Annotated in this window: 98 protein-coding genes, 1 tRNA gene and 4 pseudogenes (1 of these 103 cut by a window edge); 59 read left to right on the top strand and 44 right to left on the bottom strand. The window is 72.4% G+C overall.

The features are described from left to right. Positions 1-2,972: the 5' portion of an isoleucine--tRNA ligase gene (gene ileS, locus S1361_RS11445; RefSeq protein WP_208031746.1), read on the bottom strand. 172 nt of this gene lie to the left of the window's left edge; the window shows 2,972 of its 3,144 coding nt (coding positions 1-2,972); it begins with the start codon at positions 2,970-2,972; the stop codon falls past the left edge of the window. A gap of 604 nt (positions 2,973-3,576) precedes the next feature. Between ileS and S1361_RS11440 the strand changes: the two genes are divergently transcribed. The 5 genes from S1361_RS11440 (at position 3,577) to S1361_RS11420 (ending at position 8,611) form a co-directional block, all read left to right on the top strand. Beyond that, entirely contained in the window at positions 3,577-4,722 is a 1,146-nt protein-coding gene (locus S1361_RS11440; protein ID WP_208031745.1) for a TraR/DksA family transcriptional regulator, read from the top strand. Positions 4,723-4,789: 67 nt separating this feature from the next. Next, the gene (gene lspA / locus S1361_RS11435; RefSeq protein ID WP_208031744.1) at positions 4,790-5,440 is read left to right on the top strand and encodes a signal peptidase II; all 651 of its coding nucleotides are present in this window, start codon (positions 4,790-4,792) and stop codon (positions 5,438-5,440) included. A gap of 64 nt (positions 5,441-5,504) precedes the next feature. Beyond that, the gene (locus S1361_RS11430; RefSeq protein ID WP_208031743.1) at positions 5,505-6,449 is read left to right on the top strand and encodes an RluA family pseudouridine synthase; all 945 of its coding nucleotides are present in this window, start codon (positions 5,505-5,507) and stop codon (positions 6,447-6,449) included. Beyond that, positions 6,446-6,913 (top strand): GNAT family N-acetyltransferase, encoded by a 468-nt coding sequence (locus S1361_RS11425; protein WP_208031742.1) that lies wholly within the window; start codon positions 6,446-6,448, stop codon positions 6,911-6,913. Before S1361_RS11430 ends, S1361_RS11425 begins: the two co-directional genes overlap by 4 nt. Before the next feature lie 111 nt (positions 6,914-7,024). After that, positions 7,025-8,611, top strand: a complete 1,587-nt coding sequence (locus tag S1361_RS11420) for a Na+/H+ antiporter (RefSeq protein WP_208031741.1) — start codon at positions 7,025-7,027, stop codon at positions 8,609-8,611. A gap of 34 nt (positions 8,612-8,645) precedes the next feature. On the opposite strand, the gene S1361_RS11415 is transcribed toward S1361_RS11420, so the two are convergent. Then, complete coding sequence (locus tag S1361_RS11415; RefSeq protein WP_208031740.1) at positions 8,646-9,752, bottom strand: mechanosensitive ion channel family protein; 1,107 nt, start codon at positions 9,750-9,752, stop codon at positions 8,646-8,648. Between the two features lie 105 nt (positions 9,753-9,857). Here S1361_RS11415 and S1361_RS11410 point away from each other — a divergent pair, with 105 nt between their 5' ends. Beyond that, on the top strand, positions 9,858-10,430 hold the full coding sequence (locus S1361_RS11410; RefSeq protein ID WP_208031739.1) for a dienelactone hydrolase family protein: 573 nt from the start codon (positions 9,858-9,860) through the stop codon (positions 10,428-10,430). 18 nt (positions 10,431-10,448) lie between these two features. Here the strand turns inward: S1361_RS11410 and S1361_RS11405 are convergent, their stop codons facing one another. The 4 genes from S1361_RS11405 to S1361_RS11390 all read right to left on the bottom strand — a co-directional run bounded on the left by S1361_RS11405 (position 10,449) and on the right by S1361_RS11390 (position 15,203). Further along, positions 10,449-12,119, bottom strand: coding sequence for an alkaline phosphatase D family protein (locus S1361_RS11405; protein ID WP_208031738.1), 1,671 nt, complete (start codon positions 12,117-12,119; stop codon positions 10,449-10,451). 80 nt (positions 12,120-12,199) lie between these two features. Beyond that, positions 12,200-13,012 (bottom strand): thioredoxin domain-containing protein, encoded by an 813-nt coding sequence (locus tag S1361_RS11400; RefSeq protein ID WP_208031737.1) that lies wholly within the window; start codon positions 13,010-13,012, stop codon positions 12,200-12,202. Positions 13,013-13,110: 98 nt separating this feature from the next. Beyond that, positions 13,111-13,809 carry a hypothetical protein gene (locus S1361_RS11395; protein ID WP_208031736.1) on the bottom strand — a complete coding sequence of 233 codons (699 nt, stop codon included), beginning with the start codon at positions 13,807-13,809 and terminating at the stop codon, positions 13,111-13,113. Positions 13,810-13,877: 68 nt separating this feature from the next. Continuing rightward, a complete protein-coding gene (locus S1361_RS11390) occupies positions 13,878-15,203 on the bottom strand; it encodes a DUF2252 domain-containing protein (RefSeq protein ID WP_208031735.1) in 1,326 nt (441 codons plus the stop codon). 221 nt (positions 15,204-15,424) lie between these two features. On the opposite strand from S1361_RS11390, the gene dnaE reads away from it, so the two are divergent. Continuing rightward, a complete protein-coding gene (gene dnaE, locus S1361_RS11385) occupies positions 15,425-18,964 on the top strand; it encodes a DNA polymerase III subunit alpha (RefSeq protein WP_208031734.1) in 3,540 nt (1,179 codons plus the stop codon). Positions 18,965-19,044: 80 nt separating this feature from the next. Here dnaE and S1361_RS11380 read toward each other — a convergent pair whose 3' ends face one another. Next, the gene (locus S1361_RS11380) at positions 19,045-19,212 is read right to left on the bottom strand and encodes a hypothetical protein (RefSeq protein WP_208031733.1); all 168 of its coding nucleotides are present in this window, start codon (positions 19,210-19,212) and stop codon (positions 19,045-19,047) included. A gap of 226 nt (positions 19,213-19,438) precedes the next feature. On the opposite strand from S1361_RS11380, the gene S1361_RS11375 reads away from it, so the two are divergent. The 4 genes from S1361_RS11375 (at position 19,439) to S1361_RS11360 (ending at position 23,303) form a co-directional block, all read left to right on the top strand. Continuing rightward, positions 19,439-20,659: an NYN domain-containing protein gene (locus tag S1361_RS11375; RefSeq protein ID WP_208031732.1), complete on the top strand. Its 1,221-nt coding sequence runs from the start codon at positions 19,439-19,441 to the stop codon at positions 20,657-20,659. A gap of 59 nt (positions 20,660-20,718) precedes the next feature. Then, positions 20,719-21,732: an ABC transporter ATP-binding protein gene (locus S1361_RS11370; protein WP_208031731.1), complete on the top strand. Its 1,014-nt coding sequence runs from the start codon at positions 20,719-20,721 to the stop codon at positions 21,730-21,732. A gap of 82 nt (positions 21,733-21,814) precedes the next feature. Then, entirely contained in the window at positions 21,815-22,636 is an 822-nt protein-coding gene (locus S1361_RS11365; protein ID WP_208031730.1) for an ABC transporter permease, read from the top strand. A gap of 34 nt (positions 22,637-22,670) precedes the next feature. Beyond that, positions 22,671-23,303, top strand: coding sequence for an AAA family ATPase (locus tag S1361_RS11360; RefSeq protein ID WP_208031729.1), 633 nt, complete (start codon positions 22,671-22,673; stop codon positions 23,301-23,303). A 61-nt stretch (positions 23,304-23,364) separates the two neighbouring features. On the opposite strand, the gene ybaK is transcribed toward S1361_RS11360, so the two are convergent. From ybaK to S1361_RS11340, 4 genes are all read right to left on the bottom strand, one after another. After that, positions 23,365-23,913 (bottom strand): Cys-tRNA(Pro) deacylase, encoded by a 549-nt coding sequence (ybaK, locus tag S1361_RS11355; RefSeq protein ID WP_243769142.1) that lies wholly within the window; start codon positions 23,911-23,913, stop codon positions 23,365-23,367. Positions 23,914-23,931: 18 nt separating this feature from the next. Next, positions 23,932-24,672 (bottom strand): LON peptidase substrate-binding domain-containing protein, encoded by a 741-nt coding sequence (locus tag S1361_RS11350; protein ID WP_208031728.1) that lies wholly within the window; start codon positions 24,670-24,672, stop codon positions 23,932-23,934. Between the two features lie 11 nt (positions 24,673-24,683). Beyond that, positions 24,684-25,736 (bottom strand): hypothetical protein, encoded by a 1,053-nt coding sequence (locus tag S1361_RS11345; RefSeq protein WP_243769141.1) that lies wholly within the window; start codon positions 25,734-25,736, stop codon positions 24,684-24,686. A 210-nt stretch (positions 25,737-25,946) separates the two neighbouring features. Next, positions 25,947-27,524, bottom strand: coding sequence for an oxidoreductase (locus S1361_RS11340; RefSeq protein ID WP_208031726.1), 1,578 nt, complete (start codon positions 27,522-27,524; stop codon positions 25,947-25,949). Between the two features lie 199 nt (positions 27,525-27,723). Here S1361_RS11340 and hisD point away from each other — a divergent pair, with 199 nt between their 5' ends. The 9 genes and pseudogenes from hisD to S1361_RS11295 all read left to right on the top strand — a co-directional run. Further along, entirely contained in the window at positions 27,724-29,049 is a 1,326-nt protein-coding gene (gene hisD, locus S1361_RS11335; RefSeq protein ID WP_208031725.1) for a histidinol dehydrogenase, read from the top strand. After that, entirely contained in the window at positions 29,046-30,152 is a 1,107-nt protein-coding gene (locus tag S1361_RS11330; RefSeq protein ID WP_208031724.1) for a histidinol-phosphate transaminase, read from the top strand. The genes hisD and S1361_RS11330 overlap by 4 nt, the downstream gene beginning before the upstream one ends. A 3-nt stretch (positions 30,153-30,155) precedes the next feature. Further along, complete coding sequence (hisB, locus tag S1361_RS11325; protein WP_030347836.1) at positions 30,156-30,749, top strand: imidazoleglycerol-phosphate dehydratase HisB; 594 nt, start codon at positions 30,156-30,158, stop codon at positions 30,747-30,749. A 3-nt stretch (positions 30,750-30,752) separates the two neighbouring features. Continuing rightward, the gene (locus S1361_RS11320; protein WP_208031723.1) at positions 30,753-30,917 is read left to right on the top strand and encodes a hypothetical protein; all 165 of its coding nucleotides are present in this window, start codon (positions 30,753-30,755) and stop codon (positions 30,915-30,917) included. Next, positions 30,908-31,564 carry an imidazole glycerol phosphate synthase subunit HisH gene (gene hisH / locus S1361_RS11315; protein ID WP_208031722.1) on the top strand — a complete coding sequence of 219 codons (657 nt, stop codon included), beginning with the start codon at positions 30,908-30,910 and terminating at the stop codon, positions 31,562-31,564. The genes S1361_RS11320 and hisH overlap by 10 nt, the downstream gene beginning before the upstream one ends. Before the next feature lie 3 nt (positions 31,565-31,567). Continuing rightward, positions 31,568-32,293 (top strand): bifunctional 1-(5-phosphoribosyl)-5-((5-phosphoribosylamino)methylideneamino)imidazole-4-carboxamide isomerase/phosphoribosylanthranilate isomerase PriA, encoded by a 726-nt coding sequence (gene priA, locus S1361_RS11310; RefSeq protein WP_208031721.1) that lies wholly within the window; start codon positions 31,568-31,570, stop codon positions 32,291-32,293. Then, complete coding sequence (locus S1361_RS11305; RefSeq protein ID WP_208031720.1) at positions 32,290-32,682, top strand: RidA family protein; 393 nt, start codon at positions 32,290-32,292, stop codon at positions 32,680-32,682. The genes priA and S1361_RS11305 overlap by 4 nt, the downstream gene beginning before the upstream one ends. A 6-nt stretch (positions 32,683-32,688) precedes the next feature. Then, complete coding sequence (gene hisF, locus S1361_RS11300) at positions 32,689-33,444, top strand: imidazole glycerol phosphate synthase subunit HisF (RefSeq protein WP_208031719.1); 756 nt, start codon at positions 32,689-32,691, stop codon at positions 33,442-33,444. A gap of 82 nt (positions 33,445-33,526) precedes the next feature. Beyond that, positions 33,527-33,949, top strand: a pseudogene (locus S1361_RS11295) (MFS transporter); the annotation flags it as partial. Between the two features lie 7 nt (positions 33,950-33,956). Here S1361_RS11295 and S1361_RS11290 read toward each other — a convergent pair. Further along, a complete protein-coding gene (locus S1361_RS11290) occupies positions 33,957-34,355 on the bottom strand; it encodes a VOC family protein (protein ID WP_208031718.1) in 399 nt (132 codons plus the stop codon). A 12-nt stretch (positions 34,356-34,367) separates the two neighbouring features. Then, positions 34,368-35,003 carry a TIGR03085 family metal-binding protein gene (locus S1361_RS11285; RefSeq protein ID WP_208031717.1) on the bottom strand — a complete coding sequence of 212 codons (636 nt, stop codon included), beginning with the start codon at positions 35,001-35,003 and terminating at the stop codon, positions 34,368-34,370. 150 nt (positions 35,004-35,153) lie between these two features. Between S1361_RS11285 and hisI the strand changes: the two genes are divergently transcribed. From hisI to lgt, 11 genes are all read left to right on the top strand, one after another. Further along, entirely contained in the window at positions 35,154-35,555 is a 402-nt protein-coding gene (gene hisI / locus S1361_RS11280; RefSeq protein ID WP_208031716.1) for a phosphoribosyl-AMP cyclohydrolase, read from the top strand. 11 nt (positions 35,556-35,566) lie between these two features. Beyond that, on the top strand, positions 35,567-37,045 hold the full coding sequence (locus tag S1361_RS11275; RefSeq protein WP_208031715.1) for an anthranilate synthase component I: 1,479 nt from the start codon (positions 35,567-35,569) through the stop codon (positions 37,043-37,045). Between the two features lie 52 nt (positions 37,046-37,097). Further along, positions 37,098-37,736, top strand: a complete 639-nt coding sequence (locus tag S1361_RS11270) for a TIGR02234 family membrane protein (RefSeq protein ID WP_208031714.1) — start codon at positions 37,098-37,100, stop codon at positions 37,734-37,736. Positions 37,737-37,848: 112 nt separating this feature from the next. Next, the gene (locus S1361_RS11265; protein WP_208031713.1) at positions 37,849-38,106 is read left to right on the top strand and encodes an HGxxPAAW family protein; all 258 of its coding nucleotides are present in this window, start codon (positions 37,849-37,851) and stop codon (positions 38,104-38,106) included. Positions 38,107-38,261: 155 nt separating this feature from the next. Beyond that, positions 38,262-38,693, top strand: coding sequence for a DUF2752 domain-containing protein (locus tag S1361_RS11260; RefSeq protein ID WP_208031712.1), 432 nt, complete (start codon positions 38,262-38,264; stop codon positions 38,691-38,693). Between the two features lie 135 nt (positions 38,694-38,828). After that, positions 38,829-39,638, top strand: coding sequence for an indole-3-glycerol phosphate synthase TrpC (gene trpC, locus S1361_RS11255; RefSeq protein ID WP_208031711.1), 810 nt, complete (start codon positions 38,829-38,831; stop codon positions 39,636-39,638). Between the two features lie 20 nt (positions 39,639-39,658). Further along, positions 39,659-39,856: a tryptophan biosynthesis modulator TrpM gene (gene trpM, locus S1361_RS40290; RefSeq protein WP_425086600.1), complete on the top strand. Its 198-nt coding sequence runs from the start codon at positions 39,659-39,661 to the stop codon at positions 39,854-39,856. Positions 39,857-39,935: 79 nt separating this feature from the next. Next, positions 39,936-41,219: a tryptophan synthase subunit beta gene (gene trpB, locus S1361_RS11250; protein WP_208031710.1), complete on the top strand. Its 1,284-nt coding sequence runs from the start codon at positions 39,936-39,938 to the stop codon at positions 41,217-41,219. Continuing rightward, a complete protein-coding gene (trpA, locus tag S1361_RS11245) occupies positions 41,216-42,034 on the top strand; it encodes a tryptophan synthase subunit alpha (RefSeq protein ID WP_208031709.1) in 819 nt (272 codons plus the stop codon). Before trpB ends, trpA begins: the two co-directional genes overlap by 4 nt. Positions 42,035-42,131: 97 nt before the next feature. Then, positions 42,132-42,905, top strand: a complete 774-nt coding sequence (locus tag S1361_RS11240) for a DsbA family protein (protein ID WP_208031708.1) — start codon at positions 42,132-42,134, stop codon at positions 42,903-42,905. Between the two features lie 82 nt (positions 42,906-42,987). Then, the gene (gene lgt, locus S1361_RS11235; protein WP_208031707.1) at positions 42,988-43,947 is read left to right on the top strand and encodes a prolipoprotein diacylglyceryl transferase; all 960 of its coding nucleotides are present in this window, start codon (positions 42,988-42,990) and stop codon (positions 43,945-43,947) included. 94 nt (positions 43,948-44,041) lie between these two features. Here the strand turns inward: lgt and S1361_RS11230 are convergent, their stop codons facing one another. From S1361_RS11230 to S1361_RS11200, 7 genes and pseudogenes are all read right to left on the bottom strand, one after another. Then, on the bottom strand, positions 44,042-44,854 hold the full coding sequence (locus S1361_RS11230) for an HpcH/HpaI aldolase/citrate lyase family protein (RefSeq protein WP_208031706.1): 813 nt from the start codon (positions 44,852-44,854) through the stop codon (positions 44,042-44,044). Further along, a complete protein-coding gene (locus S1361_RS11225; protein WP_208031705.1) occupies positions 44,851-46,074 on the bottom strand; it encodes a CaiB/BaiF CoA transferase family protein in 1,224 nt (407 codons plus the stop codon). The genes S1361_RS11230 and S1361_RS11225 overlap by 4 nt, the downstream gene beginning before the upstream one ends. Continuing rightward, positions 46,071-46,964, bottom strand: coding sequence for a ribokinase (gene rbsK, locus S1361_RS11220; RefSeq protein WP_208031704.1), 894 nt, complete (start codon positions 46,962-46,964; stop codon positions 46,071-46,073). The genes S1361_RS11225 and rbsK overlap by 4 nt, the downstream gene beginning before the upstream one ends. Continuing rightward, entirely contained in the window at positions 46,961-48,385 is a 1,425-nt protein-coding gene (locus S1361_RS11215; RefSeq protein ID WP_208031703.1) for an ADP-ribosylglycohydrolase family protein, read from the bottom strand. Before S1361_RS11215 ends, rbsK begins: the two co-directional genes overlap by 4 nt. Then, positions 48,373-49,581, bottom strand: a complete 1,209-nt coding sequence (locus S1361_RS11210; protein WP_208031702.1) for an ADP-ribosylglycohydrolase family protein — start codon at positions 49,579-49,581, stop codon at positions 48,373-48,375. Before S1361_RS11210 ends, S1361_RS11215 begins: the two co-directional genes overlap by 13 nt. Before the next feature lie 8 nt (positions 49,582-49,589). Next, entirely contained in the window at positions 49,590-50,684 is a 1,095-nt protein-coding gene (locus S1361_RS11205) for an ADP-ribosylglycohydrolase family protein (RefSeq protein ID WP_243769510.1), read from the bottom strand. Between the two features lie 419 nt (positions 50,685-51,103). Further along, positions 51,104-52,108 (bottom strand): annotated as a pseudogene (locus tag S1361_RS11200) (ADP-ribosylglycohydrolase family protein); the annotation flags it as partial. Positions 52,109-52,371: 263 nt separating this feature from the next. Here S1361_RS11200 and S1361_RS11195 point away from each other — a divergent pair. The 4 genes from S1361_RS11195 (at position 52,372) to S1361_RS11180 (ending at position 60,452) form a co-directional block, all read left to right on the top strand. Continuing rightward, a complete protein-coding gene (locus S1361_RS11195; protein WP_208031700.1) occupies positions 52,372-53,103 on the top strand; it encodes a VIT1/CCC1 transporter family protein in 732 nt (243 codons plus the stop codon). Between the two features lie 520 nt (positions 53,104-53,623). Continuing rightward, positions 53,624-58,135 carry a glutamate synthase large subunit gene (gltB, locus tag S1361_RS11190; protein WP_208036553.1) on the top strand — a complete coding sequence of 1,504 codons (4,512 nt, stop codon included), beginning with the start codon at positions 53,624-53,626 and terminating at the stop codon, positions 58,133-58,135. Further along, complete coding sequence (locus S1361_RS11185; protein WP_208031699.1) at positions 58,128-59,591, top strand: glutamate synthase subunit beta; 1,464 nt, start codon at positions 58,128-58,130, stop codon at positions 59,589-59,591. The genes gltB and S1361_RS11185 overlap by 8 nt, the downstream gene beginning before the upstream one ends. Before the next feature lie 114 nt (positions 59,592-59,705). Continuing rightward, complete coding sequence (locus S1361_RS11180) at positions 59,706-60,452, top strand: vWA domain-containing protein (RefSeq protein WP_208031698.1); 747 nt, start codon at positions 59,706-59,708, stop codon at positions 60,450-60,452. Here the strand turns inward: S1361_RS11180 and S1361_RS11175 are convergent. Beyond that, the gene (locus S1361_RS11175; protein WP_208031697.1) at positions 60,449-61,402 is read right to left on the bottom strand and encodes an acyl-CoA dehydrogenase family protein; all 954 of its coding nucleotides are present in this window, start codon (positions 61,400-61,402) and stop codon (positions 60,449-60,451) included. The two genes, S1361_RS11180 and S1361_RS11175, sit on opposite strands and share 4 nt — an antisense overlap. Then, positions 61,402-62,541, bottom strand: coding sequence for an acyl-CoA dehydrogenase family protein (locus S1361_RS11170; RefSeq protein WP_208031696.1), 1,140 nt, complete (start codon positions 62,539-62,541; stop codon positions 61,402-61,404). The genes S1361_RS11175 and S1361_RS11170 overlap by 1 nt, the downstream gene beginning before the upstream one ends. 66 nt (positions 62,542-62,607) lie before the next feature. Between S1361_RS11170 and S1361_RS11165 the strand changes: the two genes are divergently transcribed. The 3 genes from S1361_RS11165 to S1361_RS11155 are packed head-to-tail and all read left to right on the top strand — an operon-like array spanning position 62,608 to position 65,214. Further along, a complete protein-coding gene (locus tag S1361_RS11165; RefSeq protein WP_208031695.1) occupies positions 62,608-63,393 on the top strand; it encodes an SDR family oxidoreductase in 786 nt (261 codons plus the stop codon). Positions 63,394-63,419: 26 nt separating this feature from the next. After that, positions 63,420-64,031: a TetR/AcrR family transcriptional regulator gene (locus tag S1361_RS11160; RefSeq protein WP_208031694.1), complete on the top strand. Its 612-nt coding sequence runs from the start codon at positions 63,420-63,422 to the stop codon at positions 64,029-64,031. A gap of 25 nt (positions 64,032-64,056) precedes the next feature. Beyond that, the gene (locus S1361_RS11155) at positions 64,057-65,214 is read left to right on the top strand and encodes an acetyl-CoA C-acetyltransferase (RefSeq protein ID WP_208031693.1); all 1,158 of its coding nucleotides are present in this window, start codon (positions 64,057-64,059) and stop codon (positions 65,212-65,214) included. Here S1361_RS11155 and S1361_RS11150 read toward each other — a convergent pair. The 4 genes from S1361_RS11150 to S1361_RS11135 are packed head-to-tail and all read right to left on the bottom strand — an operon-like array spanning position 65,198 to position 68,588. Continuing rightward, positions 65,198-66,256 carry an NAD(P)H-dependent flavin oxidoreductase gene (locus S1361_RS11150; RefSeq protein WP_208031692.1) on the bottom strand — a complete coding sequence of 353 codons (1,059 nt, stop codon included), beginning with the start codon at positions 66,254-66,256 and terminating at the stop codon, positions 65,198-65,200. The two genes, S1361_RS11155 and S1361_RS11150, sit on opposite strands and share 17 nt — an antisense overlap. Further along, positions 66,256-66,996 carry a CoA-transferase subunit beta gene (locus S1361_RS11145; RefSeq protein WP_208031691.1) on the bottom strand — a complete coding sequence of 247 codons (741 nt, stop codon included), beginning with the start codon at positions 66,994-66,996 and terminating at the stop codon, positions 66,256-66,258. Before S1361_RS11145 ends, S1361_RS11150 begins: the two co-directional genes overlap by 1 nt. Further along, positions 66,993-67,844, bottom strand: coding sequence for a CoA transferase subunit A (locus S1361_RS11140; RefSeq protein WP_208031690.1), 852 nt, complete (start codon positions 67,842-67,844; stop codon positions 66,993-66,995). Before S1361_RS11140 ends, S1361_RS11145 begins: the two co-directional genes overlap by 4 nt. Next, a complete protein-coding gene (locus S1361_RS11135; RefSeq protein ID WP_208031689.1) occupies positions 67,845-68,588 on the bottom strand; it encodes an enoyl-CoA hydratase family protein in 744 nt (247 codons plus the stop codon). Between the two features lie 98 nt (positions 68,589-68,686). Here S1361_RS11135 and S1361_RS11130 point away from each other — a divergent pair. Together S1361_RS11130 and S1361_RS11125 are read left to right on the top strand one after the other, a co-directional pair. Continuing rightward, positions 68,687-69,406, top strand: a pseudogene (locus tag S1361_RS11130) (SDR family oxidoreductase); the annotation flags it as partial. A gap of 493 nt (positions 69,407-69,899) precedes the next feature. Further along, the gene (locus S1361_RS11125; RefSeq protein ID WP_208031688.1) at positions 69,900-70,823 is read left to right on the top strand and encodes an SDR family oxidoreductase; all 924 of its coding nucleotides are present in this window, start codon (positions 69,900-69,902) and stop codon (positions 70,821-70,823) included. A 448-nt stretch (positions 70,824-71,271) separates the two neighbouring features. Here S1361_RS11125 and S1361_RS11120 read toward each other — a convergent pair whose 3' ends face one another. Then, entirely contained in the window at positions 71,272-72,159 is an 888-nt protein-coding gene (locus tag S1361_RS11120; RefSeq protein ID WP_208031687.1) for a hypothetical protein, read from the bottom strand. Between the two features lie 89 nt (positions 72,160-72,248). Next, positions 72,249-74,006 carry a glycoside hydrolase family 35 protein gene (locus S1361_RS11115; RefSeq protein WP_208031686.1) on the bottom strand — a complete coding sequence of 586 codons (1,758 nt, stop codon included), beginning with the start codon at positions 74,004-74,006 and terminating at the stop codon, positions 72,249-72,251. A 126-nt stretch (positions 74,007-74,132) separates the two neighbouring features. Here S1361_RS11115 and S1361_RS11110 point away from each other — a divergent pair, with 126 nt between their 5' ends. From S1361_RS11110 to S1361_RS11085, 6 genes are all read left to right on the top strand, one after another. Then, complete coding sequence (locus S1361_RS11110) at positions 74,133-75,023, top strand: helix-turn-helix domain-containing protein (RefSeq protein ID WP_208031685.1); 891 nt, start codon at positions 74,133-74,135, stop codon at positions 75,021-75,023. Positions 75,024-75,057: 34 nt separating this feature from the next. After that, a complete protein-coding gene (locus tag S1361_RS11105) occupies positions 75,058-75,420 on the top strand; it encodes a chorismate mutase (RefSeq protein WP_208031684.1) in 363 nt (120 codons plus the stop codon). A 115-nt stretch (positions 75,421-75,535) separates the two neighbouring features. Next, positions 75,536-78,046: an aminopeptidase N gene (gene pepN, locus S1361_RS11100; protein WP_208031683.1), complete on the top strand. Its 2,511-nt coding sequence runs from the start codon at positions 75,536-75,538 to the stop codon at positions 78,044-78,046. Between the two features lie 106 nt (positions 78,047-78,152). Continuing rightward, entirely contained in the window at positions 78,153-78,974 is an 822-nt protein-coding gene (locus S1361_RS11095; protein WP_208031682.1) for an NAD(P)H-binding protein, read from the top strand. Between the two features lie 164 nt (positions 78,975-79,138). Then, positions 79,139-80,506: a pyridoxal phosphate-dependent decarboxylase family protein gene (locus S1361_RS11090; RefSeq protein ID WP_208031681.1), complete on the top strand. Its 1,368-nt coding sequence runs from the start codon at positions 79,139-79,141 to the stop codon at positions 80,504-80,506. Continuing rightward, positions 80,503-81,915, top strand: a complete 1,413-nt coding sequence (locus S1361_RS11085; RefSeq protein WP_208031680.1) for a lysine N(6)-hydroxylase/L-ornithine N(5)-oxygenase family protein — start codon at positions 80,503-80,505, stop codon at positions 81,913-81,915. The genes S1361_RS11090 and S1361_RS11085 overlap by 4 nt, the downstream gene beginning before the upstream one ends. A 126-nt stretch (positions 81,916-82,041) precedes the next feature. On the opposite strand, the gene S1361_RS11080 is transcribed toward S1361_RS11085, so the two are convergent. Further along, positions 82,042-83,847, bottom strand: coding sequence for a bifunctional metallophosphatase/5'-nucleotidase (locus S1361_RS11080; protein WP_208031679.1), 1,806 nt, complete (start codon positions 83,845-83,847; stop codon positions 82,042-82,044). A gap of 218 nt (positions 83,848-84,065) precedes the next feature. Here S1361_RS11080 and pyk point away from each other — a divergent pair, with 218 nt between their 5' ends. Beyond that, positions 84,066-85,502 carry a pyruvate kinase gene (gene pyk / locus S1361_RS11075; RefSeq protein ID WP_208031678.1) on the top strand — a complete coding sequence of 479 codons (1,437 nt, stop codon included), beginning with the start codon at positions 84,066-84,068 and terminating at the stop codon, positions 85,500-85,502. Between the two features lie 322 nt (positions 85,503-85,824). Here pyk and S1361_RS11070 read toward each other — a convergent pair. After that, positions 85,825-85,898, bottom strand: a tRNA-Leu gene (locus S1361_RS11070). A gap of 101 nt (positions 85,899-85,999) precedes the next feature. On the opposite strand from S1361_RS11070, the gene S1361_RS11065 reads away from it, so the two are divergent. Continuing rightward, positions 86,000-86,656 (top strand): ANTAR domain-containing response regulator, encoded by a 657-nt coding sequence (locus S1361_RS11065; RefSeq protein ID WP_208031677.1) that lies wholly within the window; start codon positions 86,000-86,002, stop codon positions 86,654-86,656. Positions 86,657-86,725: 69 nt separating this feature from the next. Here the strand turns inward: S1361_RS11065 and S1361_RS11060 are convergent, their stop codons facing one another. From S1361_RS11060 to S1361_RS11020, 9 genes and pseudogenes are all read right to left on the bottom strand, one after another. After that, positions 86,726-87,442 (bottom strand): ABC transporter ATP-binding protein, encoded by a 717-nt coding sequence (locus S1361_RS11060; RefSeq protein ID WP_208031676.1) that lies wholly within the window; start codon positions 87,440-87,442, stop codon positions 86,726-86,728. Further along, a complete protein-coding gene (locus S1361_RS11055; RefSeq protein ID WP_208031675.1) occupies positions 87,439-88,350 on the bottom strand; it encodes an ABC transporter ATP-binding protein in 912 nt (303 codons plus the stop codon). The genes S1361_RS11060 and S1361_RS11055 overlap by 4 nt, the downstream gene beginning before the upstream one ends. A gap of 5 nt (positions 88,351-88,355) precedes the next feature. Then, the gene (locus S1361_RS11050; protein WP_208031674.1) at positions 88,356-90,182 is read right to left on the bottom strand and encodes a branched-chain amino acid ABC transporter permease; all 1,827 of its coding nucleotides are present in this window, start codon (positions 90,180-90,182) and stop codon (positions 88,356-88,358) included. A 5-nt stretch (positions 90,183-90,187) separates the two neighbouring features. Next, a complete protein-coding gene (locus S1361_RS11045) occupies positions 90,188-91,117 on the bottom strand; it encodes a branched-chain amino acid ABC transporter permease (RefSeq protein ID WP_208031673.1) in 930 nt (309 codons plus the stop codon). Between the two features lie 111 nt (positions 91,118-91,228). Then, entirely contained in the window at positions 91,229-92,461 is a 1,233-nt protein-coding gene (locus S1361_RS11040; RefSeq protein ID WP_208031672.1) for a branched-chain amino acid ABC transporter substrate-binding protein, read from the bottom strand. Positions 92,462-92,751: 290 nt separating this feature from the next. Beyond that, a complete protein-coding gene (locus tag S1361_RS11035; RefSeq protein ID WP_208031671.1) occupies positions 92,752-93,381 on the bottom strand; it encodes a Tat pathway signal sequence domain protein in 630 nt (209 codons plus the stop codon). Beyond that, positions 93,378-93,908 carry a hypothetical protein gene (locus S1361_RS11030; RefSeq protein WP_208031670.1) on the bottom strand — a complete coding sequence of 177 codons (531 nt, stop codon included), beginning with the start codon at positions 93,906-93,908 and terminating at the stop codon, positions 93,378-93,380. Before S1361_RS11030 ends, S1361_RS11035 begins: the two co-directional genes overlap by 4 nt. Before the next feature lie 54 nt (positions 93,909-93,962). Then, positions 93,963-94,451, bottom strand: coding sequence for a hotdog fold thioesterase (locus S1361_RS11025; protein WP_208031669.1), 489 nt, complete (start codon positions 94,449-94,451; stop codon positions 93,963-93,965). 97 nt (positions 94,452-94,548) lie between these two features. Continuing rightward, positions 94,549-96,810: pseudogene (locus tag S1361_RS11020) on the bottom strand (FdhF/YdeP family oxidoreductase); the annotation flags it as partial. A 200-nt stretch (positions 96,811-97,010) separates the two neighbouring features. On the opposite strand from S1361_RS11020, the gene polA reads away from it, so the two are divergent. Then, on the top strand, positions 97,011-99,737 hold the full coding sequence (gene polA / locus S1361_RS11015; RefSeq protein WP_208031668.1) for a DNA polymerase I: 2,727 nt from the start codon (positions 97,011-97,013) through the stop codon (positions 99,735-99,737). A 551-nt stretch (positions 99,738-100,288) separates the two neighbouring features. After that, the gene (locus S1361_RS11010) at positions 100,289-100,690 is read left to right on the top strand and encodes a hypothetical protein (RefSeq protein ID WP_208031667.1); all 402 of its coding nucleotides are present in this window, start codon (positions 100,289-100,291) and stop codon (positions 100,688-100,690) included. Here the strand turns inward: S1361_RS11010 and S1361_RS11005 are convergent. After that, positions 100,608-101,468, bottom strand: a complete 861-nt coding sequence (locus tag S1361_RS11005) for a DUF4184 family protein (RefSeq protein WP_208031666.1) — start codon at positions 101,466-101,468, stop codon at positions 100,608-100,610. The genes S1361_RS11010 and S1361_RS11005 overlap by 83 nt on opposite strands. Before the next feature lie 314 nt (positions 101,469-101,782). On the opposite strand from S1361_RS11005, the gene S1361_RS11000 reads away from it, so the two are divergent. The 3 genes from S1361_RS11000 to pgfA all read left to right on the top strand — a co-directional run bounded on the left by S1361_RS11000 (position 101,783) and on the right by pgfA (position 104,856). After that, entirely contained in the window at positions 101,783-103,543 is a 1,761-nt protein-coding gene (locus tag S1361_RS11000) for a lytic transglycosylase domain-containing protein (protein ID WP_208031665.1), read from the top strand. A 158-nt stretch (positions 103,544-103,701) separates the two neighbouring features. Further along, positions 103,702-103,836 (top strand): SPW_0924 family protein, encoded by a 135-nt coding sequence (locus tag S1361_RS10995; RefSeq protein WP_208031664.1) that lies wholly within the window; start codon positions 103,702-103,704, stop codon positions 103,834-103,836. A 27-nt stretch (positions 103,837-103,863) separates the two neighbouring features. Continuing rightward, positions 103,864-104,856 carry a cell envelope lipid trafficking protein PgfA gene (pgfA, locus tag S1361_RS10990; protein ID WP_208031663.1) on the top strand — a complete coding sequence of 331 codons (993 nt, stop codon included), beginning with the start codon at positions 103,864-103,866 and terminating at the stop codon, positions 104,854-104,856. Here the strand turns inward: pgfA and hrpB are convergent. Further along, positions 104,846-107,371 (bottom strand): ATP-dependent helicase HrpB, encoded by a 2,526-nt coding sequence (gene hrpB, locus S1361_RS10985; RefSeq protein ID WP_208031662.1) that lies wholly within the window; start codon positions 107,369-107,371, stop codon positions 104,846-104,848. The two genes, pgfA and hrpB, sit on opposite strands and share 11 nt — an antisense overlap. A 70-nt stretch (positions 107,372-107,441) precedes the next feature. Next, a complete protein-coding gene (locus S1361_RS10980; protein ID WP_243769140.1) occupies positions 107,442-108,440 on the bottom strand; it encodes a class I SAM-dependent methyltransferase in 999 nt (332 codons plus the stop codon). Positions 108,441-108,668: 228 nt separating this feature from the next. On the opposite strand from S1361_RS10980, the gene rpsA reads away from it, so the two are divergent. The 4 genes from rpsA (at position 108,669) to S1361_RS10960 (ending at position 112,470) form a co-directional block, all read left to right on the top strand. Then, entirely contained in the window at positions 108,669-110,159 is a 1,491-nt protein-coding gene (gene rpsA / locus S1361_RS10975) for a 30S ribosomal protein S1 (protein ID WP_208031661.1), read from the top strand. A 216-nt stretch (positions 110,160-110,375) separates the two neighbouring features. After that, positions 110,376-111,314, top strand: coding sequence for a PAC2 family protein (locus S1361_RS10970; RefSeq protein ID WP_208031660.1), 939 nt, complete (start codon positions 110,376-110,378; stop codon positions 111,312-111,314). 90 nt (positions 111,315-111,404) lie between these two features. Beyond that, on the top strand, positions 111,405-112,040 hold the full coding sequence (gene coaE, locus S1361_RS10965; RefSeq protein ID WP_208031659.1) for a dephospho-CoA kinase: 636 nt from the start codon (positions 111,405-111,407) through the stop codon (positions 112,038-112,040). 49 nt (positions 112,041-112,089) lie between these two features. Next, positions 112,090-112,470: a tetratricopeptide repeat protein gene (locus S1361_RS10960; RefSeq protein WP_208031658.1), complete on the top strand. Its 381-nt coding sequence runs from the start codon at positions 112,090-112,092 to the stop codon at positions 112,468-112,470. A 69-nt stretch (positions 112,471-112,539) separates the two neighbouring features. On the opposite strand, the gene S1361_RS10955 is transcribed toward S1361_RS10960, so the two are convergent. Then, a complete protein-coding gene (locus tag S1361_RS10955) occupies positions 112,540-112,836 on the bottom strand; it encodes a DUF6343 family protein (RefSeq protein WP_208031657.1) in 297 nt (98 codons plus the stop codon). Positions 112,837-113,244: 408 nt separating this feature from the next. Here S1361_RS10955 and S1361_RS10950 point away from each other — a divergent pair, with 408 nt between their 5' ends. Both S1361_RS10950 and S1361_RS10945 read left to right on the top strand, forming a co-directional pair. Beyond that, entirely contained in the window at positions 113,245-113,937 is a 693-nt protein-coding gene (locus S1361_RS10950; protein WP_243769139.1) for a class I SAM-dependent methyltransferase, read from the top strand. A gap of 103 nt (positions 113,938-114,040) precedes the next feature. Then, the gene (locus S1361_RS10945) at positions 114,041-114,493 is read left to right on the top strand and encodes a DoxX family protein (RefSeq protein ID WP_208031656.1); all 453 of its coding nucleotides are present in this window, start codon (positions 114,041-114,043) and stop codon (positions 114,491-114,493) included. Between the two features lie 145 nt (positions 114,494-114,638). Here the strand turns inward: S1361_RS10945 and S1361_RS10940 are convergent, their stop codons facing one another. Then, positions 114,639-115,337 carry an RNA-binding S4 domain-containing protein gene (locus S1361_RS10940; protein WP_208031655.1) on the bottom strand — a complete coding sequence of 233 codons (699 nt, stop codon included), beginning with the start codon at positions 115,335-115,337 and terminating at the stop codon, positions 114,639-114,641. Positions 115,338-115,343: the final 6 nt, after the last annotated feature.

Genomic DNA, 115,343 nt, shown 5'->3' with positions numbered 1-115,343 from the left:
AGCGCGATCCGGTCGGCGACGTCCAGGCCGCTGTTCTTGCGGGCCTCCTGGATCAGCCGGATCGCGTCACGGGCCAGGCCCGCCTGCCGCAGCTCCTCGGTGATCTCCAGGTCCAGGGCGACCGTCGCACCGGAGTCGGAGGCCACCGACCAGCCCTCGCGCGGGGTTTCCGTGATGATCACCTCGTCCGGGGCGAGCGTGACCGTCTCCCCGTCGACGTCCACCGAGGCCGTGCCCTCGCGCAGGGCGAGGGACAGCGCGGCGGCGTCGGCGGCGGCGATCGCCTTCGCCACGTCCTGCACCCGCTTGCCGAACCGCTTGCCGAGCGCCCGGAAGTTCGCCTTGGCGGTCGTGTCGACCAGGCTGCCGCCGACCTCGCTCAGGGACGCCAACGCCTCGACGTTCAGCTCCTCGGTGATCTGCGTGTGCAGCTCCGGGTCCAGGGAGTCGAACCCGGTCGCCGCGATCAGCGCCCGGGACAGCGGCTGACGGGTCTTGACGCCCGACTCCGCGCGCGTGGCACGGCCCAGCTCCACCAGCCGGCGGACCAGGACCATCTGCCTCGACAGCTCCGGGTCGATCGCCGACAGGTCCGCCTCCGGCCAGGTGGCCAGGTGCACGGACTCCGGCGCGCCCGGGGTGACCGGGACGACCAGGTCCTGCCAGACCCGCTCGGCGATGAACGGGGTGATCGGCGCCATCAGCTTGGTGACCGTCTCCAGCACCTCGTGCAGCGTGCGCAGCGCGGCCTTGTCGCCCTGCCAGAAGCGGCGGCGCGAACGGCGGACGTACCAGTTCGACAGGTCGTCCACGAACGCGGACAGCAGCTTGCCGGCGCGCTGGGTGTCGTACGCCTCCAGCGCCTGGGTCACCTGGTCGGTGAGCGCGTGCAGCTCCGACAGCAGCCAGCGGTCCAGCACCGGGCGGTCGGCCGGCGCCGGGTCCGCCGCGGACGGCGCCCACTGCGACGTGCGGGCGTACAGGGCCTGGAAGGCGACCGTGTTCCAGTACGTCAGCAGGGTCTTGCGGACGACCTCCTGGATGGTGCCGTGGCCCACCCGGCGCGCGGCCCACGGGGAACCGCCGGCCGCCATGAACCAGCGCACCGCGTCCGCGCCGTGCTGGTCCATGAGCGGGATGGGGTCCAGGGTGTTGCCGAGGTGCTTGGACATCTTGCGGCCGTCCTCGGCGAGGATGTGGCCGAGGCAGACGACGTTCTCGTACGACGACTTGTCGAAGACGAGGGTGCCGACGGCCATCAGCGTGTAGAACCAGCCGCGGGTCTGGTCGATCGCCTCGGAGATGAACTGCGCCGGGTACCGGCTCTCGAACAGCTCCTTGTTCTTGTGCGGGTAGCCCCACTGCGCGAACGGCATCGAGCCCGAGTCGTACCAGGCGTCGATGACCTCGGGCACGCGCGTGGCCGTCTTCCCGCAGCCCTCGTGCGGGCAGGCGAAGGTGACCTCGTCGATGTACGGGCGGTGCGGGTCCAGGGCCGACTGGTCGGTGCCGGTCAGCCCGGTCAGCTCCGCGCGGGAGCCGACGCAGGTGAGGTGGTCCTCCTCGCAGCGCCAGATGGGCAGCGGAGTGCCCCAGTAGCGGTTGCGGGACAGCGCCCAGTCGATGTTGTTGCTCAGCCAGTCGCCGAAGCGGCCGTGCTTGACCGTCTCCGGGAACCAGTTGGTCTTCTCGTTCTCCTGGATCAGGCGGTCCTTGATCGCCGTCGTGCGGATGTACCAGGAGGGCTGCGCGTAGTAGAGCAGCGCGGTGTGGCAGCGCCAGCAGTGCGGGTAGCTGTGCTCGTACGGCAGGTGCTTGAAGAGGAGGCCGCGCTGCTGGAGGTCCGCGGTGAGCTTTTCGTCCGCCTTCTTGAAGAAGACGCCGCCGACCAGCGGGACGCCCTCCTCGAAGGTGCCGTCCGGGCGGACCGGGTTCACCACGGGCAGGCCGTAGGAGCGGCAGACCTTGAGGTCGTCCTCACCGAAGGCGGGGGACTGGTGGACCAGGCCCGTGCCGTCCTCGGTGGTGACGTACTCGGCGTTCACCACGAAGTGCGCCGGCTCGGGGAACTCCACGAGCTCGAACGGACGCTGGTACGTCCAGCGCTCCATCTCGGCACCGGTGAAGGTCTGGCCCGTGGTCTCCCAGCCCTCGCCGAGCGCCCTGGCGACGAGCGGCTCGGCGACGACGAGCTTCTCCTCGCCGTCGGTCGCGACGACGTAGGTGACCTCGGGGTGCGCGGCGACCGCGGTGTTGGACACCAGCGTCCAGGGGGTGGTCGTCCACACCAGGAGCGCGGCCTGGCCGGCCAGCGGACCGGAGGTGAGCGGGAAACGGACGTACACGGACGGGTCGACGACCGTCTCGTAGCCCTGTGCCAGCTCGTGGTCGGACAGGCCGGTGCCGCAGCGCGGGCACCAGGGGGCGACGCGGTGGTCCTGGACCAGCAGGCCCTTGTTGAAGATCTCCTTCAGCGACCACCAGACCGACTCCACGTACTCGGGGTCCATGGTCCGGTAGGCGTCGTCCAGGTCGACCCAGTAGCCCATGCGGGTCGTCAGCTCGGCGAAGGCGTCGGTGTGCCGGGTCACGGACTCGCGGCACTTGGCGTTGAACTCGGCGATGCCGTACGCCTCGATGTCCTGCTTGCCGGAGAAGCCGAGTTCCTTCTCGACGGCCAGCTCCACGGGCAGGCCGTGGCAGTCCCAGCCGGCCTTGCGGGCCACGTGGTAGCCGCGCATGGTGCGGAAGCGGGGGAAGACGTCCTTGAAGACGCGCGCCTCGATGTGGTGGGCACCGGGCATGCCGTTGGCGGTGGGCGGGCCCTCGTAGAACACCCACTCGGGGCGGCCCCCGGACTGCTCCAGGCTCTTGGCGAAGATCTTCTGCTCGCGCCAGAAGTCGAGCACGGCGTGCTCAAGAGCGGGCAGGTCGACCTGTGCGGGCACCTGGCGGTACGTCGGCGCTGTCATCTGCGAGCATCCTCCAACGGACTTGCTGCCTTCCGTCGGAGGGACGAGAGCCTTCGTTCCTGTCTACGCCGTGTGCGGCGCGCTCCCGCGGTACCACCCTCCTTGGCCCTCCGCCGCGCCGTACGCGCCGGTGGGCCCCCTCATTGGGGTCGCGAGCCGGTTCTACTCGCCGCCGCCCTTCGGCAGCGGCTTTCTTCCGGCGGCTCCGGGGTGATCTTCACGTCGCGCTCGCCCCCGGGCTCACACCGTCCCCGGGTCGCTCTGGGCTGCGTACGCCGCTACTCGTCCCCATCCACGCTTTTCGCTCCGCCCAGTGTACGGCGCCGCGCGGACGGCGGCCGACCGCTTTTTCCGTGCGGCGGGGCGGGTGCGGTGCGACCGGGCCGGATGACCCGAATGGCGAGGGGGCGGGCACGCGGGTCCGCGCGGGGCGGGAGCGGCGGATTACCCGGCGGGGAGCTGGGCACAACGGATGCAGGCCCGTGGCTCGGGGGGTGCGGGCGGGCGAATCGGGCGGTGTGCCCCGTTGCCGCGGGACTCAAGTCGATTTATCGTCCCAGCACGATTCGCGAGCAAGATCACAATATGTGAAGGGGCCGCGGCCATGGTGGCGAAGAAGACCGCCGTACAGCAGCCGGCGACCGGGAAGACCGGCGCGAGGCCTGCCACCAAGAAGACGGCTCTGAGCACGACGGCCGCCACGAAGACGGCTGCCAGGAAGACGGCCGCCAAGAACGCGACGGCCGCCGGGAAGGCGACGGCCGCCAAGAACGCGACGGCCGCGAAGGCGGTCGCCGGTAAGCCTGTGGCCGGGAAGCCGGCGGCTCCGCGGGCGAATGCCAAGGAGACGGTCGCCGCCAAGACGGCGGCCGGGAGGACGGCGGCCGGGAAGGCAGCGGCCACGAAGGCGGTCGCGAAGAAACCGGCCGCCAGGAGGACGGCGGCGGTCAAGGAGGCGGCCGCCAAGAGGGTGGCGGCTGTCGACGAGGCGGCCGTGGAGGAACCGGCGGCGAAGAAGACCCCGGCAGCGAAGGCCGCGGTGAAGAAGGCGGCCACGAAGAAGGCGGTCGTCAGGACGACGGCCGCGAAGAAGGCGGCCGCCCGGGAGACGGCCGTGGAGGAAACGGCCGCCAGGAAGACCGGCGCCAAGAGGACCGCCGCACAGAAGGCCGCCGCCCACGAGGCCGCGGTGACGGCGGCGGCCGAGAAGAGCACGAGCACGGCCAAGAAAGCGGGCGCGGCGCGGGCCGCCAAGCAGACGGGAGCCACGACAGTGGTTGCGAAGAAGACTCCTGGCACGGCCACGGCGGCACAGACCGCCGTTCCCAAGGCACGCGTCGCCGCGGCGGAGCCCGGCGAACTGGCGGTGCGCCCCGGGGAGGACCCCTGGACCCCGGAGGAGGTCGCCGAGGCCCGCGCGGAACTGGAGTCCGAGATGACGCGGCTGCGGGAGGAGATCAGCTCCTCCGAGGCCTCGCTGGTCGGGCTGATGCGGGACTCCGGGGACGGCGCCGGCGACGACCAGGCCGACACCGGCACCAAGAACATCACGCGCGAGCACGAGCTGGCGCTGGCCGCCAACGCGCGCGAGATGCTGATCCAGACCGAGCGGGCCCTGGAACGGCTCGACGCGGGCACCTACGGCCTGTGCGAGAACTGCGGCAATCCCATCGGCAAGGCCCGTATGCAGGCCTTCCCGCGGGCCACCCTGTGCGTGGAGTGCAAGCAGAAGCAGGAACGCCGCTCCTGAACGTGAGGGGCCCTCGGGGCGTGCCGTAGTCTCGTCCCCAGTCAGGCACCTAGGTTGAGGGACTCACGTGGCAGAGGCGGAGCGCATCATCGGTACGCCGGACACCCCGGACGACGGCGGCGAGCGGACGGCGGCGGACGGAGCAGCCGCAGGCTCCGGTGCCCCCGCCGCGTCAGGGCAGGCCGGCGCGTCCCGCGCGGGCGAGCAGGGGGCCCCGGCGCGGCGGACCGGCCGCGGGCGCCGGATCGCCGTGCTGTTCGCGGTGGCCGCGTTCGCCTACGCCCTCGACCTGGTCAGCAAGATGCTCGTCGTCTCCCGGCTGGAGGGCCACGCGCCGATCCAGATCCTCGGGGACCTGCTGGAGCTGCACGCCATCCGCAACCCCGGTGCCGCCTTCGGGTTCGGCGCGGCCTTCACGGTGATCTTCACGCTGATCGCCGCGGCCGTGATCGTGGTGATCATCCGGCTGGCCCGCAAGCTGTACAGCTTCCCCTGGGCGGTCGCGCTCGGGCTGCTGCTCGGCGGCGCGCTCGGCAACCTCACCGACCGGATCTTCCGGGCGCCGGGCGTCTTCGAGGGCGAGGTCGTGGACTTCATCGCGCCCAAGGGCTTCGCGGTGTTCAACCTCGCCGACTCGGCGATCGTGTGCGGCGGCATCCTGATCGTGCTGCTGTCCTTCCGCGGCCTGGACCCCGACGGCACCATCCACAAGGACTGAGGGCCGGCCCCGGTTTTCCACAGGCTCGTTCGGTGCCGTCCCACCCGTCCGGCATACTCGACGGGTGAGCACGATTCCCGAGATCCGTACCCTGCCCGTGCCCGACGGCCTGGAGGGCGAGCGCGTCGACGCCGCCATCTCCCGCATGTTCGGCTTCTCCCGCACGAAGGCCGCGGAGCTGGCCGCGGCCGGCAAGGTCCAGGTCGACGGCGCGGTGGTCGGCAAGTCCGAGCGGGTGCGCGGCGGCGCCTGGCTGGAGGTCGAGATGCCGCAGGCGCCCGCGCCGGTGCAGGTGGTCGCCGAACCGGTCGAGGGCATGGAGATCGTGCACGACGACGATGACGTGGTCGTGATCGTCAAGCCGGTCGGCGTGGCCGCGCACCCGTCGCCGGGCTGGTCCGGCCCGACCGTCATCGGCGGTCTCGCCGCAGCCGGATACCGGATCTCGACCTCGGGCGCCGCCGAGCGCCAGGGCATCGTGCACCGACTGGACGTCGGCACCTCGGGCCTGATGGTGGTCGCCAAGTCGGAGCGGGCGTACACGTCGCTCAAGCGCCAGTTCAAGGAGCGCACGGTCGACAAGCGCTACCACACTCTGGTGCAGGGCCACCCGGACCCGACGAGCGGCACCATCGACGCCCCGATCGGCCGCCACCCCCAGCACGACTACAAGTGGGCGGTGACGGCCGAGGGCAAGCCCTCGGTGACCCACTACGACCTCATCGAGGCCTTCCGCGCCGCCTCCCTGCTGGACGTGAAGCTGGAGACGGGCCGCACCCACCAGATCCGCGTCCACATGGCCGCCCACCGCCACCCGTGCGTCGGCGACCTCACCTACGGCGCCGACCCGACCCTCGCCAAGCGGCTGCGTCTGACCCGCCAGTGGCTGCACGCCGTCCGCCTCGGTTTCGAGCATCCCGGCGACGGCGGCTGGGCGGAGTTCGAGAGCGACTACCCGGAGGACCTCCAAAAGGCCCTCGACCAGGTCCGCGAGGAGACGTGGGCGTGAGCCCGGCCTACACCGTCCGGGTCGCCGAGGACCCCGCCGACCGCGAGGCCTGCTTCGCGGTCCGCAAGGAGGTCTTCGTGGCCGAGCAGGGCGTCGCCGAGGACATCGAGTACGACGCCTACGACACCGTGGCCGTGCATGTGCTGGCCGTCCGCGAGGACGGGGTGCCGCTGGGCACCGGACGCCTGCTGTACGGCGAGGCGGCGGCCGCGAAGACCGGCGGGGACCCGGCGGTGGGTTCCCTGGGGCGGCTCGCCGTCTCCCGCGCGGCGCGCGGGCTCGGCGTCGGCGCCGCCCTGGTCCGCGCCATCGAGGACGCGGCACGCGCCCGTGGTCTCACGGCGGTGGACCTGCACGCCCAGACCCACGCCCTGGGGTTCTACGAGCGGCTCGGCTACGAGGCGTACGGCCCGGAGTTCCCGGACGCGGGCATACCGCACCGGGCGATGCGCCGGGCCCTGTAGCGCGGGGCCCGCCGGGGGCGCGGGCCCGAGAGGAGTCGGAACGGCCGGGGCGCGGGCGGCATGGCAGGCTTGAGGCCTGCCGTGTGATCGTCGACCCCCGGAGCGCCGTCCGTGGATCAGCTGGCTCTGTTGTTCGTACTGCTGCTCGGGGCCCTGGTGAGCGTCCCGCTGGGGGACCGCTTCCAGGTGCCGGCGCCGGTGCTGATGACGCTGTTCGGCGGGGCCCTGGCGGTGGCCGACTTCGTGCCCAACGTGGACATCCCGCCCGACCTGATCCTGCCCGGGCTGCTGCCGCCGCTGCTCTACGCCGCGGTACGCCGCACGTCCTGGCGGCAGTTCGCGGCCAACCTCCGGCCGATCTTCCTGCTGGCCGTGGCCCTGGTGTTCGTGACCACGGTGTGCGTGGCGTTCATGGCAAGCGCGATCGTGCCCGGGCTGCCGATCGCGGCCGCCGTCGCCCTGGGTGCCCTGGTCGCGCCGCCCGACCCGGTCGCCGCGACCAGCGTCGCCGGACAGCTGGGGCTGCCGCGCCGCCTGGTGTCGATCCTGGAGGGCGAGGGGCTCTTCAACGACGTGACCGCGATCGTGCTGTACCACGTGGCGATCGCCGCGGCCGTGAGCGGCACGTTCTCGCCCTGGGGGGCCGGCCTCGACCTGGTGCTGTCCGCGGTCGTCGCGGTGGCCGTCGGCCTGGTGCTGGGCTGGGGCGCGAACAAGCTGATGGACCTGCTGGGCGATCCGACCCTGCAGATCGGCATGACCCTGCTGGTGCCGTACGCCTCCTACGTGCTCGCGGAGAAGCTCCAGGGCTCCGGGGTGCTCGCCGTGCTCACCACGGCGCTCTTCCTGGCCGAGTACGCCTCCGACGCCGACGACGTGATGACCCGGCTCGCCGGGCACACCTTCTGGGACATCATCGACACCCTCGTCACGGGTGTCGCCTTCGGACTCATCGGCCTGGAGCTGCACAACGCCATCCGCACGGCCCAGGGGCGGTGGGGCGAGATGCTCGGCTGGGCGGCCGCCGTCGTCGGCGTGGTGGTCGTCGTACGGCTGCTGTGGCTGCTTCCGGCGACCTGGCTGACCAAGCGGCTGCACGCCCGCCGGGACTACGACGAGGAGATCCCGGTGAGCTGGCGGGAGACCGTCGTGATGTGGTGGTCCGGGATGCGCGGGGTGGCCTCGGTGGCGCTGGCGCTGGCGGTGCCGCTGCGGACCGATGACGGCTCCCCGTTTCCCGACCGGGACGAGATCGTCTTCATCGCCTTCGGGGTGATCATCGTCACGCTGGTGGTGCAGGGGCTGACACTGCCGTGGCTGGTGCGGCGGCTCGGGGTGCGGGCCGACTCCGAGCGCGAGAAGGAGTTCGAGAAGGAGCTGGCGGTACGGGCCGCGAAGGCCGCCAAGCGCCGGCTGCGGGAGATCGAGCAGGTCGAGGAGCTGCCCGAGGACCTGTCCGAACAGATGCTGCGGCGCGCCTTCGACATCGGGATCCGGATCAGCCCGGACATGGGCGAGGAGGAGCGGCGGGAGGCCCAGCACCAGCGGGCCCGGCGGCTCAAGCGGGTGCGGCGCATCCAGAACGAGATGCTGAGCGCCGCCCGGCACGAGGTCCTGGCGGCGCGCAGCGAGCCCGGGGCGGACCCGGAGATCGTGGACCGGGTGCTGCGCCATCTCGACGTGCGGAGCCTGCGCTGAGCACCCGGTCCCGGGCGGGGGGCGGTGCGGCCGGTCAGCCGCGGCCGGTGCGCGGGAAGTCGTAGGCCCTGCGCAGCGAGGCGCCGTCGGGGGACGGGACGCGGTACGGCGGGAGCACCGCGTCGGCGGTGTTCACCCGGGGCAGCGCGTAGGGGTGCTCCGCGGACAGCCAGGCGATCATCTGCTCACGGACCGTGATCCGCACCGTCCAGATGTCGTCCGCGTCCTTCGCCGTCACCAGGGCGCGCACCTGGATGGTGTTCGGCGTGGTGTCCGTCACCTGGAGGTTGCACGCGCGGCCGTCCCAGGCCGGGCACCCGCGCAGGATGTCCCGCAGCTTCTCGCGCATCGCCTCCAGCGGCGCGCTGTGGTCGAGGTGCCAGTAGATGATCCCGGTCATCTGCGGGGTGCCGCGGGACCAGTTCTCGAAGGGCTTGGAGGTGAAGTACGACACCGGCATGGTGATCCGGCGTTCGTCCCAGGTCCGGACTGTCAGAAAGGTCAGGGTGATCTCCTCGACGGTGCCCCACTCGCCGTCCACCACGACGGTGTCGCCTATGCGCACCATGTCGCCGAAGGCGATCTGCAGCCCGGCGAACATGTTCGAGAGCGTCGACTGGGCGGCGACACCGGCGATGGCGGCGATGATGCCCGCCGAAGCCAGCAGGGAGGCGCCCGCCGCGCGCATCGCCGGGAACGTCAGCAGCATCGACGAGACGGCCACGACGATGACGATCGCGGACACCACCCGCATGATCAGTTCCACCTGCGTGCGCACCCGGCGCACCCGGGCCGCGTCGCGGTGGATGCGGGCATAGCGGGTGTAGGTGGTCTCGACTATCGCCGCGGCGATCCGGATCACCAGCCAGGCGGCCGAACCGATCAGCACCAGCGTCAGGGCCCGGCCGATGCCGACCTGGTGCCGCTCGACCAGCTTCGCCTGGTCGTACGACCCGCGTAGCAGGGCGGCGCACAGGACGAGCTGGTAGGGGATGCGGGCACGGCGCAGCAGCCCCCACAGTGGGGTGTCGTGGTCGCGTTCGTCGGCCTTGCACAGCAGCCGGTCGGTGCCCCAGCCGATGGCCAGGGTCAGCAGCACCGTGCCGCCGAGCACGATCAGGGGGCGGAGTACGTTCTCCATGCCTCCGCTCCTAACCGGCGCGCGGAGGACATGAACATGTGAGTTCGGCGCGTTCCTGGGTAAGGCGGCACCGGCACTCTCGTAGCCGGCTGGCACCATGGCCTCATGAACATCATGCTTTTCCACTCGACCTACGGGCTGCGGCCCGCGGTGCGCGAGGCCGCGGACCGGCTGCGCGCGGCGGGCCACGAGGTGTGGACGCCGGACCTCTTCGAGGGGCGCACGTTCGACACCGTCGAGGAGGGCATGGAGTTCAAGGAGCGGATCGGCAAGGAGGAACTGCTGAAGCGGGCCGTGCTGGCCGCGGCGCCGTACTCCGACCGCGGGCTGGTGTACGCCGGGTTCTCGCTCGGCGCCTCCGTCGCACAGACCCTCGCCCTCGGCGACGACAAGGCGCGCGGGCTGCTGCTCCTGCACGGCACGTCGGACATCGCGCCGAACGCGCAGGTGGACGAGCTGCCGGTGCAGCTGCACGTGGCCGAGCCGGACCCGTTCGAGACGGACGACTGGCTGAGCGCCTGGTACCTGCAGATGGGCCGCGCGGGCGCCGACGTCGAGGTCTACCGGTACGCCGGGGCCGGGCACCTCTACACCGACCCCGGACTGCCGGACTACGACGAGGAGGCCGCCGAGGCCACCTGGCGGGTGGCGCTCGGCTTCCTCGACTCGCTCGGCTGAGCGGTTGCGCCCGGGCGGTCACACCGGGTCGTAGGTCCGCTCGACCTTCTGCGTGCCGCTGCGGGTGCGGTAGGAGCGCGCCCAGCTGGAGGTGGCGTTCGCGTCGGCGCGGTCGGACAGGACGTAGTAGTCCATCTGCGCGCGCTCGGCCGTGATGTCCAGCACACCGTAGCCGTGCCGGTCGGTGTCCACCCAGTGGACGTGCCGGTTGGCGGCCTTGATGACCGGCGCGGCCACCGCGGAGACCGTGCCCTCGGGGACCTTCACGATGTCGTCCAGGTTGTCGGACGTCACCGAGGTCACCACGAACTCGGTGGCGGCCGACGCCGACAGCGGGTAGGTGCCGGCGTCCACCGGCACGTCGTTGGCCCACGCCATGTGGATGTCACCGGTCAGGAAGACGGTGTTGCCGATGGCGTTGGAGCGCAGGTGCGCCAGGAGTTCGCGGCGGTCGTCGGTGTAGCCGTCCCACTGGTCGGTGTTGGCGGCGATGCCCTCCTGCGGCAGCCCGAGCAGCTTGGCGAGCGGCTTGAACAGGTCGGCGGAGAGGGAGCCGAAGGAGAACGGCGAGATCATCACCGAGTTGCCGACCAGCCGCCACCTGGTGTCGGAGGCCTTGAGACCGGCCTTCAGCCAGTCGAGCTGGGCGCGTCCGGTGAGCGTGCGGTCCGGGTCGTCCACCGAGCCGCTGGCGGTGGACGCCTGCTGGGAGCGGAAGGAGCGCAGGTCCAGCAGGGACAGGTCGGCGAGCTTGCCGAAGCGCAGCCGCCGGTAGGTGGTGCCGGTGATGGCCGGGCGGACCGGCATCCACTCGAAGTAGGCCTGCTTGGCGGCGGCCTGACGAGCCGTCCAGGTGCCCTCGGCACCCTCGGTGTGGTTGACCGCGCCGCCCGACCAGGCGTTGTCGGCGAACTCGTGGTCGTCCCAGATCGCGATGACCGGCGCCTTCAGGTGCAGGGCCTGGAGGTCGGGGTCGGTCTTGTACTTCGCGTGCCGGATCCGGTAGTCGGCGAGGGTGAGGATCTCGTTGGCCGGTGCGTGCGGGCGGACGACCTTGCCGCGGTTGGCGTACTCGCCGGACTTGTACTCGTAGACGTAGTCGCCGAGATGCAGCCAGGCGTCCAGGTCGCCCCGCGCGGCGAGGTGGCGGTAGGCGGAGAACCAGCCCGCCTCCCAGTTGGCGCAGGAGACCACGCCGAAGCGCAGGGAGGAGACGTCCGCGTCCGCCGCCGGCGCGGTGCGGGTGCGCGCCACCGGGGAGTCGGTGCCGCCGGCCGAGAAGCGGAACCAGTAGTCGGTGGCCGGCTCCAGGCCGCGGATGTCGGCCTTCACGGTGTGGTCGGAGGCGGCCGTCGCGGTGGTGGAGCCCTTGGCGACGACGGTCGTGAAGGCCTTGTCCCGGGCGACGATCCAGCTGACCTCGGTGTCCGGGCCGAGCCCGGAGCCGGGTATCGCCTCCGGCGTCGGGGTCACCCGGGTCCACAGCAGGATGCCGTCGGGCAGCGGATCGCCGGAGGCGACGCCGTGCAGGAAGGCGGGGGCGTCCGTGGCGGCGCGGGCCGGCAGTGCGGCGGCCAGCGGGCCGGCCAGGACAGCGGTCGCCGCCGCGGCCTTGACGACCGTACGGCGGCGGGGCGAAAGCGGGCCGAAGCCATGGGAGGCCTCGGACGATCTGTATCGACTGGTCACGGACGATCAGGTTACTGATCGGTATGCGCGAGGGCGGGCGAACCGGCAAAAGTTCGCCCGCCCTTTGAGGAATCGTCGGCTCAGCCCTTGAGGGCCGCCTCCAGCGCGGTGTTGAACTCGGCGACCGTCATGGGCGCGTTCTTGCCGTCGGAGCCCGTCAGCGTCTTGTCGCCCATCTTCAGCGTCGGAGTGCCCGAGATGCCGTCCCTGTCGAAGATCTTGGACTCCTCCAGCGCCCACCGGTCGTAGGTGCCGTCCTTCACGGCCTTCTGGAACTTCGCGTTCCCCTTGAGGGCGGGGACGGTGTCGGCGATCTGGATCAGGTAGGCGTCGTCCTTGAACTTGTCGGTGGTCTCCTGGGGGTGCCACTTCTCGGAGTACATCGCGGACTTGTACTCGAGGAAGGCCTCGGGGCTGACGTCGAGCGCGGCGCCCAGCGCGCTGAGCGCGTTCTTGGAGCCCTCACCGGTCAGGTTCCGGTCGAGGAAGGTGGCGCCGACGTACTGGACCTTGAACTTGCCGGCGTCCATGTCCTTCTTGACGGTCGGGCCGACCGCCTGCTCGAAGTCGGCGCAGACCGGGCAGCGCGGGTCCTCGTACATCACGAGGGTCTTCTCGGCGCTGCTCTTGCCGAGGACGATCGTCGTGCCGTCCTTGCCCGTGGTGTGGGCCGGCTTGACGAGCGTGTCCTTCTTGGCGGCCTCCCAGTGGGCGGGCTTGTTGGCCTGGACGACGGCCCAGCCTATGCCGCCCGCCGCGGCCAGCACGCCGACCACCGAGGCGGCCACGATCAGCTGGCGCCTGACCTTGGCGCGCTTGGCCTGCCGCTCGCGCTCCTGGCGCAGCCGCTCCCGGGCCGCCGTCTTCGCCGTCTGGCTGTTCCGCTTGCTCATGTTGGTGATCTCCATAGGGGACGCGCACACGTCGTACGCGGGATACGTGTGGGGGACTGTTCGTGCTCAGCTGCCGTCCATCGCGGGACGGCCGTCGCTCAGGCGAAGGCCGGCGCGGACGCGGCGGGGGCGGAGCACGGCGGTCCACGCCGTCCCAGGGAGTGCACGAGGAGCCGGTTGCGGGCGGTGGCGCGGCGCGGGGCCGGGCGGGGCAGCCGGCGGGCCGGCAGCGGCCGTGCGGCGACCGCGGCCACCGCCAGCAGCAGCGGCCGGAAGGTGGTGGCGGCGACCGCGCGCAGCAGTTGGGTCAGCGCCCGCTCGCCCCGGCGCAGCCACGCGGCGGCGAGCAGGCCCACGCCGATGTGCGCGGCGAGCAGCAGCCAGGCCGCGGCCGGGCTGGCGTGGGCGAGCAGCGCGTCCACGCGGTCGGTGCCGCCGGTCATCCGGGCCAGCGGGGTGCCCACGCGGCCCTCGCACAGCACGTCCAGGCCGACCGCCCGCAGCGGGCCCGTGACCGGGCCGCCGGCCCGGCCGTAGCAGGTGTGCTGGCCGGTGGTGAACACCGTGTCGGCGGCCAGTTCCAGCGGGATCAGCAGGGCCGCGATCCGGCCGAAGCCGCGCTCGCGGCCCGCCAGCGCGTACGCGGTGACGAACACCCCGGCGGCGACCGCGCCCACGGTCGCCAGCGGCAGCGGAGCACGGGACAGCAGCACGTGCGACGCGGTGCTGAGCGTCACGACGAAGGCCGTGAACAGCGCCGCGCGCACGGCTCTGAGCTGGGTCCCGGATATGTCCATAGCGAAAGGAGAGTGTGTCACGTACGCGGGTAAGGGACCCCTAAAGGGTGCCTGTGGATCCGCGAGGATTACAGCCCCGGAATCCGGCCGTTGCGGAACAGGTCCACGAAGATCTGGTGGTCCGCACGCGCGCGTGCGCCGTAGCGGTGCGCGAAGTCCACCAGCAGGGGAGCGAAACCCTCCTCGTCGGCGGCGATCGCCGCGTCGATGGCCCGCTCGGTGGAGAACGGCACCAGGGACTCGCCGGAGGTGTCGTCCGCCGCCGCGTGCATCGTGGCGGTGGCCCGGCCCAGGTCGGCGACGACGGCCGCGATCTCCTCCGGGTCGTCGATGTCGTCCCAGTCCAGGTCCACGGCGTACGGCGAGACCTCGGCGACCAGCTGGCCCGTGCCGTCCAGCTCGGTCCAGCCGAGCCACGGGTCGGCGTGCGCCTGCAGGGCGCGCTGGGAGATCACCGTGCGGTGGCCCTCGTGCTGGAAGTACTCCGCGATGGCCGGGTCCGTGATGTGCCGGGAGACGGCCGGGGTCTGGGCCTGCTTGATGTAGATCACGACATCGTTCTCCAGGGCGTCGCTGTGGCCCTCCAGGAGGATGTTGTACGACGGCAGGCCCGCCGAACCGATGCCGATGCCCCGGCGGCCCACGACGTCCTTCACCCGGTACGAGTCCGGGCGGGCCAGGGAGGAGTCCGGCAGGGTCTCCAGATAGCCGTCGAAGGCCGCCAGGACCTTGTAGCGGGTGGCCGCGTCCAGCTCGATGGAGCCGCCGCCCGGCGCGAAGCGGCGCTCGAAGTCGCGGATCTCGGTCATCGAGTCCAGCAGCCCGAACCGGGTCAGCGAGCGGGCGTCGCGCAGCGCGTCCAGCAGCGGACCCTGCGCGGTGTCCAGCGTGAACGGCGGCACCTCCTCCCGCTTGGCGCCCGTGGCCAGGGCGTGGATGCGCTCGCGGTAGGCGGCGGCGTAGACCGTCACCAGCTCGGTGATCTGCGCGTCGCTCAGCGCCTTCGCGTACCCGACGAGCGCGACGGACGCCGCGAAGCGCTTGAGGTCCCAGGTGAAGGGGCCGACGTAGGCCTCGTCGAAGTCGTTGACGTTGAAGACCAGGCGGCCGTTGGAGTCCATGTACGTGCCGAAGTTCTCGGCGTGCAGGTCGCCGTGGATCCACACGCGCGAGGTGCGGTCGTCCAGGTACGGCCCGCCGCGCTTCTCCGCGTCCAGGTCGTGGTAGAAGAGGCACGCCGTGCCCCGGTAGAACGCGAAGGCCGAGGCCGCCATCTTGCGGAACTTCACCCGGAACGCTGCCGGGTCGGCGGCCAGGAGCCGGCCGAAGGCGGTGTCGAAGACGGCGAGGATCTCCTCGCCGCGCTGCTCCTCGTCGAGCTGGGGGACCGACATCGCGGGGTGCCTCCTGGTGCATTGCCTGTACGACAGCGTTTCTGCCGTACCCAACGCACGAAGGTACGCGGGAGTGCCCGCCGGCCGCCCGATCACCACCCGGATCGAGGCGCTTCGGGCCCAGCTTTCCTCTCGCTGTCGGCGGCGAGGCATAGACTTCGACGCTGACCCCCAGAACCGTCCGCCAGCCGTCGCCGAGTGTTTCCCCCGGAGGCCTCACCGTGTCAAAGCCGCCCTTCACGCACCTGCACGTCCACACCCAGTACTCGCTGCTGGACGGTGCCGCGCGGCTCAAGGACATGTTCAACGCGTGCAACGAGATGGGCATGACGCACATCGCCATGTCCGACCACGGCAACCTCCACGGCGCGTACGACTTCTTCCACTCCGCGAAGAAGGCCGGAATCACCCCGATCATCGGGATCGAGGCCTATGTCGCCCCCGAGTCCCGGCGCAACAAGCGCAAGATCCTCTGGGGCCAGCCGCACCAGAAGCGGGACGACATCTCCGGTTCCGGTGGTTACACCCACAAGACGATGTGGGCGGTGAACAAGACCGGCCTGCACAACCTGTTCCGGCTCTCCTCCGACGCCTACGCCGAGGGCTGGCTGCAGAAGTGGCCCCGGATGGACAAGGAGACCATCGCCCAGTGGTCCGAGGGCATCGTGGCCTCCACCGGCTGCCCCTCCGGCGAGGTGCAGACCCGGCTGCGCCTCGGCCACTTCGACGAGGCCCTGAAGGCGGCCGCCGAGTACCAGGACATCTTCGGCAAGGACAAGTACTTCCTGGAGCTGATGGACCACGGCATCGAGATCGAGCGCCGGGTCCGCGACGGCCTGCTGGAGATCGGCAGGAAGCTCGGCATCCCGCCGCTGGTCACCAACGACTCGCACTACACCTACGCGCACGAGGCCGGCGCCCACGACGCGCTGCTGTGCATCCAGACCGGCAAGAACCTCTCCGACCCCGACCGCTTCAAGTTCGACGGCACCGGCTACTACCTGAAGTCCACGGACGAGATGTACGCCATCGACTCCTCGGACGCCTGGCAGGAGGGCTGCGCCAACACGCTCCTCGTCGCCGAGATGGTGGACACCACCGGCATGTTCGAGAAGCGCGACCTCATGCCGAAGTTCGACATCCCCGAGGGCTACACCGAGGTCACCTGGTTCAAGGAGGAGGTCCGCCGCGGCATGGAGCGCCGCTACCCGGACGGCATCCCCGAGGACCGCCAGAAGCAGGCCGAGTACGAGATGGACACGATCATCTCGATGGGCTTCCCGGGCTACTTCCTCGTGGTCGCCGACTTCATCATGTGGGCCAAGAAGCAGGGCATCGCGGTCGGCCCCGGCCGGGGCTCCGCGGCCGGCTCGATCGTCGCCTACGCCCTCGGCATCACCGACCTCGACCCGATCCCGCACGGCCTGATCTTCGAGCGGTTCCTGAACCCCGAGCGCATCTCGATGCCCGATGTCGACATCGACTTCGACGAGCGCCGGCGCGTCGAGGTGATCCGGTACGTGACCGAGAAGTACGGCGCCGACAAGGTCGCCATGATCGGCACGTACGGCACCATCAAGGCCAAGAACGCGATCAAGGACTCCGCGCGCGTGCTGGGCTACCCGTACGCGATGGGCGACCGGATCACCAAGGCCATGCCCGCCGACGTCCTCGGCAAGGGCATCCCGCTGTCCGGCATCACCGACCCCAGCCACCCCCGCTACTCGGAGGCCGGCGAGGTCCGCTCGATGTACGAGAACGAGCCGGACGTCAAGAAGGTCATCGACACCGCGCGCGGCGTGGAGGGCCTGGTCCGGCAGATGGGTGTGCACGCCGCCGGCGTGATCATGTCCAGCGAGACCATCACCGAGCACGTCCCCGTCTGGGTGAGGCACACCGACGGCGTGACCATCACCCAGTGGGACTACCCGAGCTGTGAGTCGCTCGGCCTGCTGAAGATGGACTTCCTGGGCCTGCGCAACCTCACGATCATGGACGACGCGGTCAAGATGGTGAAGGCCAACAAGGGCCTCGACATCGACCTGCTGTCGCTCCCGCTCGACGATCCCACGACCTTCGAACTGCTCCAGCGCGGCGACACCCTCGGCGTCTTCCAGTTCGACGGCGGGCCCATGCGGTCCCTGCTGCGGCTGATGAAGCCGGACAACTTCGAGGACATCTCCGCCGTGTCGGCCCTGTACCGGCCGGGCCCGATGGGCATGAACTCCCACACGAACTACGCGCTGCGCAAGAACGGGCAGCAGGAGATCACGCCGATCCACCCCGAGCTGGAGGAGCCGCTCAAGGAGGTCCTGGACGTCACCTACGGCCTGATCGTCTACCAGGAGCAGGTGCAGAAGGCCGCCCAGATCATCGCCGGCTACTCGCTCGGCGAGGCCGACATCCTCCGCCGCGTCATGGGCAAGAAGAAGCCGGAGGAGCTGGAGAAGAACTTCGTCATCTTCCAGGCCGGCGCCCGCAAGAACGGCTACAGCGACGAAGCCATCCAGGCGCTCTGGGACGTGCTGGTCCCGTTCGCCGGCTACGCGTTCAACAAGGCGCACTCGGCCGCGTACGGGCTGGTGTCCTACTGGACCGCCTACCTGAAGGCGAACCACCCCGCCGAGTACATGGCCGCCCTGCTCACCTCGGTGAAGGACGACAAGGACAAGTCGGCGGTCTACCTCAACGAGTGCCGCCGCATGGGCATCCGGGTGCTCCCGCCGAACGTGAACGAGTCGGAGTCGAACTTCGCCGCCCAGGGCGACGACGTGATCCTCTTCGGCCTGTCCGCCGTCCGCAACGTCGGCACCAACGTCGTGGAATCGATCATCAAGTGCCGCAAGGCGAAGGGGAAGTACACCTCCTTCCCCGACTACCTCGACAAGGTCGAGGCGGTGGTCTGCAACAAGCGCACCACCGAATCGCTGATCAAGGCCGGCGCCTTCGACTCGATGGGCCACACCCGCAAGGGCCTCATGGCGCAGTACGAGCCGATGATCGACAACGTGGTCGCGGTCAAGCGCAAGGAGGCCGAGGGCCAGTTCGACCTCTTCGGCGGGATGGGCGAGGAGACCAGCAGCGAGCCCGGCTTCGGCCTCGACGTGCAGTTCGCCGACGACGAGTGGGACAAGACCTACCTGCTCGCCCAGGAGCGGGAGATGCTCGGCCTCTACGTCTCCGACCACCCGCTCTTCGGTCTGGAGCACGTGCTGTCCGACAAGGCGGACGCGGGCATCGCCCAGCTCACCGGCGGCGAGCACGCCGACGGCGCGGTCGTCACCATCGGCGGCATCATCTCGGGCCTCCAGCGCAAGATGACCAAGCAGGGCAACGCCTGGGCGATCGCCACCGTGGAGGACCTCGCGGGCTCCATCGAGTGCATGTTCTTCCCGGCCACCTACCAGCTGGTGTCGACCCAACTGGTCGAGGACGCCGTGGTGTTCGTCAAGGGCCGGCTGGACAAGCGCGAGGACGTGCCCCGGCTCGTCGCCATGGAGCTGATGGTCCCGGACCTGTCCAACGCGGGCACCAACGCGCCCGTGGTGCTCACCATCCCGGCCGTGAAGGTGACCCCGCCGATGGTCAGCCGGCTCGGTGAGATCCTCAGCCACCACAAGGGCGACAGCGAGGTCCGGATCAGACTCCAGGGTCCGCGCAAGACCACCGTGCTGCGCCTGGACCGGCACCGGGTCAAGCCGGATCCGGCGCTCTTCGGCGACCTGAAGGTCCTGCTCGGGCCGTCCTGCCTGGCCGGCTGAGACCCGCCGCACGAGGCAGCGGGAAGGGGCGCACCCGAGACGGGTGCGCCCCTTCCGTGTGCCTGGGCTTCAACTGCCCTTTAGTTGTGGCCGAAGCTCTTCTGCTTCTTCCGGGCGGCATCCGCGGGGCTGCCCTGGATGTGCGACACCGGCGACTCGTGCTCCTCCGCCGGGGGACGCTGCGCGTGCTCGTTCTGCTGCGCGCGGTTCTGCGGGCCGGCCTGCTTGCGGTTCTTGTTCTTGGCCATGGTGATCTGCCTCCTGTGGGGGATCTAGGGGCCAGGGCCGGGACCAGATTCACATACGCTGACATCAGGCGCATGTCGGATAATTACCGTGTGTGACAGGGCAGCTGGGCGGACGGGAACCCGAAACGCCACGCCGAAGATCGAGTTCGAGCCGTTAACCCCCGCGCGGTCGGGCAGACTCGAAGGAAGTCCGAAGCAAGAACCTCCCGGGAAGAGGGTGAGTCGCGTGGACCGATGCATCGTCCTGGTGGACGCCGGGTATCTGCTGGGAGCCGCCGCCAGCCTCCTCGCCGGTGAGCCCGCGCGGTCCCGGATCACCGTCGACCACGCCGCGCTGATCCAGGCCCTGCGGGAGCGCGCGGAGTCCGAGACCGAGCGCCCCCTGTTGCGCATCTACTGGTTCGACGGCGCCCCCGACCGGGTCCCCCAGCCGGAGCACCGCCGGCTGCGCGTGATGCCCCGGGTGACCGTCCGGCTGGGCGCCCTCACCCGCAGTGACGGCCGCTGGGCGCAGAAGGGCGTCGACGCCGCCATGCACGCCGAGCTGACCGAGCTGGCCCGCAACCGGGCCTGCTCCGACGTCGTCCTGGTCACCGGCGACGGCGATCTGCTGCCCGGCATGATGGCCGCGAAGGAGCACGGCGTCGCCGTCCACCTGTGGGCCGTGCAGGCCGCCGACGGCGACTACAACCAGTCCGAGGACCTGGTCGCCGAGGCCGACGAGCGGCGCGTGCTGGACCGGGCCTGGATCACCCAGGCCGTCCGCGCCAAGGAACTGACCGGCGTCTGCGCCCCGCCGCCCGCGCCCCGCCCCGAGATCGCCGCGATCCTCTCCGCGCCGCTGCCCGAGTCCGCCCCGGCCGCGGCCGAGCGCCCCGCCGAACAGCCCGCGCACCCCCCGGCCGCCACGGCCGCGCAGAACGGCAGCGCGGAGCGGATCCCCACCGCCAAGGGCGTCCCCACCCCCAAGGACCTGGCGGCGCTGCGCGCGCCCGGCGCCCAGCCCGTGCAGCACCCGGCGACCGCGACCCTGCGCTGGTCCTCCGACAAGGGCTGGGTCGACCGGCCGGGCGTGGTCGCCGAGCCCCCCGAGATCGCCTCCATGCCGACGCTGGCCCAGCTCACCACCGCCGAGCAGCGGTGGGCCGACCGGGAGGAGGACATCACCACCGTCGGCGGCGACCCCTACGAGGTGGGGCAGGTCTTCGCCCGCCGCTGGATCTCCCGGCTCGGCGACCAGAGCCATCTGCAGCGGCTGTCGCAGATGTATCCGCGCATCCCGCACCGGATCGACGGCGAGCTGCTGCGCTACGCCGCGCGGTTCGGGCTGCTCGCGCACAAGGACGACCAGATCGACGAGCACGACCGTTACGCCATCCGGGCGGGCTTCTGGCGGGAGATCGACGTACCGGCGGCGGCCGAACAGCAGGCGCCCGCCGCCGACTGAAGCCCCCTGACCGCCCCCAAAGGCGAGTAAAGGCCCCGGACCCCGTACTCTCGTCCCTTGTGAGTACGCGCGCGGGACAGGCACTTCGGTACGACGAGGTCGTACGCGTGCGCGGGCTCGGCAAGACCTATCCGGCCGTCAAGGGCCGGCGCGGCACGCCGGGCACCCCCGAGGTGCGGGCCACCGACGGTGTCGAGCTGGACGTGCGGCGCGGGGAGATCTTCGGGCTGCTCGGCCCGAACGGCGCCGGCAAGTCCACCCTCGTACGGCAGGTCACCGGCCTGCTGCGGCCGGACACCGGCAGCGTCGAGATCCTCGGCCACGACATCGTGCGGCACCCCGAGCGGGCCGCCCGGATCCTCGCCTACCTGGGCCAGGAGTCCACCGCCCTGGACGAGCTGACCGTCTCCCTCGCCGTCGAGACCACCGGGCGCCTGCGCGGCCTGGACGTACGCCGGGCGCGCGCCGAACGGGACGCCGTACTGGAGGAGCTGGGGCTGACCCCGATCGCCGGGCGGGCGCTGAAGAAGCTGTCCGGCGGGCAGCGGCGGCTCGCCTGCTTCGCCGCCGCCCTCGTCGGCGAACGGCCGCTGCTCGTGCTGGACGAGCCCACCACCGGCATGGACCCGGTGGCCCGGCGGGCCGTCTGGGCGGCCGTGGACCGGCGGCGGGCCGATCACGGGACGACCGTGCTGCTGGTCACCCACAACGTCATCGAGGCCGAGACGGTCCTGGACCGGGTCGCCGTGCTCGATCAGGGCCGGGTCATCGCCTGTGACACCCCGGCCGGGCTCAAGGCGCAGGTCGCCGGCGAGGTGCGGGTCGAGCTGGTGTGGCGGGAGCGGGCGCCGCTGGAGGTGCCCGAGGTCGCCGTGCTGCGGGAGCGGGCCGTGGAGGCCGGCCGGCGCTGGACGCTCCGGCTCGCGCCCGAGGAGGCCCGCGCCGTCGTCGCCACGGTGACCGGCGGGGCCGCGTTCGCCGCCCTGGACGACTTCACGCTCGCCACGCCCAGCCTGGAGGACGTCTACCTGGCGCTGGGCGGCGCGGCCCGGCAGGGGCTGGTGAGGGTATGAGCGCACCGGCCGCGGAATCCGTATGGGTCCGCGCGAGTGGCGCAGGGAACGCGACTGCCGTAGGGAAGAGGAGCAGCTCGTCGTGAGTGTCGTACCCGCCGAGGTCCGGCCGGGCGGTGCCCGGGCCGTGCCGGAGACGGCGCCCGGCGCGGCCGAGCTGGGGCCGCCCGCGCGGCTGTGGCCGTCGCTGGTGGCCGTCTACCGGGCGCAGCTGTCCCGGGCCCGGGTGGCGCGGATCCCGCTGCTGTTCGTGGCGACCTTCCAGTCCGTCGGCATCGCCGTGATGATGCGCGGCGTCGTCGACAGCGGCCACGAGGCGCAGTCGGTGGTGGCCGGCTCGTCCGTGCTGGTCGTCGCGTACGTCGCGCTGAACCTGCTGTCGCAGTACTTCGGGCAGCTGCGGGCCAGCGGCGGACTCGACCACTACGCCACGCTGCCGGTGCCGCCGGCGGCCGTGGTGCTGGGCGCGGCGGCGGCGTACGCCTCCTTCACCGTGCCGGGGACCCTGGTGACCGCCGTCTTCGGATGCGCGCTCTTCGGGCTGCCGCTGACCAACCTGTGGATCCTGGTGGCCGTCGTCCCGCTCGCCGGGGCCGCGCTCGCCGGGCTCGGCGCCGCGTGCGGGCTGCTCGCGCCCCGGCCGGAGCTGGCCACGCTGCTCGGGCAGCTGGGCATGTCGGCGGCGCTGCTGCTGGGGGTGCTGCCGGCCGACCGGATGCCGGAGGCGGTACGGCTGGCCCGGGACCTGCTGCCGTCGACCTACGGCGTCGAGGCGTACGCGCGGACTTTCGGGGCACACCCCGACTGGGCCGTCGTCCTTGCTGACCTGGGAGTGTGCGCGGGTGTCGGAGTGGTCTCGCTGGCGGCGGCGACCTGGGCGTACCGCAGGGCCGCCGTCCGGTGACGCGGCGCACAGCGCGACCTGGCACGATGTTCAGGTGACCGCACCGCTGACTCCGCCTCCGCCGCCGCACGACAACTCCACGCACCAGGTCTGGGAGGCGCCGCCGCCCGCCGGGGGGCCGGGTGCGGGCGCGTACGAACAGGACGGCCCCGGGATGAAGACGGAACTGCGGGAGGCCGCCGTGATCACGGTCGCGGTGGCGCTGAGCGGAGTGCTGCTCGGGCTGCTGTGGTGGTGGCTCGCGCCGCATGTGCCGCTGGTCGCGGACGAGATCGACAAGAACTGGGTGGTCTACCTCAAGGACACCGAGGGGGAGCAGGCGGTCGGGGTGGACGGAACGTTCACTCTGCTGGGGCTCGCGTTCGGCGTGGTCGCCGCGGTCGTGGTGTTCGTGCTGCGGCGGAGTGGGGGTGTGCCGCTGGTCGTGGCCCTCGGGCTCGGCGGGCTGCTGGGCTCCTTGCTGGCCTGGCGGCTCGGGGTGTGGCTGGGACCCGAGTCGGACGTGCTCGCGCACGCGCGGGCCGTGGGCAAGGGGGTCACGTTCTCGGCGCCGCTGAAGCTGTCGGCCAAGGGAGCGTTGCTGGCCTGGCCGCTGGCCGGGGTGCTGGCCCATCTCGGCCTGACCGCACTGTTCGGACCCCGTGACCCCGAGGTGCCGGTCGACTGACAGGCGAGGCGGAAGACGCCTGCGTCAGCCTTGCTGAGCGGTGAGGCGGAAGGCGCCTGCGTCAGCCCCGGCCGATCGGTGCCACCACCGCGTCCGTCAGTTTCGCCAGGTCGCCCGGGCTCAGTTCCACCTCCAGGCCCCGACGGCCCGCCGAGACGCAGATCGTCGGGTGGGCCCCGGCGGAGTCGTCCAGGACCGTGCGGAGCTTCCTGCGCTGGCCGAGGGGGGAGATGCCGCCGCGGACGTAGCCCGTGGTGCGCTCGGCGAGGGTCGGGTCGGCCATGGTCGCCCGCTTGCCGCCCACCGCCGCGGCCAGGGCCTTCAGGTCCAGGGAACCGGCCACCGGGACCACGCCGACCACGAGGGTGCCGTCCACGTCGGCCACCAGGGTCTTGAAGACGCGGTCGGGCGAGACGCCCATCGCCTCCGCGGCCTCCTCGCCGTAGGAGGGGTGGGACGGGTCGTGGTCGTAGGCGTGGACCGTGAAGTCCACGCCCGCCGCCGTCAGGGCGACCGTCGCGGGCGTCCCCACCCGTCGTCCGCCACCACCCTTGTTCGCATGCGCTTCGCGCGCCGCTTCGTGCTGCTTCTTCTTCGGCTTCTTCGCCATCAGGGTGTCGTGCTTCCCTCAGTTCAGACTGGTCGGCGCCCGCGTCAGCTCGAACGCGGGCAACGACGGCAGGCTACGGATGATGGCCGTCTCCGCGCGAAGGAGTTTCAGCTCGTCCCGCAGCCGGGACGCGGTGTCCGGGGCCTGGAGCAGCCGCTGCTTGGTCGGCGTGTCGTGCACCATCGCCGCGGCCACCAGGTACGACACCACGCTCGGGTCGTCCGGCAGGTCGGCGCCGGTGGACAGCGAGCGCTCGCGGGCGCCCGCCAGGCGCTTCTGGTACTGGCGGAAGGAGCGCAGGACGCCCTCGGCCAGCGCGTCGGCCTCGTCCCCGGGCTCCTCCGGCAGCTCCTCCAGCTCCGCGGTCAGGAACGGCCCGGACGCGTCCACGGACAGCAGGCGGACGCGGGTCGTGCCCGTCGCCAGCACCTCGAACGTGCCGTCGGACCGCTCCCGGACGGTCGCCGCGTCCGCGACACAGCCCACGCCGTGGAAGGCCTTCAGCGGGTCGGGGCCGAAGCCGGCGGCCGCGCCCCGTTCGGGCTCGGCCGTGGGATCCGGCATGCCCGGGTCGCTCGGCGCGACCTCGTGGCCGTCGCGGATGGCGACGACGGCGAACCGGCGCGGTTCGTCCTCGGGGGTCTTCAGCAGCTCGCGCATCATGGCGCGATAACGCTCCTCGAAGACGGTCAGCGGCAGCACGAGCCCCGGGAACAGCACCGAGTTCAGCGGAAAGAGCGGGAGACGGACGGTGGTCACGGCGCCCCAGCCTAGTGGTCCGCGGCGCAGGCGTGTCCGCCCTGGCCGTCCGGGGGCCCCGGGGGCCCCGTCAGCAGCCCGGCCGTGCCGGCTCGCGGGCCCCCGGTCTCCAGGTGCTCGCGCAGGTGCAGGAAGTGGCCGAGCGGGTCGTCGGAGAAGCGGTCCCAGGGGAAGGAGGTGGCGTACGGGCCGATCAGGCGCAGCTGGGCGCGGGCGTCCTCCCAGCGGTCCAGCCGCAGCAGGACGTACAGCAGTTTGTTGCGGACCTCGGCGGGCCAGGGGTCGGCCGCCGGGAAGCGGGCGGAGAGCGCGATCGCGCGGTCGGCCGCCGCGTCCAGCCGGGCCCTGGGCACCTCGGGACCGCAGCCGTCGGTGAGGTAGCCGAAGGCGGCCCGGGCGGGCAGGGCCTGGACGAGCGAGCCGGCCGGGGCGTCCTGCGCGGCCCGGTCGGCGAAGTCGAAGCACTCGCGGTGGGAGCCGTGCCAGAACGTGCCGAGGTAGCGCAGGGCCGCCACATGGCAGCCGTAGTGGTGCGGGGCACGCCGGACGGCGGCCTCCCACAGCTCCTCGAAGTAGCGGTGCCCGGCGTGCGAGCCGCGCGCGTGGTCGAGCGCGATGCGCCAGGGCACCGGGTCGCGGTCGTCGGCGCGGGCGGCGGCGGTGATCAGCGGGCTCGTCTCGCGCAGCAGCTCGGCCCGGGCCGGCGAGGGCCAGACGCGGTCCACCGCCAGCTGGGACCCGACCAGCAGCACGCCGGGGTCGTCCGGGGCGGCGGCGCGCCACTGCTCGTACCACTCGGGGCGCGAACGGGCGAAGCCGGCCAGGCGCCGCACGTACCGGTCCCGGTTCTCCCACTCGGTCGCGGCGCGGGTGGCGGCGAGCAGGCCGGCCGCGGCGGCGTACTCGCCCCGGCCGGCTTCGACCAGCGCGGGCGAGAGGCGCTCGTCGGGCGCGTCGAGCACGGCCTCGTCCCGGGCCGGCGGTCGGGCGGCCGGGCGCGCGGAGCGTTTGGTCATCCGGGTGGGGCGGATGAACGAGGGCAACAGAGCCATGGTGTCGACCATTGAAAGTCCGCAGGTCCGGGCGGCGCCAGAGGCTCCGGTCAAGTCGCGGAAAGTTGTACGCCGTAAGGTCAAGGGCCGGTCAAGGGTGCATGTTCAAAGTGTGGAGGCCCGGCCACCTCGTGACGACGGCCTGCACCTCGTGGGGACAGGGTGTCCAGTGTGCCCAGAGTGCCCCGTGTGCCTTCTGTGCCTTCTGTTGCTTGTGTGCCCTCAGCTCCGGCGCAGCAGCCGGGTCGCGCCCGCCGCCACCGTCGTCGCCAGGATCCACCCGAGCAGGATCATCACCGTCGCCAGCCACTGCCAGCCGCCGCGCAGCTGCCACTGGCCGGCCTGGCCCAGGTCGATCACCGGCAGCAGCAGGTCCAGCGTGAACAGCGCCGGGCTCCACGCCGGATGGCCGCCCGAGTTCATCGGCGGATGGTCGGCGTGCGCGAACGCGAGCGTGCCCGCCGCCCACAGCACCGCCATCCACACCGCGGCCCGGCCCGGCCGGTAGCCGTAGGCCACCACCCAGTCCTGCACGAACCCCCAGACCTTGGCGGCCGGCGGCAGCGTCTCGCGCCGCCTGCGCTGCTTGGCGAGCAGCACCTCCCGCGCGTCCTCGTCCTCGCCGGCGGCGCGCAGCACCGCGGCCAGCCGCTCGTACGGCTCCGGCGCGTACTCGGCGGTGGCCGCCGCCACCCAGTCCAGGCGCTGGGTCAGCGGGAAAGGGCCCTGGGGCACCAGGTTCTCGTAGGTGAACCCGCCCATGTGCAGGTTGCCCGCCTCCGGCCAGCTGCTCGCGCGGTCCACCAGGTTCACGATCCGCGCGCCGGACAGCACCACCTTGCCGCGCTGCGGCTTGTCCCCGAGGAAGCGCAGCTCCGGCGTCTGCACCCGGCGCATGGACAGCTCCTGGTCGTCGGTGAAGGCGAACAGGGCCCGCTCCAGGTCGACCGCGTCCCCGAACCGCCCGTCGTCCAGGCGCACCCCGCCCCGGCACTCGAACCGCTGGATGCGCGTCCCGCGCGCGGGCGTGGTGCCGCTCAGCAGCGGGCTGCCCACCCCCGCCGGGGTCAGGTACAGGGTGCGCTCCACCGTCAGCTGGGGGGCGTTCAGGGCGAAGCGGGCGTAGGGGTTGGCGAGCTTCGCGCCGCGCAGGCTGAGCGAGACGCCGATCTGCGCGCCGCGCAGGCTGAACTCGCCGTGTGCCTCCAGCATCTCCGCCTGCAGGTCCTGGCCCACGGTCATCCCGTCCGCCGCGATCGCCCGGCCGCTGCGGTCGCGGTGCACGATCGCCTGGTTGAGCAGCAGATCGGTACCGATGTGCGCGTCCGTCAGCCGGACCCCGCTGCGGAACCGGCAGCGCGGCAGGTGCAGATCGCCCTCGGTGTGCACGCGGGCCGCCTCCAGGCGCGGCACCGAGCAGTCCGCCAGGCGCACGGTCGAGAACCGGGCCTCCGGCAGCCGGACCTCCTCGTCGAAGCGGCAGCCGGTCAGCTCCACGTACGGCGTGATCTGGCCGCCCGCCAGGTCCAGCGTGCCGGTGACCCGCACGCCGACGAGCTTCAGCGAGGACACCCGGCCCGCGAGCGCCGGCGGCCCGTCCAGCAGCAGCCAGCACACGACGCGGGCGCGCACGGTCCGCTCGGGACCCCAGGGGTGCCCGCCGTGCGGATCGTCCACCGTGGCGTCGCCGCTGCTCAGGTCGTACACGCTGCCGTTGCGGAAGGCCTGCCACATGCCCGCCTCGGTCGCGGTCAGGTCGTCCGGCGGGTCCCCCGTGCGGATGCCGGCCCCCTCGGTCACCGCTCTCCTCTCCCTCTTCAGTGGTTTTCAGTGGTTTTCGTACAGCCGTTCATGCCCGCTGGGTCACCTCCCGAACACCACACGTGAAGGTGATCTTCCGGGTTCCGGCCAGCCTATGTACCAGCCATTGGCCCACCTTCTGTATCAGCCATTGATACGCGCGGACGGCTCCCGACGGCGGTCTGAGAGAATTGGGACTGTGATTTCCCGAATCGATCTGCGCGGCGACGCCCTTCCCGAGGGCCCCGCCCTGCGCGACCTGCTGCCCCGAGCCGACTTCGACGTTCAGGCCGCCCTGGAGAAGGTGCGTCCGATCTGCGAGGCCGTGCATCATCGTGGCGACGCGGCGCTGATCGACTTCGCCGAGAAATTCGACGGAGTACGGCTGGAAACCGTCCGTGTGCCGGTCCAGGCGCTCACCGACGCGCTCTCGAACCTGGACCCGGCGGTGCGCGCGGCCCTGGAGGAGTCCATCCGCCGTGCCCGGCTGGTCCACCGCGAGCAGCGCCGTACGACGCACACCACCCAGGTGGTCCCCGGCGGCTCGGTGACCGAGAAGTGGGTGCCGGTCGAGCGCGTCGGTCTGTACGCGCCGGGCGGCCGCTCGGTCTACCCGTCCTCCGTCGTCATGAACGTCGTCCCGGCCCAGGAGGCCGGTGTCGGGTCCATCGCGCTCGCCTCCCCGGCCCAGGCCGCCTTCGGCGGCCTGCCGCACCCGACGATCCTGGCCGCCTGCGCCCTGCTCGGCGTGGACGAGGTGTACGCCGCGGGCGGCGCCACCGCCGTGGCGATGTTCGCCTACGGCACCGAGTCCTGCCCGCCCGCCAACATGGTCACCGGCCCCGGCAACATCTGGGTCGCCGCAGCCAAGCGCTACTTCACCGGCAAGATCGGCATCGACGCCGAGGCCGGCCCCACCGAGATCGCCGTCCTCGCCGACGCCGGCGCCGACCCGGTGCACGTCGCCTCGGACCTGATCAGCCAGGCCGAGCACGACCCGCTCGCGGCGGCCGTCCTGGTCACCGACTCCGTCGAGCTGGCGGACGCGGTGGAGAAGGAGCTGGAGCCGCAGGTCGCGGCCACCCGGCACGTCGACGACCGGATCGTGCCGGCGCTCCAGGGCAAGCAGTCCGCGATCGTCCTCGTGGACGGCATCGAGGAGGGCCTGCGGGTGGTCGACGCGTACGGCGCCGAGCACCTGGAGATCCAGACCGCCGACGCGGCCGCCGTGGCCGACCGGGTGAAGAACGCCGGCGCGATCTTCATCGGCCCCTGGGCGCCCGTCTCGCTCGGCGACTACGCGGCGGGCTCCAACCACGTCCTGCCCACCGGCGGCTGCGCCTGCCACTCCTCGGGCCTTTCCGTGCAGTCCTTCCTGCGCGGCATCCACATCGTGGACTACACCCGGGACGCGCTCGCCGAGGTCGCCCACCACGTGGTGACGCTCGCGGAGGCGGAGGACCTGCCCGCGCACGGCGCGGCGATCAAGGCGAGGTTCGGCTGGAAGGTACCCGAGAGCAAGTGAGCGACGTGCGGATCGACGATCTCCCCGTACGGGACGAGCTGCGTGGCAAGTCCCCCTACGGCGCGCCCCAGCTGGACGTCCCCGTACGGCTGAACACCAACGAGAACCCCTACCCGCTGCCCGAGCCGCTGGTCGAGCGGATCACGGAGCGGGTCCGGGAGGCCGCCCGGAGCCTGAACCGCTACCCGGACCGGGACGCGGTCCAGCTGCGGACCGAGCTGGCCAAGTACCTGACCGAGACCGGCGGCCACCCGCTCGGCTTCGAGAACGTGTGGGCCGCCAACGGCTCCAACGAGGTCATCCAGCAGCTGCTGCAGACCTTCGGCGGACCGGGCCGCACGGCGATCGGCTTCGAGCCGTCGTACTCGATGCACGCGCTCATCGCGCGCGGGACCGGCACCGGCTGGATCCCGGGTCCCCGCAACGAGAACTTCGCGATCGACCCCGACGCGGCCCGGCGGGCCATCGCCGAGCACAAGCCGGACGTCGTCTTCATCACCACCCCCAACAACCCCACGGGCAACGCGGTGCCGCCGGAGACGGTCCTCGCGCTGTACGAGGCGGCGCAGGCGGCCAAGCCGTCCATGGTCGTCGTGGACGAGGCGTACATCGAGTTCAGCCACGGCGACTCGCTGCTGCCCCTGCTCCAGGGCCGCCCGCACCTGGTGATCTCCCGGACGATGTCCAAGGCGTTCGGCGCCGCCGGCCTGCGCCTCGGCTACCTGGCCGCGGACCCGGCCGTCGTGGACGCCGTCCAGCTGGTCCGGCTGCCGTACCACCTGTCGGCGATCACCCAGGCGACCGCCCTGGCCGCCCTGGAGCACACCGACACGCTGCTGGGGTACGTGCAGCAGCTGAAGGCCGAGCGGGACCGGCTGGTCGCCGAACTGCGCGCGACGGGCTACGAGGTCACGGAGTCCGATGCGAACTTCGTGCAGTTCGGCCGGTTCGAGAACGCCCACGAGGCCTGGCAGAAGATCCTCGACCGGGGCGTGCTGGTCCGGGACAACGGCGTACCGGGATGGCTGCGGGTGACCGCCGGCACCCCGGAGGAGAACGACGCGTTCCTCGACGCGGTCCGTGAGTTGAAGAAGGAGCTGTAACGCATGAGCCGCACAGGACGCGTGGAGCGCACCACCAAGGAGACGTCGGTGCTGGTCGAGATAGACCTCGACGGCACCGGGAAGACCGACATCGCCACCGGCGTCGGCTTCTACGACCACATGCTCGACCAGCTCGGCCGGCACGGTCTGTTCGACCTGACCGTGAAGACCGACGGCGACCTGCACATCGACTCCCACCACACCATCGAGGACACCGCCCTCGCGCTCGGCGCCGCCTTCAGGCAGGCGCTCGGCGACAAGGTGGGCATCTACCGCTTCGGCAACTGCACGGTCCCGCTGGACGAGTCCCTCGCCCAGGTCACCGTCGACCTGTCCGGCCGCCCCTACCTCGTGCACACCGAGCCCGAGAAGATGGCGCCGATGATCGGCGAGTACGACACGACGATGACCCGGCACATCCTGGAGTCCTTCGTCGCCCAGGCGCAGATCGCGCTGCACGTGCACGTGCCCTACGGCCGCAACGCGCACCACATCGTGGAGTGCCAGTTCAAGGCGCTGGCCCGGGCCCTCAGGTACGCCTCCGAGCGCGACCCGCGCGCGGCCGGCATCCTCCCGTCGACGAAGGGCGCGCTGTAACCCATGACCGGTTCGTCGACCCTCCTGATCGTCGTCGGCCTCTTCCTGGTCGGCGGCATCGTCTCCTTCGTCAAGCAGAAGATGCCCACCAGCCTGATCGTGCTGCTCTCGATCGGCGCGGGCCTGTGCCTGGTGGCGGGCGTCATGCGGCTGGAGGTGTGGAATTGAGCACCGCGTCCACCCAGAAGAAGGTCGTCGTCTTCGACTACGGCTTCGGCAACGTCCGGTCCGCCGAGCGGGCCCTCGCGCGCGTGGGCGCCGACGTGGAGATAACGCGCGACTTCGACAAGGCGATGAACGCCGACGGCCTGCTGGTGCCGGGCGTCGGCGCGTTCGCCGCCTGCATGCAGGGCCTGCGCGCCGCCCGCGGCGACTGGGTCGTGGACCGCCGGCTGTCCGGCGGGCGCCCGGTGATGGGCATCTGCGTCGGCATGCAGATCCTCTTCGCCCGCGGCATCGAGCACGGCGTGGAGGCCGAGGGCCTGGACGAGTGGCCCGGCACCGTCGAGCCGCTCCAGGCCGACGTCGTGCCCCACATGGGCTGGAACACCGTCGACGCCCCCGCCGGCTCGCAGCTGTTCGCCGGCCTGGACGCCGGCGCCCGCTTCTACTTCGTGCACTCCTACGCCGTCCACGAGTGGCGCCTGGAGACGACCAACCCGGTGATCGAGGCCCCCAAGGTCACCTGGACGACGCACGGCAAGCCGTTCGTGGCCGCCGTGGAGAACGGCGCCCTGTGGGCCACCCAGTTCCACCCCGAGAAGTCCGGCGACGCCGGTGCCCAGCTCCTCACCAACTGGATCGGAACCCTGTAGACCATGGCCAAGCTCGAACTCCTCCCCGCCGTCGACGTCCGCGACGGCCAGGCCGTCCGCCTCGTGCACGGCGAGTCCGGGACCGAGACCTCCTACGGCTCCCCGCTGGAGGCCGCCCTCGCCTGGCAGCGCGCCGGCGCCGAGTGGCTGCACCTGGTCGACCTGGACGCCGCGTTCGGCACCGGCGACAACCGCGCGCTGATCGCCGAGGTCGCCCGGGCGATGGACATCAAGGTGGAGCTGTCCGGCGGCATCCGCGACGACGACACCCTCGCCGCCGCCCTCGCCACGGGCTGCACCCGGGTGAACCTCGGCACGGCCGCCCTGGAGACCCCCGAGTGGGTCGCCAAGGTCATCGCCGAGCACGGCGACAAGATCGCCGTCGGTCTGGACGTGCGCGGCACCACCCTGCGCGGCCGCGGCTGGACCCGCGACGGCGGCGACCTGTACGAGACGCTGGAGCGCCTCGACAAGGAGGGCTGCGCCCGTTACGTCGTCACCGACATCGCCAAGGACGGCACGCTCCAGGGCCCGAACCTGGAGCTGCTGAAGAACGTGTGCGCGGCGACGGACCGCCCGGTCGTGGCGTCGGGCGGCGTGTCGTCGCTCGACGACCTGCGCGCCATCGCCGAGTTGGTGCCGCTCGGTGTCGAGGGCGCCATCGTCGGGAAGGCCCTGTACGCGAAGGCGTTCACCCTGGAAGAGGCCTTGGAGGCTGTGTCGTCATGAGCGATGCCGTGCGGCGCGTGCAGAGCGGAAGTCCCTGGGAAGAGAGTTTCGGATTCGCACGCGCCGTCGCGGCGGGTGACCGGGTGCTGGTGGCGGGCACGACGTCCTTCAAGGGCACCGTGCTGTACGGCGAGGGCGACCCGTACGAGCAGGCCAAGGTGGCCTTCACCAGCGCCGTCGAGGCGATCGCGGAGTTCGGCCTCGGCATCGAGTCCGTGATCCGTACGCGGATGTACCTGACCCATGTGCGGGACGTGGACGCGGTGGGCCGGGCGCACAAGGAGATGTTCGACACCGTGCGCCCGGTCTCGACCCTGCTGGTCGTGGAGGGATTCGTCGATCCGCGGATCCTGGTCGAAGTAGAACTAGAAGCATTCAGAGGAGCCTGAGCAGTCATGACCCTGGCGGTCCGAGTCATCCCCTGCCTGGACGTGGACAACGGCCGGGTCGTCAAGGGCGTCAACTTCCAGAACCTGCGCGACGCGGGCGACCCCGTCGAGATGGCCAAGGTGTACGACGCCGAGGGCGCCGACGAGCTGACGTTCCTGGACATCACCGCGTCCTCCGGCAACCGGGAGACGACGTACGACGTGGTGCGCCGCACCGCCGAGCAGGTGTTCATCCCGCTGACCGTGGGCGGCGGCGTCCGCACGGCCGAGGACGTGGACAAGCTGCTGCGGGCCGGCGCCGACAAGGTGGGTGTGAACACCGCCGCGATCGCCCGCCCCGACCTGATCCGCGAGATCGCCGAGCGCTTCGGCCGCCAGGTCCTGGTCCTGTCGGTCGACGCCCGGCGCACCCCCGAGGGCACCTTCGAGGTCACCACCCACGGCGGCCGGCGCGGCACCGGCATCGACGCGGTGGAGTGGGCGCACCGGGCGGCCGAGCTGGGCGCGGGGGAGATCCTGCTGAACTCCATGGACGCGGACGGCACGAAGGACGGCTACGACCTGGAGATGATCGCCGCGGTCCGCAAGCACGTCACCGTCCCGGTGATCGCCTCCGGCGGCGCCGGCAGGCTCGCCGACTTCCCGCCGGCCATCGAGGCGGGCGCGGACGCGGTGCTGGCCGCCTCGGTGTTCCACTTCGGCGACCTGAGGATCGGCGAGGTGAAGGAGACGCTGCGGGCAGCGGGGCACCCGGTGAGGTAGCGCGCCGCTCTTGAAAGACCCCGGCCGGGCGGCCGGGGTCTTTTCGCGGGCGGATACGCAAGAAAAGCTGCGCAGCATTTCGGGGTCGGGGGCGGGGGCCGCCTCGTTGTTGCTGGCCGTTCGGGGGCGGTTGCCGCGGGCCGGGCTGGTCGCGGGGTGTGCCATCGTCGCCGGCTCCGCGGCCGTCGGTGCCCTCGCCTACGTGCCGGCCCTCGCCGCCGCCGTCGGCACCGCCGTACTCGTCGGCCTGCTCACCGGCCTGAGCGGCGCGATCTGCGGCGCCCTGCTCCAGACCCAGGCCGACCCGGCCTGCCTCGGCCGGGTCACCTCCGTCTCCAGCCTGGTCAGCCTCGGCCTCACCCCGCTCAGCATGCCGCTCGCCGCCGCCGCGATCGGCACGTGGGGACTCGGCCCGGTCTACGTCGTCAGCGCCGCCGTCTGCGGACTCGGCGGGGTCGTCGCCCTCGCCGTACCGGGCCTGCGCCGCGCCGAGCTGCCCGGCTGACCACGCCTCACCCGTTCGGCTGAACCAGCTGCACCAGATTGCCCACGGTGTCGTCGAACACCGCCGCCAGCATGGGGCCCTGCTCCTGCGGCGGATGCGTGAACCGGACACCGAGGCCGCTCAGCCGCTCGTACTCGGCCCGGAGGTCGTCCACGGAGAAGACGATGCAGGGCAGCCCGGCCTCGTACAGCGCCCGGCGGTACGGCTCCGCGATGGGGCCCTGGCCGGGCTCCAGCAGCAGCTGGAGATCAGGCTGCGCCCCGTCCGGCGCGCCGACCGTCACGAACAGGGTGCCGTCGCCGAGGTCCATGCGGGTGCGGGTCTCGAAGCCCAGGACGTCGGTGTAGAAGGCGTGCGCCGTCGCCACGTCGTCCACGAACACGCCGGTCATCGCCACCTTGATCACGGCAGGGCCCTCTCAGATGCCCAGCTGCCTGGACTCGTGCAGCCGGTCGATCGCGTCCGCGTCGCCGTCCAGGTCCACCCGGGCCGCGTTCTGCCGGCCGTACGCGAACATCAGCAGCTCCGACGGCTCACCGGTCACCGTGACCACCGGGGTGCCCCGGTGCGCCACCGCCGTCTGACCGTCCGGCCGGCGCAGCACCAGACCCGTCGGCACTCCCCGGCCCACCAGCCGCGCCGTCTTCTCCAGCCGGGACCACAGCGCGTCCTGGAAGACGGGGTCCAGCTCGCGCGACGTCCAGTCCGGCTGGGCGCGGCGGACGTCCTCCGTGTGGACGTAGAACTCCACGATGTTGGCCGCCTCGTCGACCTGCTTGAGCTGGAAGGGCGAGAACCGCGGCGGGCCGGTGCGGATCAGCTGGATCAGCTCCTCGTACGGCCTCGCGGCGTACTCCGCCATCACCTTCTCCAGGCGCGGCGCGAGCTGCTTGATCAGCGTGCCCCCGGCCGCGTCCGGACGGCGCTCGCGGACGATCACATGCGCGGCCAGGTCCCGGGTCCGCCAGCCCTCGCAGAGGGTCTCGGCGTCCGGACCGACGGTTTCCAAGAGGTCGGCGAGAAGGAGCCGTTCACGCTTGGCGAAGGTCGACATGCTGTCAGCCTACGACCCCGTGATCGGTCCGCCCACCCGTCACCCGCCCACCCCCCTCCCCGCCGCCCTCCCGGCGGCGCGTCGCGTCGCTGCGACCATTCCATGGACGGCACGGCCGCGCTGTCGGTGCCGCGCGGCACAATGGCACCCATGACCAGTACGACCGGCAGCCCCCGGCCCAGCAGCCTCGACCCGGAGATCGCCGCGCGGCTCAAGCGCAGCGCCGACGGGCTCGTCCCCGCCATCGCCCAGCAGTACGACACCGGCGAGGTGCTCATGCTCGGCTGGATGGACGACGAGGCGCTGCACCGGACGCTGACCACCGGCCGCTGCACCTACTGGTCCCGCAGCCGCCAGGAGTACTGGGTCAAGGGCGACACCTCCGGCCACGTCCAGTGGGTGAAGTCGGTCGCGCTGGACTGCGACGCCGACACGCTGCTGGTCAAGGTCGACCAGGTGGGCGCCGCCTGCCACACCGGCGCGCGCACCTGCTTCGACGCGGACGTGCTGACCGAGGGCGCCGGTTCCGGCGCACCCGGCTCCGGTCAGTAAGGTCAGCGGCCATGGAACTGGAGACTTTCCGCAAGCTGGCCACCGACCGGCGTGTCATCCCGGTCACGCGCAAGCTCCTCGCCGACGGCGACACCCCGGTCGCGCTCTACCGCAAGCTGGCCGCCGAGCGACCCGGCACCTTCCTGCTGGAGTCCGCGGAGAACGGCCGTTCCTGGTCCCGCTACTCCTTCGTCGGCGTCCGCAGCGCCGCCACGCTCACCGCCCGGGACGGGCAGGCCCACTGGCTCGGCACCCCGCCGGTCGGCGTGCCCACCGACGGAGACCCCCTCGCGGCCCTGCGCGCCACCCTCCGGACGCTGCACACCCCGCACCAGGAGGGCCTGCCGCCCTTCACCGGCGGCATGGTCGGCTACCTGGGCTACGACATCGTCCGCCGCCTGGAGAAGATCGGCCCCGGCGAGCGCGACGACCTCCGGCTGCCCGAGCTGACCATGCTGCTCACCAGCGACCTCGCGGTGATGGACCACTGGGAGGGCTCGGTCCTGCTGATCGCCAACGCGATCAACCACAACGACCTCGACACGGGCGTCGACGAGGCGTACGCGGACGCGGTGGCCCGCCTGGACGCCATGGAGGCGGACCTGTCCCGCCCGGTCGCCCAGCCCCCGGCCCACCTCCCGCCCTCCGAGCTGCCCGAGTACACCGCCCTGTGGGGCGGCCCCGACTTCCAGCGGGCCGTCGAGGACGTCAAGGAACGCATCCGCGCGGGCGAGGCCTTCCAGGTGGTGCCCTCCCAGCGCTTCGAGACCCCGTGCACGGCGAGCGCCCTGGACGTCTACCGGGTGCTGCGGGCCACCAACCCCTCCCCGTACATGTACCTCTTCCGCTTCGACGGGTTCGACGTCGTCGGCTCCTCCCCGGAAGCACTGGTGAAGGTCGAGGACGGGCGCGCGATGGTGCACCCCATCGCCGGCACCCGGCACCGCGGGGCCACCCCGCAGGAGGACCAGGCCCTCGCCGAGGAACTGCTCGCCGACCCCAAGGAGCGCGCCGAGCACCTGATGCTGGTCGACCTCGGGCGCAACGACCTCGGCCGGGTCTGCGAGCCCGGCTCGGTCGAAGTGGTCGACTTCATGTCCGTCGAGCGCTACTCGCACGTGATGCACATCGTCTCCACCGTCACCGGCACGGTGGCGCCCGGCCGCACGGCCTTCGACGTGCTCACCGCGTGCTTCCCGGCGGGCACCCTCTCGGGCGCCCCCAAGCCCCGCGCGATGCAGATCATCGACGAACTGGAGCCGTCCCGGCGCGGCCTGTACGGCGGCTGCGTCGGCTACCTGGACTTCGCCGGCGACTCCGACACCGCCATCGCCATCCGTACGGCCCTGCTCCGCGACGGCACGGCCTACGTCCAGGCGGGCGCCGGCATCGTCGCCGACTCCGACCCGGTCGCCGAGGACCAGGAGTGCCGCAACAAGGCGGCCGCGGTACTGCGGGCGGTGCACACGGCGAACCGCCTCGGGCAGTAGGGCGCTTCTCATACGAACCCCGGGTGACGGTTCGCCCGGGGTTCAGGCGATAGTGGAGTACGTGACTGCCGTACCTCACCCCCGTTCCGAAGCCTCCGCGTCCGCCCGGTCCGGCCGGCGCAGCCTCGCCGTGGCCCTCCTGTGCGGCGCGCTCGGCGCGGCCGTGGCGCTGCTCGCGACCCGGCAGCGCTGGGCGGAGGGCACCGCGACGGTGGCCGGCGGCGCGTTCCCGCTGACCGCGAAGGGCAGCGACGTCACGGGCGTCCCCGCGGCACTCGCCATAGTGGGCCTCGCCGCGCTCGTCGCCGTCTTCGCCGTCCGCAGGGCCGGCCGGCTCCTCGTCTCCGGGCTGCTCGCGCTGTCCGGCGCCGGGATCGTCACCGCGGCGCTGGTGGCCGCCTCCGACGGCTCCGCCCTGGACGAGGAGGCCGCCAGGGCGAGCGGCGACACCTCCGCCACGGTCGCCGCTCTCACCCACACCGGCTGGCCCTACGTCGCGGCGGCCGGCGGCCTGCTGATCCTGCTCGCCGGACTGCTCGCCCTGCGCTACGGCAGCCTGTGGCCCGCGATGTCCGGGCGCTACGAACGCGGCACCGCCCGCCCGCGGCGCACGGCCCGGCCGGCCGACCCGGAGCGGCCCGAGGAGATCTGGAAGGCCCTGGACCGCGGCGAGGACCCGACGGGCGCCTGACCGATGTGGTGAACCAGACGCCACCCCCGCGTCCGGCACGCGTGCGCGTACGGGACAATGGACGGCGAGCGTCCGGCTCGTACGACACACAGACAGCAACGAGGAGCAAGTCATGGCGGGCAGCAGCCACGGTCACACCCCGGCCGCCTGGACCGGTGTCATCATCGCCTTCATCGGTTTCTGCGTCGCGGGCGCCTTCATGGTGATGGCCCAGCCCGTCGGCTTCTGGGCCGGCATGGTCATCACGGTCCTCGGTGGTGTGGTCGGTGGCATCATGCGCGCCATGGGTCTCGGCCAGTCGAAGCAGTCACCGGCCCTGCCGCACGGTGCGCCGTCGGCCAGGCGGGAGCCGGCGGCCGCGGAGAGCTGAGCGACGGGTCTGCCGCGCGGGCGGTCCGGCATCCCAGGGGATGCGGGCCGCCTTTTGCGTGGGCCGGCCCCGTGCCGGTGCTGCGACCGGGCGTGGTGGGGCCGCCTGCCGCGGCCGCGCGGGCGTACCCGCGTCCGGCGGGGCAGAATGCCCGCGTGAACGCCTACAGCCGTCCGGCTCCCTCCGCCGTGCCCGCCTGGCGGCGGGTCGCCGTTCCGGCGGGCGTCCTCGCGGCCGTCGCCGGGGCCTTCGGCTACGTCGGCGCCGTCGACCCGGGCGAACCCGGTCACTACCCCGTCTGCCCCCTCTACCGGCTCACCGGGCTGTACTGCCCGGGCTGCGGCGGACTGCGCAGCGCGCACGCCTTCGTGCACGGTGATCTGCTCGCCGCCCTGCGCGACAACGCGCTCGGCGTGGCCGCCTACCTGGGGTTCGCCGTGCTGTGGACGGTCTGGGTGGTGCGTGCGGCGCGCGGCCGGCCGCTGCGGATCGACCCCGGACCGGCCGCGCCGTGGGTGCTCGGCGCGGTGCTGCTGGTGTTCACCGTCGTCCGGAACCTGCCGTTCGGTGGCTGGCTCCATCCTTGATCGAATGACGAATGTCCAGGTAGTGGGACCGCTCTCGGCCGGATGCGAAGCCTCGGCCCTCCTGCGGATACCATCGCATTGACCACAGGTTTTCAGAACCTCGAAGGAACCACCGTCTGGAAGGGGGCCGCTCGCGTGAGTGTGCTCGACGAGATCATCGACGGAGTCCGTGCCGACCTCGCGGAGCGGCAGGCACGCGTCACCCTCGACGAGCTCAAGGAGCGCGCGGCCAAGGCCCCTGCCGCCAAGGACGGGGTGGCCGCGCTCAAGGGCGACGGCGTCAAGGTGATCTGCGAGGTCAAGCGCTCGAGCCCCTCCAAGGGCGCGTTGGCGGCGATCGCCGACCCGGCCGGACTCGCCGCGGACTACGAGGCGGGCGGTGCGGCCGTCATCTCCGTCCTCACCGAACAGCGCCGCTTCGGCGGCTCGCTCGCCGACCTGGAGGCCGTGCGCGCCCGGGTCGACATCCCCGTCCTGCGCAAGGACTTCATCGTCACCTCGTACCAGCTGTGGGAGGCCCGCGCGTACGGCGCCGACCTCGCGCTGCTGATCGTGGCCGCCCTGGACCAGCCGGCCCTGGAGTCGCTGATCGAGCGGGCGGTGTCCATCGGCCTGACCCCGCTCGTCGAGGTGCACGACGAGGACGAGGTCGAGCGCGCGGTGGACGCGGGCGCCAAGGTGATCGGCGTCAACGCGCGCAACCTGAAGACGCTGGAGGTGGACCGCGGCACCTTCGAGCGGCTCGCCCCGGAGATCCCCGACAGCATCGTCAAGGTCGCCGAGTCCGGCGTCCGCGGCCCGCACGACCTCATCGCCTACGCCAACGCCGGCGCCGACGCCGTACTGGTCGGGGAGTCCCTGGTGACCGGCCGCGACCCCAAGGCGGCGGTGGCCGACCTGGTGGCGGCGGGCGAACACCCGGCACTGCGGCACGGCCGCGGCTGATCCCGCTAGGCTTGGCGCCGATGACGCTCTCCGTGACGACCGTGGACCGGCACGCGCGCCTGGCGCGCGGCTGCCGTCCGCGCGGCTGCCGCGCTCCCGCGCGCCGCGTACACGGCCGTCGCGTGCGGTACGTCATCGGTGACGAGCCGGGGCAGGTCAACGGCATGCGATGGCAGCGCCCCGTCAGGGGCGCGGGGAACTGCGCGACAGGCCACTGACGGCCCGCAGCTGACAGAGGAATCCCCGCCCCCACGGCGAACAGTGTCTTTTCGCACGCACTCACCGTGAGGTTTCCGCATGCCCAGCGATTTCTTCATCCCTGACCCCACCGGCCAGGTGCCCAGCGCCGAGGGCTACTTCGGCGCGTTCGGCGGCAAGTTCATCCCGGAGGCCCTCGTCGCCGCCGTGGACGAGGTCGCCGTCGAGTACGACAAGGCCAAGCACGACCCCGAGTTCGCCCGCGAGCTCGACGACCTGCTGGTCAACTACACCGGCCGTCCGTCGGCGCTCACCGAGGTGCCCCGTTTCGCCGAACACGCCGGTGGTGCCCGGGTGTTCCTCAAGCGCGAGGACCTCAACCACACCGGCTCCCACAAGATCAACAACGTGCTCGGCCAGGCCCTGCTCACCAAGCGCATGGGCAAGACCCGGGTCATCGCCGAGACCGGCGCCGGCCAGCACGGTGTCGCCACGGCCACCGCCTGCGCGCTGTTCGGCCTCGACTGCACCATCTACATGGGCGAGATCGACACCCAGCGCCAGGCGCTCAACGTGGCCCGGATGCGCATGCTCGGCGCCGAGGTGGTCGCCGTGAAGTCCGGCAGCCGCACCCTCAAGGACGCCATCAACGAGGCCTTCCGGGACTGGGTCGCCAACGTCGACCACACCCACTACCTGTTCGGCACGGTCGCCGGCCCGCACCCCTTCCCGGCCATGGTCCGCGACTTCCACCGGGTCATCGGCGTCGAGGCCCGCCGCCAGCTCCTGGAGCGCGCCGGCCGCCTCCCGGACGCGGCCGTCGCCTGCGTCGGCGGCGGCTCCAACGCCATCGGCCTCTTCCACGCCTTCATCCCCGACGAGGGCGTCCGCCTCATCGGCTGCGAGCCCGCCGGACACGGCATCGAGACCGGCGAGCACGCGGCCACCCTCACCGCGGGCGAGCCCGGCATCCTGCACGGCTCCCGTTCCTACGTGCTGCAGGACGAGGAGGGCCAGATCACCGAGCCGTACTCGATCTCGGCCGGTCTGGACTACCCGGGCATCGGCCCCGAGCACTCCTACCTGAAGGACTCCGGCCGCGGCGAGTACCGCGCGATCACCGACGACGCCGCCATGCAGGCACTGCGCCTGCTGTCGCGGACCGAGGGCATCATCCCGGCCATCGAGAGCGCCCACGCCCTGGCCGGCGCCCTGGAGGTCGGCAGGGAGCTGGGCGGGGACGGCCTGATCGTCGTCAACCTGTCCGGCCGCGGCGACAAGGACATGGACACCGCCGCCCGCTACTTCGGCCTCTACGACACCGACGCCGAGGTGGCCGCCAACGAAGCCGACACCGCCGAGATCGAGGGGGACGCCAAGTGAGCGGAAACGTCCAGCTGCTGACCGACACCCTCGCCGCCGCCAAGGCCGAGGGCCGCTCCGCGCTCATCGCCTACCTCCCGGCCGGCTTCCCGACCGTGGACGGCGGCATCGAGGCGGTCAGGGCCGTCTTCGACGGCGGTGCCGACATCGTCGAGGTCGGCCTGCCGCACAGCGACCCGGTCCTCGACGGCCCGGTCATCCAGACCGCCGACGACATCGCCCTGCGGGGCGGGGTGAAGATCGCCGACGTCATGCGCACGGTCCGGGAGGCCTACGAGGCCACGGGCAAGCCGGTGCTCGTCATGACGTACTGGAACCCCATCGACCGCTACGGCGTGGAGCGCTTCACCGCCGAGCTGGCCGAGGCGGGCGGCGCGGGCTGCATCCTGCCCGACCTGCCGGTGCAGGAGTCCGCGCTGTGGCGGGAGCACGCCGAGAAGCACGGGCTGGCGACGGTCTTCGTGGTGGCGCCGAGCAGCAAGGACGAGCGGCTCGCCGAGATCACCGCGGCGGGCAGCGGCTTCGTCTACGCGGCCTCCCTCATGGGCGTCACCGGCACCCGCGAGTCGGTCGGCGCGCAGGCCCAGGACCTGGTCCGGCGCACCCGCGGCACCGGCACCGAGCTGCCCGTCTGCGTCGGGCTCGGCGTCTCCAACCGGGCCCAGGCCGCCGAGGTCGCCGGCTTCGCCGACGGGGTGATCGTCGGTTCGGCGTTCGTGAAGCGGATGCTGGACGCGCCGGACCACGCCTCGGGTCTCGCGGCGGTCCGCGAACTGGCCGGAGAGCTGGCCAAGGGCGTGCGCGGACAGGCGTAACCGCAGGTCACTTTCCCTATCAGAACACTCGGTCACTCGAACGAGTGGACCTCGGTCCGGGGAGGCGCGCTGCGCCTCCCCGGTTCGTTCTGGGGGTGTGAGCGAGAAGAACCGTGACGGAAAGCGCACCGCCCGGGAGCGGCTGGCGGCAGAGCGCGAGAAGCAGAAGGCCGGGGAGAAGCGGCGGCGCACACTGATCGTGGGCGCGAGCGTCGTCTGCGTCCTGGTCCTCGCGGCGGTGATCGGCGTGCTCGCCGCGAACGCCGGCAAGAAGGAGAAGAGCAGCGCGGGCCCGGCCGTCGCCCCCTCGGGCGCACAGGGCAAGGACGGCCTTGCGATCCCGGTCGGCAAGGACGGCGCCAAGTCGACGCTCACCGTCTGGGAGGACTTCCGCTGCCCGGCCTGCCAGGCCTTCGAGACGGCGTACCGGCCGACGCTCCACGAACTGGCCGACGCGGGCAAGCTCAGAGTCGAGTACCACCTGGTCCGGCTGATCGACGGCAACCTCGGCGGCACCGGCTCGCTGCGCGCAGCCAACGCCGCGGCCTGCGCCCAGGACGCGGGGAAGTTCCGCGACTACCACGACGTGCTCTTCGCGAACCAGCCGAAGGAGACCGACGACGCGTTCGCGGACAACGCCAAGCTGATCGAACTGGCCGGGAAGGTGACCGGCCTCGACACGCCCGCCTTCCGCAAGTGCGTCGAGAACGGTACGCACAACACCTGGGTGGACAAGTCCCACCAGGCCTTCCGCACCGGCGGCTTCACCGGTACGCCCACGGTCCTGCTCGGCGGGAAGAACATCTACCAGGACCAGACGATGACCCCGGCCAAGCTCAAGCAGATGGTGGAGGCCACCGACCGCGGGTGAGCGTTTCTCACGCCCCCGTTATGGACCCGTAGCCGGGCTGCTTGCCGTCCCCACGGCCCGGCACGGTAGCGTCGGACTTGCCATGAACCTTGCCTACATCCCCAGCCCGTCGCACGGGGTGCTGTACCTCGGCCCCATCCCGCTGCGCGGCTACGCCTTCTGCATCATCATCGGCGTCTTCGTTGCCGTCTGGCTCGGCAACAAGCGCTGGATCGCCCGCGGAGGGCAGTCCGGCACGGTCGCCGACATCGCCGTCTGGGCCGTGCCGTTCGGCCTGGTCGGCGGCCGGCTCTACCACGTGATCACGGACTACGAGCTGTACTTCAGCGAGGGCCGTGACTGGGTGGACGCCTTCAAGGTGTGGGAGGGCGGCCTGGGCATCTGGGGCGCGATCGCGCTCGGCGCGCTCGGCGCGTGGATCGGCGCCCGCCGCAGGGGCGTCCCGATGCCCGCCTACGCCGACGCCGTCGCACCCGGTATCGCGTTCGCGCAGGCCATCGGCCGCTGGGGCAACTGGTTCAACCAGGAGCTGTACGGCCGTGAGACCCATCTCCCCTGGGCGCTGCACATCACCTCCGCCGAGGGCGGCCGGGTCCCGGGCTACTACCACCCGACCTTCCTCTACGAGTCCCTGTGGTGCGTCGGCGTGGGCCTGCTGGTCATCTGGGCGGACCGCCGCTTCAAGCTGGGGCATGGCCGGGCGTTCGCCCTGTACGTCGCCGCGTACTGCGTGGGCCGGGGCTGGATCGAGTACATGCGGGTGGACGACGCCCACCACATCCTGGGCCTGCGCCTGAACGACTGGACCGCGCTGCTCGTCTTCCTGCTGGCCGTGGTGTACATGGTGGTGTCGGCGAAGAAGAGGCCGGGGCGGGAGGCCGTCGTCGAGCCGGGGGTCTCCGGGGGTCCGGCCGAGACCGCGGAGGCCGGGACCGATGCCGATGCCGTTGCCGACGCCGATGACACCGGTGCAGAGGGCGACGCCGGTGCCGGTGCCGACGCCGGGGGCGAGGAGAAGGCGACGCCGGCCGAGAAGAGCTGACCGTCTTCGGTACGACGGCGAGGGCGCCCGGAGTTCTTCCGGGCGCCCTCGCCGTGTACGGGCGGACGGCCAGAAGGCGAGTGCTCGCCGGCTCCTACCTTCTGCCTGCCAGCGACAGCGTGCGCCGGGCCATCGCCACCACCGCCGCGTCGATGAAGCGCCCGTCGGGCAGGGCCTGCGCGCCCGCGTTCGCCGACGCCGCCTTGATGACCGTCTCCGCGTGTTCGATCTCGGCCTCCGTGGGCAGGTAGGCCCGCTCGATCACCGGCAGCTGACGGGGGTGGATCGCGGCGCGGCCCAGGAACCCGAGGGCGCGGCCGTGGGCGCAGGAGGCGGCGAGCCCGTCGAGGTCACGGATGTCCGGGTGGACGGTCTGCGACGGCGGGGCCAGTCCCGCCGCCCGGGCGGCGACGATCACCCGCGAACGCGGCCAGTCCAGGCCCGCGTCGGCCCGCATCCCCAGGTCGGCCCGGAGGTCGGCCTCGCCCAGGGCGATGCCCCGCAGGGCGGGGTGGGCGGTGGCGATGGCGTAGGCGTGCTCGATGCCGAGGGCCGACTCCAGGAGCGCGTAGAGGGGGACCGGGGTGGCCACGGCGGCCTGCCGTACCGTGCCCGGGGCCGTCACCTTCGGCAGCCGCAGCCCGGACAGTCCCGGCAGGCCGGCCAGGGCGGTGAGGTCGGCGGCGGCCCAGGGACCGTCCAGGGCGTTGACGCGGACGTGCACCGGCACCGGCGGCGGCTGCGTGAGGAGTTCCGCGGTGGCCGCGCGGGCGTACTCCTTGCGGTCCGGGGCGACCGCGTCCTCCAGGTCGACGACGACCACGTCGGCGCCCGCCGCCAGGGCCTTGGCCACCACGTGCGGGCGGTCGCCGGGGGCGTAGAGCCAGGTGAGCGGGAAGCGGGTCACAGGGCGCCCTCCGCGCGCAGGGCCGCGATCTCGGCCGGGGCGAGACCCAGTTCGGTGAGGACGGCGTCCGTGTCGGCGCCGTGCGGACGGCCGGCCCAGCGGATCGCGCCGGGCGTGGCCGAGAGCCGGAAGAGGACGTTCTGCATGCGCAGCGGGCCCAGCTCCGGGTCGTCGACGGTGGTGACCGTCTCCAGGGCCCGGTACTGGGGGTCGGCCAGGACGTCCCGCACGTCCTGGACCGGCGCCACCGCGGCCTCCGCCTCCTCGAAGGCGGCGAGCACCTCGGCGCGGGTGCGGGTGGCGATCCAGGAGCCGACCGCCTCGTCCAGGACGTCGGCGTGGGCGGCCCGGTCCGTGCCGGTGGCGAACCACGGCTCCTCGATCAGCTCCGGGCGGCCCACCAGGCGCAGTACGCGCTCGGCGACCGACTGGGCGGAGGTGGAGACGGCGACCCAGGTGCCGTCGGCGGTGCGGTAGGTGTTGCGCGGGGCGTTGTTGGCGGACCGGTTCCCGGTGCGTTCCTGGACGTAGCCGAGCTGGTCGTACCAGGTGGGATGGGGTCCGAGGACCGACAGGATCGGTTCGATGATCGCCATGTCGACCAGCTGCCCCGCGCCGGTGTGCGTCCGTGCGGCCAGGGCCGTCAGCACGGCGTACGCGGTCGCCAGGCCCGCGACCGAGTCGGCGAGACCGAAGGGCGGCAGCGTCGGGGGTGCGTCCGGCTCGCCGGTGACCGCGGCGAAGCCGCTCATCGCCTCGGCGAGCGTGCCGAAGCCGGGGCGGCGCGCGTACGGGCCGAACTGGCCGAAGGCGGTGACCCGGGCGAGTACCAGCCGGGGGTTGGCCGCCGACAGCTCGGGCCAGCCGAGGTCCCATTTCTCCAGGGTGCCGGGGCGGAAGTTCTCGATCACCACGTCGGCGGTGGCGGCGAGCCGCAGCAGGGTCGTCCGGCCGCCGGGCGTGGACAGGTCGAGGGTGACGGTCCGCTTGTTGCGGCCGAGCACCTTCCACCACAGGCCGACGCCGTCCTTGGCCGGGCCGTGGCCCCGGGAGGGGTCGGGCCGCCGGGGGTGCTCCACCTTGATCACCTCGGCGCCGAAGTCCCCGAGCAGGGTGGCGGCCATCGGCCCGGCGAACAGGGTCGCCAGGTCCAGCACCCGCAGGCCGTCCAGGGCCGGGGTCGTGCGGGTCGTCGTACCCGGTGTGCTCGTCGTACTCATGCGCTGTACTGGGCCTCGATCTCCGGGCGGTACGGCATCGACACCGACGCCCCTGCCCGCTGGACAGAGATCGCCGCCGCGGCCGACGCCCAGGACAGGGCCTCCCGTACCGGTTTCTCCTCGGCGAGGGCCACCGCGAGCGTGCCGACGAAGGTGTCGCCGGCGCCGGTGGAGTCGACGGCGGTGACGTGGGGTGCGGGGATCACCAGCGGTTCGGCGCCCCGGGCCAGGTACAGGCAGCCCGTGGCGCCCAGCGTGACGACGACCTCCGGCACCAGGTCCAGCAGGGCGGCCGCCGCCTCGCGCGGGTCGGTGCGGCCGGTGAGGGTGACGGCCTCGTACTCGTTCGGCACCAACAGGTCGACGGCGTGCAGGAGTTCGGGGGACAGCGGCCGGACCGGGGACGGGGTGAGGACCGTACGCACGCCGTGCCGGCGGGCCGCCTGCGCGCCCGCGACGACGGCCGCCGGCGGGATCTCCAGTTGCAGCAGCAGGGTGTCGGCGGTGGCGATCACGCCCTCGTCGCCGGGGGAGAGGTGGTCGACGGTGCCGTTGGCACCGGGGACGACGACGATCGCGTTGCCGCCCTCGTCGTCCACCACGATGTGCGCGGTGCCGGACGGGCCCTCCACCGTGCGCAGGAAGTCGGTGTCCACACCGGAGTGTTCGAGGGTCTCGCGCAGCCGCATGCCGTAGGCGTCGTTGCCGACCGCGCCGATCATCGAGACGGTGGCGCCGGCGCGGGCGGCGGCGATCGCCTGGTTGGCGCCCTTGCCTCCCGGGATCGTGCGGAACTCCCGCCCCGTCACGGTCTCCCCGCGCTGCGGGGCCTTGGCGACATAGGTGACGAGGTCCATGTTCGTGCTGCCGAGGACGACGATGTGGGTCATGGGCGGGTCGCCTCCAGGTGGGTGAGGTGGGCCAGGGTGTCGAAGCCGGTGCCGTCGAAGTCGGCGACGGTGGTGGCGAGCCGGTTCTTCAGCGGGGCCCGCCAGCGGTCGGGGAGCGCGTCGGGGGTGCCGGCCAGGAGCCCGGCGATGCTGCCGGCCGCCGCGCCGTTGGAGTCGGTGTCCCAGCCGCCCGACACGGCACGGCACACCGAGCCGCTGAAGTCGCCGTCGGCGTGGGTGAGGGCGGCGGCGATCAGAGCGGTGTTGGGGATGGCGTGCACCCAGTGGTGGTCGGCGGCGTAGCGGGCGTGGAGCCGGTCCACGACCTCGTCGAAGTCAGAGGTGTCACGGGCCAGTCGCACGGCGTGGTCGAGGGCCCGCGCCAGGCGGGAGCGGGCCGGGACCACCGCCCGGCCGGCGCGCAGACAGGCGTGCACGTCGTGGTCGCCGGTGGCGGCCGTGGCGATGGCGGCCGCGGTGAACATCGCCGCGTAGACGCCGTTGGCGGTGTGGGTGAGGACCGCGTCCCGGTGCGCCTGTCCGGCGGCGGCGGCCGGGTCGCCGGGGTTGCTCCAGCCGTGCATGTCGGCGCGGATCAGAGCGCCGATCCACTCGCGGAACGGGTTGCGGTGGCGGGCGGTGTGCGGGGGTTCGATGCCGGCGAGGAGGTTGCGGTGGGCGAGGCGCTCGGCGGTGAAAGTGCGGCCGGGCGGGAGTTCCTCCAGCCACAGCCGGGCCACGTCGTCGGTGGTGAAGTCCCTGCCGTGGCGCTGGAGCAGCAGGAGGTTGAGCAGCGGGTAGTCGAGGTCGTCGTCCTCGGGCATGCCGTCGATGTTCTCGGCGAGCGAGGTGGCGGCCGAGCGGCGGTTCCAGGGATGGGCGCGAAGCAGGTCGTCCGGAACGCCCCTCGCGGTGAAGTAGCCGGTCAGAGGCCAGTTGCCGGTCGCCTTGGCGAGGGCCCGGATGCCGTCGAGGGGCAGCTTCTCGACGGGTTTGCCGAGGAGACAGCCGATGGCCCGGCCGAGCCAGGCCGCTTCGAGGGCGGCGGGCAGACGTCCCGAAGGGGCGCGGGGAACCGCTCGACCGGCCGCAGCCGGGCCGCGGTCACGGGACGGCGGACTTCCCGTGCCCGCCGGTGCCGGCCAGTCGGGGCACCGGGACTTGATCCGTTCCAGTTCCGTCGGCTCGTCCTCGGCGAACCGGCTGGGCAGATCGGCGAGTTCGTCCAGCAGGTCCTCGGCCAGCAGCCGCAGGTAGCGGGAGGCCCGGGACGCGGACGCGCCCGCCCGCTCCGGGGCGTCCGGGCCGCCCGCCGCCCGCCAGCGCGCCTCGACCGCCGCCGGCTCACGCCCGTCCAGCCGGGCCTGGCGCAGCTCGTGGCCGAGCAGGTCCTCCGGCTGGACCCAGGTCAGCCGGAGCACGGCCGGCCTCCGAGCGCGGTGAACGCCTCCTCGTGGGCACGCCGGCGGCGCACGTCCCGGTCGAAGACCTCCCGCGTGACCTCGGTGAGCGTCCGGGCCGGCGCCCACAGGTCCAGACGGCTGGCGTCCGCGACGGTCTTCGCCCACTCCTCGGGGGCCGGCGAGCCGAGCGCGCCCGCGAGGGCCCCGGCCATCGTGGCGATCGAGTCGCAGTCGCGGCCGTAGTTGACCGAGCCGAGCACGGCCTGCCGGTAGTCGCCGCCGGACACGACCAGCATGCCCAGGGCGACGGGGAGTTCCTCGATCGAGTGCAGCCGGGAGGGGCGGCGGGCGGCGAGGGAGGGGGCGCGGTAGTCCGGACCGACGGTGTCGTACGGGGCCACCGCCACGCGCAGCGGGCCGAGCGCCGACTCGAAGTCCCGGTGCCCGGCGGCGACTTCGCAGACCTTCTCGATCGCCGTGCGGGTGCCGTCCTTCGCCAGCGACAGGCAGGCGCCCACCACCGAGTCCGGGGTCGCGCCGGGGGCCGCCGCGGCGGCCACCGCCGCCGCGAACACACCGGCCGCCTCACGGCCGTACGACGACTGGTGCGCGCCCGCGATGTCCAGGGCCTCGGCGTAGGCGGCGGCCGGGTTGGCCGCGTTGACCAGGCCGACCGGGGCCATGTACATCGCCGCGCCGCAGTTGACGATGTTGCCGGTACCCGCTTCCCGGGGGTCGGCGTGACCGTAGGCCAGCCGGGCCACCAGCCACTTCTCGGCGAGGAAGAGACGGTGCAGCGGCAGCGCCTCGGCCTCCAGCTCCGGGATCCACCGGGGGGTGGTCATCAGGTCCGGGACCAGGTGCTCGGCGATCGCGTACGCGTCGAGGTGGTCGCGGACGCGGTCGTAGACCCGGATCAGCGCGTGCGTCATCAGGGTGTCGTCGGTGACGTGGCCGTCGCCCTTGTGGTACGGGGCGATGGGGCGGGCGGTGCGCCACGCGTCGCCGTGCCAGGGGCCGACGACACCGCGGACGCGACCGCAGTGCCGCTCGGCGATCTGCTCGGGGGAGTAGCCCTCGACCGGGCCGCCGAGGGCGTCGCCGACGGCGGCACCGACCAGGGCGGCGGTGATGCGGTCGGCGAGCGGGCTTCCGCTGTCCCGTGGTGGGGCTTGGGTGGGTTCTGCGGCTTCTGTGGGGTGTTCGGGCGTCATGCCCCGAATCATCCTCCTGGGCGGGCCGGTTGCGCGGCTTCCAGGAGTCCGGCGAGTTCCACCAGGTCGGTGCCGGTGAGGCGGGGCAGGGTGCAGCCGGGCAGGGTGCGGCAGGCGTCCCGCCAGGTCTGCGGGATGGCCGCGCCGCCGCCGAGGGCACCGGTGAGGGCGCCCGCCAGGGCGGGGGCGGAGTCGGCGACCCGGGACAGGCAGACGGCGGCCGGCACGGCCTCGGCGATCCGGCCGCGGGCGGCGGTGGCCAGGGCGAGCGCGACGGGGACGGTCTCGGCGGCGGCGATGCCGTAGCTGTAGACGTGGTCGACGATCTGGTGCTCCAGGAGGGGTACGAGGGCGAAGGCGGACTCGCTGTCCTCGGCCAGGGCGAGGGCGTGGCGGGTGTTGCGGCCGATCTCCGTGTCCGCGGGCAGCTCGGCGAGCGCGGCGGTCACGCAGGTGTCCGGTGCGGCGCCGGCGAGGGCGAGGGAGAGGGCCGCCGCCATGGCCCGGGCGCCGTGCACGCCGTCGCCGTCCTGGGTGTAACGGGCGTCGAACTCGGCGAGTGCGGCGGCCTGTTGCGGGTCGCCGGGGTGGGCCACGGCGAGGACGCAGGCGCGGACGCAGGCCGCGTCGTCGAAGTAGTGCGGGTTGTCGTGGCCGGTGGCGGGCGGGCGCAGGCCGGTGGCGAGGTTGCCGAGGCCGGCGCGGACGGAGATCCGGGCGCGCAGGGGCAGTACCGCGGACTCGATCTCCGGGGCGCGGTCCGCGGCGGCGGCGACCTCGGAGGCCATGGCGGTCCAGGTGAGGTCGATGGCGGCGCGGATGCGGCGGGCCCGGCTGAGGTCGCCCAGGACGTCGTCGTCACCGGCCCGCAGGACCGCCTCCGCGGCGAACACCGCCCACTCGGCGTCGTCGGAGGGGCCGAGGCGGAGGGGTTCGGGGGGCTGGTTGAGGGCGATCGGCACCGGGAGGGTGGTGGTGGCGTTCTGCTCGGCGAAGGTGTCCAGTTCGCGGGTGAGGCGGCGGGTCCACTCGGGCATCCGGGCGGCGCGGTGCCGGGCCGCGGGCCAGCCGGCGGCGTCTCCCGCGGCCAGGCCGAGGAGCATCCCCTCGACCCGACGCGCGGTCACGACCGCCCCTCGCCGCCCACGCGCCGGGCATCCGCGGATCCCGGTGGCGCCCCGATCTGCGTCACACCGTCCGACACCACCGCCGGCGGAACCCGCGTCAGCGTCACCTCGTCCTGCGCCGCCCCTGGCGGAACCCGCGTCAGCGTCACCTCGTCCGTCACCGCTCCCGGCAGGATCCCGGCCTGGTTCACCTCCACCACCCCGGGCAGTGCCCCGGCCGGGGTCGTCGCCGCCCTTCCCCCGGCCGGTGTCAGCTTGTCCACCGCCACCCCGGCAGGTGTCACCTCGTCCGTCACCGCCCCCTGTGGAACCCGCGTCAGCGTCACCTCATCCGTCACCGCCCCCGGCAGAACCCCGGCCGGTGTCCTCCCGGTCCGCGCCGTCGCCTTCGTCGTGCCCCCCTCGTCCCCGCCCGCCAGCAGCTCCGCGACCTCCAGTACGTGATGTCCCGCCACCGACGGCAGGCAGCGGCCGCGGGCCGGGGTGATGGCTGTTGCCCAGGGGGAGGGGATCGCGGCGAGGCCCTGGGTGGCGCCGGACAGGGCGCCTGCGACCGCTGCCGTGGTGTCGGCGTCGCGGCCCATGTTGACGGCCGTCAGGACCGCCTCCCGGAAGTCGCCGTCGGCCGCCGCGTACGCGCCGAAGGCGAGGGCGACCGCTTCGGGGGCCAGGTCGGTCCAGGGGTAGCCGCCGATGACGACCGCGGAGCGGACCGCGCGTTCGCCGCGGTGGGCCACGGCCACCGCACGGCGCAGGGAGCGCGCCGTCCAGGAGTCCTCGGGGATCACCGCCAGGGCCGCGGCGATCACCACCGGGACGGACGCGCCGGTCATCGCCGCCGCCACCCCCGCCGCGACCGCCTGACCGCCGTAGATGCCCTCGCCCTCGTGGCTGACCGAGCCGTCGATCGCCACCAGCCGGGCCGCCTCGGCGGGCCGCCCGGCGGCGAACACCCCGAACGGTGCCGCCCGCATCGCCAGGCCGTCGCTCCAGGCGTGCCGGTGCTGGGCCGAGATGGGTGCCGCGAGACCACGGCGCAGGTTCTCCAGCGTGCCGCGCTCGCTGAAGCCCGCGCCGCGGAAGGGGCCCTCGGCCCGGTCGGCGATCCACTCGTGCCAGGCCGCCTCCACATGCGCCGGGGTGAGCGCCGAGCCGTGCCGGGCCAGCAGCAACCCGGAGAAGATCGCGTACTCGGTGTCGTCCGTGCCGCAGGGCTGCTCGCTGACGTACCCGGTGATGCGGCCCCAGCGGGCCCGGATCTCGGAGGGCCTGAGGTTCTCCGCGGGTGCCCCCAGCGCGTCGCCGACGGCCAGGCCGAGCAGCGCACCCCGGGCCCGCTCGCGAAGTCCGGCGGCCTCCCCGGGCGCCGGAACCGGGGGAGTGCAGGCGATCGATGCCATGGACGGCCTCCTTCGGCGGGGTCGCACGGGACCCTTTGCCGATGTGTCCCACGGGAGGCGGCGGGGCGAGCGCGGGGCGGACCTCTGTCACCCGCTCGGCATGTGAGCGGTCATTCGCACATATGAGCGCCCGGGGGTAAACCCGCAGGTTAGCCGAGCCTTTCCTTGCTGGCGGAGATGAAATGAAGAGCGTAAGTTCAGTGTTGTCGAAAAGTAGAACTCGTCCAAAGTTAGCTTTAGCTAAGCTTCCCTGGGGGGCCCGCATGGCCATCATCGAAACCGAGGCCGCGCTGCACGTGGCGCACCGCGACAACCACACTCACCGCGATGTGAACGGCGGCTGGCTGCGGCCCGCCGTCTTCGGTGCCATGGACGGCCTCGTCTCCAACCTCGCCCTGATGACGGGCGTGGCCGGCGGGGCCGTGAGCCAGCACACCATCATTCTCACCGGCCTCGCGGGCCTCGCCGCCGGCGCCTTCTCGATGGCGGCCGGCGAGTACACCTCCGTCGCCTCCCAGCGGGAACTCGTCGAGGCCGAACTCGACGTCGAGCGCCGCGAGCTGCGCAAGCACCCGCAGGACGAGGAGGACGAGCTGGCCGCGCTGTACGTGGCACGCGGGGTCGAGCCGGAGCTGGCCCGGCAGGTCGCCCGGCAGCTGTCCCGGGATCCCGAGCAGGCCCTGGAGATCCACGCCCGCGAGGAGCTGGGCATAGATCCGGGCGACCTGCCCTCGCCGCTGGTCGCCGCCGTGTCGTCCTTCGGCTCGTTCGCCCTCGGCGCCCTGCTGCCCGTCCTGCCGTACCTGCTCGGCGCCACCGCGCTGTGGCCCGCCGTCCTGCTCGCCCTCGCCGGGCTCTTCGGATGCGGTGCCGTCGTGGCCAAGGTGACGGCGCGGACCTGGTGGTTCAGCGGTCTGCGGCAGCTCGCGCTCGGCGGTGCGGCGGCCGGTGTGACGTACGCCCTGGGCACCCTGTTCGGAACGGCCGTAGGATAGTGGGGCCGGTACGTATGCGATGGGCCGCATAAGTACCCGTTACTCGCTGGTTTCGAGTGCTTGACGAACGGGCATGAGCCGTAAGCGCTGCGGGCAATGACGCCCGTCGTACCCCCGTGGGCGGGCGAAGACGCTCGCCCCGCCCCCTCCTGGGCCGCCGGACGCCGATCCGACCGATCTTGTCCGTAACGGTCCCCCCGAAAACCTGGGCCGCCACCGCGCAGTCACCGCCGTCACCGCACGGCACCCGCCGCCGCCGCGCGGCACCTCCGCCGCGATCGCGGCGTCCGCATGCTGGAACGGTGTATCCGGTTCCCGAGAACCGCTCCATCATGTAACCTGCACGAAATTTTGATCTCATCGTAGATCTCACGCAGAGGGCCAACGTCGTCCCTCGGCACCTGCCACATGCCACATGACGACGACGGGAGAGCCGATGCGTACGCCGCGCCAGCCGTCCCAGCACTCCGAGAACGGCCAGAACTGGTCGTTCATGGATGCTCGCCCTGCTGCGCAGGGTATGTACGACCCCCGCAACGAACACGACGCGTGCGGCGTCGGTTTCGTCGCCAACCTCACCGGCGAGGCGTCCCACACCCTGGTCGAGCAGGCCCTCACGGTCCTGCGCAACCTTGAGCACCGGGGTGCCACCGGCTCCGAGCCCGACTCCGGCGACGGCGCGGGCATCCTCTCGCAGGTGCCGGACGCGTTCCTCCGCGAAGTGGCCGGATTCGACCTTCCCGCGGCCGGTGCCTACGCGGTAGGCATCGCGTTCCTGCCGGAGCAGGGCACCGAGGACGCCGTCTCACGTATCGAGACGATCGCGGACGAGGAGGGCCTGACCGTCCTCGGCTGGCGCGAGGTCCCGGTCGCTCCCGAGCTGCTGGGTGCCACCGCCCGCTCCACCATGCCCGTGTTCCGGCAGATCTTCGTGAGCGACGGGGCCAGCGAGGGTATCGCGCTGGACCGCCGGGCCTTCGTGCTGCGCAAGCGCGCCGAGCGCGAGGCCGGGGTGTACTTCCCCTCCCTGTCCGCCCGGACGATCGTCTACAAGGGCATGCTGACCACCGGCCAGCTGGAGCCCTTCTTCCCGGACCTGTCCGACCGCCGCTTCGCCTCCGCGATCGCGCTCGTGCACTCCCGGTTCTCCACGAACACCTTCCCGTCGTGGCCGCTCGCCCACCCGTACCGCTTCGTCGCGCACAACGGTGAGATCAACACCGTCAAGGGCAACCGCAACTGGATGCGCGCCCGCGAGTCGCAGCTGGTCTCCGACCTGTTCGGCCCGCAGGAGAAGCTGGACCGCATCTTCCCGGTCTGTACGCCGGACGCGTCCGACTCGGCGTCCTTCGACGAGGTCCTGGAACTGCTCCACCTCGGCGGCCGCTCCCTGCCGCACTCCGTGCTGATGATGATCCCGGAGGCATGGGAGAACCACGCCTCCATGGACCCGGCCCGGCGCGCCTTCTACCAGTTCCACTCCACGATGATGGAGCCCTGGGACGGTCCCGCCTGCGTCACCTTCACCGACGGCACCCAGGTCGGCGCCGTGCTCGACCGCAACGGTCTGCGCCCCGGCCGCTACTGGGTCACCGACGACGGCCTCGTCGTCCTCGGCTCCGAGGTCGGCGTCCTCGACATCGACCCGGCCAAGGTCGTCCGCAAGGGCCGCCTGCAGCCCGGCAGGATGTTCCTCGTCGACACCGCCGAGCACCGCATCGTCGAGGACGACGAGATCAAGGCGTCCCTGGCCGCCGAGAAGCCGTACGCCGAGTGGCTGGAGGCCGGCGAGATCGAGCTGGGCGACCTGCCCGAGCGCGAGCACATCGTCCACACCCACGCCTCGGTCACCCGCCGCCAGCAGACCTTCGGGTACACCGAGGAGGAGCTGCGCGTCATCCTCGCCCCGATGGCCCGCACCGGCGCCGAGCCGATCGGCTCCATGGGCACGGACTCGCCGATCGCGGCCCTGTCCGAGCGCCCGCGGCTGCTCTTCGACTACTTCACCCAGCTGTTCGCGCAGGTCACCAACCCGCCGCTGGACGCGATCCGTGAGGAGCTGGTCACCTCCCTGCGCTCCTCGCTCGGCCCGGAGGGCAACCTGCTGGAGCCGACGGCCGCCTCCTGCCGCTCGGTCACCCTGCCCTTCCCGGTGATCGACAACGACGAGCTGGCCAAGCTCATCCACATCAACGCCGACGGCGACATGCCCGGCTTCAAGGCCGCGACGCTGTCCGGCCTGTACCGGGTCTCCGGCGGCGGCGACGCGCTCGCCGCGCGCATCGAGGAGATCTGCGCCGAGGCGGACGCGGCCATCGAGAACGGCGCCCGGCTGATCGTCCTGTCGGACCGTCACTCGGACGCCGAGCACGCGCCGATCCCGTCGCTGCTGCTCACCGCGGCCGTCCACCACCACCTCATCCGCACCAAGCAGCGCACCCAGGTGGGCCTGCTGGTCGAGGCCGGCGACGTCCGCGAGGTCCACCACGTCGCGCTGCTCATCGGCTACGGCGCCGCCGCCGTCAACCCGTACCTGGCGATGGAGTCGGTCGAGGACCTGCTGCGCGCGGGTACCTTCCTGAACGGCCTGGAGCCCGAGAAGGCCATCAAGAACCTGATCTACGCCCTCGGCAAGGGCGTCCTGAAGGTCATGTCGAAGATGGGCATCTCCACCGTCGCCTCCTACCGCGGCGCCCAGGTCTTCGAGGCCGTCGGCCTGGACGAGTCGTTCGTGGAGAAGTACTTCAACGGCACCGCCACCAAGATCGGCGGCGTCGGCATCGACGTCATCGCCCAGGAGGTCGCCGCCCGCCACGCCAAGGCCTACCCGGCCTCCGGCATCGCTCCCGCGCACCGCGCGCTGGAGATCGGCGGCGAGTACCAGTGGCGCCGCGAGGGCGAACCGCACCTGTTCGACCCGGAGACGGTCTTCCGCCTCCAGCACTCCACGCGCACCGGCCGCTTCGACATCTTCAAGAAGTACACCGAGCGGGTGAACGAGCAGTCCGAGCGCCTGATGACGCTGCGCGGCCTGTTCGGCTTCAAGTCCGACCGCCAGCCGATCCCGATCGACGAGGTCGAGCCGGTCTCCGAGATCGTCAAGCGGTTCTCGACGGGCGCGATGTCGTACGGCTCCATCTCCAAGGAGGCGCACGAGACCCTCGCCATCGCCATGAACCAGCTGGGCGGCAAGTCCAACACCGGTGAGGGCGGTGAGGACCCGGAGCGCCTCTACGACCCCGCGCGCCGCTCGGCGATCAAGCAGGTGGCCTCCGGCCGCTTCGGCGTGACCTCCGAGTACCTGGTCAACGCGGACGACATCCAGATCAAGATGGCCCAGGGCGCCAAGCCCGGCGAGGGCGGCCAGCTGCCCGGCCACAAGGTCTACCCGTGGGTCGCCAAGACGCGTCACTCGACGCCGGGCGTGGGCCTGATCTCCCCGCCGCCGCACCACGACATCTACTCCATCGAGGACCTGGCCCAGCTGATCCACGACCTGAAGAACGCGAACCCGCAGGCGCGGATCCACGTGAAGCTGGTCTCCGAGGTCGGTGTCGGCACGGTCGCCGCGGGTGTCTCCAAGGCGCACGCGGACGTCGTGCTCATCTCCGGTCACGACGGCGGTACGGGTGCCTCCCCGCTGACCTCGCTGAAGCACGCGGGCGGCCCCTGGGAGCTCGGCCTCGCCGAGACCCAGCAGACCCTGCTGCTCAACGGCCTGCGCGACCGGATCGTCGTCCAGACCGACGGCCAGCTGAAGACCGGCCGTGACGTGATCATCGCCGCGCTGCTCGGCGCCGAGGAGTTCGGTTTCGCGACCGCTCCGCTCGTCGTCTCCGGCTGCGTGATGATGCGCGTCTGCCACCTGGACACCTGCCCGGTCGGCATCGCCACCCAGAACCCGGCCCTGCGCGACCGCTTCGCCGGCAAGGCGGAGCACGTGGTGAACTTCTTCCAGTTCATCGCCGAAGAGGTCCGCGAGCTGCTCGCGGAGCTGGGCTTCCGCTCCATCGAGGAGGCCGTCGGCCACGCCGAGGTGCTGGACGTCGAGCGCGCGGTCGACCACTGGAAGGCGCAGGGCCTGGACCTGGAGCCGCTGTTCCACGTGCCGGACCTGCCCGAGGGCGCCGTCCGCCACCGGATCGTCGCCCAGGACCACGGTTTGGAGAAGGCCCTGGACAACGAGCTGATCAAGCTCGCCGCCGACGCCCTGGCCGCGAACGACGCGACCGAGGCCCAGCCGGTGCGCGCCCAGGTCGCCATCCGCAACATCAACCGCACGGTCGGCACCATGCTCGGCCACGAGGTGACGAAGAAGTTCGGTGGCGCGGGCCTGCCCGACGACACCATCGACATCACCTTCACCGGCTCCGCCGGCCAGTCCTTCGGCGCGTTCCTGCCGCGCGGTGTCACGCTGCGCCTGGAGGGCGACGCCAACGACTACGTCGGCAAGGGCCTGTCCGGCGGCCGGATCGTCGTCCGCCCGGACCGGGCCGCCGACCACCTCGCCGAGTACTCGACCATCGCGGGCAACACCATCGCCTACGGCGCCACCGGCGGCGAGCTGTTCCTGCGCGGCCGTACCGGTGAGCGGTTCTGCGTCCGCAACTCCGGCGCGCTGGTCGTCTCCGAGGGCGTGGGCGACCACGGCTGCGAGTACATGACCGGCGGTCACGCGGTCGTCCTCGGCCCGACCGGCCGCAACTTCGCCGCGGGCATGTCCGGCGGTATCGCCTACGTCATCGACCTCGACCGCGACAACGTCAACGTCGGCAACGTCGACTCCGTCGAGGCGCTGGACGAGACGGACAAGCAGTGGCTGCACGACGTGGTGCGCCGCCACGCCGAGGAGACCGGCTCGACGGTCGCCGAGAAGCTGCTCGCCGACTGGGAAACGGCCGTGGAGCGGTTCAGCAAGATCATCCCCAGCACGTACAAGGCAGTGCTCGCCGCCAAGGACGCCGCCGAGCGAGCCGGTCTGTCCCAGACCGAGATCACCGAGAAGATGATGGAGGCGGCGATCAATGGCTGACCCGAAGGGCTTCCTGAACCACGGCCGCGAGGTCGCCAAGACCCGCCCCGTCGCCGAGCGCGTCAAGGACTGGAACGAGGTCTACGTCCCCGGCTCCCTGCTGCCGATCATCAGCAAGCAGGCCAGCCGCTGCATGGACTGCGGCATCCCGTTCTGCCACAACGGCTGTCCGCTGGGGAACCTGATCCCCGAGTGGAACGACTACGCCTACCGCGAGGACTGGGCCGCCGCCCAGGAGCGCCTGCACGCGACCAACAACTTCCCGGAGTTCACCGGTCGCCTCTGCCCGGCCCCCTGCGAGTCGGCGTGCGTGCTCGGCATCAACCAGCCGCCGGTGACCATCAAGAACGTCGAGGTCTCGATCATCGACAAGGCGTGGGAGACCGGGGACGTCGCCCCGCAGATCCCCGAGCGCCTGTCCGGCAAGACGGTCGCGGTCATCGGCTCGGGCCCGGCGGGTCTCGCCGCCGCCCAGCAGCTGACCCGGGCCGGCCACACGGTCGCCGTCTACGAGCGCGCGGACCGCATCGGAGGCCTCCTCCGGTACGGCATCCCCGAGTTCAAGATGGAGAAGCGGCACATCAACCGCCGTATCGAGCAGATGCGCGCGGAGGGCACCCGCTTCCGCACCGGTGTGGAGGTCGGCCGCGACATCAACGCGCGCGACCTGAAGAAGCGGTACGACGCGATCGTGATCGCCGCCGGTTCCACGACCGCGCGTGACCTGCCGGTGCCCGGCCGCGAACTCAAGGGCATCTACCAGGCGATGGAGTACCTGCCGCTGGCCAACAAGGTCCAGGAGGGCGACTACGTCACCGCGCCGATCTCGGCCGAGGGCAAGCACGTCGTCGTCATCGGCGGCGGCGACACCGGCGCGGACTGCGTGGGCACCGCCCACCGCCAGGGCGCGGCCTCCGTCACCCAGCTGGAGATCATGCCCCGCCCGAACGACGAGCGGCACCCGACGAACCAGCCCTGGCCGACCTTCCCGATGCTCTACAAGGTCACCAGCGCGCACGAGGAGGGCGGCGAGCGGGTCTACTCCGTCTCCACCACCCACTTCGAGGGCGACGAGGACGGCAACGTCCAGTGGCTGCACCTCACCGAGGTGGAGTTCGTCGACGGCAAGCTGACCCCGAAGCCGGGCACCGAGCGCAAGATCCCCGCCCAGCTGGTCACCCTGGCCATGGGCTTCACCGGCACCGACCGGGAGAACGGCCTGGTGGAGCAGTTCGGCCTGGAGCTCGACGAACGCGGTAACATCGCCCGCGACGCCGACTTCCAGACCAACGTGCCGGGTGTGTTCGTCGCCGGTGACGCCGGCCGCGGCCAGTCCCTCATCGTGTGGGCGATCGCGGAGGGCCGCTCGGCCGCCCGCGGGGTCGACCGCTTCCTGACCGGAGCCAGTGACCTGCCGGCCCCGATCCGCCCGACGGACCGCGCCCTGGCGGTCTGACGGCACCCCTGAAGACGTCCCGTACAACGGCGTGCGGAACACTGACGACGCCTGCCCCGTCCCCGACCGGACCCGGGCAGGCGTCGTTGCATGTCCGCACGCCGAGGGGGAGCCATGGCCGCGATCAGTCTGCGCAAGGTGGAGGAGACCGCGCCCGCGCTCGTCGGCGCGTACCGGTCCGCGGGCGTGTCCCTGCGCAAACACGGCCTCGACGGGCTGCGGGCCGCCGTCTACCTCGTGGTCGACTACTCCGGCTCGATGAAGCCGTACTACCGGGACGGCAGTGTGCAGGCGCTGGCCGACCGGGTCCTGGGGCTCTCCGCGCACCTGGACGACGACGGGCGCGTGCCCGTCGTGTTCTTCTCCACGGACGTCGACGCGGTCACCGACATCGCCCTCGCCGGGCACGAGGGCCGCATCGAGCGGATCGTGGCCGGGCTCGGGCACATGGGGAAGACCAGCTACCACCTGGCCATGGACGCCGTCATCGACCACTACCTGGACAGCGGCGCCACCGCTCCGGCGCTGGTCGTCTTCCAGACCGACGGCGGCCCGGTCAGCAGGTTCGCCGCCGAACGCCATCTCTGCAAGGCGGCCCGGCTCCCCCTCTTCTGGCAGTTCGTCGGCTTCGGCGACCCGGACAGCCGGCAGTTCGAGTTCCTGCGGAAGCTGGACGAGCTGGCCGTTCCCGGCAAGCGGATCGTGGACAACGCCGGCTTCTTCCACGCTGGCCGGGACCCGCGCCGGGTCTCCGACGCCGAGCTGTACGACCGGCTCGTCGGCGAGTTCCCGACGTGGCTCAGGGCCGCACGCGCCGCGGGCGTCGTACCCGGCGCGCCGACGGTGCCGGCCGCCTCCTAGAGCCCCGCCGCCAGCACCCGGTCCCGGCACTCCTCCGGGGTCCCCCACGCCGACCGCAGCGCCCTCGCCTTGGTCAGCCACAGGGACAGGTCGTACTCCGCCGTGTACCCGATCGCGCCGTGCAGGTGCAGTGCCGTACGGGCCGTCCGGTACGCCGCCTCGCACGCCGTGAGCTTGGCCGCGGCCACGTCCTCCGGGCGCAGGGACACCGCCGCGCCGAGGACCAGGGGGCGGGCGAACTCCAGGGCGGTCCTGGAGTCGGCCAGGCGGTGCTTGACCGCCTGGAAGGAGCCGACGGGCACCCCGAACTGGGTGCGCTGTCTCACGTGGGCGACCGTCCGGTCGAGCAGGGCGAGCCCGACGCCGAGGGCCTGGGCGGCGGTGGCCAGCCGGATCCAGGTGAGCGCCCGGTCGTACGGCACGGCCGGGGTGAGGAGTTCACCGCCCGGGGGCAGTGCGGTCAGCCGGCGGGCCGGGTCCAGGGAGCGGCGCACCGGACCGGGGGGCGCCGTGCAGAGGTACAGGCCGTCGGGGGCCGGCGACAGGCGCAGGGACGCCGCGTCTCCGTCGAGCGCGTACCCGCCGGGCGCCGCCACCGTCGCCAGGTCCGCCCCGGCCGCGAGCCCGGGCAGGAACCGCCGGGCCGGCGCGGGCTCCCCGAGGAGTACGGCCGCCCCGGCCGTCTCCACCAGCGGGCCGGGCACCGCATACCGGCCCAACTCCACGAATGCCACGGCGAGTTCCACCGGACGCGGGCCCAGTCCGCCGTACTCCTCCGGTACCGCGAGTGCGAACACCCCCGCCTCGGCGAGCCGCGACCACAGCGCGCGCCCGCGTGTGTGGTCGCCGCGGCTCCAGTCCCGGATCACCGCCGGGGTGTCCGCGGCGGTGAGCATCGCGCGCAGCGCGTCGGCGAAGGCGCGCTGCTCGGCGTCGAGAAGGAAGCGCATCAGCGGCGTCCCTTCGGCAGGCCGAGCAGCCGCTCGGCGACGATGTCCCGCTGGATCTCGTTCGTGCCCGCGTAGACGGGGCCGGCCAGGGAGAAGACGTACCCCTCGGACCAGGCGCCGTCCGCCAGTTCGCCCTCCGCGCCCAGCAGGTCGAGCGCCGTCTCGTGCAGCGCGAGGTCGAGCTCGGACCAGAAGATCTTGTTCATGCTGGACTCCGGGCCGAGCCGGGCGCCGTCCAGGATCCGGGAGGCGGCGGCGTAGGCGAACAGCTGGTAGGCGCGGGCCGCGATCAGGGCGTCGGCCACCCGGGCCCGGGAGTGCTCGGGCGAGCCCTGGGCCCGCCACAGGTCGCGCAGCCGCGCGGCGGAGGCGAGGAAGCGGCCGGGGGAGCGCAGGGTGAGCCCGCGTTCGTCGCCCGTCGTGGACATCGCGATCCGCCAGCCCTGGCCCGGCTCGCCGATCACGTCCTCGTCCGGGACGAACACGTCGTCCAGGAACAGTTCGGCGAAGGCCGGCTTGCCGTCCAGGCGGCCGATCGGGCGGACGGTGACGCCGGGGTCCCGCAGACCGAACATGAGGTACGTCAGCCCCTGGTGCGGTTCCGGTGCCGCCGGGTCGCTGCGGAACAGGCCGAAGGCCCGGTCGGCGAACGCGGCGCGCGAGGACCAGGTCTTCTGCCCGCGCAAGCGCCAGCCGCCGTCCGTCCGCACCGCCCGCGAGGTGAGCGCGGCGAGGTCCGAGCCCGCCTCCGGCTCGGACCAGGCCTGCGCCCAGACCACCTCGCCCGTGGCCATCGGCGGCAGCACGCGCGCGCGTTGCTCCTGCGTGCCGTACGCGAACAGGGTCGGCGCGAGCAGGCTGACACCGTTCTGGCCGACCCGGCCCGGCGCGCCCGCCGCCCAGTACTCCTCCTCGAACACCAGCCAGCGCAGCAGTCCTGCGTCCCGCCCGCCGTACCGCTCCGGCCACGACACCACCGACCAGCGGTCCGCGGCCAGTTCGGCCTCCCACGCGCGGTGTGCCGCGAAGCCCTCCTCCGTCTCCAGCGACGGCAGCGGCGTGCGCGGGACGTGCGCGCGCAGCCAGGCCCGGGCCTCGGTGCGGAACTCCTCGTCGGCCGGAGAGTGCGTCAGGTCCACCGTCGCCGCCTTCCACCCGTGCCCGTCACCTTCCCTAACAAGTGTTTGGTAGGTTAGCGTGACCCCATGACAGGCGTCGAGAGCCCGGCCTACGTCCCCGGGCACGGACTGCTGCGCGGCCGCACCGCCGTCGTCACCGCCGCGGCCGGCACCGGCATCGGCGGAGCCACCGCGCGCCGCTTCCTGGAGGAGGGCGCCCGCGTGCTGATCAGCGACGCCCACCCACGCCGGCTGAAGGAGCACGAGACCGCGCTGGGCCGGGAGTTCCCCGGCGCGGTCACCGCGGTGCCGTGCGACGTCACCGACGCGGACCAGGTGCGGGACCTGTTCGACGCGGCCGTCGCCGCGCACGGACGGCTGGACGTCGTCGTCAACAACGCCGGACTCGGCGGCACTTCGGACCTCGTCGACATGACCGACGAGCAGTGGTCCCGGGTGCTGGACGTCACCCTGAACGGCACCTTCCGCTGCATCCGGGCCGCCCTGCGCGCCATGCGCGGCACCGGCGGCGGGGTCATCGTCAACAACGCCTCCGTCGTCGGCTGGCGCGCCCAGGCCGGACAGGCCCACTACGCCGCCGCCAAGGCCGGCGTCATGGCGCTCACCCGGTGCGCGGCGATCGAGGCCGCCGCCTACGGCGTGCGCGTCAACGCCGTCGCCCCCAGCCTCGCCATGCACCCGCACCTGGCGAAGGTCACCTCCGCCGAGCTGCTCGCCGAACTGACCGAACGGGAGGCCTACGGGCGGTACGCCGAGCCCTGGGAGGTGGCCAACGTGATCGTCTTCCTCGCCTCCGGCTACTCCTCCTACATGACCGGCGAGGTCGTCGCCGTCAGCAGCCAGCACCCCTGAGGAGCGGAGCAGACCACAATGGGTGCGTGCCGACCAAGAAGAAGCCCCAGGTGACCGCGGCAGCGGCCCGGCGCGGAGAACTCCTCAACACCGCAGCCGAGGTCTTCGCCGAGCACGGCTACAACGCCACCACCGTCCGCCGGATCGCCGACCACGCCGGGATGCTCGCGGGCAGCCTCTACTACCACTTCGACTCCAAGGAGTCGATGCTCGAGGAGATCCTGCGGACCTTCCTCGACGAACTCTGGGACGGCTACGACACCGTCCTCGCCTCCGGACTCGGACCCCGCGAGACGCTGGAGGCGCTGGTCACCGAGTCCTTCCGGGAGATCGACCGGCACCGCGCCGCCGTCGCGATCTACCAGAAGGAGAGCAAACAACTCGTCGCCCAGGACCGCTTCGCCTTTCTCGCCGAATCCCAGCGCCGGTTCGAGAAGGCGTGGCTGAGCACGCTGGAACGCGGGGTCGCCGAGCGGGTCTTCCGCGCGGACCTGGACGTCCGGCTCACCTACCGGTTCGTGCGCGACACCGTGTGGGTCGCCGCCTCCTGGTACCGGCCCGGCGGCCGGCACAGCCCCGAGGAGATCGCCCGCCAGTACCTGTCGATGGTGCTGGACGGGATCGCCGTACGCACATAGCCCCTTTCCGTCAGAGGGAGTCGTCATGGCCGAGGCCTACATCGTCGAAGCGGTCCGCACACCGGTCGGGCGGCGCGGGGGAGGACTCAGCGCGGTCCACCCGGCCGACCTGGGCGCGCGGGTGCTGACCGCGCTGGTGGAGCGCTCCGGGATCGACCCGGCCGCCGTGGACGACGTGGTCTTCGGCTGTCTGGACACGGTCGGGCCACAGGCCGGCGACATCGCCCGCACCTGCTGGCTGGCCGCCGGCCTCCCCGAGGAGGTGCCCGGCGTCACCGTCGACCGGCAGTGCGGCTCCTCCCAGCAGGCGGTGCACTTCGCCGCCCAGGCCGTGCTCTCCGGCACCCAGGACCTGGTGGTCGCGGGCGGCGTGCAGAACATGTCCCAGGTCCCCATCGCCTTCGCCTCCCGGCAGGCCGCCGTCCCCCTCGGGCTGACCGACGGCCCCTTCCTCGGCAGCACCGGCTGGCGCGCCCGGTACGGCGACCGGCCCGTCAACCAGTTCGCCGGCGCCGAGATGATCGCCGCCCAGTGGGGCATCGGCCGTGCGGAGCAGGAGGAGTTCGCCCTGCGCTCGCACCGGCGCGCGATCTGGGCGATCGACACCGGCCGCTTCGGCCGCGAGACCGTCCCCTGCGGCGAGGCCGCCGTGGACGAGGGACCGCGCCGGGACACCTCCCTGGAGAAGATGGCCGCGCTGCGGCCCGTCCTCGACGGCGGCACCGTCACCGCGGCCTGCTCCTCCCAGGTCTCCGACGGGGCCGCGGCCCTGCTGCTCGCCTCCGAGCGGGCGGTACGGGACCACGGGCTGCGCCCGCGCGCCCGCGTCCACCACCTCTCCGCCCGCGGCGAGGACCCCATCCGCATGCTCACCGCGCCCATACCGGCCACCGCGCACGCCCTGAAGAAGACCGGCCTGACCCTCGACGCCATCGACCTCGTGGAGATCAACGAGGCCTTCGCGCCGGTGGTCCTCGCCTGGCTGAAGGAGACCGGCGCCGACCCCGGCAAGGTCAACGTCAACGGCGGCGCGATCGCCCTCGGCCACCCCCTCGGCGCCACCGGCGCCCGGCTGATGACGACCCTGCTGCACGAACTGGAACGCACCGGCGGCCGCTACGGCCTCCAGACCATGTGCGAGGGCGGCGGCCAGGCCAACGTGACGATCATCGAACGGCTCTGAGCCCCGCCAGCACGCCCAGCACCTCCTCCGCCTCCTGCATGATCCGCTCCACCAGCTCCGCGCACGACGGCAGGTCGTCGATCACCCCGGCGACCTGCCCGGCCGCCATCACCCCCAGATCCGTACGGCCGTCCACCATCGCCGACTTCAGCAGCATCGGCGTGTTGGCGGCCAGCAGCACCTGACTCCAGGAGAGCTCCTTGCCGTGCCTGAGGGCGAGTCCGTCGCGGACCAGCTGCCGCCAGGTCAGCCCCGACAGCCGCCGGAAACCGGCCGCCCGCCGCACGGCGTGCGCGAAGGCGCGTATCCGGCCCGACCGCTCCAGCGCCGCCACCAGGTCGGTGCGCAGCATCCGGTGCGGCAGGCCGTCCACCGCCCGGGTCACCGTGACGTCCCGGACCGTCGCCGACAGATACCGGCCCTTCACCGCGTCCGGGACCGTCGAGTCGGAGGTGAGCAGGAACCGCGTCCCCATCGCCACCCCGGCCGCCCCGTACGCCAGCGCCGCCGCCAGCCCCCGCCCGTCGAAGAAGCCGCCCGCCGCCACCACCGGTATCCGCACCGCGTCCACCACCTGCGGCAACAGCACGCTGGTCGCCACCTCGCCGGTGTGCCCACCGCCCTCGCCGCCCTGCACGAGCACCGCGTCCGCACCCCAGGCCGCCACCTTCTCGGCGTGCCGCCGGGCCCCGACGGACGGGATGACCACCACGCCCGCCGCCTTCAGCTCGGCGATCAGCCCGGGGGAGGGGGCCAGGGCGAACGAGACCACCCGGACGCCCTCCTCCAGCAGGATCCGCACCCGGTCCGGTGCGTCCCCCGCGTCGGCCCGGAGGTTCACCCCGAACGGCGCGCCGGTCCGGGAGCGCACCTCCCTGATCGCGTCCCGCAACTGATCGAGCGTCATCGTCGCGGAGGCGAGGATGCCGAGGGCACCGGCGTTCGCCGCCGCCGAGACCAGGCGGGGCCCGGCCACCCAGCCCATCCCGGTCTGCACGATCGGATGGCGGACCCCGGCCAGCCGGGTGAGCGCGGTCTCCATCAGCCTCCCGCCCCCTCCGGCACCTCGCGCGTGCGCGCCCCCTGCGGGTCCAGCACCTCGCGGACCAGCCGCAGTTCCGCCGCCTCGGGCTCCCGGGTGTACGGCACCCCGTCCGGTACGGCCAGCTCGAACCCCGTCGCCTCCCGCACCTGCTCCACGCTCGCCCCCGGATGCACCGAGACCAGCCGCATGGAGTGGTCGGGGGTCGCGAAGTCGAGAACGGCGAGGTCGGTGACGACCCGGGCGATGCGGTGGAACCGGCCCGCGGCGCCCAGGCCGGCCGCCCGGTCGTACCCCACCCCGCACACCATGTCCACCCGCTCCACGAACACCCGCCGCGAGTGTCTCGGGACCCAGTAACTCGTCGGGTTGTTCAGCGTGTTCAGCGGTGCCCCGCGCACTCCGAGGAGCTGTCTGCGGGGCTGCGACCAGTCGCCGATGCAGGAGATGTTCTGGTTGCCGTACCGGTCGAGCTGGCTCGCGCCCATCATCACGTGCCGCCGGCCGCCCGCCACCAGCTCCAGGTGCTGCCGGTAGGGCAGCCAGCCCTCCGGGGTGCCGTCCGGACGGACCAGCAGGGCCTCGCCGTCCGTCAGCAGCAGGTCCGGTGCGAAGGTCAGCCGGGCCAGCCGCGCGCCCAGCGACGGGATCAGGCCCATCGGGCTGGCCAGGACCTCCCCGGCGCCGCGCCACGCCTCGGCGCAGGCGATCACGCAGTACTCGGCGCGGGTGGCGCTCATCGCTGCCGCTCCGTGCGCCAGACCTCGACCGCCGTCCGGTAGGCGGCCTCGTCCGCGCCGAGGAAGCGCGCGGCGAACTCCGGCCAGGGCGTGGTCGCGTACCGCCGCTGGAACTCCTCGTCCCTGCCGTACTCCGGGGCGCAGGACGTGAAGTGCGCGCCGTTCGGCGCCTCCACCACACCCGTCACCGCGAGCCGCTTGAGCAGCAGCGACTGCGGAACGGCCGCCTTGGTCAACTCGGCCGTGTCCACGATCCGTTCACAGGAGACGTAGGCCGCGTCCGCCGCCTCGCAGAACAGGTCGTCGAAGTACGGGTCCGGGCCCAGGCACTGGCCGTTGCCCAGCCGGTCGGCACGGTGGACGTGCACCAGGGCCGCGTCCAGCCGTAACGCGGGCATCGCCACCAGCGTCTCCCCGTCCGCGTACGGCGACGTCACCGTCCTCAGGTCCGGGTTGACCCGCATGACGTCCGAACCGATGCCCGCCCGCACCGGCAGGAAGGGCAGGCGCTGCGCCGCCGCGCGCAGCCCGCACTGGAACATCCCCTCGTCGACCTCGGTCAGCTCGAAGCCGCCGCGCTCGCGCGCCGCCCGGTAGTGCGGTTCCAGCGGGACGGAGTCCAGGGTGACGAACGCGGTGACCAGCCTGCGGATCCGCCCGGCGGCGGCCAGCATGCCGACGTCCGGGCCGCCGTACGCCACGACCGTCAGATCGCCGATGCCCGACCGCAGCAGCGCCCTGACCAGCGCCATCGGCTTGCGGCGCGAGCCCCATCCGCCGATGCCGAGCGTCATCCCGCTCGCCAGCCGGGACACCACCTCCTCGGCGGTCATCGTCTTGTCGGCCATCTACACCCCCTCCTTCCCGAACGTGTCGCGGACCCGGCCGGCCAGCCCGCCGAGGTTGGCCTCGAAGGTGAAGCCCTGCTCGAAGCGGTAGCTGCGGCGCACGTCGACCGGGTCGATGCCGTTGATGGCGGCCTTGGCCATGCGCAGCAGCCGTCCGTCCTTCGCGGCGATCTGCCGGGCCAGTTCCAGCGCCGCCCCGGCCAGCTCCTCGCGCGGCACCACCCGCCACACCGAGCCGTGCGCGTGCAGTTCGGCGGCGCTCGCCGTGCGCCCGGTGTAGTACAGCGCGCGCATCAGGTGCTGCGGGACCAGCCGGGCCAGGTGGGTCGCGGCGCCCAGCGCTCCCCGGTCCAGCTCGGGCAGCCCGAAGGTCGCGTCCTCGCTCGCCACCACGGCGTCCGCGTTGCCCGCCAGGCCGATGCCGCCGCCCAGGCAGAAGCCCTGCACCGCCGCGACGACCGGTGTCTCGCACTCGTAGACCGCCGCGAAGGCCTCCGCGCAGCCCCGGTTGGCGCCGATCAGGGCCTCCTGTCCGGCCGCCTGTATCTCCTTGATGTCCACGCCCGCGTTGAACCCGCGCCCCTCGGCGGCCAGGACCACGCAGCGGATCTCCGGGTCCCGGCCGGCCGTGCGCACGGCGTCGGCCAGGGCGAACCAGCCGCGCACCGGCAGCGCGTTGACCGGTGGGTAGTCGACGGTGACTACGGAAATCCCCTTTTCCGGGGACGAACAGGAGACACCCATGGGCGCATCAGCTACCTTTCCACCAAACATTTGTTAGGTTGCGAGGCTTCGAAGCTAGCAGTCGGCGCAGACAAGCGGGAGGCCCTGTGGACAACTCACTGCGCGGCAGCACCGTCGTGGTCACCGGCGGCACCCGAGGGGTGGGCGCGGGGATCGCCCGGGCCTTCGCGGACGCGGGCGCCCGGGTCCTGGCCTGCGCCCGCCGGCCTCCCGAACGGCCCTCGCCCGGCGTCGAGTTCGCCCCGCTGGACCTGCGCGACCCGCCCGCCGTCCGGGCCTTCTTCGCCGCACTGCCCCGGCTGGACGTGCTCGTCAACAACGCGGGCGGCACCCCGTACCGGCGCCTCGCCGACGCCGACGCCGAACGGCACGCCAAGGTCGTCGAGCTGAACCTGATCACCCCGCTCACCGCGTCCCTCGCCGCCTACGACCACCTCCGGCGCAGCAGGGGCTCGATCGTGATGGTCGGCAGTGTCAGCGGGGGCCGCCCCTCGCCCGGCTCGGCCGCCTACGGCGCGGCCAAGGCGGGGCTCGCGAACCTGGCCGCCTCGATGGCCGTGGAGTGGGCGCCGGAGGTCCGTGTCAACACGCTCGTCGTCGGCATGGTCCACACCGGCTCGGCCCACCTGCACTACGGCGGCCCCGACGGCATCGCCGCCGTCTCCCGCACCGTCCCGCTGGGCCGCCTGGCCGTCCCCGCCGACATCGGCGCCGCCGCCGTCTTCCTCGCCTCCGACGCCGCCGCCTACATCAGCGGGGCGAGCCTGCAGGTGCACGGCGGCGGAGAGCGACCGGCGTTTCTGGACGCGGTGCCTGCGGGAGCCCTGCGGGGGGCTTCGGCCGGGGGGTCTGGTGTGCCGGGCGGTTCGGCCGCGGGGTCTGCTGTGCCGGGTGCCTCGGCTGCGGGGGCCGCTGTGCCGCGTGCCTCGGCTGCAGGATCTGCCGCGCCGGGCGCCTCGACCGCGGGGTCTGCTGTGCCGGGTGCCTCGGCTGCGGGGGCCGCCGTGCCGGGCGCCTCGACCGCGGGGTTCGTCCTGCCCAACGTCTCAGCCGCGGGGTCCGCCGTACCGGAAGCCTCGGCTGCAGGATCTGCCGCGCCGGACGCCTCGACCGCAGGGTTCGTCCTGCCCAACGTCTCGGCCTCCCGCGCCGACGGGCCGGATGCCGTGAGTGCCGGACCCCGCACCCTCGAACCCCAGACCCTCGACCCCCACACCCCCGAGCCTCACGTCCCCGAGCCCCACACCCCCGAACCGCACACCCCCGAACCGCACACCCCCCAACCCCCGACTGCCGGCAGGGAGAGCTGAGATGAGCGTGGCCGCGAGGACGAGTGGGATCTGTGCGGGCCGGGTCGTGGCCGTCACCGGTGCCGGGCGCGGGCTCGGCCGGGCGCATGCCCTTGCCTTCGCGGCCGAGGGTGCCCGGGTGGTCGTCAACGACCTGGGCGTCGCGCTGGACGGCGCGCCGGACGCCGAGCGGCCGGCGGATGCCGTGGTGGCGGAGATCCGGGCGGCGGGCGGTGACGCGGTCGCCCACGGCGCCGACATCGCCACCAGCGCGGGCGCGGCCGGCCTGGTCCGCACCGCCGTTGAGACCTACGGCCGGCTCGACACCCTCGTCAGCAACGCCGGTTTCCTGCGCGACCGCATGCTGGTCAATCTCGGCGAGGACGACTGGGACGCCGTGATCCGCGTCCACCTCAAGGGGCACTTCCTGCCGCTGAAGCACGCCGCCGCCCACTGGCGGGCCGAAGCCAAGGCCGGCCGCACCCCGGTGGCCCGGGTCGTCCACACCGGCAGCGGGGCCGGCCTGCTCGGCTCGGTCGGGCAGGGCAACTACAGCGCAGCCAAGGCCGGGATCGTCGGTCTCACCCTGGTCGCCGCGGCGGAACTGGCCCGCTACGGCGTCCAGGTCAACGCCGTGGCGCCGGCCGCCCGCACCCGCATGACGGAACGTACCTTCGCCGCGACCATGGCCGCACCGGCCGCCGGTTTCGACGCCATGGCGCCCGAGAACGTCTCCCCGCTCGTGGTCTGGCTCGGCTCGGCCGGCAGCGCGGGGGTGACCGGCCGGGTGTTCGAGGCGGAGGGCGGCCGGATCACCGTCATGGAGGGTTGGCGTCCCGGCCCCACCGCCGACAAGGGGGCCCGCTGGACACCGGCCGAGGCGGGCGAGGCGGCCCGGCAACTGCTGGCGGAGGCGGAGCCGCCGGGGCGGGTGTACGGGGCGTAGGGAACCCCGGTGGCGCGCGCGGGTTCCCTGCGGGGCGGGGCTCGGGTTCCTGGTCGTGCCGCTGGTGAACGTGGTGCTGTCGGCGGTGCCGGGATCTTCTCCACGGCTCAGCAGTTCGGTGGGGCGCTGGGCGCGTCGGTGATCGGCACGGTGTTCTTCGGGGCCGTGGGGGGAAGGGCTGAGCGAGGCGCTGTCCGACGCGATGCCGTGGGTCATGGGGGCGTTCGCGGTGTGCGCGGTGCTGTGCGCGGCGCTCCCTCGCCGGGCCGTCTCGGACCACGAGGGCTGACACCTCGCCACCCGCCCGTCCGACCGAGCCGCCCGCCCGTCCAACCGAGCCACCTGTCCGCCGAGCCGCCCGCCCGCCCGCCGAGCCGCCTACCCGCCTACCCGCCCACCCGTCCAGCCGCCCGCCGAGCCAACCTGCCAGCCGGGCGGCCGGGCGCGGCTACGTGTCGCACTCCAGCACCGTCCGGCACAGCCCGCACCGCACCCGTACCCGCCCCCGCACCGGCACCCTGATCCGCTGGTGGCAGGTCGGGCACGGGAAGCTCACCCGGAGGCGGCCGCCGCTGTCGGAGGCGAAGGAGTACGCGGCCGCCGGCGCGGCGTCGGCGGCGTCGGCGTGCCGGCGGTCGTGGGCGTAGCGGCGGCGGCCCGCCCAGCCGGCCCCGGTCAGCGGCGGCTGCTGCCCGTCCCGGCGGGCCAGGTCCAGGCCCTTGACGTAGGCGGTGTAGGCCTGCGGACTGGTGAACCACAGGGACGGGTCCTCGCCGAAGAGCAGCGCCCGCTTGGCCAGGACGTACCCGAACTCCTCCGGGGTGAGATAGCCGAGCTTCTGCGACGACACCCCGTCCTCCCGGTAGGCGTCCAGCAGCAGCCAGCCCGCGCCCAGATAGGTCGTCGCCGTGTCCGTCAGGATCTCGTTCTCCGCCGTGGTCGGGAAGGCGAGGTCCAGGCGGTGCAGGTAGACGTGCGCCACCTCGTGGGCGAGGGCCGCGCCGATGTCCCTGCGGTGGGTGCGGAACCGGTCGTTCAGTTCGACGAAGTACTCGGGCCCCGCCGCCAGTTCGACGTTCGCCGCGTGGGTCATCTCCCGGAAACCGACGATCAGCCGCGCGTCCGGCAGCCGGAAGTGCCGCACGATCTCCCCGGCCACCCGCTGCGCGCCCAGGTAGAGGTCGTCGGTGTCGCAGAAGGCCACGTCGGCCGGGGCCACGCTGACGGAGAACGTCTCGATGGTGTCGCGGGACAGCCGCCGGTACAGCGCGGTGACGGCGGCCCGCACCGTCTCCAGGTGCGGGTAGCCGTGCTGGACCGGTCCGCCGTTCGCCACGTCGGCACCCCCAAAGACGCCGGAACTCCTCTCCACTGTAGGCGGGAAGGACCCCGGTGCGGCCGGGACGTACCCGCGCGGCCGGCCGGTCACACGGGCAGCAGGCGCGGTGCCGGCCGGTCCGGACCGCCGCCGTCCAGCTCCAGCAGCCACACCTCGTTCGCACCCTCCCGCAGTACCGGCCCGGGTACGAACAGCGACCGCTGCGGACCCACCGACCAGTAACGGCCCAGGTTGAAGCCGTTGACCCAGACGAAGCAGCGCGTCCGGCCCGGCAGCTCCAGCCGGGCGTCCCCGGCCCCGCGCACCGTGACCGTGCCGCGGTACAGCCCCGGCGCCGCCTGTCCGGGCGGCGTACCGAAGGGCACCGCGGCCACGCCGTCGGCGAACGCGTCCAGATCCAGCCCCCGCGCGCGTACCCCGTGCAGATACTGCCGCTCGTGCAGGATGCCGCCGGTGACGCCCTTCGCCTCGCCGAGCCGCGGCCCGTAGTTCACCCTCCCCAGGGACTCCACCCACAGCTCCACGCGCGCGGGGCCCGCGACGGGCTCCTCCAGCACCGGCTCCTCCTCGGTGAGCACCCCGGCCCGCTCCCCGTCGACGTACACCACGGCGAGGTCCCGCAGCCCGCGCACGGTCAGCGGGTACGGCCGCCGCGGGCCGGGCACGTCCACCGTGTAGCGCACCAGGCCCCGGGTGACGCCCAGCTCCTCGAACGTGGGCGGCACCGCGGTGAGCGTCTCCGGGCCGCCCAGCGCCTCCAGCACGCCGGCCGGCGGCGCCCAGCCGGTGAGCACGACCCCGGCCGGGGCGCCCAGGACGGCGGGCGGCGGCGGCAGGTCCGGCAGCGGGCCGGGGTGGTACGCGGACAGCACCTCGCGAAAGCGCCGGAACTTCTCCGTGGGCCTGCCGTACTCGTCCACCGGAGCGTCGTAGTCGTAGGAGGTCACGTCCGGCTCCAGCGGACCCTCGTGCAGCGCGCCGCCGCCCCGGTTGGCACCCGCCCAGCCGCCGAAACTCGTGCCCCCGTGCGCCATGTAGAGGTTCACCGACGCCCCGCACTCCAGGATCTCCCGCAGCGCCTCGGCGGCCTCGGCAGGATCCCGTACGACGTGCTCGCCGGCCCAGTGGTCGAACCAGCCGCACCAGAACTCCATGCACATCAGCGGCCCCCCGGGACGGTGGCGGCGCAGCGTGGCGAACGCCTCGCGCGCGTGGGAGCCGAAGTTCACCGTGGCGAGCACCCCGGGCAGCGAGCCCCCGGTCAGCATGTGGTCCTCGGGTCCGTCCGAGGTGAGCAGGGGAACGGTGACGCCCTCCGAGCGCAGCAGGCCGGCCAGCTCCTCCAGGTAGCCGGTGTCACTGCCGTAGCTGCCGTACTCGTTCTCCACCTGGACCATGATCACCGGGCCGCCGCGGTCGAGCTGGCGGGGCACGATCGCGGGCAGCAGCCGGCGGAACCAGTCCCGGACATGGGCCGTGCAGCGCTCGTCACGCGTACGCGCGCGCGTGCCCGACTCGCCCGTCAGCCACGCCGGCAGCCCGCCGTTCTCCCACTCCGCGCAGATGTAGGGCCCCGGCCGCACGATCGCCCACAGGCCCGCCGCCCGGACCGCGTCCAGGAACCGGCCGACCGCCCCCACGTCCCGGAAGGTCCCCGGACGCGGCTGGTGCAGGTTCCACGGGACGTACGTCTCCACGCAGTTCAGGCCCATCGCCCGCAGCATCCCCAGCCGGTGCCCCCACTGCGCCTCGTGCACCCGGAAGTAGTGCAGCGCCCCGGACAGCAGCCGCACCGGCCGCCCGTCCAGCAGGAACCCGGACTCCCCGACCGCGAACTCGCTCACACGCCCTCCCCGCCACGACCCCGCCCGTGCCCTCCAGCCTCACCCCTTCCGGCGGCCGGCGCCATGGACGAAGATCGGCGCTGCTTGGACGAAAACGCGCCGCGCAGCCCGCCGCAAGGAGCGCCGATGTACCGGACCTGGATGCGGTTCTTCAGCCCCGGCCCCGCCCACCACCGCCTCGGCCTGGTCTGCCTCGGGGTCGGCCTCCAGCACGGCGCGCTGCCCACGGTCGGCCCGCGCACCCTCGACCACCACGTGGCCGTGGTGATCAGCTCGGGCCGCGGCTGGTACCGGGGCTCCGACGGCCGCCGTACGACCGTCACCGCGCCCGCCCTGCTGTGGCTCACCCCCGGCGTGCCCCACCACTACGCGCCCGACCCCGGCACCGGCTGGGACGAGGGCTTCGTCGACTTCGCCGGACCCGCCACCGCGGCCTACCGCGAACTCGGCTGCATCGAACCCGACCGGCCCGTCGTCCCGCTCTCCGACGCCGCCGGCCCCCGCGCGGTCATCGCCCGCATCGCCCGGGCCGCCCGCCCGGGCAACCCCCTGCTGGAGGTGGAGACCGCCGCCGCCGTCCACGAACTCCTCGTCGCCCTGCGCCGCGCCCGCGCCGACCTCGCCCCCGACGGCGACCAGGTGCTGGCCGCCCTCGCCCGGGACGCCTGCACGCCGCTGAGCGTCGCCGGCCACGCCGCCCGGCACGGGATGACCACCGCCGAACTGCGCGACGCGGTCCGCCGGGCGGCCGGCTGCACCCCGAAGGACTACCTGCTCGGCATCCGGCTCGCCCGGGCCAAGGACCTCCTCGCCACCACCGAGCTGCCGGTCGCGGCCGTCGCCCGCCGCGTCGGCTACGACGACCCCGCCTACTTCTCCCGGCTGTTCACCCGGCGCGTCGGCCTTCCACCCGTCCGGTTCCGCGCCCAGCAGGGCCGTACCGTCCCCGGCGGCTGGAGCGACCGCGTCCCCGACCCCGCCGATCCGCCGCTGATCCACTCCCCGGACACCCCGTAGGTACAGGCCCCTCCAGCGCATAGGGTGGGCCCTCATGACCACCAGCAACACCGGCAACGGTGCCGTCGACCCCGAGGTCCGCCAGGAACTGGAGCGGCTGCGCGACAGCATCGACAACATCGACGCGGCCGTCGTCCACATGCTCGCCGAGCGCTTCAAGTGCACCCAGCAGGTCGGCCGGCTCAAGGCGCTGCACCAGCTGCCGCCCGCCGACCCGGCCCGCGAGGCCCGGCAGATCGAACGGCTGCGCAGCCTCGCGGAGAACGCCAAGCTCGACCCGGCGTTCGCCGAGAAGTTCCTGAACTTCATCATCGCCGAGGTGATCCGGCACCACGAGCGGATCGCCGAGGACACCCACAACGGGCAACCGGCGCACGACGCCCGGACAAGCGACTGACCAGGGCCTGACCGGGCGCCGGCACGGCAGCCGGACAGGGCCGCGCACAGGGGACAAAAGCCATGTACCGATCCGCCCCTGTGCGCTGTCCGTCCCATCAGGCAGCATGTCCTGCATGTCCGTACTCACGCGCGACGAAGCGCAGCTCCGAGCACAGCTCCTCGACGTCCACCGGTACACGGTCGAACTGGACCTCACCACCGGTGCCGAGACCTTCGACTCCCGTACGGCGATCCGGTTCACCGCGCGGTCCGACGGGGACACGTTCGTCGAGCTGAAGCCCGCCGAGCTGCGCAGCGTCACACTCGACGGACAGCCGCTCGACCCGGAGTCCCTGTGCGAGGGCCGGCTGCCGCTGAAGAACCTCACCGCCGGCGCACACGAACTGCGCCTCGACGCGGCCATGCGCTACTCCCGCACCGGCGAGGGCATGCACCGCTTCACCGACCCGAGCGACGGCGAGACGTACGTCTACACGCAGCTGTTCCTGGACGACGTCCAGCGTGTCTTCGCCGCCTTCGACCAGCCCGACCTCAAGGCCGTCTTCGAGGTCTCGGTCAAGGCACCCGAGGGCTGGACCGTCCTCGCCAACGGCGTCACCGAACACCGCGGCGACGGCGTCTGGCGGGCCGCGCCCACCCCGCCCGTCTCCACCTACCTGGTCGCCGTCGCCGCCGGCCCCTGGCACTCGGTGCGCACCGAGCACCGCGGACTGCCCTTCGGCATCCACTGCCGCCGCTCGCTCGCGCCCCACCTCGACGCCGACGCCGAGGAGATCCTCGACATCACGCGCGCGTGCTTCGACCGCTACCACGAGAAGTTCGAGGAGCCCTACCCCTTCGACTCCTACGACCAGGCGTTCGTCCCCGAGTTCAACGCGGGCGCCATGGAGAACCCCGGCCTGGTCACCTTCCGCGACGACTTCGTCTACCGCTCCGCCGTCACCGACACCGAGCGGCAGACCCGCGCCATGGTCATCGCACACGAGATGGCCCACATGTGGTTCGGCGACCTCGTCACCCTCAAGTGGTGGGACGACATCTGGCTGAACGAGTCCTTCGCCGAGTACATGGGCTACCAGACCACCGCCGAGGCCACCCGGTTCACCGGCCCCTGGACCGAGTTCGGCGTCACCCGCAAGGCCTGGGGCTACGACGCCGACCAGCGGCCCACCACCCACCCGGTCGCCCCCGAGAACGTCGACGACACGGCCTCCGCCCTGCTCAACTTCGACGGCATCTCCTACGCCAAGGGCGCCTCCGCGCTGCGCCAGCTGGCCGCCTGGCTCGGCGAGAAGGACTTCCTGGCCGGCATCAACACCCACTTCAAGCGGCACAGGTTCGGCAACGCCACACTCGCCGACTTCATCGACTCCCTCGCCTCGGCCACCGACCGCGACGTGCCCGCCTGGGCCGACAGCTGGCTGCGCACCACCGGCGTCGACACGCTCACCCCGGTGACCACCTCCGCCGGCGGCACCTGCACGCTGACCGCCGACCGCACGGGCAGCCGCCCGCACCGCCTGAGCGCCGGCCTGTACGACCACGACGTCGCCGGCGAAGGCCGGCTGGTGCTGCGCGAGCGCATCGACCTCGACGTCCCGCAGGCCGCACCGCAGCCCATCGGCAAGCGCCCCGCCCTGATCCTCCTCAACGACGGCGACGTCACCTACGCCAAGGTCCGCTTCGACGCGCCGTCCTTCGAGACGGTCCGCACCGCCCTGTCCGGCCTGCCCGACCCGCTCACCCGCGCGGTCGTCTGGAACGCCCTCCGGGACGCCGTCCGCGACGGCGAACTCCCGCCCGCCGCCTACCTGGAGACGGCCCGCACCCACCTGCCCCACGAGACCGACCTGGCCGTCGCCCAGGGCGTCCTCGCCTTCGCCGTAGGCCAGCTCACCGACCACTACCTGACACCCGGGGACCGCCCGGCCGCCCTGACCACCCTCACCTCGCTCTGCCGCGACCTGCTGCGGCGCACCGAGGACGGCGACCACCCCGGCCTGCGGCTGATCGCCGTACGGCACCTGATCGGCGTGGCCGCCCACCCCGAGGCCATCGCCGCCTGGCTCGCCGACGGCACGGTGCCCGGCGGTCCGGAACTCGATCCCGAGCTGCGCTGGCGCATCCTCGCCCGGCTCGCCGTGCTCGGCGCCACCGACGAGGACGCCATCGCCGCCGAGCTGGCGCGCGACCCCAGCGCCACAGGCCAGGAGGGCGCCGCCCGCTGCCGCGCCGCGCTGCCCGACCCGGCGGCCAAGCGCGCCGCCTGGGAGGCGATGTTCACCGGCGACGACCTGTCCAACTACCTGTTCACGGCCACCGCCCAGGGCTTCTGGCAGCCCGAGCAGGCCGAGCTGGTACGGGAGTACGTGCCGCGCTTCTACGAGGACGCGGTCGCCGTCGCCGCCCGCCGCGGCCCCGCCATCGCCGTCGCCGCCGGCCGCTGGGCCTTCCCGGCCCACGCCGTCGACGCCGAGAACCTGGCGCTCGGCGAGGCCTGCCTGCGCGACGCCGACCTCACCCCGGCCCTGCGCCGCACCCTCGCCGACCGCCTGGACGACCTGTCCCGCGCCCTGAACGTGCGCGGCCGGCAGCGGGACGAGCAGGAGCAGCAGGGGGCGTAGGTCCTGCGGCGTAGGACGCGGCTGGTCCCTGCCGACGATGCGGCGGACCGGCCGCCGTCCCTAGGCTCGGGCGGTCAGTGATCAACCGAGCACCGGAGGCAGCACCGTGATCGTAGTGACCGGCGCGACCGGCAACGTCGGCCGTGCCCTCGTCGACCGTCTCCTCGCCGCGGGACAGCCCGTCCGGGCGCTGACGCGCGACCCGCAGCGGGCCGCGCTGCCCGAGCGGGCCGAGGTGGTGCGGTTCCAGCCGGACGAGCCCGCCGCCCTGTTCGACGGAGCGACGAAACTCTTCCTGTACGCCCAGGCCGGCACGGCCCCGCTGCTGGCGGCGGCCCGCGAGCACGGCGTGCGGCACGTCGTGCTGCTCTCCAGCGGCATCATCCAGGAGGGCGCCGACGAGACCCACCCCATCCACGTCATGCACGCCACCGTCGAGCGGGAGATCCGCGACAGCGGGCTCGACTGGACGTTCCTGCGCCCCAACGCCTTCGCCACCAACGCGCTCCAGTACGCCCCGCAGATCCGCGCGGGCGACACCGTCCGCGGTGTCTTCGCGGACGGCCTGTCCGCACCCATCCACGAGGACGACATCGCGGCCGTCGCCGAACGCGTCCTGCTCGACAGCGGCCACGAGGGCGCCGTGCACCGGCTGACCGGGCCCGAGGCGACCAGCAACGCCGACCAGGTCGCGGCGATCGGCGACGCCGTCGGCCGGAAGCTGACCTTCGTCGAGGTCGACCCGGCCGAGGCGGGCCCGGAGCTGTTCCCGCACGTACCGCCGCAGATGCTCCAACGACTGCTGGAGAGCTTCGCCGAGACCGTCGGCGTGCCCCCGGAGATCACCGGCACCGTGCAGGAGCTCACCGGCACCCCGGCCCGCACCTTCGCCCGGTGGGCCCAGGACCACGCCGGCGACTTCCGGTAGGCCGGGGCCCGCCCCAACACCTCCGCCGCGTACGGCAGTACACACTTTCGGGTTCTGTTCACCGGGCTTTCGGGACACAGGGCTCCCTTCCGGTACAAGCTGGAACTCCACCCCCAGCCGGAAGCCCGGGCCCGCGGCGGGGTGCGCGAGCGGAGGAGGGTTCCATGAGCACGCCACCCCTGGCCTCGGGTCCCGGCGGCCCCGACGCCCTGCGGCCCCTCCTCGCCACCGTGCTCGACGCGCTCGCGGCCGGCGTCCGCGAGCGCGGCGGACCGCTGCCCGCCGGCGGACCGGACGCCGTCGCCGCCCGCGTCGCGGACGCCCTCGGGGACGTCCTGCCGGACACCGGCGACCCGGACGCCCTGCACACCCTCGTACAGGAACTCGCCGCGGGCGCCGCCGACCCCGCCGACCCGCTGTGCACGGCCCATCTCCACAGCCCGCCGCTCGCCGTGGCCACCGCCGCCGACCTCGCCGCCAGCGCCCTCAACCCCTCCCTGGACTCCTGGGACCAGGCCCCCTCGGCCTCGGCCCTGGAAGCCGCGGTCGCCCGCACCCTCGCACGCACCGCCGGCCTCGCCGACGCCCTCGTCACCACCGGCGGCACCGAGTCCAACCAACTCGCCCTGCTGCTCGCCCGCGAGGCGCACGGCGGCACCGTGCGCCTCGTGTGCGGCGCGAACGCCCACCACTCCCTGCCACGCGCCGCCTGGCTGCTCGGCCTGCCCGACCCGGTCGTGATCCCCACACCCGACGGCACCCTGGACCCCGCCGCCCTCGACAAGGCCCTCACCGCGCACCCCGGCCCGCTGCTCGTCGCCGCCACCGCCGGCACCACCGACGCCGGCCTCATCGACCCACTGCCCGAGATCGCCGGCCTGTGCACCGCCCACGGCGCCCGGCTCCACATCGACGCGGCCTACGGCGGCGGCCTCCTCTTCAGCGACCGTCACCGCGACAAACTCGCCGGCCTCGAAGCCGCCCACACCCTCACCCTCGACCTGCACAAGCTCGGCTGGCAGCCGGTCGCCGCCGGACTCCTCGCCCTCGCCCGCCCGCACGAACTCGCCGCCCTCCACCAGCGCGCCGACTACCTCAACGCCGAAGACGACACCGAGGCCGGACTCCCCGACCTGCTCGGCCGCTCCCTGCGCACCACCCGCCGCCCCGACATCCTGAAGATCGCCGTCACCCTCAAGACACTGGGCCGCAGCGGGCTCGGCACCCTGGTCGACCTGGTCTGCGCCCGCGCGCGCGAATTCGCCGTACTCGTCCAGGAACACCCGGGCTTCGAGCTGTACGGCCGGCCCGTCATCAGCACCGTCCTGTTCCGCCCCGCCGGCGCCGACGACGACGCCGTGGCCGCCGTCCGCCGCAGACTGCAGCACGACGGCCGGGCCGTCCTCGGCCGGGCCCGCGCCGACGGCCGGCTCTGGCTCAAGGCCACCGTCCTCAACCCCCACACCCGGCCGGACGACCTGGCCCAGCTGCTCAAACTCGCCGAACTCGCCGAAGGAAACACCCCCGCATGACCCACGCCCCACGCCACGACCCCGCCGCTCCCCGCGACCTGGTCGGCATCGGCATCGGCCCGTGCAACCTCTCCCTCGCCGCCCTCGCCCACCCGCGCACCGAACTCGACGCCGTCTTCTACGAACAGCGCCCCCGCTTCGACTGGCACCCCGGGCTGCTCATCGAGGGCGCCACCGTCCAGGTCCCCTTCCTCGCCGACCTGGTCACCCTCGTCGACCCCACCAGCCCCTGGAGCTTCCTCAACTACCTCAGAACCCGCGAGCGGCTCTTCCCCTTCTACTTCGCCGAGCGCTTCCACATCCAGCGCGCCGAATACGACGCCTACTGCCGCTGGGTCGCCCGATCCCTCCCCGGGCTGCGCTTTCGCCACCAGGTCGACGCCGTCCGCTGGAACCCCGAACGGCACGTCTTCGAAGTCGACTTCACCCAGCTCGACGCCGAGGGCGAGGCCCAGGCCCTCGGCCGCACCCACGCGCGCAACATCGTCCTCGGCATCGGCACCGCCCCCTACGTACCCGACCCCCTCCGGCCCCTCGTGGACGCGCCCGGCGCGCCCGTCATCCACGCCGCCGACTACCTCGACCACCGCGACAGCATCCTCGCCGCCGGGCACGTCACCGTCGTCGGCTCCGGACAGTCCGGCGCCGAGGTCTTCCTCGACCTGCTCCGGCACCGCCCGGCCGGCCGGGAGAAGCTGCACTGGATCGGCCGGACCGAGGCGTTCGCGCCCATGGAGTACTCCAAACTCGGCCTGGAACACTTCACGCCCGACTACACGCGCTACTTCCACGCCCTCGACGAGCCCGTCCGCGACCGGCTGACCGCCGCCCAGTGGCAGCTGCACAAGGGCATCGACGCCGGCACCCTCGCCGCCATCCACGACGAGCTGTACCGGCGCACCCTGGACGGCGGCTGGCCCGACGCCGTCCTCACCCCCGGCGTCCGTGTCCGCACCGCGGGCCGGATGGCCACCACCGGGATCGAACTGCACCTGGAGCACCTCCAGCAGACCAGCCGCTCCCGGCTCACCACCGACGCCGTCGTCCTCGCCACCGGCTACCGGGAACGCCCCCTCGGCCGCCTCCTCGCCGGGCTCGACCCCTACATCCGCCGCGACAGCAGCGAACGCCCCCGCATCGACACCGAGTTCCGCCTCGTCCTCGACCCCTCGGTCACCGGCTCCGTCTACGTGCAGAACGCCGAACGGCACACGCACGGCATCGGCGCCCCCGACCTCGGCCTCGCCGCCTGGCGCAGCGCCACCATCCTCAACTCCCTCACCGGCAGAGAACCGTATCCGCTGCCGCTGCGCACGGCCTTCACCTCCTTCGGGCTGGAACAGCCGGCCGCCCGGGTGCCGCAGGCCAGGCAACCGAAACGGCTGACTCCGCTCGTCGAGGGAAGATGAGCCGCAACCGGCCGGACGAGATCGGCGCACACCTGCTCGCCGAGCCCGACAGCGGCGACGGCCGCACGTCGACGACGCCGGCGCCCAGGCGAGCGCCGACGCCGTCGGCCTGTCACTGCCGCGGCGCTAGAAGACCGGCTTGCCGTCGCGCACCAGCCTCCAGTCCACCGACGCGAACTCCTTCGGGTCCAGGACACCCTTCGCGGTCACCCACTCCGCGATCCGGGTCCGGATCTCCGTCGACTCCGACCACAGCTCCTTGGCCGTGGCGACGTGCGGGAAGGCACCGCCGCCGTTGGCCCGGTAGTTGTTCACGGCGAGCACGAACTGCCGGTCGTCCTCCAGCGCCGCCCCGCCGAAGGTCAGGTTCCTGATCCGCGACCCGGCCGGCTGGGCGATGTCGATGTCGTACGACAGACCCGAGACGTAGTCGTAGTTGTAGTCCGGACGGCCACCGGCGTTGGTCAGCTTCTCGACGTCGACCGCGGCATCGGCGGCCGTCTGGACGTAGTACTCCGCCGAGTACTCCAGGTAGGCACGCACCTGGGCGCCCGTCAGCAACTTGGCGACCAGCGTGTTGTCGTAGACGTACAGGCTCGACAGGTCCCGGATGGTGACCTCGCCGGCCGGGATCTCGGAGGTCCGGGAGAACGGCGAGGCCTGGGCGATCACCGGCAGCGAGGCGTACGCGGTGCCCGCGAGCGCCGCCTTGACCACGTCCTCCTGGACCTTGGTGATCAGGTCGATGATCGGGGCGTCCTTGTAGCGGGCCTCGGCGGTCGTCAGGGTCTCGGTGGCCCGGCCCACGACCTGGTTGACGTACGCGACGACCTTCTGGTGCTCGTCGGTGAGCAGCTTGGTGATCTTCGGGTCGTCGGCGACGGAGTTGGAGTTGCGCAGGGAGGCGGAGACCGACTCGACCTCCCAGCGGCCCTTGCCGAACACCAGCTCGATGTCGAAGACGGTGAGCCGCTCGGCGTAGCACAGCGGCTCCGACAGCACGACCGTCCTGCCGGTCTGCTCGTTGACGACCTTCAGTTCCGGGATCTCCACGTGCGCATGGCCGACCAGGATCGCGTCGATCCCGGGCACCTTCTTGGCCACGTTCGCCGCCGCGTTCTCCACGTACGGCACCTGGTCGCCGTACGACGAGGTGCCCGAGGTGCCCGAGTGCGCGGAGACGACGACCACGTCCGCGCCCATCGACTTCAGCTTCGGCACCCACTTGGCGGCCTGCTCCTCCAGGCCCGGGAACGCCAGCCTGCCCTGGACGTAGGCCTTGTCCCAGATCGCGATGCCCGGGTTGGTCAGGCCGAGCACCGCGACCTTGACCGGCTTGGCGCCCGGCACGTGGAAGGTCTTCATGAAGTACGGCGGGAAGGCGGGCTTGAGCGTCCTGGCGTCCACCGCGTTCGCGCCGAGCAGCGGGAAGTCGAGCTGGTCCTCGAACTTCCGCAGCGTCTCGATGCCGTAGTTGAACTCGTGGTTGCCGAGGGCCGCCGCGTCGTATCCGATCGCGTTCATCGCCTGCGCCATCGGGTGCACCGGGCCGCCCTTGGCGGTGATCGGGTCGACCTTGGCGTAGTAGTAGGTCAGCGGGGTGCCCTGGATGGTGTCACCGGCGTCCAGCAGCAGGGTGTTGCAGCGGCCCTTCTCCTTGCGCACCTGTTCGACGAGGGTGGAGATCCGGGCGAGACCCATCGCGTTGCCCGCCTTGTCGGCGTACTCCGCGTCCTTGAAGTAGTCCCAGTTGAAGACGTGCCCGTGCAGGTCGGTGGTGCCCATGACGGTGAGGGAGTACCGCTTCACGGGGTGCCCGGGCTTCGTGAGCTGAGCCGCCTCGGCCGCCGGGGCCGCCGCCGCACCGGCGATCGCCACTCCCGCTCCGGTGGCGGCGGACTTCTTCAGGAACTTCCGGCGGTTCAACGGCATGTCTCGCTTCTCCTTGGCGGTGGTCGAACAACGCGCGTAGATTCTGACCTGAACATGACTTCCGGCGACAGGTCCGGGAGGTTGCGATCTGGTGACCATCGCTCATAGGAGCGAGCTGTCGCACAATTCAACAGTTGTCAATAAGCCTTTGCCAAAAGTCTGTTGATTAGTCATACGGCGCCAATTCTCTACCCGCGGGTAAGCCATAGGCTCGACCCATGCGCCGAGCAAAGATCGTCTGTACATTGGGGCCCGCCACCGACTCGTACGACCAGATCAAGGCACTGGTCGAAGCCGGAATGGACGTCGCCCGCTTCAACCTCAGCCACGGCACGCACGCCGAGCACGAGGAGCGTTACCAGCGCGTGCGAAAGGCGGCCGACGAAACCGGCCGCAGCGTCGGAATCCTCGCCGACCTTCAGGGTCCGAAGATCCGGCTCGGCCGTTTCACCGAAGGACCGGTACTCCTTGAACGCGGCGACACCTTCACCATCACCGTGGAGGACGGCGCCGAGGGCGACCGCCACCAGTGCGGCACCACCTACGCGGGCCTCGCCGCCGACGTCACGCCCGGCGAGCGCATCCTCGTGGACGACGGCAAGGTCTGCCTGGAGGTCACCGCCGTCGACGGCCCCCGCGTGCGCACCCGGGTACTCGAAGGCGGCGTCGTCTCCGACCACAAAGGCCTGAACCTGCCCGGCGTCGCCGTCTCCGTCCCCGCCCTCTCCGAAAAGGACCGGGACGACCTGCGCTGGGCGCTGCGCACGGGATTCGACGTGATCGCCCTCTCCTTCGTCCGCAGCGGCGACGACGCCGCGGACGTGCACCGGATCATGGCCGACGAAGGCCGCCGCCTCCCGGTGATCGCCAAGATCGAGAAGCCACAGGCGGTACAGAACCTCGACGGCATCGTCGCCGCCTTCGACGGCCTGATGGTCGCCCGCGGCGACCTGGGCGTCGAGATGCCGCTGGAGCAGGTACCGATCGTCCAGAAGCGCGCCGTCACACTCGCCAGGCGCAACGCCAAGCCGGTGATCGTCGCCACCCAGATGCTCGACTCGATGATCGACAACTCCCGCCCCACCCGCGCCGAGGCCTCCGACGTCGCCAACGCGGTCCTCGACGGCACCGACGCGGTGATGCTCTCCGGCGAGACCAGCGTCGGCAAGTACCCGGTCGAGACCGTGCGCACCATGGCGAAGATCGTCGCGGCGGCCGAGGAGGACATGCTGGCGGGTGGCCTGCCACCACTGACCGAACGGACCAAGCCGCGCACCCAGGGCGGAGCCGTCGCCCGGGCCGCCGCCGAGATGGGCGACTTCCTCGGCGCGAGGTTCCTGGTGGCGTTCACACAGTCGGGCGACACCGCCCGCCGCCTCTCCCGCTACCGCTCCCCGATCCCCCTCCTCGCCTTCACCCCGGAGCCGGCCACCCGCTCCCAGCTCAGCCTCACCTGGGGCACGGAGACCTTCCTCGGCCCGCACGCGGACTCCACCGACGCCATGGTGGACCAGGTGGACGAGCTGCTGCTGAAGTACGGCCGCTGCGAGAAGGGCGACATCGTGGTGATCACGGCAGGCTCCCCGCCCGGCGTCTCGGGCTCCACCAACATGGTCAGGGTCCACCACATCGGCGAGGACGACAGCCCGAAGTGACGCGGGCCCGTCAGTACTTGGGGCCGGCGTGGGTGTCGAACAGTGCCACGGAGGCCTTCTCGGGGCGTCCAGTTGGTGATGTGGCAGCCGTCGATACAGCCTGTCCGTCCGGGACGGCTGATGCCACGAGGCGGTGCACGTCACCATGAGGCAGTGCTGCCTCGGCTTGGAGATGACGTAGCCGTCGCCCAAATAGAGGCCGAGCAGGGAGGCGTACGCCGGGCGGTCCAGCCAGTAATCACGGCGACACGCAGCAAAAAGCGGAAGATCACGCGAACGCGATCCTCCGCTTGTGTGGGCGACCTTAGAACCGAAGGAAAAGTGCCCCGGGTGGGACTCGAACCCACACTGAATACCTTTTGAGGGTATCGTCTCTGCCGATTGGACTACCGGAGCTCCTGCGAATCGAAGATTTACGCCGACCCGCTGCCAGTCCACCATACCGTAGCTAGGTAGGCTCTTGTCAGCAGTACCCCTGCCCTGAACGAGGAGCCCCCGTGACCGCCGAGTCGCCCCAGCCCGTAGACGCGCCCGACGACGACAAGTCGCACGTGCCTCCGCTGACGACCCGTGTCGTCATCGCCGAGGACGAGGCCCTGATCCGGCTCGACCTGAAGGAGATGCTGGAAGAGGAGGGGTACACGGTCGTCGGCGAGGCCGGGGACGGCGAGCAGGCCGTCGAGCTGGCCCGCGAGCACAAGCCGGACCTGGTCATCCTGGACGTGAAGATGCCCAAGCTGGACGGCATCTCCGCGGCCGAGAAGATCGCCGAGGAGTCCATCGCGCCGGTCCTGATGCTCACCGCCTTCTCGCAGCGCGACCTCGTCGAGCGCGCCCGGGACGCCGGCGCCATGGCGTACCTGGTCAAGCCCTTCAGCAAGAGCGACGTCGTGCCGGCGATCGAGATGGCCGTCTCCCGGTTCACCGAGCTGAAGCAGCTGGAGAAGGAGGTCGCCGACCTCACCCAGCGGCTGGAGACCCGCAAGCTGGTCGACCGCGCGAAGTCCATCCTGCAGACGGAGTACGGCCTGACCGAGCCGGCCGCCTTCCGTTGGATCCAGAAGACCTCCATGGACCGCCGCATGTCGATGCAGCAGGTCGCGGAGGCGGTCATCGCGGACAGCGAGGAGAAGAAGGCCGCCAAGAAGGACTGAGCGGCACCTCTCGTACGACGCGGCCCGCGCCCCGGAGAAAGGGGCGCGGGCCGCGTCGTACCCGGACGGTCAGTCCTCGCCGAGGTAGGCCTTGCGGACCGACTCGTCGTGCAGCAGGTCCTGTCCCGTGCCGGACAGGACGATGTTGCCGACCTCCATGACGTGACCCTGGTCGGCGAGGGAGAGCGCCGCCTGGGCGTTCTGCTCGACCAGCAGGATCGTGGTGCCCTGTGCCTTCAGCTCGGCGATCGTCGCCATGATCTTCTGCATCATGATCGGCGACAGACCCATCGACGGCTCGTCCAGCATCAGCAGCTTCGGCTGGGACATCAGTGCCCTGCCCATCGCCAGCATCTGCTGCTCACCGCCGGAGAGGGTGCCCGCGGCCTGCTTGCGCCGCTCCCCGAGGATGGGGAAGAGGTCGTAGGCGCGCTGGATGTCCTTCTCGATGCCCGGCTTGTCGTTGCGCAGGAACGCGCCGAGGCGCAGGTTGTCCTCGATGCTCATGCGCGGGAAGATGTGCCGCCCCTCGGGGGAGTGGGCGAGGCCCAGCGAGACCACCTGGTGGGCCGGGACCTTCTTCAGTGACCTGCCGTTGAACCTGATCTGTCCGCCGACCGGCTTCAGCAGGCCGGACAGTGTGCGCAGGGTGGTGGTCTTGCCGGCGCCGTTGGTGCCGATGAGGGTGACGACCTGACCGGCCTCGACCTTGAAGGAGATGCCCTTGACGGCCTCGATCTTGCCGTAGGCGACTCTCAGGTCCTCGACTTCCAGCAGTGCGGTCATCGGTCGTTCTCCTTGCCGGGCGCGGCGTCCGTGGTGGGCTCGGCGTGGGCCTCGGCGGCCTCCACCTCGGCCGCTTCCTCGGCGCCGGGTGCGTTCTCGAAGGGTTCGCCGAGGTAGGCCGCGACCACCCGTTCGTCGCCCTGGACGGTCGCGCTGTCGCCTTCGATGAGCTTCTCGCCCTGTACGAGCACGGCCACGCGGTCGCACAGGTTGAAGATGAAGCGCATGTCGTGCTCGATGACGAGGACGGCGATGCCCATGTCGCGGATGGCGAAGACCAGTTCCTCGGTGGTCCGGGTCTCCTGGGGGTTCATGCCGGCCGTCGGTTCGTCGAGCAGGAGCAGTCCGGGCTCGCTGGCCAGGGCGCGGGCGATCTCCAGCTTGCGCTGTTCGCCGTAGGGCAGGTTGCGGGCGAGGTGCTCGGCCTTGTGGTCGAGGCCGACGAACGCCAGCAGTTCCATGGCCCGGTCCCGGGAGGCCTTTTCGGCCTTGTGGAAGCCGGGGCCGCGCAGTACGGCGGACCAGAAGCCCTCTTTGGTGCGGGTGTGCCGGCCGACGAGCACGTTCTCCAGGACGGTCATGTTGGCGAAGAGCCGGATGTTCTGGAAGGTGCGTGCGATGCCGGCCGCGGTGACCTTGAAGGACTTGGGCGGCAGGACGTTGCCCTTGTACCGGACTTCGCCCTCGGTGGGGACGTACAGGCCGGTCAGGCAGTTGAAGAAGGTGGTCTTGCCGGCGCCGTTGGGGCCGATGAGGCCGACGATCTCGCCGGCGCCGACGGTGAGGTCGACGCCGCGTACGGCGGTGAGGCCGCCGAAGCGCATGGTCACGCCGCGGGCGTCGAGGACGGTCTCGCCGGGCGCGGCGGCGCCGGGGGTGGTGTCCTTGGTGGTGGTGTCGGTGGTCATGGTGGTCAGGCCCCCGCCTTCGTCAGGAGGGTGGGTGCTTCCGCCTCTTCGTGGAATTCGAGCTGGCGGCGCCGGTTGGGGATGAGGCCCTCGGGGCGGAACCGCATCAGCAGGATGAGTGCGAGGCCGAAGGCGAAGAGCTGGTAGTTGCCGAGGAACTGGAGCTTGTTCGGGATGAGGAAGAGCAGGGCTGCGCCGATCAGCGGGCCGCTGATGGTGCCCATGCCGCCGAGGACGACCGCGGCGAGCAGGAAGGCGGAGTTGGGCGGGATGGGACCGGCGAACAGGTACTGCTCGGGGGTCACGGTGTAGGTGACGTGGGCCTGGACGGTGCCGGCGAGGCCGGCGAGCGAGGCGCCGACGGCGAAGGCGATGAGCTTGACCCGGAAGCCGTTGATGCCCATGGCGAGGGCGGCGGTCTCGTCCTCGCGGATGGCCACCCAGGCGCGTCCGATGCGGGAGTTGCCGCTGCGGCGGAAGACCAGCACCACGATCGCGGTGATGATCAGCATCAGGAAGAAGTAGTTGGCGAACCGGCCGATGGTGAAGCCGCCCATGTCGTGCTGGGCGCCGAAGTCGAAGCCGAGGACGTCGAGGTTGGGGATGGAGCTGATGCCGTTGGAGCCGTTGGTGAGGTCGGGTCCGGAGGTGCCGTCGAGGTTGTTCGCGGTGATGCGGAAGATCTCACCGAAGCCGAGGGTGACGATGGCGAGGTAGTCGCCGCGCAGCCGCAGGGTCGGGGCGCCGATGAGTACACCGAAGACGAGGGAGGCGGCGGCGCCGACGAGGACCGCGGCCCAGAAGGGGAAGTGCACGTCGAACGGGGAGCTCGGGGAGCCGGAGACCAGGGCCGCCGCGTAGGCGCCGACGCCGAGGAAGGCGACGTATCCGAGGTCGAGGAGGCCGGCGAGGCCGACGACGATGTTCAGGCCGAGGGCGACGGTGGCGAAGATCAGGATGTAGACGCCGAGGGTCGCGTACTGGTCGTTGGTCTGGGTGAAGGGGAACAGTGCCGCCGCGACGAAGGCGCCGCAGATGGTGATGTTCGTGTGCCGGGAGGCGATCTGTGAGGCGTGGGCGATCACACCGGCCTTGTTGAGGGCGGCGAAGCCGAGGCCGGCAGTGATGAGGAAGCCGATGAACAGCTCGTCGTACTCGGTGCCGATGCCGTAGGTGAAGACGACGAGGCCGAGTGCGAGCATCGCGACGATGACGAGGATCTCGGCGTACGACGGGAGCGAGCCCACGGGCCGGGGGGAGCCGGCGCTGAAGACCGCCTTGGTGGTCTCCCAGTTGTGTGCGGCGCCGTGCTTGAACTTCTCCCAGCCGGTGTCGTCGGGGTCGATCGGGTCGGGCTGGGGCCGCTGGAAGGGCAGGGCCAGGGCGCCGGCGAGGGCGGCGAGGCTGGCGACGGCGACGAGGTAGCCACCGGGTTCGAGGTTGACGACTCCGCCGAGATCGGTGCTGATGGCGATGACCGTGTACCAGGCGGTGGCGAAGGTGGCGAGGGTGGCGAACTTCAGGGCCGCGTCGGGGCCGGCGGGCACCAGCCAGTTCAGGCCCCGCAGGCCGTAGGAGGCCAGTGCGAAGAGGCTGGCGAGGGCCGCGCCGATGAGGACGAGGACCTGCAGGCCGCCCGGGTAGCCGTAGACGGTGAGGTCGCCGGGGAATGCGGAGGTCCAGGTCCAGGCGAGGAACGTGGAGACGATCGTCAGGACGCTGCCGCCGAGGGCGAGGGCGCGGGCGGCCTTCTCCGGCAGGGGCAGCAGGCCGGACGGGGTGTCGGCCTTGCGGGCGCCGGGGGTGTCGGGTGCGGTGGTCTGTGTGGTCATCGGTGTCACGCCCTGTCCGCGACGCGCTCGCCGAGCAGGCCCTGCGGCCTGAACAGCAGTACGAGGATGAGGAGTACGAAGGCCCAGACGTCGGCCCAGGACTGGCTGCCGAACTTGTCCATGCCCGGGATGTCGGCGATGTAGGCGGTGGCGAGGGTCTCGGCCACGCCGAGGACCACGCCGCCGATCATGGCTCCGTAGATGTTGCCGATGCCGCCGAGGACGGCTGCGGTGAACGCCTTCAGACCGAGGATGAAGCCCATCCGGAAGTTGATCTCGCCGTACTTCAGGCCGTAGGCGACGGCTCCGACGGCGGCGAACGCGGCGCCGAGTGCGAACGCGATCACGATGATGCGGTCGGTGTTGACGCCCATCAGCTTCGCGGTGTCCGGATCCTGTGCGGTGGCCTGCATGCCGCGGCCGGTGCGGGTCTTCATCACGAACCAGGCGAGGACCGCCATGCTGATGGGGGCGGCGACGACGAGGAAGATGTCACCGGTCTGGATGGTGACGCTGCCGATCTCGAAGGGGCCGCCTTCGATCTGCGGGAAGGTGCGCGCGGACTTCGCCTCCGGGTACCAGGCCCACACGGCCTGCTGCAGCGCCAGGGAGAGGCCGATGGCGGTGATCAGAGGGGCGAGGCGTGGGGCGTTGCGGAGGGGCCGGTAGGCGAATCGTTCCGCTCCGACGGCGATGGCGACCGCGACGATCACGGCGCCGACGATCATCAGCGGCAGCGCGATCCACATGGTGGTGCCGCCGGGGAGCCAGAGCCAGACAGTGAGAGCGCCGAACGCGCCCGTCATGAAGATCTCGCCGTGGGCGAAGTTGATGAGCTGGACAATGCCGTAGACCATTGTGTAGCCGATGGCGACCAGCCCGTACATGGATCCTAGTAGCAGGCCGTTGACCAGCTGCTGCGGCAGTTCGTTCACCGCATGTCCTCCGAGCGTTCGGAAAGTGCGAGGGATGTGGCCGGATGCGAGTCCGCGCGGGACGCCAGTGGAACAGCGCCCCGCGCGGCTCTTGAGTGGTGCAGGTGGGGATCAGCCGGTGTAGGTACCGGACTTGACGGGAACCCAGGCACCGTTCTTCACGGCGTACACGGTCAGCTGCTTGTTGGTGGCGTCGCCGAACTCGTCGAACGAGACCTTGCCGGTCACGCCGTCGAAGGACACGCCCTGCATGGCCTCGGTGATCTTGGCGCGGGCGTCGGTGGGCAGCTTGCCGCCGTTGGCGTCGGCGACCTTCTTCACGGCCTCGATGACCGCCCAGGCGGAGTCGTAGGCGTAGCCGCCGTAGGCGGAGTACTCCTCCTTGTAGCCGGCGGCCTTGTAGTCGGCCACGAACTGCTTGGCGGAGGGGAGGTCCTCGACGGGGGCGCCGACGGAGGTGGCGAGGTCGCCGGTGGCCTCGGAGCCCGCCAGCTTCATGTAGGTGTCGTCCTTGACGCCGTCGCCGCCGACCAGCGGGATCTTGGCACCGGCGGCCTTGATCTGCTTGCTGAGCGGGCCGGCCTGCGGGTACTCGCCGCCGTAGTAGACGACCTGGGCGCCGGAGTTCTTGACCTTGGTGGCGATCGCGGAGAAGTCCTTGGCGTCCGGGTTGATGTGCTCGGTGCCGACCACCTTGCCGCCGAGCTTCTTGAACTCGGTGGTGAAGGTCGCGGCGAGGCCGGAGCCGTAGGTCTTCTTGTCGTCGATGACGAAGACCTTCTTCTTCTTGGCGGTGTTGTAGACGTACTGCGCGGCGAACGGGCCCTGGATGGCGTCCGTGGTCGCGGTGCGGAAGTACGCCTTGTACGGGCGGACCTTCTTGTTCTGCCAGTCCGGGCCCTGGGTCAGGGCCGGGCCGGTGTTGGCGGGGGAGACCTGGACGAGCTTGGCGTCGTCGAAGACCTTCTGCATGGACTCGGCGACCGAGGAGTTCAGCGGGCCGACGACGCCGAGGACGTTCTTGTCCGAGACGAAGCTGGAGGCGTTCTGCTGGCCGGCGGACGGCTGGGCCTGGTCGTCGCGGGCGTCGATCTTGAAGGTGACGCCCTTGACCAGCTGCTGCTTGTTGGCGTTCCGGACGGCGAGGTCCGCCGAGTTCTTGATGCCGAGGCCCATGGCGGACAGGTCGCCGGTCAGGGGGGCGTCGACACCGATGACGACGGTGGTGCCGCCGTTGCCGGAGTCCGAGCCCTTGTCGCCGCTGTCGCGCGAGCCGCAGGCGGTGAGGGTGAGCGCTCCCGCCGCCAGCGCGGCGGTGATGGCGATAAGCGAACGTTGACGCACGATCAGTCCTTTCCCCAGGCACAACCGCATCCCCGTGGAAGCGGTCGAGTCGCGCGCCGCGCTGAATTGGACAATCCGAAGGCGCGGTGACTGGCCGTGACTCTAAGCGTGTGTGGGGAACGTGGAGGAGTGTCTGACCCAGGCTGTGACGCTCTTGTTATGACACGACGTAATGCAGAGCGGTACTGCGTGGGGTGGAAGGTGGAATTCAGGGGGATTCGCGCTGTCCACATTCTGAGAATCCGCAGGACCCGCCGTGATCCTTTCAGGCGTCTCAGCTGTTTTGGTGATTACCTGGTTCTGTTGCTGCAGGCTACTTCCAGGGCGTGGGAGAGGTCCTGTGCGTAGCGTGCCCCCGGGATGAAGCTCTGCGTCTGTATTGCACGGGTATTACGCAGAGTTACGTCCAGGAAAGGTAGCCCGGCGCTCCTGGGGGCTTTTTCGCAATCCGTCACGTGCATGGTTATTGTGATCTTGCGGGCGGAATCCGCCCGGGTTCGGAACGGGGCAGGCGGCTCCGTGGTCAGCGACAGCCCCGCGTACGGCTGGCTCACCCGGGTCACGGTGACCGGTGGCCCCGAGGCCACGCTCACCAGCACGGCGAAGCTGAAGCTGCGCGGCGGGGCGCCCGCCGGAGGGGGCCGGGCGTCGAGGTAGGTCACGTCCACCACTTGGGCGGGGTACGGCACCTGCGCGGGCCTGCGCTCCGGGTGCGGCTGCTGCGGCCGCGTGGCGTAGAGGTAGCCGCCGCCTCCCAGGAGGACGGCCGCGGCGGCGAGGGCGAGGGCGATCCGCCGGTGGCGGACGTACCAGGCGGCCAGGGCGGTACGCGTCCGGCCGGCCGGGAGCGCGTCGTCCGGCTGCCGGTCGTCCCACGCGCGCGTGCCCTCGCCGGGCTCCGGCGGGCCGATGCCGCTCATGTCCAGGGGCCTCCGGCCGGGGTCCCGTTGCGGTAGCGCTCGGTACATGCCGCCCCTGCCTGACGGACGATCAACTTGTCGGCCTCTGCGGCTCCTTGACGCCGCTTCACGGACCGCGCTGCGGTCACGACGTCCCTCAGGATCTCGTACTGCCCGTGGGACAGGCCCATCGACTGGTAGTCGCCGTAGGTGTCGCGGTCGAGGACCTCGCGCGACCAGTAGGTGACGATCCTCGCGCACAGGTCGGCGTCGGAGGTCGGCCGTGCGGCGGCCGGGGTGCCGGGGGAGGGGGCGGCCGAAGAGGGCGGGGAAGCCGGGGGCGTGGGGGCGGGGGAGGGGGCGGATGCGGAACCCGGGGAGGAAGCGGGGGCGGGCGCGGAGGCGGCGGCGGAACTCGCCGAGGAGTGGGAGGGGTGGGGGGAGCGCGGGGAGCCGCTCGGCCCGGCGCAGCCCGTCGCGCACAGCACCGCCGGCACCGCCAGCGCCAGGAACCTCACCCCCGGCCGGGGGCCTCCTCGCCGTCCCATGTGCCGAAGCTAAGGGGAGGGAGGGCGAGGGGCAACGCTCCGTCGGGACCGGGCTCAGCTTTCGGCGGGCTCCGCGGGCCCGTCGCCCGGCCGCACGTCCCGCAGCAGGCAGGTCAGCCGGGCGGTGCAGACCCGGCGATCCGCCTCGTCGCTGATGACGATCTCGTACGTCGCCGTCGACCGCCCCCGGTGTACGGGCGTGGCCACACCCGTCACCATGCCCGAGCGGATCCCGCGGTGGTGGGTGCAGTTCAGGTCCACCCCGACCGCGATCTTCGAGGCGCCGCCGTGCAGCATGGACCCGACCGAGCCCAGGGTCTCGGCGAGCACCGCGGAGGCGCCGCCGTGCAGCAGGCCGTACGGCTGGGTGTTGCCCTCCACCGGCATCGTCCCGACGACCCTGTCCGCCGAGGCCTCCAGGATCTGCACGCCCATGCGCGTGCCCAGATGCCCGGCCGAGAACAGGGCGGGCAGGTCCACACCGAGCGCCGCGTACTCGTCGATGACCTCCTGCGGGAACTTCACTCGCTGCTGCTCACCCATGGGCCCGGCTCCGTTCGTCGTCAGCTGTCGGCTCACTGAGCAAACGCTCAGTCGGTCGCCGATTGTTCCAGACGCCCTCCGTGGTCTCCGTGTGGCCTTCGAGTCGTACGACGACGGACTTGCTGGCCGGGGTGTTGCTGGTGTCGGCGGTGGCGTCCAGCGGCACCAGTACGTTCGTCTCCGGGTAGTACGCCGCCGCGCACCCACGGGCCGTCGGATACAGCACCACCCGGAAGCCGGGCGCCCGCCGCTCCACCCCGTCCTGCCACTCGCTCACCAGGTCGACGTACGACCCCTCGGCGACCCCCAGCGCGCGGGCGTCCTCGGGGTGCACCAGCACCACCCGGCGCCCGCCGGTGATGCCCCGGTACCGGTCGTCCAGGCCGTAGATCGTGGTGTTGTACTGGTCGTGCGAGCGCAGGGTCTGCAGCAGCAGCCGGCCCTCGGGAAGCGCCGGGTACTCCACCGGCGCCGCCGTGAAGTTCGCCTTGCCCGTGGCGGTCGGGAAGCGGCGCTCGTCGCGCGGGGCGTGCGGCAGCGCGAAACCGCCGGGCCGGGCCACGCGCGCGTTGAAGTCCTCGAAACCGGGGATCACGCGCGCGATGCGGTCACGGATCGCCGCGTAGTCCTTCGCGAACTCCTCCCACGGCACGACACTGCGCTCGCCGAGCACCCGCCGCGCGAGACCGCAGACGATGGCCGGCTCGGACCTCAGCTGCGGGCTCGCGGGCTTCAGGCGGCCGCGCGAGGCGTGCACCATGCCCATGGAGTCCTCGACCGTCACGAACTGCTCGCCGCCGTCCTGCACATCGCGCTCGGTCCGGCCCAGGGTGGGCAGGATCAGCGCCCGCGCGCCCGTGACCACGTGCGAGCGGTTCAGCTTGGTCGACACGTGCACCGTCAGCCGCGCGCGGCGCATCGCGGCCTCGGTGACCTCGGTGTCGGGCGATGCGGAGACGAAGTTGCCGCCCATGGCGAAGAACACCTTCGCCTCGCCGTCGCGCAGCGCGCGGATGGCCCGTACGACGTCGAAGCCGTGCTCGCGCGGCGGCGCGAACCCGAACTCCTTCTCCAGGGCGTCCAGGAAGGCCGGGGCGGGCCGTTCGAAGATGCCCATGGTGCGGTCGCCCTGGACGTTGCTGTGCCCGCGCACCGGGCACACGCCCGCGCCCGGGCGGCCGATGTTGCCGCGCAGCAGCAGGAAGTTGACCACCTCGCGGATGGTCGGCACGGCGTGCTTGTGCTGGGTGAGGCCCATGGCCCAGCAGACGATGGTCCGCTCCGAGGCGAGGACCATGGCGAGGGCCCGCTCGATCTCCGCGCGCGTGAGGCCGGTCGCGGTCAGCGTCTCGTCCCAGTCGGCGGCCCGCGCGGCCGCCGCGAACTCCTCGAAACCGTGGGTGTGGTCGCGGACGAACTCCTCGTCGACCGCGCCCTCCGTGTCCAGGACGAGCTTGTTGAGGAGCCGGAAGAGGGCCTGGTCGCCGCCGATGCGGATCTGCAGGAACAGATCGGTGAGGGCGGCGCCCTTGAGGAGGCCCTGCGGGGTCTGGGGGTTCTTGAAGCGCTCCAGGCCCGCCTCGGGCAGTGGGTTGACGCTGATGACCTTGGCACCGTTGGCCTTGGCCTTCTCCAGCGCCGAGAGCATCCGCGGATGGTTCGTGCCCGGGTTCTGGCCCGCGACGATGATCAGATCGGCCTGGTACAGGTCCTCCAGCAGGACGCTGCCCTTGCCGATGCCGATCGTCTCGTTCAGCGCCGATCCGGACGACTCGTGGCACATGTTGGAGCAGTCCGGCAGGTTGTTCGTGCCCAGCTCGCGCGCGAAGAGCTGGTACAGGAACGCGGCCTCGTTGCTGGTGCGGCCCGAGGTGTAGAAGACGGCCTCGTCCGGGGAGCCGAGGGCGGCGATCTCCTCGGCGACGATGTCGAAGGCCCGCTCCCAGGAGACCGGCTCGTAGTGCGTGCCGCCCTCGGGGAGGTACATGGGGTGCGTGAGCCGGCCCTGCTGGCCCAGCCAGTAGCCGCTGCGGCCGGACAGGTCGGCGACGGAGTGCGCGGCGAAGAACTCGGGCGTGACCCGGCGCAGGGTGGCCTCCTCGGCCACCGCCTTCGCGCCGTTCTCGCAGAACTCCGCCGCGTGCCGGTGGTCCGGCTCGGGCCAGGCGCAGCCCGGGCAGTCGAAGCCGTCCTTCTGGTTCACGCGCAGCAGCGTCAGCGCCGTGCGCCGCACCCCCATCTGCTGCCGGGCCATGCGCAGCGTGTGCCCGATGGCCGGCAGCCCCGCCGCCGCGTGCTTCGGTTCCGCGACCTGCGGCGCGTCCTGAACCGGATCACCCTTGGGCGGCTTCGTCGCCATCGCACGCTCCCCTTCGACTGCGTGTGACAAGTACGCGGACGATCCTCCCACGCCCCACCGACAGGGGAACCGGGCGGTCGCGGCACCCTTGCTCGCGCCGAGTCACCGTCACGGCACGTGACCGATGCGCGTCCGCCCGTACCCGGGGCAGGCAGGCCGCCCGGACCGGATTGTCAGTGCGGCGTGGCAGGATCGGGGACGTGGCAGAGACAGCACCGAAGCAGACCGACAAGACCTCCGGCGGCACCCGTCCCCGGCTGATGCTCATGGACGGGCACTCGCTGGCCTACCGCGCGTTCTTCGCGCTGCCCGCGGAGAACTTCACGACCGCGACCGGCCAGCCGACGAACGCGATCTACGGCTTCGCGTCGATGCTGGCCAACACCCTGCGTGACGAGGCGCCCACGCACTTCGCGGTGGCCTTCGACGTCTCCCGCAAGACCTGGCGCTCCGAGCGGTTCACCGAGTACAAGGCGAACCGCTCCAAGACCCCGGACGAGTTCAAGGGCCAGGTCGAGCTGATCGGCGAGCTGCTCGACGCGATGCACGCCCCGCGCTTCGCCGTCGAGGGGTACGAGGCGGACGACGTCATCGCCACCCTCGCCACCCAGGCCGAGGCCGAGGGCTTCGAGGTGCTGATCGTCACCGGCGACCGCGACTCCTTCCAGCTGGTCACCGAGAACACCACCGTGCTCTATCCGACGAAGGGCGTCTCGGAGCTGACCCGCTTCACCCCGGAGAAGGTGTTCGAGAAGTACGGCCTGACGCCCGCCCAGTACCCGGACTTCGCGGCCCTGCGCGGCGACCCGTCCGACAACCTTCCCGGCATCCCCGGCGTCGGCGAGAAGACCGCCGCGAAGTGGATCAACCAGTTCGGCTCGTTCGCCGAGCTGGTCGAGCGGGCCGAGGAGGTCAAGGGCAAGGCCGGGCAGAACCTCCGCGACCACCTGGAGTCCGTCAAGCTCAACCGCGTCCTCACCGAGCTGGAGCGCCAGGTCGAGCTGCCGAAGAGCGTCGCCGACCTGGAGCGGGCCCCGTACGACCGCAAGGCGGTCGCGATGGTCCTGGACACCCTGGAGATCCGCAACCCGTCCCTGCGCGAGCGTCTCTTCGCCGTCGACCCCGGCACCGAGGAGGCCGAGACCACCCCGATCACCACCGACGGCGTGGAGATCGACGGCCGCGTCCTGCGCACCGGCGAGCTGGCCCCCTGGCTCGCCGAGCACGGCGCCGGGACCCTGGGCGTCGTCACCGTCGACACCTGGGCGCTGGGCACCGGCTCGGTCGCCGAGGTGGCCCTCGCCACGGCCGGGGGAGCGGCGGCCTGGTTCGACCCGGCGGAGCTGGACGAGGCCGACGAGAACGCGTTCGCGGCCTGGCTGGCGGACGCGGACCGCCCCAAGGTGTTCCACAACGCCAAGGGCGCCATGCGGGTCTTCGCCGAGCACGGCTGGAGCGTCGAGGGCGTGACCATGGACACCGCGCTCGCCGCCTACCTGGTCAAGCCCGGCCGCCGCTCCTTCGACCTGGACGCGCTGTCGATGGAGTACCTGCACCGCGAGCTGGCCCCCGCCGCCGCGGCCGACGGCCAGCTGGCCTTCGGCGCGGACGACGGTGCCGAGGCCGAGGCCCTGATGGTCCAGGCCCGCGCCGTCCTGGACCTCGGCACCGCCTTCGAGGGCCGGCTGGAGGAGGTCGGTGCCGCCGATCTGCTCCGGGACATGGAGCTGCCCACCTCCGCGCTGCTCGCCCGCATGGAGCGTCACGGCATCGCGGCGGACCGGCCGCATCTCGAAGCGATGGAACAGATGTTCGCGGGTGCGGTGCAGCAGGCCGTGAAGGAGGCGCACGCCGCGGCCGGGCACGAGTTCAACCTGGGCTCGCCCAAGCAGCTCCAGGAGGTCCTCTTCGGTGAGCTGGCGCTGCCGAAGACGAAGAAGACCAAGACCGGCTACACCACCGACGCAGACGCGCTGGCCTGGCTCGCCACCCAGACCGACAACGAACTGCCGGTGATCATGCTCCGGCACCGTGAGCAGGCGAAGCTCCGCGTCACCGTCGAGGGCCTGATCAAGACCATCGGTGGCGACGGCCGTATCCACACCACCTTCAACCAGACGGTGGCCGCGACCGGCCGTCTCTCCTCCACGGATCCCAATCTGCAGAACATCCCCGTCCGCACGGACGAGGGCCGGGCGATCCGCCGGGGCTTCGTGGTCGGCGAGGGCTTCGAGTCCCTGATGACCGCGGACTACAGCCAGATCGAACTGCGCGTGATGGCCCACCTCTCCGAGGACGAGGGCCTGATCCAGGCGTTCACCTCCGGCGAGGACCTGCACACCACCGCCGCCTCCCAGGTGTTCGGCGTCGAGCCCGGCGCGGTGGACGCGGAGATGCGCCGCAAGATCAAGGCGATGTCGTACGGCCTCGCCTACGGCCTGTCCGCGTTCGGCCTCTCCCAGCAGCTGAACATCGAGGCGGCCGAGGCCCGGGCGCTGATGGACGCGTACTTCGAGCGCTTCGGCGGGGTCCGGGACTATCTGCGCCGGGCGGTCGACGAGGCGCGGGCGACGGGCTACACGGCGACGCTCTTCGGGCGCCGCCGCTACCTGCCCGACCTCAACAGCGACAACCGCCAGCGCCGCGAGGCGGCCGAGCGCATGGCCCTCAACGCGCCCATCCAGGGCACGGCGGCGGACATCGTGAAGATCGCCATGCTGAAGGTGGACGGCGCGCTGCGGGCGGCGGACCTGAAGTCCCGCATGCTCCTCCAGGTCCACGACGAAATCGTCCTGGAGATCGCCCCCGGCGAGCGGGCGGCCGCCGAGGAACTGGTCCGCCGCGAAATGGCCGACGCCGTCCACCTCAGGGCCCCCCTGGACGTCTCGGTGGGCGTGGGCCCGGACTGGGAGTCCGCTGCCCACTAGCAGCCTGCGGCGCGGGGACGGAGGGGACTGGGGCGAGCGGGGAGGTTGCACGGAGCGGAGGGGGCGCTGCGACAGGGCGGGAGCCGCGACGGAGCGGGCATGGCGCTGCACACAGGGGGGCGCGAGCGTTGTGACCAGGAGCGGCCGCCGCCCTTGCCTGCGGCTGCTGCTCCGCTCCCGGGCCCGCCACTGCCCCTCCGCCCTCCTTGCCCGCAGCCACTGCTCCGCTCCCCGGCCCGCCGTTGCCCCTCCGCCGCTCCCGGACTCCGCTGCCCTTCCCCGACTCCGCTGCCCTTCCCCACCCCGGCACCCCTTCTCCGCCGCAACGGCGATCAGCCCGCACGGCGCACTCCGGCGGTGCCGAACGCACCGCCACCGCACGTCACCCACCCCACTCAGCAGGCGTGAACCCGCGCGTCACCCGCCGCACCCGGCACGTCCCCCCTCGGCCCCGCCGGCACCCGCCAACCCGCTGAACCCCCGGAGGGCCCGTCACTCTCGTGGCCCCCGCCAAAACGCCCCCCACCCCCCGCAGCCGCAACACTGCGGGCATGGGTATACGCATGCTTCACCGCCGGACGCCCGAGGCAGCCACCGGGGCCTGGGCGGACACCGTCTTGGCGCAGGCCGTGCCCGCCGCGCTGGTCCAGGCCCTCGCGGCCGACGCAAGCACCGCCCGCATCCCGGCCGACCTGCCCACGACCGTCCGCCATGTCACCCAGCGGCTCCGGCGCACACTCGCCGGCGGCCCGGCCCACACCCCCGACTGGCGCCAGTGGACCGACGTGGCCCGCGGCTATCTCGCCCTCGTCCTCACCCTGATCCCGAGATCCCGCCCCCGGCCCACGCTCACGGTCTTCGTCGCGCCCCTCACCGAACGACCGGCCGCTCCCGGCCCGCACCGACCACCTCACCGGGGGCCCCGGGAACCACGGCCGGACGCCACACCCTGACCCCGACGGCGTACAGCAGCAGCCCCAGGACCATCCCGGCGCCCGCACCGAAGCACAGGGTGGGCACCAGCTCCCACGGCCCCGCGGCCGTGCCCCGCCGCTCCCACCACCGCGCCGTCCGCTGCGCCGCCCCCGCCACCGCGCAGCCGCCGATCACCGCGAGCGCGAACCACCGGTCCCGCGCGGACAGCACCGGCACCCCCGCCGGCGCCCCGCCCGGCGCCCGCCGCAGCGCGCTGAGCACGAACACCGCGATCACCACGGCAGCCGCCACCGAGGACCCGTACTGCAGCCAGGTGAACAGCGGCATGCCCGCCGGGCGGTCCCGGCCGATGGCCGGAATCAGCCGCGTACCCCACCGGTCGTGGTGCGTGAACGCGTCCCACACCACATGGGTGAGCGCGCCGAGCACCGCGGAGACGTACCAGCGGGCCACCGAAGAGGCCCGCACGCGCGCGCGTGGCGCACCGCAGCGCAGCAGGGCGGCCGGCCTCCCCTGCAGAGCCCGTGGCAGCAGTGCCGTCAACGGCTCCCGGACCAGCAGCCACAGCCCCGCGAGGGCCCAGGCGATGAGCACGTCGACCGTGACGACCCCGGCGAACGCGTGCGTGACCGTGCCGAACTCCATGCCGCCCGGCAGGACACCGGCCGCGTAGTAGGGCATGTCGGGCGCGTAGGAACCCGCGACGAGCAGGGACGGCACCAGCGGGCCCCGGCCGCTGCCGTCCCGGCGGATCGCGGGCAGCACGGCCGCCGCATGACTGAGCGTGAACGGCAACAGGGCCCCCCGAGCGTTGACGGTCCGGACTTCGGCACCGTGATCAGCTGCGCCCAGTATGCGCGACCTCCGTCCGGGCCCGTGCGGCACGACGACAGTTGGCCAACCGGTGAAAACGGGCGCGAACGGGTCCCCGCCCAAAGCAAGTTGTCGTAGGGTCACCTGCGTCGCCGTGCCGGGCGTACGGCCGGACACACATCACACGCAGGGAAGGGCGGCACAGGGGCAACCAGATCACGGAGTCAACCGTCACACCAGAGCGAGGCAGACAGACGGAGACGGACGCACGGACGTCCACGGGAGGGGTTCACTCTATGGCGGCGCATTTCGGCAGGCGGCTGCGCAAGGGAGCGGCGACGACCGCCGTGGCCGCGGCAGCGGTCGCGGCTCTCTCCGCGTCCCAGGCTCCGGGAGCGGCCGGCGAGGACCACGGCAGACAGACGGCGGCCGGCGCCACCGCCCCCGCACCGGACGGACCCGCCGACGGCAACGCCACCGGCAACTCGCCCTACTACACCGACCTGCCGCCCCTGAAGAGCCCCGACCCCAGCCCCTCGGCGAGCACCGGCACCTCCGTCGCCCGGGGCGACGCCGAGGCGGGCATCCCGGCGACGGTCCTCGACGCCTACAAGAAGGCCGAGGCCGAACTCCGCTCCGCCAAGCCCGGCTGCAACCTGCCCTGGCAACTGCTCGCCGCCATCGGCAACGTCGAGTCGGGACAGGCCCGCGGCGGCCGGGTGGACGCCGACGGCACCACCGTCGGCCGGATCCTGGGCCCGCAGCTCGACGGCAACGGCTTCGCGCTCATCCCGGACACCGACAACGGCGCCTACGACGGCAACAGCACCTACGACCAGGCCGTCGGCCCCATGCAGTTCATCCCGTCCACCTGGGCCTGGGCCGGCCGAGACGGCAACGGGGACGGTGCGAAGGACCCCAACAACGTCTACGACGCCGCCCTCGCCGCGGGCCACTACCTGTGCCGCAACGGCTGGGACATGTCCACCGACAGCGGCCTGCACAGCGCGATCCTCAGCTACAACAACTCGCAGGAGTACCTCGCTCTCGTCCTCAACTGGCTGGAGTACTACCGCAAGGGAAGCCACTCCATCCCCGACGGCACCGGAGGCGTGCCCGAGCACCGCAGTGACGACGGCTCCCACCGCACCTCGTCCCCGAGCCCCTCGCACCCGCCCACGACCAAGCCGCACCCGAAGCCCCACAAGCCAGGCGGCGACGGCGACGGGGGCCACGGGACGCCCAGCCCCAAGCCCCCAAAGCACCCGCAGCCGCCCACCCCGCAGCCGCCCACCCCTCGGCCGCCCACCCCGCCCTCGCCCCCGCAGACGCCCACCGACCTCGTGGACCACCTCCAGGGCGTGGGCACCGGAAAGCTCACCGCGACGGCCGGCGACGCCTTCACCGAGCCGGTCGGCGTCCGCGCCGAGACCAAGGTCGGCAAGTCCGTCGCCAAGGTCAGGATCAGGTTCACCATCACCGGCGACACGGACGCCACCTTCGCCGGCGGCGAGACCGTGGCCACGGTCGCCACCGACGCCAAGGGCCTCGCGACCGCCCCCGCGCTCCAGGCCGGTGAGAAGACCGGCGACTTCAAGGTCACCGCGGCCGTCGTGGGCCGCTCGGTCAAGGGCGTCGACTTCACCGCCACGGTCACCGCGCGCGCCGCCGACACCCTGGACCGCACCAGCGACACCACGCCGACCTGCACCCCCGGCGGCGAGTTCGCCGACCAGGTCCAGGTGAAGGCGACGTACAAGGGCGCCGTCGCCGGCAAGGTCGCGGCCACCGCCACGCTGATCAAGTCCGACACGGACGCCACGGAGAACGACAAGGGCCCCTACTTCAAGGACGCCGACGGCAAGCCGGTACGCACCCTCACCGGCCTGCAGACCGACGCGAAGGGCCTGCTCACCCTCCCGAAGCTGTACGCCGACGACACCACCGGCACCTTCCTGCTCCGCATCACCACCACGGGCGGCGCCACGCTCACCGTGGAACTGAAGGTCGCGGCCGGCACCACGACGAGCCCGGCCCCGAGCGAGTCCGCCTCCTGACCCACGGCGGCCCACAGGGCGCCCCTCCGCTCCGGCGGGAGGGCGCCCTCGTTCGTCCGTGCACCGCTGTTCTCATCTCGCCCGCCCGTTGCTACGGTGCCGGACCTGACGAACCATCAGAAGACGTCAGGACACCGACCGTCCGCCGGGAGGCCCGCATGCGCGCCCTGATCGCCGCCGCCACCGGTCTCGTCCTCGCGTTCGCCCTGGTCCTCACCGTCAGCGCGCTGGGCACACCGCCGGGCCGGACGTCGCCCAAGCCGCTGCTGACGACGGTGCCCGCGCACCCGTAGCCGCGCCCGTCCGGGAGGGAGGCCCCAATGCGCCGCAAGGCAAGCCTGGTCCTGCTCGCCTGCGCCGTGTTCTGCGCGGCGCTGTCCCCGCTGCTGCGCTGGTACGCCTTCCCGCGCCTGGCCCGCATCCCCGCCGGCCAGTACCAGGACATGGTCCTGGAGGCCCGGAACGCCACCCTCCTCGACTACGGCACCATGCGCGCCAAGAAGGTCCCCAAGGTCACCATCGTGCAGACCCTCAAGGGGAACGTGGAGGCCGCGAAGAGGATCGAGAGGGCGGCCGGGCGGCCGGTCGTCGTCTGGGACAGCCTGTCCTACGTCCAGGGCCCCGACGGGAAGATGGTCTCCAAGGTGCCCGAACGCTACATCTTCGACGCCCACAGCCAGGACCCCGTCCACGCCACCGGCGAGACGGTCGACGGCGACCCGGTCACCCGCGAGGGCATCGAGTTCAAGTGGCCCTTCCTCACCCAGAGACGGGACTACGAGTACTTCGACGCCCAGACCCGCACCACCAGCCCCATCCACTACCGGGGCACCCGCACCTTCCGCGGCCTGACCGTCTACTGCTTCGAGCAGACCATCCCCTGGACCAGGGTCCCCCTGCCGAAGACCATGCCAGTGCAGGGCATCACCCCCGAGTCGGTCGCCAGGACCGGCACCACCCGCTGGTACTCCACGGTCCGCAGGTTCTGGGTCGAACCCGTCACCGGGGCACCCGTCTACGGCGAGGAGATCCACCGGGAGGAACTGCGCGGCGGCACCCTGCTCGGCGGCCGCGCCAAGGTCACCGCGTTCGCCGGGCACGTGAGGATGCGCGAGGACTACATCGACCACACGGTCGCCCTGGTCAGGCACAACCGCACCCTGGTCCTGGCCCTCACCTCGTACGTCCCCTGGGGCTCCCTCGGCCTCGGCCTGCTGCTCCTCGCCCTCTCCCTCTGGCTGGAGGCCCGCGCCCGCCGCCCCCGGGGCCCCGCGCCGGCGCCGACGGAGGAACCGGAACCGGTCAGCGCCTGAGCCGCGCGTTCGTGTGCCGTGTCGGCTCGGCGGCCGCCGGGTCCTCCGGCCACGGATGCCTGGGATACCGGCCGCGCAGCTCGGCCCGGACCGCCCGGTACCCGTCCCGCCAGAACGAGGCCAGGTCGGCCGTGACGGCGGCGGGCCGTCCGGCGGGCGAGAGCAGGTGCACGAGCAGCGGCACACCCGCGACGGCCGGCGTCTCCCGCAGCCCGAACATCTCCTGCAGCTTGACTGCCAGGACCGGCCGCTCGGGATCCCGGTAGTCGATCCGGATCCTGGACCCGCTCGGGACGGTGATCCGCTCGGGCGCCAGTTCCTCCAGCCGGCCGGCCTCCCCGCCCGCCCAGGGCAGCAGCCGCGCCAGCGCCTGCCCGGCGTCGATCCGCGCCAGATCGGCCCGCCGCCGCGCCCTGCTCAGCTCCGGCTCCAGCCACTCGTCCACGCGCGCGTGCAGCGCCGCGTCCGACACGTCCGGCCAGGGCTCCCCGAGGTGCGTCCGCAGGAACGCCAGCCGCTGCCGCAGCACCTCCGCCTCCGGCGACCAGAGCAGCAGCCCGAACCCCTCCTGCCGGAGCCCGTCCAGCAGGGCGGCCCGTACGAGGGCGGGGCCGGCGTCCTTCAGGGGGCGTACGGCCAGCTCGATCGCCCCGAGCCGTTCGACGTGCCGGGCCACGACGTCCCCGTCGGCCCAGTGCACCTCGTCCCGCTCGGCGAACAGCGCCCCGGCGGCGAGGCGCGCCACGTCCTCCTCCACGGCCGCCCCGAGCCGCACCCGCGCGTGTCCCTTGCCCGTGGGCCGGTCGGCGACGGCCACGACGATCCACGGAGCCCCCCGCAGCGCCGACCCCTCGACCAGTTCGGCACGGGTCCCGGACGCCATGAGGTACGACCCACCGTCCAGCCTGGCCACCCGCTCGGGAAAGGCGAGGGCGGCAACGAGCCCGGCGAGCCGGTCGTCGCGGGCGCCCGTTCCGAGGTGGACGACCCCTTCCGGTCGACGGCCCCGGGCGGACGGACGGGAGAACTCCTGCGCGACGGCCCGCAGGCGCCGCACTTCCGAATCCCACCGCCCCGCGTAGGCGTCACCCCCGCCCCGGGCCCGCCGCAGGGCACCCGCGAGATCATCCCCGTAGTCCCGCGGCACCTCCTCGGAGAGCAGGGCGACGACCGGCGCCCCCGCACCGGAGGTGTCGAGCAGCGCCCGCCCCAGCCGCGGGTGCACCCCGAGCCGGGCCAGGCGCCCCCCGGCCTCCGTGGCCCGCCCGGCGGAGTCCACCGCCCCCACCGCCGCCAGAGCGGAGCGTGCCGCCGCCATCGCCCCGCCCGGCGGCGGATCCAGCAACGCCAGCCCGGAGGCGTCCGGATCGCCCCAGCAGGCCGCCTGAAGGGCGAAGGCGGTCAGGTCGGCCACCTTGATCTCCGGCGCCGGGAAAGCCGGCAGACGGCCGTCCTCGGCCTCCGCCCAGCACCGGTACACCGCCCCCGGCGCCTCCCGCCCGGCCCGCCCCGCCCGCTGCCGCCCGGCCGCCCGCGACGCCCGCACGGTCGTCAGCCCGCTCAGCCCGCGCGCGTGATCCACCCGCGGCTCCCTCGCCAGCCCCGCGTCGACCACCACCCGCACTCCGGGCACGGTCAGCGACGACTCGGCCACGGACGTCGCCAGCACCACCCGGCGCCGCACCCCGGGGGCCAGCACCGCGTCCTGCACCGCGGCCGGCGCCCGCCCGTGCACCTGGAGCACCTCGACGTCACCGAGGTCCCCCAGCAGACCCGCGACACGCGCGATCTCGCCCACGCCGGGCAGGAAGCACAGCACGTCCCCGGCCCGCTCGGCCAGCGCCCGCCGCACCACCGACGCCACATGCGTGAGCAGCGCCGGATCCACCCGCATCCCGTGCGGCGGCCGTACCGGACGCGCCGGCGGTGCCCACACCACCTCCACCGGATGCGCCGTACCGGACGCCTCGACCACCGGCGCCCCGCCCAGCAGCCGCGCCCAGCCCTCGGCGTCCGTGGTCGCCGACGCGGCCACCAGCCGCAGCTCCGGCCGCAGCGCCTGCCGGACGTCCCACAGGAACGCGGCCGCCGTGTCCGCGTCCAGATGCCGCTCGTGGCACTCGTCGAGGACGACCACGTCCACCCCGGCCAGCTCCTGGTCGCGCTGCAGCCGCTGCAGCAGGACACCGGTCGTCACGACCTCCACGCGCGTGTGCCGCCCCACCGTCCGCTCGCCGCGCACCGTGAAGCCGACGCTCTCCCCGGGCCGCTCGCCCAGCAGCCAGGCCATCCGCCGGGCCGCCGCCCGCGCCGCGATCCGCCGCGGCTCGGCCACCACGACCCGCCGCGCGGGACCGTCTCCGACCAGCCCCGCCAGCACGAGCGGCACCAGCGTCGTCTTGCCGGTGCCGGGCGGCGCCACGAGGACGGCGGTGCCGTCACCCTCCAGGGCGTCGGTCAGGGCGGGCAGGGCGGAGCGCACGGGCAGCGCGTCCAGGGCGTCGTAACGGATCACGCCCCCAGTGTCGTACGACCCGGAGAGCGCCCACACGCGCGCGTGCACGTACGCGATCGGGTACCGGGGCTCAGTCCCTCCCTCGGTCTCCGGCCGTCTCGCTCCGCTCGCACACGAAGATCGCCGTGCCCGGGATCAGGTTCCCGCGCAGGGGCGACCAGCCGCCCCACTCGGCGGTGTTCCAGGCCGGCCACTCCGGCTCCACCAGGTCCACCAGCCGGAAACCGGACGCCACGATGTCCCGCACCCGGTCGCCGATCGTCCTGTGGTGCTCCACGTAGACCGCGCGGCCCTGCTCGTCCTGCTCCACATAGGGCGTGCGGTCGAAGTACGACGAGGACACCGTCAGACCCTCCGGGCCCGGCTCGTCCGGGAACGCCCAGCGGATCGGGTGCGTCACCGAGAACACGAACCGGCCGCCCGGCCGCAGCACCCGGCGCACCTCGCGCAGCACCAGCCGCGGGTCGGCCACGAACGGCAGCGCCCCGTACGCGGAGCACGCCAGGTCGAAGGAGCCGTCCGCGAAGGGCAGCGCGCCGGCGTCGGCGCAGACCAGCGGGAACGCCGCGCCGATCCGCAGCGCGTGCTGCAACTGGCGGTGCGAGAGGTCCAGGGCCACCGGACGCGCGCCCTGGGCGGCCAGCCAGCGCGCGCACTGCGCGGCGCCCGCGCCGATCTCCAGGACCTCCTTGCCCTTCAGCTCCTCCGGCGGCCCCAGCAGCTCGGCCTCCACCTCGTCCAGCCCCTCCGGGCCCCACACGAAGCGGTCGTCGCCGAGGAACGTGCCGTGCTCGGTCTGGTACTCGTCCGCGTTGCGGTCCCACCAGCCCCGATTGGCTCGCGCGCTCTCGGTGACGTCCGCGTCACGCCGGGTGGCCTCGGGCTCGAAACCCTCGGACCCCTCGGGCTCGTACGCTTCCGGCTCTTGGATGATCGGCTCCCTCGTCGTACTCTTCCGTCCAACCCGCTGGGGCCCGCACCAAGGGATCCCACGGGCCCGCGTGGCCTGTTGGGACGATTCTTCTGCCTGGAATGCGGCGATCCGCCCCGGGTGTGCGCCTTCGCGCATTGACCATGTCCGGCCGCGCCCGTATGCTACAAGTTGCGCTGCGGGCCTGCGCACCTCAGACGTAGCAGGCTGCGCTCGCATCTGTTGTATGTCCCCTCGGTTGTCGAGGCGCCATCACCAGTACCTGGTGGGGCGCTTCCTTGGCTGTCCGGCTTCTGCAGAGCGAAACGGGCTCCCGGCGTAAGCAGTACCTACGACTTCAATGTCCGTACCGGAGCCCTTTCCCACATGACGAGCAGCACCGAGACCACCGCCACCACCCCGCAGGTAGCGGTCAACGACATCGGTAACGAGGAAGCCTTCCTCGCAGCGATCGACGAGACGATCAAGTACTTCAACGACGGCGACATCGTCGACGGCGTCATCGTGAAGGTCGACCGGGACGAGGTCCTGCTCGACATCGGTTACAAGACCGAAGGTGTCATCCCGAGCCGCGAGCTCTCGATCAAGCACGACGTCGACCCGAACGAGGTCGTCGCCGTCGGCGACGAGATCGAGGCCCTGGTCCTCCAGAAGGAGGACAAGGAAGGCCGCCTGATCCTCTCGAAGAAGCGCGCCCAGTACGAGCGTGCCTGGGGCACCATCGAGAAGATCAAGGAAGAGGACGGCATCGTCACCGGTACCGTCATCGAGGTCGTCAAGGGTGGTCTCATCCTCGACATCGGCCTCCGTGGCTTCCTTCCGGCCTCCCTGGTCGAGATGCGCCGCGTCCGCGACCTCCAGCCGTACGTCGGCAAGGAGCTCGAGGCCAAGATCATCGAGCTGGACAAGAACCGCAACAACGTGGTCCTGTCCCGCCGTGCCTGGCTGGAGCAGACCCAGTCCGAGGTCCGCCAGACGTTCCTCACGACCCTGCAGAAGGGTCAGGTCCGCTCCGGTGTGGTCTCCTCGATCGTCAACTTCGGTGCCTTCGTGGACCTGGGTGGCGTCGACGGTCTGGTCCACGTCTCCGAGCTGTCCTGGAAGCACATCGACCACCCCTCCGAGGTCGTCGAGGTCGGCCAGGAGGTCACCGTCGAGGTCCTCGACGTCGACATGGACCGCGAGCGCGTCTCCCTGTCGCTGAAGGCGACCCAGGAAGACCCGTGGCAGCAGTTCGCCCGCACCCACCAGATCGGCCAGGTCGTGCCCGGCAAGGTCACGAAGCTGGTGCCGTTCGGTGCGTTCGTCCGCGTGGACGAGGGCATCGAGGGTCTGGTCCACATCTCCGAGCTGGCCGAGCGCCACGTGGAGATCCCGGAGCAGGTCGTCCAGGTCAACGACGAGATCTTCGTCAAGGTCATCGACATCGACCTCGAGCGTCGCCGCATCAGCCTCTCGCTGAAGCAGGCCAACGAGTCCTTCGGTGCCGACCCGTCCGCGGTCGAGTTCGACCCGACCCTGTACGGCATGGCCGCGTCCTACGACGACCAGGGCAACTACATCTACCCCGAGGGCTTCGACCCGGAGACCAACGACTGGCTGCCGGGCTACGAGAAGCAGCGCGAGGAGTGGGAGCGCCAGTACGCCGAGGCGCAGTCCCGCTTCGAGCAGCACCAGCAGCAGGTCATCAAGTCCCGCGAGGCCGACGCCGCTGCCGCGGCCGAGGGCGGCGAGGCTGCGGCTCCGGCCGCGACCGGCGGTTCGTACTCCTCCGAGGGCGCGGACACCTCCGGTGCCCTGGCCTCGGACGAGGCGCTGGCCGCGCTGCGCGAGAAGCTGGCCGGCGGCCAGAGCTGAGCGCTGCCGCTGAGGCTTGACCGATAGTCGGCTGAGGGGCCGCACCTTTCGAGGTGCGGCCCCTCAGGCGTTTGTGCAGGGTCGAGCCGTGACCCCCGTCCCCGTGCCGGCAGGCGAGCGACGCGCCGCGGGCGATCGCCGCCTGACGGCGTGTCGCGGGAATTCCGCTGTTCCAGGGCACGTTGTCCATGAGGAACACGAGGAGGAGCGGTCACAGTGCTTGATCCGCAGGGTTTGTACGCATGGGAGCCGAAGGGCCTCGCCGTGGTCGACATGGCGCTCGCCCAGGAGTCGGCCGGCCTTGTCATGCTCTACCACTTCGACGGATACATCGACGCGGGTGAGACCGGCGACCAGATCGTCGACCGGCTGCTCGACTCACTGCCCCACCAGGTCGTGGCCCGGTTCGACCACGACCGGCTCGTGGACTACCGGGCCCGGCGGCCCCTGCTGACCTTCAAGCGGGACCGCTGGACCGGGTACGAGGTCCCGGCCATCGAGGTCCGCCTCGTCCAGGACACCACCGGTGCCCCCTTCCTGCTGCTGTCCGGTCCCGAACCGGACGTGGAGTGGGAGCGGTTCGCGGCCGCCGTACGCCAGATAGTGGAGCGGCTCGGCGTGCGCCTGTCCGTGAACTTCCACGGCATCCCCATGGGCGTCCCGCACACCCGCCCGGTGGGCCTGACCCCGCACGGCAACCGCAGCGAACTCGTCCCCGGCCACCGCAGCCCCTTCGAGGAGGCCCAGGTTCCCGGCAGCGCCGAGTCGCTCATCGAGTACCGCCTCATGGAGGCCGGACACGACGTCCTGGGCCTCGCCGCCCACGTCCCGCACTACATCGCCCGCTCCGTGTACCCGGACGCCGCCCTCACCGTCCTGGAGGCCATCACGGCCGCCACCGGCCTGGTGCTGCCCGGCGTCGCCCACTCCCTGCGGACGGACGCCCACCGCACGCAGACCGAGATCGACCGGCAGATCCAGGAGGGCGACGAGGAACTGACCTCGCTCGTCCAGGGCCTGGAGCACCAGTACGACGCCGCGGCCGGCGCCGAGACACGGGGCAACATGCTCGCCGAGCCCGTGGAGATCCCGTCGGCCGACGAGATCGGACGCGAGTTCGAGCGCTTCCTGGCGGAACGCGAGGGCGACAACTGACCCGCGCCCTGCGCCGCGCGGGCACGGTGAATCCCACCCGGCTCACACCTGCCGTACGGGCCCCGCGGCGGAGCGTCTAGGCTTCCGCTCATGCTGACAGTGGGCCTGACCGGCGGGATCGGCGCCGGCAAGAGCGAGGTGTCGCGGCTGCTCGTGCAGCATGGAGCCGTGCTGATCGACGCCGACCGCATCGCACGCGAGGTCGTGGCGCCCGGCACGCCCGGGCTCGCGGCCGTGGTCGACGCCTTCGGAGCGGACGTCCTCGCCGCCGACGGCAGCCTGGACCGGCCCCGGCTCGGCTCCATCGTCTTCGCCGACCCCGAGAAGCTCGCCGTCCTGAACGCGATCGTGCACCCCTTGGTGGGCGCCCGCTCCCGCGAGCTGGAGCGCGCCGCGGCCGAGGACGCCGTGGTGGTCCACGACGTGCCCCTGCTCACGGAGAACGGTCTGGCATCCCTCTACGACCTCGTGGTCGTCGTGGACGCGAGCCCCGAGACCCAGCTCGAACGGCTGGTACGGCTGCGCGGGATGACCGAGGAGGACGCACGCGCGCGTATGGCCGCGCAGGCGACCCGCGAACAGCGCCGGGAGATCGCGGACATCGTGATCGACAACGACGTACCCCTGGACGCGCTGGAGAAGCGGGTCGCCGAGGTGTGGGACGACCTCGCCCGCCGGGCCGCGCAGCGCGGTGCGGGTGCGGAGGACGGTGCGGGCGCGGAATAGCGGTCAGGACCGGCGCGTTGAACCGTTGGAGTGAGGGAAGGACTCTGTCGTGCCCGAGACCAGCGGTTCCACCGGACGTACGCCGGAAACGCATGTGATCGACTTCCGTGCCGCCGAGCATCTGCTCAACGCACGGGACCCGCGGGGCGCGGTGAAGCTGCTGGACGGAGTCATCGCCGCACACCCCGAGAACACCGCCGCCCGGCTGCTCCGCGCGCGTGCCTTCTTCGCGGCGGCGCAACTGCGGCCCGCCGAACTGGAATTCACCATCGTGCTGGAGCGCGAGCCGGACAACGCGTTCGCGCACTTCGCCCTGGCCCGCACCTATGAACGCCAGGGCCGCTCCGACCAGGCCAAGCGTCACTTCCGGCTGGCCGCGGCGCTCGACCCCAACCCGCAGTACCTGAAGGCGGCACGCTTCGACGACTGACACGGTCGGCCGATCCGGTGGGGCGTCACGCCGCTGCGGCCGGCCGATCCGGTGCGGGCCTCACGCCGGTCACGGATGCCGGTGCCTCGACGGGCCCGGATACGGCGGACCGCCGTCCGGCGGCCGGTACGGCGGGATGTCACGGCCCGGCTGGTAGTGCGGGCCCTGCCGGATGTGCCGGAGGATCATGATCATGTCGATGGTGACCAGCAGCCACACCACCCCGCAGGCCGCCGCCCATCCCGGCCGCCCCACGACCGCGAACGCCGCCGTGCCGAAGACCGTCCACACCAGTCCCCACACGCTCAGCCAGAACCGCGCCCGCAGTGCACTGCGCGCAGTCACCGGTTCACTGCCCGTACGCATCGGATCACCACTCCTGCTTGCAACGTACTCTCCGTCGACGACCCGCATCAACACTCGGCCGTGGCGGCCCGACCGGTCGATGAAGCGGCGCGCCTGGTCGGTGAACGGCGAGACAGCCGGTGAAACGGCGCGGCCGGTCATGTACCGGCGCGCGAAGTGACGCCGTCCGCCGAGGCCGAAGGGGGCCGGCCGGCACCGAACCCGTCCGGTTCGTCTTCGAAGACCCGGACCTGCCGGTGCCCGGTCTGCCCCGCCGCACGTCCGTGGGGCGAGCCGCCGGGGACCATCCACGGGTGGGCGGCCACGGCACATCGGGCACGAAGGGTTCCCGTTCCGGGCGGAATAGCTCGAAGGAGTGAACCGGGGGAGGGTGGGAACGGGCGTACGGTTGCGGGCCGTTGTCCGGGCATGAGGATCGAGATGCGTGAGGGCTACGAGGGCACGGGACCCGGTGCGATCAGCCCGGACGGCTGCGCGGTCGAGCTGTACGCGCGGCTGCCGGTGGGCGACGAGCCGGACATCATCGCCGCGGCGGTGCCGGCCGGGGCACACATCCTGGAACTGGGCAGCGGGGTGGGCCGCGTGACCCACTCCCTGCTGGAACGCGGCTTCACGGTCACGGCGGTGGACGAGTCCGCCGACATGCTGGCCCGGGTCCGCGGAGCGCGCACGATACGCAGCTCCATCGAAGACCTCGACCTGGGCGAGAAGTTCGACGTGGTGATGCTCGCGTCCTTCCTGGTGCACGCCGGTGACGAGGAGGTGCGCAGGGGCCTGTTGCGTACCTGCGTCCGGCATGTGGCGGAGGGCGGTTGTGTGCTGATCCAGCGGGAGGGCGCGGACTACCACACCAACGTGCCCAGGGAGCGGGTCGATCCGAGCGGTTTCACCGTGCGGATCGCCTCGGTGGAGCCGGCCGGGGAAGGGGTGAACTCGGTCCACGCGGAGTACGTCTTCCCCGACGCGGTCTGGACCCAGACGTTCCTGTCCAGACCGCTGACGCAGGAACAGTTCGAGTCGGCGCTGGCCGAAGCGGGACTGGAGGTGGACGCCGCTCTGACACCGGACGGGATGTGGGTGAGGGCAGTGCCCGCGGCGTAGGCGGTCCGCGGCTCACCTCGTGCCGACGGGCGGCGATGAGTTCTCGGCTCCGGTCCGGTCTACCTCGGTGAAACCAACGTGGACCGCTGCACCAGGAGACCCCATGTCCGAGACCACCGCTCCCACCGGCACCCCGACGACGTCCACGGCCCCCGCCGGCCCGCACACCGGCCGGGCGCGTGCGGCCCGGGTCGCCCTGCGCACGGTGCAGGTCCTGCTCGCCCTGTTCTACGGCATCGCGAGCGCCCTGCCCAAGCTCATCGCACACCCGGCGGCCGTCGAGTCCTTCGACCGGATCGGCTGGGGCAGCGGCGCCATGTACACCATCGGCGCGCTCGAACTCGCCGGGGCGGTCGCGCTGTTGGTGCCGGTGCTGCAGTCCGTGGCGGCGATCGCCCTGAGCGCGCTCATGGTGGGGGCGTTCATCGTCCAGCTCACGGCGTTCGACGGCCAGAACGCGGCGACCCCGGTGATCCTGATCGTCCCCCTCACCCTGATCGCCTGGACCCGCCGGACCCACAACGCCGACCTGCTACGGCTCCTGCGCCGACGGTGACACCGCCTCCGGTCCCCGCGGACGCCGCCGGCCGGGCAGAGGGACCTCGCCCGACGGTGGCGCGGCCGTGGCCGGAGACCGGGGGTGCCTCTTCGCCGCCCGGGCCGGTGGACGGACTCGGTCCTCCGGAGCGGCCCTCCTCGGCTCACCGCCCGCGGGGTCGCCCACCGGACCCGCCGGAGCGACCGGACCCGCTGGAGCCACCGGAGGGACCGCGGCCGCCGGAGGGGCCTGGGTTGCCGAAGCCGGGGACGCTCGGGAAGCCTGCGGGGGTGCCGGGGCCGGCGAGGCCGCGGAGGCGTTCGAGTTCGCGGCGGTCCCGCTTGGTGGGACGGCCGGCGCCGCGGTCGCGCAGGCCGGCGGGGGCGACGGCCTCGCGGGGCGGCGGCGGAGGGGAGTTGTCGACGTAGCACTGGGCGGCCACGGGTGCGCCGACCCGCTTGCGGATGAGGCGCTTGACGATCACGATCCGTTCCCGGCCCTCCTGCCGGAGCCGTACCTCGTCGCCGACGCGCACGGAGTAGGCGGGCTTCACCCGCTCGCCGTTCACGTGCACATGCCCGCCACGGCATGCGGCGGCGCCGAGGGAACGGGTCTTGATCAGGCGGACGGCCCAAATCCAGCTGTCGATGCGGACGGTCCCGCCGTCAGCGGGCCCGGCGGCCTCGGCGGCGGCCACCGCGGCGGCGATCTTCGGATCGAGGGGCTGGTCGGAGGGGGAGGGGAGAGGGGCGGGGGAGGGGGCAGAGGGAGTGGGGGCGGGGTCGGGGCTCGCTCCACCCGGCGCACCGGTCTCCTCGCCGGTCCCACGGTCCACGTTCTCGTCCGCATCCTCGGAAGCCATGCCCCG

This window comes from Streptomyces cyanogenus, assembly GCF_017526105.1.
GTDB lineage: Bacteria > Actinomycetota > Actinomycetes > Streptomycetales > Streptomycetaceae > Streptomyces > Streptomyces cyanogenus.
This window is presented reverse-complemented; position numbering and strand designations above follow the sequence as displayed.

What these genes read in the sequence shown, in the direction of transcription:
- S1361_RS11440 (WP_208031745.1), top strand. Translation starts at nt 3,577, where the DNA reads ATGGTGGCGAAGAAGACCGCCGTACAGCAGCCGGCGACCGGGAAGACC.
- S1361_RS11415 (WP_208031740.1), bottom strand. Translation starts at nt 9,752, where the DNA reads ATGGAGAACGTACTCCGCCCCCTGATCGTGCTCGGCGGCACGGTGCTG.
- S1361_RS11410 (WP_208031739.1), top strand. Translation starts at nt 9,858, where the DNA reads ATGAACATCATGCTTTTCCACTCGACCTACGGGCTGCGGCCCGCGGTG.
- S1361_RS11400 (WP_208031737.1), bottom strand. Translation starts at nt 13,012, where the DNA reads ATGAGCAAGCGGAACAGCCAGACGGCGAAGACGGCGGCCCGGGAGCGG.
- S1361_RS11395 (WP_208031736.1), bottom strand. Translation starts at nt 13,809, where the DNA reads ATGGACATATCCGGGACCCAGCTCAGAGCCGTGCGCGCGGCGCTGTTC.
- S1361_RS11390 (WP_208031735.1), bottom strand. Translation starts at nt 15,203, where the DNA reads ATGTCGGTCCCCCAGCTCGACGAGGAGCAGCGCGGCGAGGAGATCCTC.
- S1361_RS11380 (WP_208031733.1), bottom strand. Translation starts at nt 19,212, where the DNA reads ATGGCCAAGAACAAGAACCGCAAGCAGGCCGGCCCGCAGAACCGCGCG.
- ybaK (WP_243769142.1), bottom strand. Translation starts at nt 23,913, where the DNA reads ATGGCGAAGAAGCCGAAGAAGAAGCAGCACGAAGCGGCGCGCGAAGCG.
- S1361_RS11345 (WP_243769141.1), bottom strand. Translation starts at nt 25,736, where the DNA reads ATGGTCGACACCATGGCTCTGTTGCCCTCGTTCATCCGCCCCACCCGG.
- hisB (WP_030347836.1), top strand. Translation starts at nt 30,156, where the DNA reads ATGAGCCGCACAGGACGCGTGGAGCGCACCACCAAGGAGACGTCGGTG.
- S1361_RS11320 (WP_208031723.1), top strand. Translation starts at nt 30,753, where the DNA reads ATGACCGGTTCGTCGACCCTCCTGATCGTCGTCGGCCTCTTCCTGGTC.
- priA (WP_208031721.1), top strand. Translation starts at nt 31,568, where the DNA reads ATGGCCAAGCTCGAACTCCTCCCCGCCGTCGACGTCCGCGACGGCCAG.
- S1361_RS11305 (WP_208031720.1), top strand. Translation starts at nt 32,290, where the DNA reads ATGAGCGATGCCGTGCGGCGCGTGCAGAGCGGAAGTCCCTGGGAAGAG.
- hisF (WP_208031719.1), top strand. Translation starts at nt 32,689, where the DNA reads ATGACCCTGGCGGTCCGAGTCATCCCCTGCCTGGACGTGGACAACGGC.
- S1361_RS11285 (WP_208031717.1), bottom strand. Translation starts at nt 35,003, where the DNA reads ATGTCGACCTTCGCCAAGCGTGAACGGCTCCTTCTCGCCGACCTCTTG.
- hisI (WP_208031716.1), top strand. Translation starts at nt 35,154, where the DNA reads ATGACCAGTACGACCGGCAGCCCCCGGCCCAGCAGCCTCGACCCGGAG.
- S1361_RS11275 (WP_208031715.1), top strand. Translation starts at nt 35,567, where the DNA reads ATGGAACTGGAGACTTTCCGCAAGCTGGCCACCGACCGGCGTGTCATC.
- S1361_RS11265 (WP_208031713.1), top strand. Translation starts at nt 37,849, where the DNA reads ATGGCGGGCAGCAGCCACGGTCACACCCCGGCCGCCTGGACCGGTGTC.
- trpM (WP_425086600.1), top strand. Translation starts at nt 39,659, where the DNA reads ATGACGCTCTCCGTGACGACCGTGGACCGGCACGCGCGCCTGGCGCGC.
- trpB (WP_208031710.1), top strand. Translation starts at nt 39,936, where the DNA reads ATGCCCAGCGATTTCTTCATCCCTGACCCCACCGGCCAGGTGCCCAGC.
- lgt (WP_208031707.1), top strand. Translation starts at nt 42,988, where the DNA reads ATGAACCTTGCCTACATCCCCAGCCCGTCGCACGGGGTGCTGTACCTC.
- S1361_RS11225 (WP_208031705.1), bottom strand. Translation starts at nt 46,074, where the DNA reads ATGAGTACGACGAGCACACCGGGTACGACGACCCGCACGACCCCGGCC.
- rbsK (WP_208031704.1), bottom strand. Translation starts at nt 46,964, where the DNA reads ATGACCCACATCGTCGTCCTCGGCAGCACGAACATGGACCTCGTCACC.
- S1361_RS11210 (WP_208031702.1), bottom strand. Translation starts at nt 49,581, where the DNA reads ATGACGCCCGAACACCCCACAGAAGCCGCAGAACCCACCCAAGCCCCA.
- S1361_RS11205 (WP_243769510.1), bottom strand. Translation starts at nt 50,684, where the DNA reads ATGCTCCTCGGCCTGGCCGCGGGAGACGCCGCCGGCTGGCCCGCGGCC.
- S1361_RS11195 (WP_208031700.1), top strand. Translation starts at nt 52,372, where the DNA reads ATGGCCATCATCGAAACCGAGGCCGCGCTGCACGTGGCGCACCGCGAC.
- gltB (WP_208036553.1), top strand. Translation starts at nt 53,624, where the DNA reads ATGTACGACCCCCGCAACGAACACGACGCGTGCGGCGTCGGTTTCGTC.
- S1361_RS11185 (WP_208031699.1), top strand. Translation starts at nt 58,128, where the DNA reads ATGGCTGACCCGAAGGGCTTCCTGAACCACGGCCGCGAGGTCGCCAAG.
- S1361_RS11180 (WP_208031698.1), top strand. Translation starts at nt 59,706, where the DNA reads ATGGCCGCGATCAGTCTGCGCAAGGTGGAGGAGACCGCGCCCGCGCTC.
- S1361_RS11175 (WP_208031697.1), bottom strand. Translation starts at nt 61,402, where the DNA reads ATGCGCTTCCTTCTCGACGCCGAGCAGCGCGCCTTCGCCGACGCGCTG.
- S1361_RS11165 (WP_208031695.1), top strand. Translation starts at nt 62,608, where the DNA reads ATGACAGGCGTCGAGAGCCCGGCCTACGTCCCCGGGCACGGACTGCTG.
- S1361_RS11155 (WP_208031693.1), top strand. Translation starts at nt 64,057, where the DNA reads ATGGCCGAGGCCTACATCGTCGAAGCGGTCCGCACACCGGTCGGGCGG.
- S1361_RS11150 (WP_208031692.1), bottom strand. Translation starts at nt 66,256, where the DNA reads ATGGAGACCGCGCTCACCCGGCTGGCCGGGGTCCGCCATCCGATCGTG.
- S1361_RS11145 (WP_208031691.1), bottom strand. Translation starts at nt 66,996, where the DNA reads ATGAGCGCCACCCGCGCCGAGTACTGCGTGATCGCCTGCGCCGAGGCG.
- S1361_RS11140 (WP_208031690.1), bottom strand. Translation starts at nt 67,844, where the DNA reads ATGGCCGACAAGACGATGACCGCCGAGGAGGTGGTGTCCCGGCTGGCG.
- S1361_RS11135 (WP_208031689.1), bottom strand. Translation starts at nt 68,588, where the DNA reads ATGGGTGTCTCCTGTTCGTCCCCGGAAAAGGGGATTTCCGTAGTCACC.
- S1361_RS11125 (WP_208031688.1), top strand. Translation starts at nt 69,900, where the DNA reads ATGAGCGTGGCCGCGAGGACGAGTGGGATCTGTGCGGGCCGGGTCGTG.
- S1361_RS11110 (WP_208031685.1), top strand. Translation starts at nt 74,133, where the DNA reads ATGTACCGGACCTGGATGCGGTTCTTCAGCCCCGGCCCCGCCCACCAC.
- S1361_RS11105 (WP_208031684.1), top strand. Translation starts at nt 75,058, where the DNA reads ATGACCACCAGCAACACCGGCAACGGTGCCGTCGACCCCGAGGTCCGC.
- pepN (WP_208031683.1), top strand. Translation starts at nt 75,536, where the DNA reads ATGTCCGTACTCACGCGCGACGAAGCGCAGCTCCGAGCACAGCTCCTC.
- S1361_RS11090 (WP_208031681.1), top strand. Translation starts at nt 79,139, where the DNA reads ATGAGCACGCCACCCCTGGCCTCGGGTCCCGGCGGCCCCGACGCCCTG.
- S1361_RS11085 (WP_208031680.1), top strand. Translation starts at nt 80,503, where the DNA reads ATGACCCACGCCCCACGCCACGACCCCGCCGCTCCCCGCGACCTGGTC.
- S1361_RS11080 (WP_208031679.1), bottom strand. Translation starts at nt 83,847, where the DNA reads ATGCCGTTGAACCGCCGGAAGTTCCTGAAGAAGTCCGCCGCCACCGGA.
- pyk (WP_208031678.1), top strand. Translation starts at nt 84,066, where the DNA reads ATGCGCCGAGCAAAGATCGTCTGTACATTGGGGCCCGCCACCGACTCG.
- S1361_RS11060 (WP_208031676.1), bottom strand. Translation starts at nt 87,442, where the DNA reads ATGACCGCACTGCTGGAAGTCGAGGACCTGAGAGTCGCCTACGGCAAG.
- S1361_RS11055 (WP_208031675.1), bottom strand. Translation starts at nt 88,350, where the DNA reads ATGACCACCGACACCACCACCAAGGACACCACCCCCGGCGCCGCCGCG.
- S1361_RS11050 (WP_208031674.1), bottom strand. Translation starts at nt 90,182, where the DNA reads ATGACCACACAGACCACCGCACCCGACACCCCCGGCGCCCGCAAGGCC.
- S1361_RS11035 (WP_208031671.1), bottom strand. Translation starts at nt 93,381, where the DNA reads ATGAGCGGCATCGGCCCGCCGGAGCCCGGCGAGGGCACGCGCGCGTGG.
- S1361_RS11030 (WP_208031670.1), bottom strand. Translation starts at nt 93,908, where the DNA reads ATGGGACGGCGAGGAGGCCCCCGGCCGGGGGTGAGGTTCCTGGCGCTG.
- S1361_RS11025 (WP_208031669.1), bottom strand. Translation starts at nt 94,451, where the DNA reads ATGGGTGAGCAGCAGCGAGTGAAGTTCCCGCAGGAGGTCATCGACGAG.
- S1361_RS11010 (WP_208031667.1), top strand. Translation starts at nt 100,289, where the DNA reads ATGGGTATACGCATGCTTCACCGCCGGACGCCCGAGGCAGCCACCGGG.
- S1361_RS11000 (WP_208031665.1), top strand. Translation starts at nt 101,783, where the DNA reads ATGGCGGCGCATTTCGGCAGGCGGCTGCGCAAGGGAGCGGCGACGACC.
- S1361_RS10995 (WP_208031664.1), top strand. Translation starts at nt 103,702, where the DNA reads ATGCGCGCCCTGATCGCCGCCGCCACCGGTCTCGTCCTCGCGTTCGCC.
- pgfA (WP_208031663.1), top strand. Translation starts at nt 103,864, where the DNA reads ATGCGCCGCAAGGCAAGCCTGGTCCTGCTCGCCTGCGCCGTGTTCTGC.
- S1361_RS10980 (WP_243769140.1), bottom strand. Translation starts at nt 108,440, where the DNA reads ATGCGCGAAGGCGCACACCCGGGGCGGATCGCCGCATTCCAGGCAGAA.
- rpsA (WP_208031661.1), top strand. Translation starts at nt 108,669, where the DNA reads ATGACGAGCAGCACCGAGACCACCGCCACCACCCCGCAGGTAGCGGTC.
- coaE (WP_208031659.1), top strand. Translation starts at nt 111,405, where the DNA reads ATGCTGACAGTGGGCCTGACCGGCGGGATCGGCGCCGGCAAGAGCGAG.
- S1361_RS10955 (WP_208031657.1), bottom strand. Translation starts at nt 112,836, where the DNA reads ATGCGTACGGGCAGTGAACCGGTGACTGCGCGCAGTGCACTGCGGGCG.
- S1361_RS10950 (WP_243769139.1), top strand. Translation starts at nt 113,245, where the DNA reads ATGAGGATCGAGATGCGTGAGGGCTACGAGGGCACGGGACCCGGTGCG.
- S1361_RS10945 (WP_208031656.1), top strand. Translation starts at nt 114,041, where the DNA reads ATGTCCGAGACCACCGCTCCCACCGGCACCCCGACGACGTCCACGGCC.
- S1361_RS10940 (WP_208031655.1), bottom strand. Translation starts at nt 115,337, where the DNA reads ATGGCTTCCGAGGATGCGGACGAGAACGTGGACCGTGGGACCGGCGAG.